This is a genomic window from Methylorubrum aminovorans, from assembly GCF_022179725.1.
Classification (GTDB): Bacteria; Pseudomonadota; Alphaproteobacteria; order Rhizobiales; family Beijerinckiaceae; genus Methylobacterium; species Methylobacterium aminovorans.
In genome coordinates, this window is the sequence record NZ_BPRC01000012.1 from 57672 (window position 1) to 173014 (window position 115343).

Consider the following 115343-nt stretch of genomic DNA (forward strand, 5'->3'; position numbering starts at 1 on the left):
CCCCACTGAATGACGTTGGCGTGCGTGCCCGTCGAGTCATCCTGGGCCACGTTGGCCGTGTTGAACTCGCCGGCCTGGCCGACATACATGGTGGAGCCGGAGACATTCCACTGCGAAGCGTAGGCTTCGTTAGTGGTCAGAGACTGATCGATGACAATCTTGGAGTTGTTACGGGTGTCGTCAGCCTGAGTCGCGACAGCGACCTGGCTCTGACCGACCTGCTTGACCTCGATCTCCGAGTTCTGGGTGCTGTCCTGCTGCGTGACAGCGAAATGGCCGGCATCTCTGGGCGCGGTGCGGGCGGTATCCTGGTTGATCGTCGTGGTGGCGTTGCGGCTGCCGGCCTGCCCGCTGGCGGCGTAGTTGAAGCGGCCTTCCTGCGTCAGGTCGATCAGGTTGCGGGAGCCATCGGTCTGATCGCCGTCGAACGCGTTCCGGCTGCCGTTCTGCTCGACAGTGACGGTGTTGTACGTGCCAGACTGCGTGAGGTCGAGCGTGTTGCTGTAGCCCCGCTGCTCCGTGGCGGCCTCGTTGTTGCCGGCGGCGAGAGCAGGCGCACCAACGAGAAGCGCGAGCGTGCTGATCGTGGCGACGGTGAAGTGCTTCATGACTAGTCCCCTGTAAGTTGATTTCTGTCATTCGGCAGTCGCCTCGCCGGATTTTACCGACTGTTGACCAGTCTGGCGGGTGAGGCGGCGGCTTCGTGCAGTCGTTAACGGGGTCTTAAATACGAGGGGCCGCCGAAAGCCGCATCATTCATTCGAATGATAAGATGCCATTTTGGATGGAAAGGATCCGTTTACCTTAACCTGCTGGCAAAATTTGCGAAGATCTCAATGAGCCTTGTCTGAAGTGATTGAAAGCTTGGGCATGACTGATAAAAATATCAGTTCCTATCGTTTTAACATTCGACGATCGAGGCAAGCGCAAATCCGGTCGCGAAAGAGGCAAAATCCCTTCAGGAATATTTCGAAATGTTGCTGATCCGCAGTACAACGCTTGACTGATCTACGGCAGATCTATCGCGCAAGGCGCGAAGTGCATAGACTTGTACGGTAATCTGGCAGGCTTATCGCGAATCTATGCCAGGATAGAAGCCGTTCATGCAGGAACGTGCGTAGTTTGACGTTGTGCGAAACACCACTTCGTCGGTACTCACGGGTAGTGACCTGAGCGCATCACTGCGCTTATATCGTTAATGTCATCGAGGCTGCCGCTTGTAGATTCACGAAGTGGTCGTTCATCCGGCGAGTGCGGCGTGATGTGAAGTTTATGGTAATTAAAAATCCCGAAGATTGCCGAATATGCCGGACAAATATGCCCTGCTCAATGTTCTCGATAAAGTCGGATCTGCGGCGGTATTGATCAATTGCCGCGCACGGACGACGGATTGCAATCAGCTTGCGAAGCGGATCCTTTCGAACCATGCCGCCGATATGGCATTCCCGGACGCCGAGCCGTTCACGGGCCGAATGATCAACAGCGCGCTGACGGAGCCGTTCGGAACCGTCGAGCTCGAGCGGCCACGCAACGATCAGCGGCTGGTCTTCCAGGCGATGGACATCACCGCGATGGGAGAAGCGCACCGCCTGCTGATCCTGATCGATCTTGCCGTTCGCGCCCAAGTCTGCGCCCCGGTGCTGGAAAAGATTTTCGGCCTCACGGCCGCCGAGGGGCGACTTGCGGCGGAGATCAGCCGGGGTTTGCCGCTGGCCACGATCGCGCAGAGCCGCAAAGTCAGTATTGCTACGCTGCGCTCACAGCTTGCCTCGATCTTCGCCAAGACGGGAACCTCGCGTCAGCCAGAGCTCGTCGCATTGCTTGCCCGGGTGTGCCAGTTCTCACCGACGTTGGATCCGGTCACTTAACCATCTATCGCCAACATTTTTTTTGATCGCACCACCAAACATGTTTTATCGCTTGCGATAGCCGGGACGATCCGACTGGTTATATCGGGAGGTCCCTGTCTGAGATCGACCATCCGCCGTTTCAATTGACGGTGCCTCTCTTATGATTTTACAGGCGCGCGTACTCCATTTGCATTTTGGCAACAGCCATGGGCAATGATTAGTCCGGGACCGAGAAAGTGGCCGTCCACGAATGATCGATAGTGGTTGAGGCCGAAAAAGGCGTTTATGGGTCGCCAAGCCCGCTGCCGTTCGTTGCGGCTGGGCGCCGGCCTGCTCGCGCGGGTGAGGGAGAGTTCGACGGATGACACGGATCGTGGCGGGACGGGGGGCAGGTCGGGCCTTGTCCTCGTCTGGATGGACGCGCACCCTGGCCTGTATCGGTTGGCTCGGATTGGGCCTGCTCTCGGCCTCGGCTCAGGACGTAAAGCCCGATCCCAAGCCGGGGCCGGCTGAGGGTGCCAAGGCCGGGTGTGATGCGTCCTGTGCGCGCCAGGCAATCCCTGCGGCCGTCCAGGCCTGTGTTCCGGGAATTGAGCGGCAGGCACCGACCGACTTCGAGTGGATGAACCGGCCGACGGGAAGCGTCTTCCAAGAGGCCGAGCCCCCGGCCGGAGCCGATACCGTGGTGAAGTTCCGCGGCGACTCCGTGCGGTTCCTCAATCCGCAGGGCCAGTGGGTGCGCATCACCTACGAGTGCGATTACGATACGGCCGGCCGGTCGGTTCGTGGCGTCAAGGTGCGCGTCGGACGGATCGACGGTAAGGGGGCGAATACGAGCGCGGCCGTGCTTCCTGCCGGCTCGGGCAGTGCGGGACGCGGACAGGCTGCTCCGGCGGCGCCTCAGGCGCAGGTGAAGCGGCCCCGACCAAGCGAGCCCAGCGAGGTTGAGATCCGCCAGGTCGCCCCGTCGGCGGGCCGCTGAAGGCGGCTCTGTCGGTGGGAGGACGCAAGATTGGGAGGCTGGCGATGCGACGGATCTTGACGGCTTTTGTCGTCCTGTTTTCGGCGTCGCCGGTGCCAAGTATGGCTCAAGCCATCACAAACGTGAACGAATGCACGTTCATCACCGATCCGATTGCGCTCCGACGCTGCATCGACGGGTTTCAGCTGCGCGGCCCGGCGGCGCAGTACCCGCAATCCGCGCCCATCCCGGCCGTCAAGAGCCCTGCCCAGGCTGAGCGCGACCAGCTCAACAGCAAGACGCCGCCGGCTGCGGATTACAAGGAATCGCCCGAGTGGCTTGGCAGCGCCGACAAGGCGCCAAATCGATCCCCGCCGAAGCGCGGGGTGATCGATCTCAACAAGTAGCGTGCCTCGCGACGACCAGGCCGCCGGTTCGTGCAAGGAATGCACGTCGGATCAGGGCGCTGGAGACGTGATCCGGCTCGATGGTCTCGGTGCGGCTCTCTGGCGCCGACGCCTCGGTGCGTGACCTCCGCCGAAGGCGCAGGCCGTTCGACCATTCATCGGTGTGGACGACGACCGTACCACGCGACCCATGGCGCGTTTCCGCGCCGTATCAGGCCCTTTCGCCGCCGAGCACCAATCGGAGCGATCGGGCGAGTTCGTCGCGGCGGTAGGGCTTGTTGAGCACCGGAAGCTCGCCCTGACCGATGATTTGTCCCTCGTCGAGATTCGCCACGTAGCCCGACGTCAGCAGGATCTTGATGTCGGGCCGAATGCGCCGTGCCTCAACCGCAAGTTGCGAGCCGTTCATCCCTCCCGGCATGACGACGTCCGAAAACAGGATGTCGATGCGCTCGACGCCGTGCAGATACGCCAGAGCCTCGTTCGCGTTGCGGGTCACGATGACCCGGTAGCTCAGCTCTTCCAGGCTCTCGACCGCCATGCCGAGCACATGCTCGTCGTCCTCGACCAGCAGCACCGTCTCACCCTCGCCGGCGCGGCGCAGCGGGATGGCGCCGACCGGGCCGGTCCCGACTTCCTCACCGGCCGGGTCGGTCGAGCGGGGAAAGTACAGGCTGACCGTGGTGCCCCGGCCCATCGCCGACTCGATCTGCGCGAAGCCCTTGGCGCTGCGGGTGAAGCCGTAGACCTGGCTGAGCCCCAGTCCGGTTCCCTTGCCGACCTCTTTGGTGGTGAAGAACGGCTCGAACACGCGCTGGAGCTTGTCGGCGGGGATGCCGCTGCCGGTGTCCGTGACGGAAACCAGAACGTAGGGGCCCGGCGGCACGTCCTTGTCGGCGACCGCGGCCGTACCGAGCCGGACGTTGCGGCTCGTGACCGCGATGTGCGCCGGTCCGTCCCGACCCTCCAGGGCATCGCGCGCATTGACGACCAGATTCAGCACCGCCGCCTCGAACTGGGCCGGGTCGATGCGGATCGGGTCCAGGGCCGGGTCGAGATCGAAGGTCAGCGCGACGGCGCCGGTGGCCGCGCGCTCGGCGAGCGGTCGGAAATCCAGCAGCAACCGGTTCGGGTTCAGCGTTTGCGGCCGTAGCATCTGGCGGCGGGAGAAGGCGAGGAGCTGCTGGGTCAATTGTTCGCCGCGCCGCGCCGCGCCCATGGCCGCCTCGGCCAAGCGCTTCACGCGATCGGTCTGCTCAGGACGGCGCAGCATCATGTCGAGGCCGCCGACGATCACGGTCAAGAGGTTGTTGAAGTCGTGCGCCACGCCGCCGGTGAGCTGGCCGATGGCCTCCATCTTCTGCGCCTGCCGCAGCGCCTCCTCGGTGACGTGCTGATCGCTGCGATCCATGAGAATGCCGGCGACACGAGAAGCTTGGCCGGCTCGGTCGCGCTTGACCTGCCCGCGCATGGCGATCCAGCGGACCGCCCCATCCGTGCGCCGGATGCGGCATTCGAGGTCGAGCCGGCCGCTCTCGACGATGCCGGCGAAAGCCTCCTCAGCGATGCTCCGGTCCTCTTCGAGCACGTGGGCCAGGAAGGTTTCGCGGTCCCAATCCCGTCCCGCACCCTCGTAGCCGAACACGGCATCGAAGCGCGGCGAGCCGCGATGGATCCCGGTCACGACGTCGATATCCCACGAACTCATCCCGGCCGCATCAAGGGCGAAGGCCAGGGTTTCGTGGGCCGCCGCGACCTCGCGCGTTCGCTCGGCCACGCGCCGCTCCAGCTCCTCGTTCGCCAGTCTAAGCTGGTGCTGGGCTCGCTCCCGCTCGAGGAGATGCGCCCGTGCCTGATACTGTCGCCGTCGCGCACGCAGGGACGAGACGACGGCGCTGGTCAGTGTCTCGGCGTTGATCGGGCGCTCCAGCAGGACCACGTTGCCGAGCTGCCTTAGCAATTCGGCCGCGCGCCGGGTTCGCGGCCCGGCTTGGCGCGTGGCCAGCACGACGAGGGGAAAGTCCGACCAGGGCGCCTGCGCATCGAGCCAGCGCGACAGGTCGGCGATGTCACCCTCGGCCAAGGCCTCCTCGGTCACGATCGCGGTTCCCGCGCCGGAACGTAGGCATCCCACCCACTCCGCCACGTCGGTGCAGACGACGTTGTCGATGCCCGAGCGGTTCAGCACTTGCTCGATGACGGCGGCATCCCGCCCACGCGGAGCCAGAATGAGGGCCCGCTCCTCCGTGGGGTCCCTCACGCCCTATTCCCCGGTGCCTCGGGATCCTGCAACATCGCCACCTGCCCCCGATAGGCCGGCAGACCCGTGAGCACGCCTTCGAAATCAGTCAGAGCTTCACCGACACGCAACCCTTCGGTCGAGAGCCGCAACTCGCGAATCGTGCGCTCATGCGCGTTCACGCGGCTCTTCACCACCGAAAGCGCGGTTCGGATCTCGGCCCGCGCTTCGAAGAAGCGGAACAGCAGGATGCAGTCGCTGAGGTAGCTCAGATCGATATCGGTGCGGACCTCGCCGATGACGCCGTGCTGCCCGAGCACGAGAAGCGTCATCACACCCTTCTGGTTCAGGTAGCTCAGGAGTTCGTGCATCTGGAGGACGAGGTACTCCTCGCCCGGCATCGCGTGCAGGTACGCGTTGAGGCTGTCGACCGCGACGAAGGTCGATCCGCGTTCCTCGACCGCCTGTCTGACGATGGAGGCGAACTCCCCGGGTGACAGCTCCGCCGGGTCGATCTGGGTCAGAGTGAGCCGTCCGGCCTCGAGATGCGGGCCCAGATCCATGCCGAGCAGGGCAGCCCGGGTGATCAGCGTGTTAAGCCCCTCGTCGAACAGATAATACGTCGCGGTCTCGCCGCGTTCGAGCGCGGCCAGCATGCAACGCACCGCGGTGGTCGTCTTGCCCACGCCCGACGGGCCGAGCAGCAGCGTGTTGGTACCGGGTACGAGGCCGCCGCCGAGCAGCAGGTCCAACTCGGCCGAGCCGGTCGGCCGTGCGGTCGCGTCGAAGGTCGCGTGGTGGTCGGCGGCGACGAGGCGCGGGAAGACCTCGACGCCGCCGGTCTCCATGACGAAGTCGTGATAGCCGCCGCGGAACTTGATGCCGCGCATCTTGACGATGCGCAGGCGCCGACGCTCGGAGCCGAAATCACGCGGGGTCTGATCGAGAGAAATCACGCCGTGGGCGATGCTGTGAAGCTGCAGGTCGCCGGCCTCGGAGGTACGGTCGTCGAGCATCAGCACGGTGCAGGACCGCTTGGAGAAGAACTGCTTCAGGGCCAGGATCTGACGACGGTAGCGCAGCGGGTTTTGCGCCAACAGGCGCAGCTCCGACAGGCTGTCGAACACCACGCGCTCTGGCTTCACGGTCTCGACGCGAGCGATAACCTCCCGGACGGTCTCACCGAGTTCGATTTCGGACGGGTGCAGGATGGACTGCTCGCTGTCGGGATCGAGGCCCATCTCGTTGACCAGTTCGTAGACGTCGATTCCGTCGAGGGACCATCCGTGGCTCGCCGCCGCGGCGCGGAGTTCGTCCGCGGTCTCCGAGAGCGTCACGTACAGGCTTCGCTCATCCTGTGCCGCGCCTTCGAGGAGGAACTGCAGCGCCAGTGTCGTCTTCCCGGTGCCGGGAGTGCCTTCAAGCAGATAGAGCCGGTCCGGCGTCAGGCCGCCGCCGAGAATCTCGTTCAAGCCGGGGACCCCGGTCGAGATCCTGGTATCGGAACCCGGCCGAGCACCCGTTACCCCTCTCGCCTCGCTCATCGGTTCCGACGAAGCTCCCATGCCGTGTCACGGCTCTCGCCAAAATTCGTGTAGACGTCGCGAAGGCGGGCGTCTTCTCTGGCGATAACACACTGACGCGGCGGTTGGCCTCATTCCTGTGCAGGACGAATTGGCGTGGCGGAGGCCTCCGCCAATCCTATCCGGTTCGTCCCGCTCGGGGCCGCGGGGCGATCGCCTTGCAGAGGGCTTGCGAGACCTGTTCGGCTGAATAGGGCTTCTGCACCAGCGGAAAACCGTGTGCGCCTTCCTGAGCCAGCACATGGCTGTATCCTGAGGTCAGGATCACCGGGAGGTCCGGGTGGGTGCGGCGCAGCCGCTTGGCCAACTCGATTCCGCCCATGCCCGGCATGACCACATCGGAAAACACCGCTTCGAACGCCGCAGGCTCGGACCCGAGCGCGGTCAGCGCCTCCTCTGCATTGGCGGCCCACCGCGTCTCGAAGCCCAGATCCTGCAGGATCTGGGTCGCGAACCGTCCGACCTCGACATTGTCCTCGACCACCAGGATCCGCTGGCCGGCACCGATCGGCGGCGCGTCGCCCTGTCTCCCTGGTTCCTCGGCTTCCTGTAAGGCCGCCGTCTCGGGCAGGTAGAGGGTGAACGTCGTGCCGTAACCGACCACGCTCTCGACCGAGACGTCGCCGCCGGATTGCTTGGCGAAGCCGAAGACCTGGCTGAGGCCGAGACCGGTCCCGCGCCCGACCTCCTTGGTCGTGAAGAAGGGCTCGAAGATGCGGCCGATCCGCTCTGCGGTGATGCCCGAGCCCGTGTCCGACAGCGAAATCGCAGCGAACGGGCCCGGAGCGCCGGCATGCCCGCGAATCGGCGGCATGGGCACGGAGCAGGCCAGCCGCAGCGTGAGGGTGCCCTCCCCTTCCATGGCGTCGCGGGCGTTGACCGCCATGTTGATGAGCGCGGTCTCGAACTGGCTGAGATCCGCGCGGACGTGACAGGATGTGTCCAGTCCTTCCGTCACGACCCGTATGCGAGCGCCCGTCACGGTGTCGAGCATGTCGGCAACCGCGTGCAGCCGCGCGCCTACGTCGAACACCTCGGGCTTAAGCGTTTGGCGGCGGGCAAAGGCTAGGAGCTGCCCGGTGAGCTTGGCAGCTCGGTCCACTGTTTCGGAGACGGCGTCGAGATAGCGCGCCTTGCGGACCTCCGGCAGTTCCGGGCGGCGCAGGAAGTCGATCGAGGAGCGGATGATCGTCAGGAGGTTGTTGAAGTCGTGCGCCACGCCGCCGGTGAGCTGGCCCACGGCTTCCAGCTTTTGCGACTGGCGAAGTGCCTCTTCGGCGAAGCGTTGCTCGGTGATGTCCCGGCCGAACCCAAAGAGGAGGTCGTCCCCCGGCACGACGGTCCAGGAGACATGGCGCGGGCCGCTTTCCTTCGTGAGAAGTGTGAGTTCGATGTCGCCGGACGCGGGCGTCGCAGCCCGCAGCATCAGGTCGGAAGCGGCCTGCTCCCGTCCGTCGGGCGTGACGAAGTCGAGCACGTTACGCCCGATGGTCTCCTCTTCCGACCAGCCCAGCGAGCGCGTCCAAGATGGGTTGACGGAGCGGATCTCGCCGTCGTGGCGCGCCACGAATTTGAGGACGGGCGAGAGGTTCCAGATCCGATCCCGTGCCTTCTCCTGCTCGGCAACCTGCGCTTCGAGCTGCTGAGCCCGCTGGGCGAGCAGTTCCTCGGTCTGCTTGCGGTCGGTGATGTCCTGCACGAACACGTAGATGCCGACGACCGCTCCGGTCGGGCTCAGGTTCGGAATGTAGCGGATCGCCGCTTCGCGCGGCCGACCGTCCGGATGCGGCCAAGACCGCTCGAACTGGACGTCCGCACCGGCCATGGCCTGTTCGATATGCGGGCGGCGGGCCTCGAACTCGGCTGTTCCGAGGAGTTCCTCGATCGTGTGACCCACGACATGCTCGGGCCTTCGGCCGATCCATGCCTCGTAGGCGGCATTGGCGAAGCGATAGGTGAAGGTGCGGTCGATGAACGCGATCAGCGCCGGCATCGCGTCGGCGATCAGGCGGAGTTCCGCTTCGCGCGCCGCGAGATCGGCTTCCGCCCGCTTGCGGTCCGTGATGTCGATGACGAACTCGAAGCCGCGGCCATCCTCCAGCAGCGTGGCGCCGAACATCGCCCAGAACCGGGAGCCGTCCTTACGGAAGTACTGTTTCTCGTAAGGGGTTGTGCGCCCGGTGGCCTTCAGGTCTTCGAAAGCGCGCCAGGACACGTCGAGCCATTCCGGTGGTGTCAGCACCTGCCAACTGAGGCGCCCGGCGTTGAGATCCTCGCGGCTGTAGCCGCACATCGCCAGGAAGGCGTCGTTGGCATCGAGAAGCTGGCCGTCCAAGTCGAAGTAGATGCCGCCCACCGTCGCGATGGTGAGCGCTTCCCGCAGCCGGGCCCGGCTGGCCGCTAGGGTGGCGGCGGGCATGGCATGCGGATCGATGTCGTGGCCGCGGTTCTGCTCCTCGAGCGCTTCCCGTAGACGGGCTTTCTCGGCTTCCAACGCGGCCACATGCTGGCGCAGTTCTTCGGCCTCAGCGTCCGTCACGCCTCGAGATCCTTGCTTCCGGAACGGGTCGGTGCAGGCACCGCGACGGATCCGCCCGCCATCGGCGGACCGCCTCGAACGTGCGTTTTCATGGCGCTCGCCGCGAGGGAGACGGCTGGATGATCGAGGAGGCTGCTCGAATCCTATAGGATAAAAATCTGCGCGAACCGATCAAAGGCATGCGCCTTCGTCACACGGTCGGAACGAAGATGTCAATTGAAGATAGACATTCCAAGCCACGATCCTAGGCCGGGTGGATTTGCGGCCTATTCGGTTTTTAGCGTTTGATACTCGAATTTCTTCGATAAACGCTGAGCAATCGTAGCAACGAGCCACAAGATACAACCGAACCGTTGTAACTGGCAGCGACAGGAGCGCTCGGCTCCACCCCCAGCACGTTTCCCCCTTCATTATAATCCCGTAGGGGACGATCGGCCGCGCGATACAGAGTGGTTCGCGTGCGTTGTCGCTGCGGACCGCGCGAATGGCGCGGCGTTCGGGTCGAAGGTCCCTTTGATGCGTATGAACGGCACGTATGGTCCTAAGGAACGTGCGATTGTGCTCGAGCGGCAGCGCACGCTCAAGATGGCGCAGTCGGCCCATGCCTACGTTCGCGGCAACACCCTGAAATTCTACGAGTGGCTCGATGGTCTGCCGCGCGGCACCCTGCCGGAGGGCCCGCCGGTCTGGATCTGCGGTGACTGCCATCTCGGCAATCTCGGCCCCCTCGCCGACGCCGACGGTCGCGTCGATATTCAGATCCGCGACCTCGACCAGACGGTGATCGGAAACCCGACGCACGATCTCGTTCGCCTCGGGCTGTCGCTCGCGAGCGCCGCCCGCGGCTCGGATCTTCCCGGTGTCGTCACGGCCCGGATGCTGGAGGAGATGATCGCGGGCTACGCGGTGGGCCTGCACGCGGACGAGGATGACAGCCACCCGCCCGAGCCGGATGTGGTGCGCTCGGTGCGACGCCGGGCGCTCGGCCGGCACTGGAAGCACCTCGCCCGGGAGCGTCTCAAGCGCGTGGAGCCGGCCATTCCGCTGGGGCGCAAGTTCTGGGCTCTCGATGCGGGCGAGCGCCGGGCGCTCGACGAGCTGTTTCAGGAAGAGGCGGTACGCCATCTCGTGCTGGCGCTGAACGGGCGAAGCGAGGGTGCCGAAGCCCGCCTGATCGACGCGGCCTATTGGATGAAGGGCTGCAGCTCGCTCGGCTTCCTGCGCTACGCCGTCCTCGTCGGCATCACCGAGCCGAATGAAAAGCGCCGTCTCGCGCTGGTGGACCTGAAGGAAGCGGTCGAGACCGCCGCCCCGCCCGCGCCCGGTGCGCAGATGCCACCCGACCCGGCCGAGCGGGTGGTGACCGGGGCGCGGGCGCTGTCACCGAATCTCGGGGAGCGCATGCTGCCGGTTCATCTGCTCGGAAAGCCGGTCGTGATGCGCGAACTCGCGCCGCAGGATCTGAAGCTCGATGTCGATCAGTTCGGCCGCGAGGAGGCGGTGCGCGCCGCGCATTACCTCGCCTACGTGGTCGGCAAGGCGCATGGCCGTCAGATGGAGGCCGGAGCGCGGTCGGCTTGGCGCGCCGAGGTCACGAAGAAGGGCGCCACGGATGAGGGGGCGCCGTCCTGGCTCTGGTCCAGCGTGGTCGAACTCGCCGGCCGCCACGAGGTCGGCTACCTTCAGCACTGCCTTCGCTACGCCGGCCGGCAGGCCGCCTAAAACGCGGGTGCGCCCCTCAGGATCGGCGGCCCGTATGGCGTCCGCCGAGGACCAGGGCTGCCGTGGCCGCTAGTCCGGCCGCTAGTCCTGCGGTGGCGAGCGGGTGCAGGGTCGCGCGGGTGTAGGCGCTCGTGCGCATGACGTAGACCGGCGGGTCGCCCCGCTCCCGACCGGCGCCCTCGGGCCTGTGAAGCGCGCCCTCCGGGTTGCGCGGCGGCTCCGACCGTTTCTGCAGGGCGATGATCGCCGGGGCGAGTTCGTCGTAGGCTCCCGGCGCGAATTCCTTGCCCATGACGAAGAGCTTGCCGCCGCCGCCCACGATGATGTCCCGCTGCGGGTGAACGGCAGCGTGCAGGATCGCGTTGGCGACCTCCTGCGGCGGGTAGATCGGCGGGGGCAGCGTCGGCTCGCGATCCATGTAGTTGCGCGCCCGGTTCGGGAGCGGTGTGTCGATCGAGGCGGGTTTCACCAGCGTCACCGAGACCGGAGCGCCCTCCGCCCGCAACTCCATCCGCAGCGTGTCGGTGAAGCCTTTCACCGCGTGTTTCGAGGCGGCGTAGAGCCCCTGGAACGGGAAGGCGAGATCGGAGGCGATGCTGCCGACATTGATGATGGCGCCGCCGCGCTCGCGTAAGTGCTCCGCGGCGATGAGCGAGCCGTAGACCGTGCCCCAGAAATTGGTGCGGATCAGCCGCTCGTGGTCCTCGGCGGCGATCTCGCGCAGCGGTCCGTAGACGGTGAGGCCGGCCACGTTCACCCAGGTGTCGGACCCGCCGAAGGTGGCGAGGGCATGGTCGGCAATCGCCTGGACATCCTCGCGCCGGCCGACATCCGCGACGAAGTGGGTGGCCCGCGGCCCGAGCTCGGCGGCGATCTCGGCCAGGATCGCCTCGCTGCGGGCCGCGAGGACAACCCGGGCGCCGCGTCGCGCGGCCATGCGCGCGGTCGCGAGACCGATCCCGCTGGATGCCCCGGTGACGACGATGACCTGCTCGCGCAGAGGCTTGTGTCCCATCCCGGCCCGCTCCTGTCCTGTCGCTTCGATGCGATCGCGAGGGGGGTACGCGCGACGGGCCCAACTGTTTCGGCCCGCGCGCAAACCGCGCAGGCCACCGGATCATCTCAGTCGCTGGCGTGTTCGGCGACGTAGCGGCCCAGCGCGCTCGCCGCGTTGAGCATGTGGGCGCGCATGCGCCGCGCCGCGGCGTCGCCGTCGCCCTCCGCGATCGCCTGGAGAATCTCGCCGTGTTCGGCACGGGAGCGCAGGATGCGTTCGCCCTGCCGCAACTGCGTCCGGCGGAAGGCCGACAGGCGCGAACGGATCGACAAGGCCTGCTCGGACATGAAGCCGTTATGGGTCGCCCGGTAGAGCGTCTCGTGGAAGACGCGGTTGAGGGCGTCGTAGGTGTCGTAATCCTGCGCCGCCACCGGCTCGGCCGATTGCTCGTGCAGGTCCATCAGCGCGCTGAGTTCGAGCGGTGTCATCCGGTAGGTAGCGAGGCGCACGCAGAGCGCCTCGAACTCGGCGGTCGTCTCGAACATCTCCATGATCCGCTCGGGCGTCATGCGGGTGACGACGACGCCGCGCCGCGGCCGCATCTCGACCAAGCCGCTTGAGGCGAGCTGGCGCAGGGCCTCGCGGACGGGAGTGCGCGAGGCACCGAAGCGGTCGGCGAGATCCTGCTCGTCCAGCGCGATGCCCGCCGCGAGGACACCGGAGGCGATCTCGTCCGTCAAGGCGTTGCGGATCTGGTCGGAAAGCAGGCCACGCCCCTCGGCCATACCGTCCATCGCGCCGCCCTCCCCCATCCGCACCATTCTACCAGGGCCCGCACGATCCCAACCAGCGGTAACCGGCCGACGACGCAGCCGATGCCGATGCAAGCGGCCGCGGTCAATGCGCCCTCGGCCAAGTTGGCCCAACCTGGCACGGCAGCTCCGCGCAGGCATCTGCATGCAATGGCATTCCGCTTCCAAGCTCGCGTATATCGCTGCGTGCGTCGCCACGGCCATCGTATGCAAATAATTGACGTCAGCGCAAATATGAATACGACAATTGCGTCTGATTGCGACGGCGCATACGCCGCCGGCCTTCGGACCCGCGGGTGTATGCCCCGTGAGGCTATCACAGGGAGCGGACCGGATGAGCGGCTGGCGTTCTGAGCGGCAGGCCCGCGATGCGCGGATCGAGGCGGGCCGAGTCCATGCCGCAGGCAAGGTCGTGGCGGCCTCAGGCGTGGTCGATCTGCTGGAGGCGATCCTTCGCCCCGGCGACCGGGTCTGCCTGGAAGGCGACAACCAGAAGCAAGCGGATTGCCTCGCGCGCGCCCTCAGCCAGTGCGACCCGGCCCGCGTGCACGACTTGCACATGGTCCAGTCCGGCATCGTGCTCCCCGAACATCTCGACATCTTCGAGCAGGGAATCGCGCGGCGGCTCGATTACTCTTATTCCGGGCCGCAGGGCGGGCGGATCGCCCGCATGCTCTACGGGGGGCAGATCGAGCTCGGGGCGGTGCACACCTACCTCGAACTCTTCGCCCGCTACTTCGTCGATCTCACCCCGAACGTAGCGCTGATCGCCGGCGTCTCGGCCGACCGGGACGGCAACCTCTATACCGGGCCGAACACCGAGGACACGCCGACCGTGGTGGAGGCGACCGCCTTCAAGAATGGCGTCGTGGTGGCGCAGGTCAACGAGATCGTCGAGCGCGTGCCCCGCGTCGACATCCCCGGCGACCGGATCGACTTCGTGGTCGAGGCGGACAAGCCGTTCTACGTCGAGCCGCTGTTCACCCGCGATCCGGCGGCGATGACCGAGACCCAGATTCTGATGGCTATGATGGCGATCAAGGGCATCTACGCCGAGTACGGAATCCGCCGGCTCAATCACGGCATCGGCTTCGGCACTGCGGCAATCGAACTCCTGTTGCCGACCTATGCAGAGCGCCTCGGGCTTAAAGGTCAGATCGCCACGCACTGGGCGCTCAACCCGCACCCGACGCTGATCCCGGCGATCGAGTCGGGATGGGTGAAACAGGTTCACTGCTTCGGTTCAGAAGTCGGCATGGACCGCTATATCCGCGAGCGCTCCGACATCTTCTTCACCGGTGCGGACGGCTCGCTCCGCTCGAACCGCGCCTTCTGCCAGACCGCCGGACTCTACGCCTGCGACCTGTTCATCGGCTCGACCCTGCAGATCGACCTTTCCGGCCATTCCTCGACGGTGACGCAGAACCGCGTGGCCGGCTTCGGCGGCGCGCCCAATATGGGCTCCGACCCGCACGGGCGGCGCCACCCCTCCGACACTTGGATGAAGGCGGGGCGCGAGGCGCAGGTGACGGGCGATCCCGCCCTGATGCGCGGGCGCAAGCTCGTGGTTCAGATCGTCGAGACCTTCGGCGAGGGGCTGGTGCCGGCCTTCGTCGAGCAACTCGATGCGCTCGAACTGGCACGCAAGATCGGATTGGAGCTCGCTCCGGTGATGGTCTACGCCGACGACGTCACCCACATCGTCACCGAGGAGGGCGTCGCCAACCTCTTGCTCTGCCGCACTGCCGACGAGCGCGAGCAGGCGATCCGCGGGGTCGCCGGCTACACCGAGATCGGCCGCGGACGCGACCGGGCCATGATCGAGCGGCTCCGCCAGCGCGGTATCGTGCGCCGCCCCGAGGATCTCGGCATCGAACCTCTCGACGCCGACCGCTCCCTGCTCGCGGCGAAGTCGATCAAGGATCTCGTGCACTGGTCCGGAGGGCTCTACGAGCCGCCGGCCAAGTTCCGGAACTGGTGAGGCCGCGATGGAAAAGCTCAGCTTCCGACACGTCACGTCCCGCGCCCTGCCCGGCGCGAAGGCGCAGGCCATCACCGGCGTCGTCGCCTCCGGCAACCTCGAAGTGCTCCTGGAGCGCGCTCTGGCCCCGACCGAATGCTCGGTCGAGATCGAGACGCCAATCCGCGGGTACGGCGATGTGTGGTCGGCGGTGGTCGCCGATTTCGTCGCCCGTACTCAGCCCGGCGGCTTGCGTATCACGATCAACGATGGCGGCGCCCGCCCCGACACCGTGTCCCTGCGCCTGCTCCAGGGCGCCCGGCTGATGGAGGTCTGACGATGGGCGAACGGATCATCGACCCCGCTGCCAGAGGCTGGGCGACCAGTTGGTACGAGGCTACCGCCCGCGCCCGCATCGATGGCCTTCTGGACACTGGCAGCTTTCGCGAGTTCATCGGCCCCGAGCAGCGCCGGATGAGCCCGCACCTGCCGCTGTTCGATCTGCCGCGCGCCTTCGACGACGGCATGATCGTCGGCTCTGGCCGCCTCGACGACCGGCCGATCCTCGTGGCCGCGCAGGAAGGCCGCTTCATGGGCGGGGCCTTCGGCGAGGTCCATGGCGCCAAGCTCGTCGGCCTGCTGCGCGCCGCTTTGACGCTGAAGCCTGCCGCCGTGCTGATCCTGTTCGACACCGGTGGCGTGCGTTTGCAGGAGGCCAATGCCGGCGAGACCGCCATCGCCGAGGTGATGCGCGCGATCACGCAGGTGCGGCTGGCCGGCGTGCCGGTGATCGGACTGATCGGCGGCCGGGCCGGAGCCTATGGCGGCGGCGGGCTGATCGCCGGCACCTGCTCGCAGCTCGTCGTGTCCGAGAGTGGGCGCATCTCCGTCTCGGGTCCGGAGGTGATCGAGACCAACAAGGGCGCCGAGGAGTTCGACTCCCGCGACCGCGCCCTGGTCTGGCGCACCATGGGCGGCAAGCACCGCCGCCTCACCGGCGGCGCTGACGCCTATGCCGACGACACGGTGCAAGCCTTCCGACAGGCGGCGCTCGACGCGATCGGCCGCGCCCCAGGCCTCGACCTCACCACGCTTGAGGCCGAGCAGAGGCGGTTGGAGGACCGCCTCGCCCGATTCGGTGATTGCCGCGACGCCACCGAGATCTGGGCGCGCCTCGGCGTCAACGATCCGGAGGCGGTGCCGGCGCTGACCACGGCCGATTTCGACGCCCTTCTCGCCAATCTCGGGAAGACGACCCATGACGCTCGTTGAGATTCTGGCCTCGCTGTTTCCCGAAGGCCATTCCGTCACGGTCGAGGATGGACTCGTCAGCGGCGAGGGTCCGTTTCGGGGCGGCCGGCTCGCAGTGATTGGCATCGACGGCGACACCGCGCTCGGCGTTGATGGCGCCTGTCGGCTCGCAGGCGACGTCCTCGCCGTCGTGCGCCGGGGCGGCGGCACGCCGATCCTCGTTGCGATCGATTCCGACAGCCAGCGCATGAGCCGGCGCGACGAGCTGCTCGGCCTCAACGAATACCTCGCCCACCTCGCCAAGACGCTGCTGCTCGCCGACGCCCAGGGCCATCCGACCGTCGGGCTGATCTACGGCCACTCGGCGGCGGGCGCCTTCATCGCCACGGCGCTCGCGACCCGCGTCCTCGTCGGGCTGCCGGGGGCGAACCCCAGCGTGATGGACCTGCCCTCCGTGGCGCGCGTGACGAAGCTACCTCTCGACCGCCTGGAGGCGATGGCTAAGGACACGCCGGTCTTCGCGCCGGGCCTCGACAACATGGTGCGCACCGGCGCCGTGCAGGCGGTCCTCGACCCGGACCGGCCCCTGGCCGAGCAGATCGCCGCCGTAATCGATGCCATGCCCGCCGAAGACGTTCGCGACCGGCTCGGTCGGGAGCGCGGCGGGCGCCCCGTGGCGGAAGAGATCGCCGCGCAGGTGGTCCGGGATGCGGCCTTTGGCTGAGGCCTATCGGCGCCACGACCTGCTCGATGTCGAGCCGGGTGCCTGGGCGGCGGTCATCGCGGAGCGAGCCGACCTAGCGGGAGTGCCGCATGTGGCGGCCTGGGTGGAGAACGGGCGGCCGGTCATCCTGCGCCGCTCGCATCCGGGCGAAGACGGGAGGTTCGTCCCGGTCGGCCTTCCGCTGCCGCCGCGGGACGGCAAGCGCCGCATCGGCCTTGCCCTCCCCCCGGAAGCGGTGCGCCCTCGCCCACCGGTGCTCTTCGTTGAGGCACTGGCCGCCTGCCCCCCCGCCTGGGCCGCGACTCTGGAGGCGCTCGCCATCCTCGCTCGGCGCCATGGCCTCGCGCCGCGCCTCTTCGGCAGCCTACTCTGGCAGAGTTTGACCGACCTGCCCTATCTCTCCGAGGGCTCGGACCTCGATCTGCTGTGGCCGATCGAAGGACCGGTGCCGCCTGTGCTCCTCGACGGTCTCGCAGAGATCGACGCGCAGGCGCCGATGCGCCTCGACGGCGAAATCCTGCTTCCTGATGGGGGCGGCGTGAACTGGCGCGAGCTGTACGCCGCTGCGCCCGGCGACAGAGTTCTGGTCAAGCACCGCGACCGCCTCGCCCTGCGCAAGGCCACTGACATTCTCACGAGTGGTGCGGCATGAGCCCACTTTCGGCGCGCCGGCCTCACCCGAACGAGGACATCGATCGATCGGCCATGGCCGACACGATTGCGCGGGCGGCCGCCGAGGCTCTCCGTCTCGAACTCGAAACCTATCCGAAGCCGGGCCTCGTCAGCCCCATCGATTCCGGCAGCCATGCGGACATGGACGCGGGGACGTTCCGGGCGAGCACCGCGGCGATCGCACCCTTCTTTCGAGACCTCGCGCTTGCGGGGCGAGCGGGCGCGCCGATGCCGGCCCTGCGCCGCATCGGCCTTCAAGCGGAGGCATCGATGCGGGCGGCGACGGGTGGCGTGAACACGCATCGCGGCGCCATCTTCGGGCTCGGACTCCTCTGTGCCGCCGCCGGTGCCGTGCCGCGCCCGGCCGCCGGAGCGCTCGGCGCCCTGGTGCGCGACCGCTACGGTGCGACCATCCTCGACGGCCCGGTCCTTCTCCACGCCCCCGGCGCGCGGGTGCGCCGCCACCATGGCGTCGGCGGCGCGCCGGCCGAGGCGGCCGCCGGCTTTCCCAGTCTCTACCGGGTCGGTCTGCCGGCCCTGCGGCGCGGCCGGCAGTTCCATCCCGGCGACGGAGAGGCTGCGCGGGTCGAGGCCTGCCTCGCCCTGATCGCCCATATCGAGGACACGAACCTGCTGCACCGGGGCGGTCCCGACGGCCTCAACTACGCGCGGGCCGAGGCCGCGCGGTTCATCGCCGAGGGTGGTGTGGCGCGGGCCGGCTGGCGCGGGCATGCCGAGGCGCTGCACCGCGCCTTCGTTGCCCGCAACCTCAGCCCTGGAGGCGCGGCCGATCTGCTGGCCATGACGCTGTTCGTGGATGCCGTCGAGGCCCGTCCATGACGCTCGCGGTCCTCCTCTCCGGCCAGGGCGGCCAGCATCCGAGGATGTTCGACCTCACCGCCGACTGGCCCGCCGCCGCACCGGTCTTCACGGTGGCCGAGCGGGTCCTCGGACAGGATCCGCGGGACTTCGTCCGCGCGCCGGGCGCGGACCTGCACGATAACCGCACCGGGCAGATCCTCTGCTGCGTCGCGGCGCTGGCGGGCTGGACCCTCGTGGAGGCGGCGCGCCCGGCCCGCGTGATCGTTGCCGGATACAGCATCGGCGACCTCGCGGCCTGGGGCTGCGCCGGCCGCTTCGACGCGGAGGCCATCCTGCGCCTGGCCGCCGCCCGCGCTGAGGCGATGGATGCGGCCAGCGGCGAAGGCTTCGCACTGGCCGGCATTCGCGGGCTGCGCCTTGCCGAGATCGAGACGATCGCCGGACGCCACGGCTGCCACCTCGCCATCCGAAATGCCGCCGACAGCGCCGTCGTCGGCGGTCCGCGCGGGGCGCTCGACGCGGTGTGTTCGGCCGCCCAAGCCGCCGGGGCGCAGCGGGCCGTGATCCTGTCGGTGCGGACGCCCTCGCACACGCCGCTGCTGCGCGCGGCAAGCGGTCGTTTCGAAGCGGCACTCGCGGCCGAGCGCCTGCGACGTCCGCCGCCGGGAGCACCGCGTCTGATCAGCGGGCTCGACGGCGCCCCCGTCTTCGATGGCAAGGCCGGTTTGTCGAAGCTGGCGCGCCAGATCTCGGAGACGATCGACTGGGCCGCCTGCCTTGTCGCCTGCCGGGAATACGGCTGCGACACCGTGCTCGAACTCGGCCCCGGCCACGCGCTCGCGACCATGGCCCGCGAGGCGATCCCGGAGGCCCGCATCCACGCCCTCGAAGAATTCCGGTCCGCCTCGGGAGCCGCCGACTGGATCAACGGTCGCTGAGGATTGCCGCCGCTCACGCCTTCGCGGGCGGCAACCGCACGGCGACTTCGTTCCGCCGCAGGAAGGGGATCGAGAAGGGCGGGTCATACCCCATGAAGAAGGGCGGCTCCGCCGGCTTTCGTCCCGCTTTGTCCAGCACCTCTGCGAGGATGCGGGCTTGTGCCTCGCGCGCCTCGGCGGTGGCGCTGCCGGAGAAGCGCAGAACCGCCAGCCGTTCGGGCGGGATTCGTGTCAGCCGGACGCCGGGCTCGGTCGGTTCGGGCGCCCCGGCCTCCGCGACCGTCCGGGGCAGGTAGAACCGCATCGTGCCGCCCGCGCCCTGTTCGACCGGAACGGTCATCGCGATCAGGCGGCCTCCGGTCTCGACCGGTGCGGTCATCGCGATGCGCGCGCCACCGTCATTTGCCCCGGTGATGTACCGGAACAGACGCCCGAACGCCTCACCGTCCTGCTGGCCGCGGGCGTCGGTCTCCACCGACACCCGGCCGTCATAGGCGCGGATCTCCACCCCGCGGTCGAGCCGCTCGACCACGGCGTAGCGGGGCTCCTCGTAGGTCGCGCGGATGCCGACGACCGACAGCGCGGATTCGAGCAAGGTGACGAGATAGTAGAGGAACTTGTCCATCGTGAGCGGGGCCGGAGAGCAGGGTCCACGAACAATTGCCGTTCGCCGGAAGCCGTTCCGTCACCGGGCGGCGCCTTCCTCGTTCGGCCGTATGCTTTGCGGTGATACCTTGGCCGACCTCGCCGCGGTGATCGGATCATCCCGGCGGTCGATAGACGGTCCAGTTACTTCTTCGGTTCGGAGCCGAGATAGACGTATTCCGGTGCGGCGCGGAGTTGGTCCTTGTCGGTCTCGATCACTGCGTCGAGGCTCCCTCCATCCTTGCGCGACAGCTTCAGGGTCTCGGGCGCCACGGCGACGTACTTGGCGTTCAGGCCGAGGAAGCCGCCGACGCTGACGACGTAGGATTTTACCGCGCGCCTCTCGTCGAACACCACGTCGGCCACGGAGCCGATGGTTTCGTTCGCGCCGTTGCGGATGCTCAGGCCGATCAGCTTCGAGGCGACCACGTCCTCGGGCGCCTGGGCCACGAACTTCGCCCGAAGGTCGTCGTTCAGCGTTGCCGGCTGCGCGGCGACGGGCGCGGGCTCCTGGGCCAAAGCGGGTCCGCTCGCCAGGAGCAGAAGGGCACACGCGATCGGGCGGAACGTCATCGGGTTGGGGTCTCCAGCGGAAAAGGGGAAAGCGATGGGAGCAGATGGGCGAACCGGGCGGATCGCGCCCGGTCCGGGACGGTCAGACCGGCAGGCGCCCGTCCGGTGAGTACCGATCGACCGCGGAAGGAAGTTCGCGTGAAAGTCGCGACAGCAACGCAGCGCGGCTCAGGCCGGTCTGCTGCGTGAGGTGGTCGAGCGTCTCTTCCCCGATCGCGCGCTCCAGATCCGCTTCGGCAAGTTCACGGTTCGGTCCCTGCCGGACCCAGGATTGCGCGGCCTCGCCGTGGCCGCCCTTGGTGAAATGCTCGACGAGTTCGTTCAGTCCGGAGGCGATCAGGCCGCCGACGCCGGCCGAGCCGATGCCGCCAAACAGCCCCGCGAGGTTGTCGAGGGCACTGGAGCTGCCCTGGCTTGGGGCGGAATTCGGGATCGGCGGGACCGAAGCACGCCCTGCCCGGTCCTGGTGGCCTTTCAGCAGCTCGGCGATCTTGTCCCGATTCTGGTAGCCGGCAATGGCCAGCAAACCCAGCAGGGCCGTCATCGACGGATAACCCTTGCTCATGGCGTGTTCGCTCCTGTTTCGTGAGGTCGCCGGTTCGGTTCAGCGCCGATGGCGGGGCGGGGCCGCGGTACGGCCGGTGAGCCGGCGGCTGACGAAGGCGATGACCCTCGGCAACACGAGGGCGGTGAGAAGCTTGCGGATCATGGCGATGCTTCCGGTCTAAATCGTTCAGCGAGTGGGACGCGCGAGCCAGCCGAGCGCGAAGGCGGTGGCCACGAGTCCGAGCAGGGTGGAGATGCGGTGGGTCTCGGCGTAGCGGACGGCGCGGCGTCCGTACTCCCGGCCGTGGCGCCGCGCCTCACCAACGGCGTGCCGGCCGTCTTCGATCCAATTGTCGGCCCGCTCGCGGGCGGCGTGGGCGATGTGGCGTCCGTCGCGGGCGAGATCCTCCGCCCGGTCGCGGGCGCTGCCGTAGGCATATTGCGCGCCGCCGGCGACCTGATTGACGGCACCGCGCATCTGGCGGACGGGGTCGCCCGCGACGCCGCCGAGAGCGGTCTGGGCGCGGCCCTTGATGTGACGGGACGCGCCGCGGAACTGATCGCGGTTCATAATGCTCTCCTTCCGTTGCAATGGGATTCGGGCGGGCGGGGCCGGAGGCCGACCCCGCGCCTTCGGGTCAGTGCTTGCCGGTGATCTTGTCGGCGAGGTTCTTGGCGCCGTCCTTGACGTCGCCGACCGTCTTCTGCGCCTCGCCCTTGAGCTCCTGCGCCTTGCCCTCGGCCACGAGCTTGTCGTTACCGGTCACATTGCCGACGCCCTGCTTGATGTTGCCGACCGCCTCGTTGGCGAGGCCCTTGATCTTGTCGGTGGTGCTGCTCATCGGATGGACTCCTGTCTGGGTTGGTCATCACCGGCAAAGCCGGTCGGGACGGCCCCCGCCGTGACGACGGGAGCCGAAGGGGGAAGCGGTCAGGCGCGGCGCGCGTCGTAGGCACTGAGAGCGGAGACGGGGGCCGGGGCGCCGAGGCGCCCGCCGAAGAAGGCGGCGAGCGCACCGAGGACCAGCGCCAGGGCGGCGTAGAAGGCGCCCTGCGTGGCCGCGGACTTGGCACTGACGGCCGCCGCCTCAGCCTTCTGCTTGGCCGTCGCCACGGCCTGCTCGTACTGCTTCTGGTACTCGTCGATCTGCGTCTTGGCCTGATCGGGGGAAATGCCCTGCGCCTTGGCGAGCGCATCGGCCGCGCGGCTCTTGGCCTGCTCCTTCTGCGCGGCATCGCCGGTCAGCATGGCCCGGACCGCGGCGACCGCCGCATCACGCGCCGCTTGCGGGTCCTGGCCGGCGGATTGCTCGCGGACCTTCTGCTCGATTCCATCGAGCGGGTTGGAGATCTTGGACAGCGACGGGGCCGCTGCCTGAGCGGCCGTCTGCACCGTTCCACCGACGAGGTTGCCCGCGCCGCCCAGCGCACCCGAGACGGTGCTCAGCGTTCCGCCGACGAGGCCGCTCGCCGCCGAGGTCAGCAGATACAGGACCACGAGCGTGGTGACCGCCCAGGACACGAGGCCGTGCAGGGCCGCGGAACCCGGCAGCGACTTGCCGGAGAGCCGACCCGCGACGAGGCCGCCGACGAGCGAGGCGACGACGCCGGAGCCAACGAACCACAGACCCGCGCTCAGCGAGAAGGTCGAGGCAGCCGGGTTTTCAGCACCATTGGTGCCGACGGACGCCAGGCCGACCCCCACGCCGACGAGGTTCAGGACGACCTGCGTCACGATGGCGATGACAGTGCCGGCGAGGATGGCACCCCAGGACACCTCGTTGAGAAGGACGGCCCGCGTGTCGGCGGACGCGACAGCGGAAGGGTTTGTGATCGTGGTCACGCGTGTACTCCGATGGTCAGGGAAGTCGGGATGCGGGAGGGTCAGAGCTTGCTGACGAGCAGGCCGAGGCCGAAGCCGATGGCGCCCGCGACGAGAAGCGAGGCGACGGGCGCGTCGGACACGTATTCGCCGACCTCGCGCGAGCTTCCGCGCAGGTAGCGGCGCCCCTGCTCGTAGGCGTCCTCGGCAACCTCGTAGGCATCGTCGGCGGCGTGTCGCACCGCGTCCTTGGCCTGGCCGTAGAGGTTCTCGGCGCTGCCCTGGGCTTCGCGGAAACGGCCCTCGACCGCGTCGCTGCGCGAGCCGGTCAGGTCGCCGACCGCACCTTGCACCTTGCCGCCGAGTTCCTTGGAAGCACCCGTGATCCTGTCCGTATCGACCATAACGATCTCCTGTTCGGTGTTCGTGGTGAGTGGCAGCGCCGCGGGACGGCGCCGGGTGGAATCCGGTTCAGTCGCGGGTCGAGACCGGTGGGGGCGGTCGCGTCCGGCGCTTCTCCGTTCGGCCCTCGGCTTCAAGCCGGGCATACCCGGTGAGCTTGCCGATGGCTTCCTTCAGCGAGCCCGCGGGCGGGCTCGGCGAAAGTCGTCTTCACGCGCTCGGTCACCTGCATCTCTTGGTGTCCAGAAAGTCTCCGGCCCGCTTCAGATGCTCGGTCGATTGCGCTATTCAATAGTACGAAAACACCAGTAGGCCGGTTTTTAAGTACTGGGCGATGGAAGTGGAAAGCCGTTCTCGCGCCCCCAGATCACCGCTTCCGCCCGTTTGTGGACGCCGAGCTTGCGGTAGAGGGCGGCACCGTGGTTGCGCACGGTGTTGCGCGAAAGGTTGAGCCGTTTGGCGATGGCGTCGTCGGCAAGCCCCGAGCAGATCAGGTTCAGGATCTGGCGCTCGCGCACCGTCAGCGTCGGGCTTGCGCCATTGCCGTCCGGCTGCCCGGGCTGCCGCAGATTGGCGAGCTTCTCGATCAGTCCGCGGCTGAACCATGAGGTGTCGGCCATGACCGTCTCGATGGCCTCGAACAATTCCCGCTCGCCGCGCTTGCGCTCGGTGATGTCCTGAAGGACCACGAGCGCGAAGGTCGCGTCCCCGATCTCGATGCGCTCGCCGGAGGCGAGGCAGTCGAGCTCCGTTCCGTCCTCGTGGCGCAGGCAGACCTCCTGCCCCGCGACGAAGCCGGTCCGCCTCACCATGTCCTCGAACCGTTCGCGGGTTGCCCCCGCGACCCACAGCCCGACTTCGCTGAACGAGCGCCCGACTATGCCATCCTCGCCGTGGCCGAAGACCCGCGTGAACGCCTCGTTGATGGCGGTCACCGTGAAGGTATCGAGGCGCGACAGCAGGGTCGGGACGGGCGTCAGACGGAACGCTTTGGCGAAGCGCTCCTCGCTCTGCCGGAGGGCCGTCTCGGCCTTCCGGCGGAGTTCGAGATCGGCGAAAGTGAAGAGCATGCAGGGCTCGTCGCCCATCTCGATGGGCTGGCCGGCCACGATGACGAAGCGGCTGTCGCCGTCCGGCAGCGTGAGGCAGGCCTCCATCTGCGGGATGGTGGCACCCTCGTTCAGGCGATTGATGGCCAGCTCGCGGTTGCGCGCGCCGGTGAGGACATCGACCTCGTAGACGCTGCGGCCGATGACGGCATCGCGCGTGTGGCCGGTCATTTCGAGGAAGCCGGCATTGACCTTGACGTGGCGCAGATCCGACAACCGCGTGATGATTGCGGGTGCCGGGTTCGCGTTGAACGTCGCCTCGAAGCGCTGCTCGGCCTCGAACTGGTCCGAGACGTCCTTCAGGATCAGGGCAAGGCAGCTCGGACGACCCTCGCGATCCGTTGCGACGAGACTGCGCAGGGAGTGGACGAAGTCGACTTCCGGCTGATCGGCACGCCGGACCTCGACGACGACGTCGTGGAACTGCTCGCCGGCCACGACCCGTTCGATCGGATAATGCTCCGGTGTCCGGTTGTTGCGGTAGCGCAGGGCGAAGCGCTCGCGGTAGGCATCAACATCGCCGCCGAGTTCGTCGATGCTGGTGACCCCATGCATCGCCAGGGCGGCGTCATTGGCATAGGCGATGGTCTGATTGGGCTCGACCAGGATCACGCCTTCACTCAGGCCGGCGATGATCTGCCTCAGCTCATGCCTGTCGATGTCCGCCGTCACGCGCACGCCGCTCCGTCGCACCTGAAACTGCCAAGACGGCAGCGGTGCACAAACGAGTTGCGCACAAATCGGTTCCGGTCGGCTTCTGGTATCGCAAGATCACGTTTCTGATACTGACGGACCCCAGAACTCGCTGGAGTAGGCGCGTCGCATCACCCCGCACGGGCTCGCGGATTCTAGCTCCTGGCCGGTGCGCTCGTCGGAATGGGATGTGATGGCCATCGCTGCCGAATGCCCAGACGCCGGCAATATGGTCAGCCGCAAACGACAAAGCCCCGGACGGTTAGTCCAGGGCTTCAAGTTTCGTGCCGAGTCAGGCCGAAGGTTTGTGGTAGCGAGGGAGGGATTTGAACCCCCGACACAAGGATTATGATTCCTCTGCTCTAACCAGCTGAGCTACCCCGCCACAACCGCGAACGGCGCTGCGGCGTCGTCCGGTGGGCGCGGTATATGGAGAAGGGCGTGGCGGTGTCAACGGTCTGTTGCGACCGCTGCACCCATTCTCCCGCTCAGAGCGTCTGTCCGAAGATCTGAGCGACCTGCGGGATGTCCTTGTCGCCGCGCCCGGACATGTTCATCACCATCAGGTGCTCGGCCGGCTTGATCGGCGCGAGTTCAAGCACCTTCGACAGGGCGTGGGCGGGCTCAAGCGCCGGGATGATACCTTCCAGCATCGAGCACAGCTTGAACGCCTCCAGCGTCTCCGAATCGGTCGCAGACAGGTAGGTGACGCGGCCCATTTCGTGCAGCCACGCGTGCTCGGGGCCGATGCCCGGATAGTCGAGACCCGCCGAGATCGAATGCGCGTCGGCGATCTGGCCGTCCTCGTTCATCAGGAGGTAGGTGCGGTTGCCGTGCAGGACGCCGGGCTTGCCGCCGGTGAGTGAGGCGGCGTGGAGGCCGCTCTGCACGCCGTGGCCGGCCGCCTCGACGCCGTAGATCTCGACCTCGCGATCATCGAGGAAGGGGTGGAACAGCCCCATGGCGTTCGAGCCGCCGCCGATGCAGGCGACGAGCGAATCCGGCAGGCGTCCCTCCATCTCCAGCATCTGCTGCTTCGTCTCGATACCGATCACCGACTGGAAGTCGCGCACCATCGCCGGGTAGGGATGCGGACCTGCGACCGTGCCGATGCAGTAGAAGGTGTCGGCGACGTTCGTGACCCAGTCGCGCAGAGCCTCGTTCATCGCATCCTTCAGGGTGCGCGTGCCCGATTGCACCGGCACCACCTCGGCGCCCAGCATCTTCATACGGAACACGTTAGGCGCCTGCCGCTCGACATCGACGGCGCCCATATAGACCACGCATTTCAGACCGAAGCGGGCGCAGAGCGTCGCCGTGGCGACGCCGTGCTGTCCCGCGCCGGTCTCGGCGATGATCCGCGGCTTGCCCATGCGGCGGGCCAGCAGGATCTGGCCGAGCACGTTGTTCACCTTGTGCGAGCCGGTGTGGTTCAGCTCCTCGCGCTTGAAGTAGATCTTCGCGCCCTTCCCCGCCGGCGCTCCGGCGCGCAGGTGCTCGGTGAGTCGCTCGGCGTAGTAGAGCGGGCTCGGGCGGCCGATGTAGTGGGTGCCGTAGGACTCCATATCCGCCTTGAACGACGGGTCGGCCTTGGCGTCGGCATATGCCTTCTCCAGGTCGAGGATCAGCGGCATCAGCGTCTCAGCCACGAAGCGGCCGCCGAAGATGCCGAACCGGCCGCGCTCGTCCGGCCCGGTGCGGAAGGAATTGGGAGCGGGGTTCAGCGTCACGGGGACGGTCCTTCGCGAAAAATCGATTGTCGGCTCGCGTGCTAGACCCATGGGACGACGGCTGCAATGCGTCACAGCCGGACAACTCGTCGGACCGTCCCCGCGTGGGGGTGGAATGGGAGGCCGACGGTCAAGCCCGGCGGCGCGCGGCGGCGACGAAAGCGGTGATTCGAGCCGGATCCTTCTCGCCCGGACGAATCTCGACGCCCGACGAGACATCGACGGCCGCGAGGCCCGTGCGGGACAAAGCGGTCCCGACATTCTCGGCATCGAGGCCGCCCGACAGCATCGTGCCCGCGGGCAGGACCACGCCGCGCAGGATGTCCCAGTCGAAGCTGCGTCCGTTGCCGCCGGGTAGGTCGGCGCCGGGAGGCGGCTTGGCGTCCAGCAGAAGCCGGTCGGCCACTTCGGCGTAGTCGGGCAGCGCGACGAGATCGGCCGCGGCTGCGACGCCGACCGCCTTCAGAACGGGCCGCCGGGTCCGCGCGCGGATCTCCGCGACGCGCTGCGGGCTCTCCTTGCCGTGAAGCTGGATCCAGTCCGGATCGAGTGTCTCGGCGACGGCGGCAAGGAGCACATCGTCGGGATCGACCAGCAGCACGACCCGCTGTGCCCTCCCCCGCGCTCGCCCCGCGAGACCGCGGCCCTTCTCCAGGCTGACGTGGCGCGGGCTCTTGGGGAAATGGACGAAGCCGACGAGGTCGGCCCCCGCGTCGAGTGCCGCGTCGAGGGTCGCTTCGGTGCTGAGACCGCAGATCTTGACGTGCACCTCGGCCATCGCAGGGGAATGCTCCGGATTCTCAGCGCGCCGCCGGGGCCGGAAGCGCGGTGTGCGTGCCGGCGCCGGCGTAGCCCGGCTCGAAACCGGGCGTGCCGAACGTCTTCAGTTCCGCCGCCTCCTTGGCGAGGCGGTCGGCCTCGCGGCGGTGGTAGCGCGCGCGCTGGCGCGTTCCGGCCTGTCCGAGCCAACTGCCGATGCCCCCGACCAGGATGCCGAGCGCCACCGCGCCGAACAGCACGGCGTAGAGCGGCAGGACGAGGCTGAACACCGGCTCCGGCGAGAACGGATCGAAGGAGAGCGTCACGGGCTCGCGGTTGGCGACCGCAAGCAGAACGACCACCACCGCGATCGGCAGCAGAACCAGCGCCTTTAGAAAACGGATCATGCAACGGATCTCCGACGGGACGGCAGGAGCCTGCGGTCGGCTCCGCCCGATGCCGCGAACGGCGTTCGAGCGGGCGCCTCTCGCGGCTCAGACCGCAGAATTAGAGCGCAAGACGACGATGGGGATGGCGTTTCGGCGCATGGGATCATCGAACCGGGGACCGAGACGGAAGATCGGCCGATACGATCAGGCGCTCGGCTGCTCGTCGCCGATGCCGGCCCGGTTGAGGCGCAGGCGCATCTCCTTCCCGGTCTTGAAGACCGGGATCGCCTTCTCCGACACCGCCACGGACTCGCCGGTGCGGGGGTTGCGGCCGCGCCGTGCCTCGCGGCGTTTGACCGAGAAGGCCCCGAAGCCGCGCAGCTCCACCCGGTCCCCCTGGGCGAGCGCATCAGCGATGGTGTCCAGGATCGCGTTGACGAGGGTCTCGACGTCGCGCTGATAGAGGTGAGGATTCTGCTCTGCGATCTTGAGCACGAGTTCCGACTTGATCATGCGGCTCTCTTCCGGATGAGGGGCGTCGCGGCAGGGTGCGAAACCTCAGGGTGCCGGGCGCCAAACGGCGAGAAGCCCGCCCTGGGCGACACCCGCGGCCTCGTCCTCGACGGCGCGGAGGCGGCTGGCGAGCCCATCGAGACCGAGAAGGTCCGCGCCGACGCCGAGGGCCGACCAGAGCTTGAACCCGCCCTCTGCTTTCGGCTTCCAATCCTTCACCGGAAGGTTGGCAGGAACCTGCTTCTCCTTTTCCAGCCACGCTACGGCCTGGCGCTCGCCGCCGAGCTCGTCGACGAGCTTGAGCGGCACGCTCTGGCGGCCGCTGAACACGCGCCCGTCTGCAACGGTGGAGATCTCGCTCTCGTTCATGCCCCGGCGCTCGGCCACGAGGCCCTTGAACCAGCCATAGGTATCGAGAACGATCGAGGACAGGGCCGCGCGGGCCTCGGGAGAGGTCGGGCTGAAGCCCGACGGCTCTGCCTTCAGCGGCGACGACTTCACGGATTCGACCTTCACACCGACCTTGTCGAGCAGGCCGGAGACGTCGGGATACTGAAACAACACGCCGATCGAACCGACGAGCGCGGTTTCACGGGCGACGATATGGTCGGCGGCGATCGCGGTGATGTAGGCGCCCGAGGCGGCGGTCCCGTCCACGAAGGCGACGATCGGCTTCTTCGCCGCCAGCGCGCGCAGGTTGCGATAGAGTTCCTCCGAGCCGGTCGTGGTGCCGCCGGGCGACGAAATGGAGATCACCACGCCTTTGACCGCATTCGACTCCCCGACGCGCTCGATCAGCTTACGGGTCGATTCGCTGCCGGCGATGAAGCCGCCGATCGAGATCCGGGCGATCTGGTTCTCGGTCGCCGGAAACAGCCGGCCCTCGCCGACCCGCGCGCGGTAGCCCAATGCGCCCACGGCGATGATCGCGGCTCCGATGCCGAGCATCCGCCACAGCGTCAGCTTGCGGCGCAGACGGCGGCGGTCGATGAGAAACTCGGCGTCTGCGGCCATCCGACGATCAACTCCTCTCCGAGCGGTCCATCCGGACCGTTGTTCTGTTGGGATCGTCCCGGCCGCGTCCTGTCCGAACGCAACCTCGACCGATCCGCGGATCGGCTCGCCTCTCCGAGACGGGTCGATCCCACACGATGTCCCGGAGCCGGTGCCGCCCGTCGATCCAGATGCCGGCCAAGTCCTTGATGGACTTGGATTCGATCGCGCCTACCGAGTCCGGGGTTGTGTTTAACGCCCCCTGTGGCAGACGGGCAAGAGCCTGTTCCGTCCGAGCCCGGACAACCGGCACCCGTCGTCGCCGAAAGCGATGTTGTCAGGCAGCGACGGACTCAGCTCCGAGCGTAGACTTCCTCGACGTAGCCGTCGCGCATCCAGAACAGGTTGCGACTCAAACGCCGATAGCCGCCGTCGCGCGCCACGAGTTGGGGGACGATAACCTGCCGAAACTCATCCGTGTTCGGTGCTGCTGCTTCCTGATTGATCGAATAGAACAGGGGAGCGATCGTTCGAATACGGGAAAGGTACATGGCCGCCGTCTCCGGAGGCATCTCGGGGAGGGAATCCTGGTTGATCACCAGATCGTAACGCTCGTCCCGTTCGATCTCCCACCACGGCAGGACACGGATCGCGGCCTCTGGCTCCCCGGCCAGAGACAGGTCGAGGCCTGCCTTGAGCAGAAACCAGCCCTGTAGAACGTTGGTGAAGGGCAGATCGAGGATCGTGTAGCGCCGGTCGGGGCGGCGCAGGAACCATGCGAGACCGCCGAAACCGCCGCCGATCTCGACGATGCGGTCAACCACGCCGATCTGCCCGATTCGCCACGCGGCGTAGGCGTGGCTGAAGGCGTGCTCGGGCAGGATGCCGGCGCCGAAATGCACACCGAACGGCGCGCCGACCTCGGGGAAGGTCAGGGGGAAGCCGAGTTCGGCTTCGAGGCGTGCCGGCTCCGGGTAAACGGCGGGAGAACCGTTGAGGGAAGCGGCGAAATCGCCCTGCTCCGGCGAGCGGACGGGGACGAGGCCGAGGGCTTCGGAGAGCCGCAGCATCCGGTCGCACCAGCTTGCGGAAAAGGGCGCCGGAGCGTGACGGGCCAGGGTCGCCATCGTGCGTCCCATCGCGATGCCGTGGGAGAGATGGGACTGGAACAGGTTGTTCAATTGGTCGGCGAGCGCGGCAGCATCGCCGCTCCGGAGCGCGTGATGGAAGGCGGAGAAGCCCTGTGTTCGGGCTGCCCACATACCGGCGCTGTCGGCTTGAATGGGCGACCGTTCGGCACCGGAGCGCCAAGCGGCGATGAGCCGGCGCGCGATCACCTCATCCTCGGGGCCGGGGCGGGGCGGAGCGAAGGCGATCTCCGGCAGATCCGGCCAGGCGCGGTAGGGATAGCGATAGGTCCACAGCCCGGCGATCCCGCCGCCGAGTTCACCGCTTGCGGACGGTACGCGGTAGGGGCGGCCCTCGCGGCGGCCGAAGAGGCGGTAATGCTCTTCCGCGGAGGCGATGTGGCCGGCCTCGATCGCCATCGCCACGTCGGCATTCAGATCGAGATAGGCCTCGGCGGCAAAATCGGGGGGGAGCGGGTCGGGGTGCCGTCTTCCGGGCCCACCCCTCAACCATCTCAAGCCGGCACCCAAGCCCGGGAGGCGGTTTGCCATCGCGCTTCGCCTCAAGACGCTTCGAACAATCGGAATTAAAAAAAGTTCGGGGCCGGCAGAGCCGGCCCCGAGGCATTATGGACAGGCGAGGCGAGTCTTACTCGTCGTCGCCCTTCTTCTTGTTGAAGGCGGCACCCAGGATGTCGCCGAGCGAGGCACCGGAATCGGCCGAGCCGAACTGGGCCATCGCTTCCTTTTCCTCGGCGACTTCCAGCGCCTTGATCGAGACCTGCACGCGGCGGGCCTTGCGATCGAACTGGATGACGCGGGCATCGAACTTCTCGCCGGCGGCGAAACGCTCGGGACGCTGGTCACCGCGGTCACGAGCGAGTTCGGCGCGGCGGATGAAGGTCTGCATGTCGGTGTCGACGAGCTTCACCTCCAGGCCCGAATCCTTCACCTCGACGACCTCGCAGGTGACGACCTGACCCTTCTTGATCTCACCGGCTTCCGCGAAGGGATCGCCGCCGAGCTGCTTCACGCCGAGCGAGATGCGCTCCTTCTCGACATCGACGTCGAGAACCTGGGCGCGGACCATGTCGCCCTTCTTGAACTCTTCGATGACCTGCTCGCCGGGACGGTTCCAGTCCAGATCCGACAGGTGGACCATGCCGTCGACATCGCCCTCGAGGCCGATGAACAGGCCGAACTCGGTCTTGTTCTTGACCTCGCCCTCGACCTCGGAGCCGACCGGGTGCTTCTCGGCGAAGGCTTCCCAGGGGTTCTGCAGGGTCTGCTTGAGGCCGAGCGAGATGCGGCGCTTGACCGAATCGACCTCCAGGATCTGCACCTCGACCTCCTGGGAGGTGGAGACGATCTTGCCCGGATGGACGTTCTTCTTGGTCCAGCTCATCTCGGAGACGTGGATCAGGCCCTCGATCCCCGGCTCCAGCTCCACGAAGGCGCCGTAATCGGTGATGTTGGTCACGCGGCCCTTGAGCTTGGCGCCCTCGGGGTAGCGGGCGGCGATGCCCTCCCACGGATCGGCCAGGAGCTGCTTGATGCCGAGCGAGATGCGGTGCGTCTCGTGGTTGATCTTGATGATCTTGACCTTCACCGTCTGGCCGATGGTCACGACCTCGGACGGGTGGTTCACGCGGCGCCACGCCATGTCGGTGACGTGCAGCAGGCCGTCGATGCCGCCGAGATCGACGAAGGCGCCGTACTCGGTGATGTTCTTGACGACGCCGTCGATGACCTGACCTTCCTCAAGGTTGGCCACCAGCTCCGAGCGCTGCTCGGCGCGGCTCTCTTCGAGCACGGTGCGGCGCGACACGACGATGTTGCCGCGGCGGCGATCCATCTTGAGGATCTGGAACGGCTGGGGCGTGCCGAGCAGAGGAGTCACATCGCGCACCGGGCGGATGTCGACCTGCGAGCGCGGCAGGAACGCCACGGCTCCGTCGAGATCGACGGTGTAGCCACCCTTGACCTGGTTGAAGATCGTGCCGGTGACGCGCTCGTTGGCTTCAAAAGCCTTCTCGAGCTTGACCCACGATTCCTCGCGGCGCGCCTTGTCGCGCGAGATAACGGCCTCGCCCAGCGCGTTCTCGATGCGGTCGACGTAGACTTCGACCTCATCGCCGACCTTGAGCTCGCCCTCGCGGCCCGGGCCGGTGAATTCCTTGAGGGGGACACGCCCCTCGGTCTTGGCACCGATATCGATGACGGCGACATCCTTCTCGATGCCGACGACGGTACCCTTGACGACCGAACCCTCGGTGATCTCGTGCTGGAGGAAAGATTCCTCGAGCAGGGCCGCGAAATCCTCGCGGGCCGCGGAGCTTGCGTTCAGACCAGCAGACATTCTTTCTCCTGAATGGCCTCATTTCGTGAGGCCGCGCCGGCGGCTCGTGTTGCGAAATGCCCCCGTCACCGCCGCCCGCCGGATGGACGATCCGGCCGGGCTCGCCTCCTCTCGGAGGGCCGACGCATGCTGTAAGCGATGGTCGAGGGCCGATCTCCCCGGCGATGCGGCCGCCGGGCACGAGACCCGGATCATGACGATACCGATGAGGAAATCGGTGCGAGCGATACCGGATCCGCGTCGCCGACGCAACGCCTTGCGCGGGTTGATGATCGGCCGGCCGGCGGCGCCCTGGCGCGACGGCGCCGGCTCTCAGTCCGTGGGGCCGTCCGGACGGGTGAGGGCGTAGAGCGTGATCGCCGCCGCATTCGAGACGTTGAGACTTCGGATGGCACCCGTCGCGTCGATGCGCACCAGCAGGTCGCAGCACTCGGTGGTGCGCTGGCGCAGGCCCTTGCCCTCGGCGCCGAGCACGAGCACGGCCGGCCGTCGCGGACCGACAGCATCGAGCGAGGTTCCGGCATCCGAATCGAGTCCGATCCGGGTGAAGCCGCGCTCTCCGAGCGTGATCAGCGCCTCGGCAAGATTGCGCACGATCACCAGCGGCACGTGTTCGAGGCCGCCCGAGGCGGATTTCGCCAGGACGCCGGTGGCATTCGGCGAGTGGCGGGCCGTGGTGACGATTGCGGTCACGCCGAAGGCTGCCGCCGTGCGGACGATGGCGCCGACATTGTGCGGATCGGTGATCTGGTCGAGGGCGAGCAGAAGCGCGTCGTCCGGCATCGCGTCGAGTTCGGGCGCGGCGAGCGGCTCGGCTTCGGCGTAGAGGCCCTGATGCACCGCGTCCGGTCCGAGCAGCTTGTCGATCGCGCTCGGGCGGACGATCTCGGGCTCGATCGGCAGCGTCACCCCGGCCTCGTTGAGGCGTGCCAACGCGTTCTCGGTGGCGAGCAGCCGGTGGAAGTGGCGGCCGGCATTGCTGAGCGCCTGCGACACCGGATGCCAGCCGTAGAGCACGACATGGTCCCTCCCCTCACGGGCCGTTGGTCCCGGCGGATGCTGCGTTCGCGGGCGGGGCCGGAAGCCGTAAGGCTTGGCCGGGCGGTCGCGCGGCGGGGTCATGGGCGGATCTTTCGCGGCAGGTAAGGGGCGGCGTGTCTCGCGTCCGAGAAGCCGATGCGACCGCCTCGCGTCAAGCGGCGGAATCATGCGGCAAGACCGTTGCCGTCGGCGGAGAACCCGACTATAGACCGGGCGCCGTCGGACAGCGCCCTTCGTCTATCGGTTAGGACGTCAGCCTTTCACGCTGAAAAGGCGGGTTCGATTCCCGCAGGGCGCGCCACGCGCATTGTCTGTTATCGAGCCAATATAATTCCGACTCGATGCCAATATAACAGCGACTCGGCTTCCAGGATAAGACAGACTCGATCTCCGCGATAAGAGCGTCGCGGCCTTCAGGATAGGACCGACTCTGTTTCCAGGATAAGAGCGTCGCGGCTTCCAGGATAGAAGCGACTCGATACGAGCGACGCCGTAGGCCAGGGCGGGGTACCAGCTCCAGGATAAGAAAGACTCGGTCGGGGCCATAACTCAGGCCAGGACCGGGGCGTTTCCAGAATAAGAGCGTCTCGCTCGTCGCCGATGCCTTCCGTGTGATGCACGGCGCCAGTTCCAGGATAAGAGCGACTCGATCAATCGACACACGGCCGAGCCATCACCGACCATCCCGTTGGTCGACATGGGTCTCCGCCGTCACCGCCGCCTCCATCGCCTGCCAAGCTTTGAGCACAGCCGGAGCCGTCCTGAGAAAGGCCAACCCGGCCTGCGACAAATCGCCAGATCTGCGGACGCGGATCACGAAGAATGGGGGGCTTTTGAGCGCCGCTTCGACCCGGTCGATAGCCTCTTTCACGACGGCTGAACTCACCCCGCGGGAGGCTGCAGTCCGGCCCAGCGCACCCCGGCCTTTGCGGTTCGCCTCGTCGGCCGCCTGCCACGCGGTGGCGATATCCAGGATCGAAGGTCGGGCGGTCATACCGCGAGTGTGACGGGAAATTCTTGGCGAAACGCCAACGGCCGTTTCGGTCACCTTCTTGGCTGATGGCCAACAAACTCAAAACGCCTCGCGACCCTTTCTTGGCTACCAGCCAAGAAACTTCTTCCGCGTTCGACGGGACTTTGTTGGCTATCGGCCAACAAAGAAGTTGGGCTTACCCGCCTTGGGCGTGGAGTTTGTTGGCCGGTAGCCAACAAAGCTCCCAGGGGCCATCAACAGGTTTGTTGGCTGTTGGCCAACAAACTCGTTCCGCTTTTGGACGGGAACCATTACGATAGGCAACTTCCAAAAACCGCGGGCTCAAGGGTCGGGAGCGTCGCCTTTTCAGGCGCGCAAAACCCTTGCCTGAAAGCATGCAAGCCTGGTCGGCCGTCGGCCTTCGAGCCCGCGTTTCGGGGGTTCGTGACGTCGACGTTGAGACCCCGAAAAGCCGCGTCTCGCGGGCCTGCCAGCGGCATGCCCAGACGTGCCCTGACCGGTCCGACAGACCTGTCGAACGGGGGCTAAATCCCCGGCCCGACTCGCCGATCGCCGGCGCCGAGGGGCTAGCCGAGCCGATCAAATCGAGGCACGGTCGTGGATATACGGCGACTAACGACGGGGGTCGGGCACGATGTAGCGACGAGGTATCCCACAAACGAAAACCCGCGACCGGTCAGGTCGCGGGCTCGCCAGGTTGAAGTCCTCTCAAGGCCCGTGGTCATTCCCTGAACAAGACTACCAGGGGCCTCAACCGGGGGGATTTCATCTGAGGCGGCGACGAGATGTCGCCAGCGCTGCGATCCTGCCACCGCGGGCTCGCCCGCGCAAGCGCGCCTCTGCGCCCCGACCCGGCGGCCCGACTGACCGTTCCGCGACCTGACTTGGCTTCGGCCGGCGCACTGCGTCCGGCGACGGAGGGCGTGCGCGTGTTCGAGATCGACAGCGACATCCTGCAGATGCGCGTGACCGCGCGGATCGTCGAAGACCCCCGCGGCGGGCCGATCCGCCGCATCATCAACGGGCGGCACCATAAGCCCACGGGCCGGTACGCCTCGACGAAGGCCCGGCGCTCCCTCCCGTGGGAGGACATCCGCGAGCTGCGCTACTTCTACCATTGCGAGGTAGACAGCCGGGTCCTCACGTACCTCGCGCAGCCCCACCGGATCGAGATCCTGGTCGGGCGACCGCGCCCGCTCGTCTATTTCCCCGACATCCGCCGCGACCTAGCGGACGGCGCGGTCGAGATCCGCGAGGTCAAGAGGCTCTACGACCCGGAGAGCGACCCCGATTACGACCTGAAGCTCGGCCTTGCCCGCGAGGTCTACCGCGGGCTCGGGTGGTCGTTCGACATCGTCGAGGCCGCGACCATCGAACATCCGGTCACGCTCCGGACCGTCGAGGAGATCCAGCGGAACCGGGACCTGCGGATCACCGCGCACCATGTCTTCGCGGCCCTCGACGTCACGCGGGCCAATGGCGGCGCGGCTCCCTTGGCCATGGTCGCTGATGCCCTCGGCGGTGGCCTCGTGGGCGAGGCCCTCGTGCACGCCCTGGTCGTCCGCCGGTACCTGTCCGTGGACATCACCAAGCGCCTCGGCCCCTCCGCCCTCGTGGCCGCCGTCGAGGGCAGCCTCGACGCGCCCCGTCCCCGGGCCTGAGGCTGCCATGGCTCTTCAGGGCGATCACGCGGTCGGCGACATCTGGATCATCACCGACGCCGAGGGCGGCGAGCGCGAGGTCGCGTTCGTCATGGAGCTCCCGGGGCGCCAGATGGTGCTTCAGGACCGTCGCACCGAACACACGCAGTTCATGGGCGAGGCCGATCTGGACGCGCTTCATGCGGCGGGCCAGGCACGGCGCTTGAGGCCCCACCGCAACGCCAAGGGCGAGATCCAGCGGACCGATGTGGCCGGCGACGTGCCGCCCGAAGGTGCGAACGATAAGGAGCGCGCCCGGCAGTTCTACGTCAGGAAGTGGGACGAGACGCCAGGGGTCGGCAAGGGTAAGGTCGGCCTCGACCGCCTCATCCGCTTTCATAGGTCCGAGGCCGCGCGGCTCGGCATCGTCTGGGTTCCGAGCGACGGCGCCCTGCGGCGCGCGATCACCGAGCGGGGCGAGCCTGGCCGACGTCCTCTCCGCGTGATGCAGGACATGCGCGGGCAGGGTCCGCGCAACCGTTGGCCGAGGCTTGTCAGGAATGCGCTGGACCATGCCGTCGCGTGGTTCTACGCGGCCCCCGCGCGCGACCACGGCGATTCCTACGCCTGGCTGGTTCGCCTGATCCGCCGGTTGAACGGGATCGGCGCCCGTCGCCATGGCGCGAGCTGGCAAATGCAGCCCACGCCCTGCGACGAGGTGCTTAGGCTGCGCGTCCACGCGGCCGCCTCGCTGGAGACCTTCACCGCCAAGTGGGGCGAGCGCGAGGGGCGCATGCGCTACCAGGGCGTCGTCCGCGGCCTTGAGGCCAAGCGCATCCTCGACCTGATCATCATCGACGCCACCGTCGCGGACGGCTGGTGCGCGGTCGACGACGAGACGCGCACACCACTGGGCCGGCCCACCATCACCTACTCCGTAGACGTCAAGAGCAGGGTCTGCCCGGCCTTCTCAATCACGTACGGCGGGGAGAACGTCTACGGCATCATGTCCTGCCTGCAGAAGATCTGCACCGGCAAGCACGAGGTCATCGCCCGGCGCCCCGACCTGGCGCCGCTCCTTGAGGACATCTGGGGCAAGCCCGAGGAGATCGTCGTCGACAACGCCTGGCGTCAGACGGGCGTGTCCATGCAGGACGCCTGCGAGGACGCCGGCATCTCCGTGCGATGGGCAGCGGTCGCGAACCCCGAGTACAAGGCCATCGGCGAGCGGTTCGTCCGCACCGTGAACCAGATGCTCCTGCACAAGATGCCGGGAGCGGTGCCGGTCGACGTGGCCATGTGCCGGAAGCTCGGTATCGATCCGCAGAAGACGGCCTTCATCCTGACGTCGGAGTTGGAGGAACTCCTCTACCAAGCCATCGCCGATTGCTACCATCACGAGGAGCACCGGGGCACGGGCGTGGCGCCGCTGCTCGCTTGGCGCAAGGACCTGGCGTCCGGCATCCGCAAGGTCATCGACGACCCGAACTTCCTCAGGTCCGTCTTCGGGGCCTACGGCGAGGGTCTCCTCGACCGCTCCGGCATCCAGTTCAAGGGGGTGACCTTCCACGACCCCGTCGTCACGACGGAACTGCTCAACGACCTCGCCGGCGCCACGCCGGTACGGACGCGGCGCAAGCGGGGCAGCAGCGCCACCGCGAAGGTCAAGATCAAGTATAACCCGGCTACCGTGGCTGGCATCTCGGTCTGGAACCCCCGCAAGCGGCGATATGTCTGGCTGCCCTGCTGGGACCGCAGGTTCGCAGGCATGGAAGGGGCGAGCTTCTGGCTGGCAGAGCAGGCGCATGCCTTCGCCAGGGAGGAGAACCTCGCCTTCCGGTCGGACGAGGACAAGTGCCTCGCCCGCGACCGGCTGCGCGCCGCGTTCGAGGCCGCGGCGCCGCACATGAAGTTCGCGGCGATGCGCCGGAAGCGCCGGCTGCACGAACCCGACCGCCCCGTGCTGGGCGGGGATACCGTGCTGATGGCGCACGAGATCCCGAGCATCTCCGGGATGAAGGCCAACGACGTGCCCGTCGTGCTCGCTGCGAGCGAGCGCGAGGATGCCGGCTTCCCGGAGAAGGGTCCCCGCCGCGGTGGCAGGAAGGCCACGGAGAAGGCCGCCAGGACGCGGGCGGCCAAGAGGGCGGCCCGGTCGAGGGTCGGAACCGGCCCGCCCGCGCCTCCGCAGCCCTCGACGGAACGGACGACGGGCAGCCTCCTGACCGTCAGCGACCCCGCCGCCGTCATGGCCGCCCTCAAGGCGCGCATGGCCGCCGCCAAAGGCAAGGAGTGACCACCATGGACACCGCCGCGTTCGTCGCGAGGATCGAGGTCGAATTCGCGAACTTCCGCATCCCCCACCCACGTCTGGTCGAGGTCGGTAAGCGCCTCGACGAGATGCGCAACGTCGCTGAGGCATCGCGTGCCGAATGGATCGCCCGAGGGCGACCGAAGAAGCGCATGCCCATGAAGTTCCTGCCCGTGATCGCACCAAGCGGATCGGGCAAGTCGACCTCGGTCGCCATGTATCTGGAAGACGTCGTAGGAAAGGAAGCATTCGGTAAGAACCATCGCCCGGTCGTGCATGTCACGCTCTCGTCCGAGGCGACCACGAAGCGCCTCGGCTCGGACATCCTGGAAGAGTTCGGGGACCCCGATCCCGAGACTGGCACCGCACCCCAACTGATGCGCCGCACCTACAACGCCCTGGAGGTTGCTGAGACGGACGTTCTCGTCATCGACGAGATTCAGCACCTCATCCACGCGGACACGGGCCAGCGGACGGCTTGGAGCGTCACCGAGACGCTCAAGCGAATGCTGATCCGTGGTGCGTGCCCGTTGGTGCTGATGGGCACCCCGGAAGCCAAGTCCGTGCTCTTGTCCAACAACCAGATGAAGCAGCGCGCCCTGGAGCCGGTCTTCCTCGAACCGCTCGACATCCAGGTCGCTGAGGAGCGCACGATGTTCATCGAGCACGTCGCGGGCATCGACCTCAAGATGGTCGAGCACGGCCTCGCACAGGAGCCGTCCGGCCTCGTCGTCGGTGACCTGCCCGCGTGCTTCTACGACGTCTCGAAGGGCGTCATCGGCACGGTCTCGAACCTTGTGATGGTCGCCGCCAAGCACGCGGCCAGGGACGGTCGCCGGGGCGTCACGCGCGAGGATCTCAGCCACGCGACCCGGCGCTGGGCAATCCCGACCGGGATCTCCGACCACGACCCGTTCGCGAACGGCGCGCGCGACCTCAAGCAGCTCAAGGCCGCGGCATGACGGGTGACCTCGGTGCTACGGACGCGCGCATCCAGACCATCCCGCGACGACGCGGGCTCATCATGCGGCCGCTCGCCTTCAGCCTCCCGGATGTCCCGGCGGAAGACGCGAGCCTGCTCGGGCTGGTGGCGGATGCCGCGTGCCTCAACGCCGTCCCGTTCCTCGGTAGGGTTCTCGGCTACGCCGACATCGATACCCTCTTTCCGGCCTCGCTCCCGGTCACCGAGGACGCCCCCGTGGACAGTCTGGCCTTCGTACTGAGGCTGGAGACGCACGAGGTGCTGTCACGGATGTACCCGGTCGAGACCATTCCGGGCCGGGGAAAGTTCATTGACTTCTTCGGCGCCACAATCCGTGCCGACCATCGCGAGAGCCGGCACCGTCGGGTATCGCCTCGGTCCCTGCGCATGGCGGCCCATCATCGGGCGCTGTGGGAGTTGAGACCGTTCGCCTTCTGCCCGGACAGCCGCGAGGAGCTCATCGACCGCTGCCCGGTCTGCGAGCGCCATCTCGGCTGGAAGCGCACGGCCGGGGTCGCCTTCTGTGATTTCTGCGTCGATGAGGACGGAGACCCGACCGTCGACCTCCGTGACCATGCCGGCCGCATCGTGGAGGCGAGCGACGAGGCCGCGCTCACCTTCGTCTGCGACCTGATCCACCCGGTCGGCCATAGGCGGGAGCGGGCTCGAAAAGCCCTCCATCCCGAGTTCTCGAACTTGGGGCCGGGCGAGGTGTTCGAGATGATGCTGACGCTGGCCAGCGCCGTGGAGACCATCTCGGAGCGTCCCGGAGACGACCTCAAGCTGTTCGAATCGCGCACCAGTTACGCGCGCCTGACCGCCTCCGTGATGGCTCGGGCCGCGCGCGTGATCCTATCCTGGCCGACTGCATTCCGGGATCTTGCCGAGGAGATCCGTCAATCGGCGCCGGCGCGGACAAGCGGGACACCGATGGTCAGGGAGTTCGGCGCGCTCGCCCAGACCGCCCGGGTGCGGCACCTTTCGCCCGACATCCGGGCGGTGTTGCTGCGGGAACTCGATGCTGCTTGGCTGCACCGGACCGGCGTCGGGGCCGCCGACGCTTACCGGAAGGGCGCTCCGTTGCCGGAGGGCCATATCTCCCAGGTGGAAGCCGCGGCGCGCATCGGCATGGGGGTGAAGACGTTCGCGAGGAGGGCCGAGAAGGTCGGGCTCGTCGCTCACAAGACCGGCACGGGCCGACGGGCCGTCATCCTGTACCGAGAGGATGACGTCGAGCGGTTTCGGAAAGGATGGAACGACATCGTCGATGCCCAGGCCGTCGCCGTAAGGTTGGGCGTCCCTCCATCGGCGGCGCCGACACTCGCCGAGATGGGCCTGCTGGAAACCGCCTCGGGTTCGGCGCTCGGTCGCCTCTACGAGGGCGGTCTCTACGCCCGCTCGTCGCTGGAGCGGCTAGATGCCGACCTGCGGTCCCGCCTTCGTCCGGGGCAAGGACCCCTACCCCGGCTCTGGACCAGCGTGAGGGCCATGTCGCTGATGCACATCCCATGGGCCGAGGTGCTCGATGGCGTCATCCGTGGGGCAGTTGCCGTGGCCGGCGGGGAGAGACCCGGGCCGTTCGCCCGGCAGGTCACGCTGATCGACGAGAAGGCATTCACCCAGTTCGTGAAGGAGGTCGTTGTCCGTGCGGATCGCACCGACTCATCCGGCATGACCGACGAGGAGGCGTGCCTCGCCCTGGGTGCGTCGCCCGGTATGCTCATGTGGCTCGTGGGCGAGGGTATCATGGAGACCAACGGCCAGCGTCGCCGGCGCAATTCCGAGCGCACGGTCGCGGACTTCAAGGCCAGGTTCGCCTTGACGCGCGAGATCGCGGACCGGGTCGGGCTTGAGCCGCGCCAGGTTCGCCCCCTCCTCGCGGCAGCAGGCGTCGAGCCTTTCGCAGCCAAGGGGAAGCTCATGGTTTGGGAGCGGGATGCCGCTTCGGCCGCCCTGGCGCGGATAGCCGAACGGGCCTGCGCCTACCTCACCCAGAGGCAGGCGGCGGCGCGTCTGCTGACCAACGAGGGGGTCGTGCGCGCGCTGCGTCGTTCGTGCCTGATCACGGCCAACGGACCCGGCAGAGCGACGTTTTGGGAAACGGACATCGTCTGGTTCGAGGAGCTCTACATGCTGAGCAGCATGGCGGCCAAGGTGCTTGGGGTAAGAACCGGCCAGGTTCGCGACCGGATGGCCAAGAGGGGTTTCCGTCCGGCGTCGGTCTGCGCGCCGGGCGCAGCGGTCGTTTGGCACCGCCGAGACGTCGACCGGGCATCTGAGAAATCCTAAGCCTTTATGAGGCTTCTCCGGTCGACTATGTTAGGACCGACCTCAATTCGTACCATTCCTCGGGAACGGCCATGATCCTCACGAAACTCATTCGCGAGAACGCCGAGGCCATCAGCCAGGTTGGTGTCCGCGCCCTGGAAGAGGCTAAGCAGGCGGGCGTTCCCGCCTATTACATGGACCCCTCCCTCGGCGACGGCATCATCCGGGAGTTACCCGACGGCACGCGCGAGCGCATCGAGCGTCAGGATGGCCGGGATGTCGTCACGGAGGCCTATGGACCGAGGCTTTGAGGATCGCGAAGCCGTCGCGGTCTGTACCATCCTCGGTGGCCCGAATGGGTCCGGCAAGTCGAGCATTTACCGGGCGCTTGCCCCGCCCGGTGAGTTCGTGAATGCGGACGTCATCGCGCGCCGCATGAACCCTGATGATCCTGAGGGGGCCTCACTCTCTGCAGGGCGGGCCGTGCTCCAGCGGCTGGATGAGCTCGTCGAACAGCGACGGGATTTCGTCTACGAGACGACGCTCAGCTCCAACCAAGCGCTCAGTCTGATGCGTCGGGCTCGCGGCGCCGACTATGAGATGGGCCTCGTCTTCGTCGCCTTGGCGAGCGCCGACCTGAACGTCGACCGTGTGGCCCAAAGGGTCAGCCAAGGCGGACATCACATCGCGGAAGACGTCATCCGCCGCCGCTACGAAGCCGCCTTTGGCAAGCTCGCGCAAGCCATCCCGCTCGCCCACCAGACGGTGATCTTCGACAACACCGAGACGGCACCGGTCCTACTCATTCGCATCGTGGGCGATGTCATCGAGGAGAACCGCCTCGACGAGGCCCAGAGCCTGCACTTGAGGATCTGTGAGGCCGTGGCTGAGGCGCTGGGTATCGGCACGGACGAGGTGTTCAAGGCCGCCCGTTACGACTGATCTTGGCCTCCATCGAGTCGCTCCTGGACTGGATGCGCCCAATGCGATTCGACCCTATCCTGGAAGTCGATTCAGACCAAAAGGCCCACGGCCAGGGATTTCAAACCCTTAACCGAGTCGGGCTTATGCTGGGACGACAGTCTGCCGCTGAGTCGCGCGGCTTCTCCATCATCGCCGCCAGCGAGGCTCGCAGGCCACCGTCCAATCGTCGGTTATCGCGAGGCGAGACGGGATGAGAGGGAGGCTTCGAGGCGGCCGCGTCAGTGCCTGACCTGTCTCCGCCGACCCGTCTTAGCCGGGCGAGTACGTTACGAGATGGTTCACCGGCTCGCCACGAGCTTAAGGCCCGGCACGCGTTGCGCATGAAGGGCCGCCGCAACCTTGCGCTCGAGCTCGCCGTCGAGGAACGGCTTCTGTACGATCCGTTCCTCGCCGATGCCGCCGCGGGTCAACGCGGTCTGATCGGCGTATCCGGTCACGAAGATCACGGGAATCGTCGGCCAGCTTCGACGGATCTCGGCGGCGACCTCGACGCCGTTCATGCCGGGCATGGCGAAATCCACCACGACGAGGTCGAAGCAGGGATCGTGCTCGAGGATATGGATGGCCGCTAGCCCCGAGCCCGCTTCCCTTGTCACGTAACCGGCCTCGGAGAGCTTGGTCGCGGTGATCTCCCGGACGGCGCTGTCGTCGTCCACGACGAGAAGGACCGGCTTGTCGCCGGGCTTGCGCAAAGCTGCGCAATCGAGCTCGCTCGGGGCGGTCGGCTCGGAGCAGGCCTCTGCCGCGACCCGCGGAAGGTAGACCCGGACCGTGGTGCCCTCGCCGAGCTTCGTCTCGATCCGTACCCCGCCACCCGATTGCTTGGCGAAGCCGTAGACCTGGGCCAGACCGAGGCCCGAGCCCTTCCCGACTTCCTTCGTCGTGAAGAACGGTTCGAACACCCGCTGAAGCACGTCCGCGGGAATACCGGACCCCGTATCGCTGACGGCGATCATGGCATACTCGCCCGGAGGCGGCTCCTCGGGGCGCGACGGGGCTGCACTCAGACGGACATTGGCGGTCTCGATCGTCAGGCAGCCGCCGACGGCCATCGCATCGCGGGCGTTGATGGCCAGGTTGAGGATGATCAGCTCGATCTGCGTCGCGTCGACCAAGGCGGGCCAGAGATCCGGCTGCAACGTCATCTCGATGCGCACCGCACCGCCGATGGAGCTCTGAAGCAGGTCGCGCATGGAGGCGGCCGTCTCGTTGAGCCGCACGGGGACCGGATCGAGGCGCTGCCGCCGCGAGAAGGCCAGCAACTGGGCGGTCAGACGGGCGCCCCGCTCGGCCGCGCCGCGCATCATTTCCAGGCGGCGCTGCGAGCGCTCATCGGTGACCGCGCGCGCGAGAAACTCGATGTTGCCGGCGATGACGGTGAGTAGGTTGTTGAAATCGTGGGCGACGCCGCTCGTGAGCTGCCCAACTGCTTCAAGGCGTTGGGCCTGCCGCAGGGCTTCCTCCACGCGCTCGCGCTCGACGATCTGCCGCCGCAGTGCGGCATTCGCGTCGGCGAGTTCCCGTGTGCGCTCGGAGACCCGCATCTCCAGCGTCTCGTTGAGCGCGCGGAGGGCCTGCTCGGCCGCACGGCGCTTGGAATGAGCCTGCGCCTCCGCAAGCGCGCGGACAATCACCCTCGGCAAGCGGTCAAGACGCTGCTTGGTGACGTAGTCGGTCGCGCCGTTCTTGAGAGCCTCGACGGCGATGTCCTCGCCGAGCGTTCCGGAGACGAACACGAACGGGATCTCGGGGCAGTGCTCGCGGGCGATGGCCAGCGCGCTGAGGCCGTCGAAGGTCGGAAGGACATAGTCGGCCAGGATCAGATCGTGGCGGCGCTCGACGGCGGCGGCCGTGAAGGCCTCGCGGGTCATGGTGCGATCGAGCCGATAGGCGAGACCCGCGCCATCGAGCACGACGGCGAGAAGTTCCGCGTCCAGATCGCTGTCTTCGAGCAGCAGGATGTCCAGGGTTGCCTCGGCGCCGCGCGAGGCGCCGTCCTTTAGGTATTCGATGGCCAGCCTCCCCGATGCGGTGGCGGTTCGTTCAGCACGGCCCAGAACACACCGAGGTCCTGGATGGCGTCGAAAAATTCCTTGAACCCAACGGGCTTGACCACAAAAGCGTTCACGCCGAGTTCGTAGGAACGAACGAGATCGCTCTCCTCCCGCGATGAGGTCAGCATCACGACCGGAATCGCGCGGGTTCGCGGATCGCCCTTCACCGTTGCGAGCACCTCCAGCCCATCGACCTTCGGCAGCTTAAGATCGAGCAGCACCACGGCCGGGTCCGACACGTCCGGACGGTCGTAGATGCCGCGCCGCTGGAGGTAGTCCAGGGCCTCGGCTCCGTCACGGCAGATCACGATCGCGTTGGCGAGTTGGCTCTGCTCCAGGGCCGCGAGCGTCAGCTCGATGTCGTTCGGGTTGTCCTCGACGAGAAGGATCGGCTTCAGATCGGCCATGTCAGCGCGCCCCCTCGCGCAACGGTAGCGTGAAGTGGAAGGTCGCACCCCGGCCGAGAGCGCCTTCGGCCCAGGTTCGGCCGCCATGCCGCTCGACGATGCGGCGGACATTGGCGAGGCCGATGCCGGTGCCCTCGAATTCCTCGACCCGGTGCAGGCGCTGGAAGACACCAAACAGCTTGCCGACATAGGCCATGTCGAAGCCGACGCCGTTGTCGCGTACGTAGAACACCGCCTCGCCGTCCCGATCGGGCTCGCGCCCGATCTCGATCAAGGCCTCAGGCCTGTCGCGGGTGTACTTCACCGCGTTCGAGAGCAGATTCTCGATGACAAGGCGCAACATGACCGGATCGGCATAGACGCGTCCGAGCGCGCCGACCTGCCAGCGGATGGCGCGGCCCGGCGGAACGTCCCGCAGGATCTTGCGGCGGACCTCCTCGACGAGCTGGTTCATGTCGCCGGAGACGCGGTTGAGCGCGTTCCGACCCATCTGCGAGAAGTTGAGGAGGTTGTCGACGAGCTTGCCCGCCGACAGGGCAGCCTCGGCGATGGTGTCGACGTAGCGCCGCCCCGTCTCGCTCAAGTTCGTGCCCTCGCGCGAGCGCAGGAGTTCCGAGTAGCCGACGATATGGCGGAACGGAGCCCGGAGGTCGTGGCTGACGGAGTAGGAGAAGGCCTCCAGCTCCTTGTTCGAGCGTTGCAGCTCCTCGCTCAGGGCCGCGAGCTCCTCGGCCCGGCGCAGCACGATGCCGAGCACGGCCGCGCGCAGGTCCTTGGCGGCGTCGATCTCAGGGCCGGACCAGGGCAGCGACCGGCCCTGCACGGTCTCCTTCCACGTCTCGAACGATTTGCGCGGATGCAGCCGGTCCGGCCCGCCCGCCGGATCGGGAGTCGCCGGCTTACTCGGATTGCCGCCCCAGCGCACGGTCTGCACGACTTCCGGTCGGAACCAGAGAACGTAGCTCGCGTATCGCTGCGAGATCGAGATGGCGAGAAGGCCGCTGGCGCGCTCGGCGAAGGCGCGGGCCGGCGGGTAGTCTTCCCCGAGACTGTCGGTGACGAAGACGCCGTCTCGGATCGGCTGGCTCGACACCCAAGTGTGGAGAGCTCGAATGTCGTCGGCGGCCGGTGTCGCACCGAGCAGTCGGCAGCTCTCGGCGGTGACGACGGCGGCGCCTGCTGCATCGACGAGCGCCAGCACGTCGTCGGGATGGTTCAGTAGGCCGTCGATGAACTGCTCTTCTTCGGCCATGTAGCCGAGGAGGCGCGCCTGAATCATGCCGAGCCGGATGCGCTGCTCGGCCAGCGCACCCCGTTCTCTCGCGGCAAGCTGGAGAGCGAAGATCCGGGTGAGGAAGTCGCAGGCGTTGCGGGCCTGGAGCGGCACGCGGTGCGGTGCCTTGTTGTGGCAGGAAATCAGACCCCAGAGCGCGCCGTCGACGAGGATCGACACGGACATCGAGGCCATCGTGCCCATGTTGCGCATGTACTCGACATGGACGGGGGAGACCGAGCGCAGGACCGATTGGCTGAGATCGAGCGGCGTGCCGGTCGAGAGTGTGTGTGAGGGGAGGATCGGAACCGGCTCGTAGCCCGCATCGGGAATGATGCGCAGGCGGTTGCGCCGGTAGAGCTCGCGCGCCTGAGCCGGGATGTCGGAGGCCGGAAAGCGCAGGTCGAGATAGGAGGGCAGCCTGCCGTTGCCGGCCTCGGCCACGACGGTTCCGTGCCAGTCACGGTCGAATCGGTAGACCAGAGCGCGGTCGAAGCCGGTAATGTGGCGGACATCCGAGGCGAGCAGCGCGCAGAGTTCCGCCACCGAGCCGGCGGCGTGAAGGCCTTCCACGAACGCGTTCAGGCGCGGATAGAGCGCATCGAGGCTCTGGATGGAGGCGGCTTCGCTGGCGACCGCCTCGAATTCCAGAACGACGAGATCACCGATCCGGTGAGCCGCCAGATCGTAGGAGCCGGCCCCCTTCCCGCGCTCCAGAGCCAGGGTGGTCAGGTAGGCCGCCCCCTCGGACGGCTGGGCTTGCGCAAGGTAGGACTCCAGCGCCGGAACAGCCTCCGGGAAGGCCGTGCGGATCGACTGTCCGAGGACCTCCTCCAGTCTCTCTGCCGCCGGGCGGCGGAGACGATCGGGGAGGTTCGTGCTTGCCTGAACGATCCGAAGATCTGGCCCTTCCAGCACGAGAAGGAAGCCATGCGGCTGAAGCGTTCCGAGAAGATGAATGGGTTCTCTGTCGCACGCAGTCAGATCTGCTGCTCCAGGCGACGGAGCGCCGGAACGGATCATAGGGTCTCCCGCCTCGTCGGAGTGGAGCGGGATCTTACAGCGAGAGGCTTGCAAGCGCGACCCACCTGCCGGATTTTGCCGCAGCGAAGGCGGGCGTCACCGGCCGGCCCTCTGTCCCAGTCCGACTTCAGGCACTGAGAGAATCAGCCTCACCAAGCCGGTGACTCGTCCGCGACGGTGACCGAGATCGATCATCGCATCAATGCCGTGCCTAATCATGAAAACGGCCCGGCCTGCCTCGACGCCCCCTCTCTCCGCCTTGCGCGAGGGACCGGATCGACGAGCCACGCACAGCCCTCCAGTCTTGCTTGCGCGTCCATCCATCTCCTCGTACCCCGGTCCGAGGATCGATGTGCAGTCGCGTGTAAGCCTGATGCGACCCCGTGTGCGAGTTCGGTCCACATCCTGATTCACCCGTCGCGGCGCAGGACAGCCGTCGGGGCCGGCCGTCTCTCGGCGAGGCCCGAATCGGTCTTCGACCGCAAGAGCATCATCTCGAACGCCTGTGCCCGGGTTTCGGATGATGACGATGCGAAAACAACGTCACGGAGCATCGTGCCGGATCGGACATCCAGCACGATGATCGAGCGGCCGATGCCAAGCCGTGCCGGGACATCCAGGCTTCACAGTACTGTTGCGGAACGCGGCTAGCGGAGAACCCGGCTGGCTTAGATCGAAACGCGGTCTGCGTGCCGTGAGCGTCCCTTTGGCAGGGCGTCCATGACCACTGCGTCTTCTCGCATCCGGCCGAGGATCAACCCTTGGCTTTGCACCGGGCGACCACGGCGCCCGGCCTGCTCGGCTGCCTGGAGAGTGACATGGCCACGAGCCTCGCCGCCGGCGACATCGCTCTTGTCGGATACGATGCCGACAATCCCGACGACTTCGCCTTTGTCATCCTGCGCGAGATCGAGGCCGGCACCAGCATCACCTTCACCGATAACGGCTGGAACAGCAGCACCAATGCGCTCCTGTCCAATGAGGGCAGCTACACCTACACCGCGCCAACCGCGCTCGCCGCCGGCACGGTGATCCACCCGGCGGCCGACAGCGCGGCCGGGGGAGCGAACACCCCCGTCTACACGGCGACCGACGCTCCGCGATTCTCATTCAGCACGAGTGGCGACCAGATCCTCGCCTATCAGGGCAGTGCGGCGAACCCGACCTTCCTGTTCGCGATCAATTTCGCCGACGACAGCGGGAGCTTCGCGGCCGACGGCACTGATGCCAACACCTCGGCGCTTCCGCCTGGACTGATCCTCGGGCAGACCGCCGTAGCGCTCGGCGCCGATAACGGCCGCTACAATGGCACCGTCTCCGGCACTCGCGATCAACTCCTGGCGGCAATCGGCACGGCCGGATCCTGGAGCCAGGACAATGCCGCCCGCATCGGAGCCGGCAGCGACAGGGCCTTCACGGTCACCGCCGATGCGGTCGTTCCCGCCCTGTCGGTCGACAACGTGCAGGTCAGCGAGGGCGATTGGGGCGTGAAGCAGTTCGTCTTCACCATCTCGCTGAATGCACCCGCGCCCGCGGGCGGCGTGAGCTTCGATATCGCCACGGCCGACGGCAGCGCCGCGGCCGGCAGCGATTACCTCGCCCGGGCGCTCACCGGCCAGACCATCGCGGCGGGCCAGACCCGCGCGACCTTCGCCGTGGATATTCTCGGTGACACGGCGACCGAGCCGACCGAGACCTTCACGGTCGCGGTCTCGAACGTCCGTGGGGCGACGGTGGCGAACGGCCAGGGCACCGGCACGATCCTCAGCGACGATATCGGCACCCGCATCGACGGCATCACGGTCTTCGATGCGGCACCCTCGCTGCAGGGCCTCTCCGGCGCCACGGCGACGGCGGCGCCGGCCGCGACGAATGCGCTCCAGCTCGTGCGTCTCGGCGCCTATGCCGCGACCAACGACCCGGCGACACAGGCCGCTCCCAACGCCGAGGTGGTGGCCTACGATTCGACGACGAGCCGCCTCTACATCCAGAACACCGGCGAGAACCGCATCGAGATCGTTGCGCTCGACGCGACCAGGGCCCTGACCAAGACGGGCGAGATCGGCCTGTCCGGGCTGGAGCAGTACGGTGCGGTGAACTCGGTGGCGGTCTTCAACGGTCTCGTCGCCGTCGCCTACGCCAACGCGACCGGTGACGCGCCGGGCCGGGTCGCCCTGTTCAACGCCGACGGCACCCTGCTGCGCTCGCTCACGGTCGGCGTCGGGCCGGACCAGATCGTCTTCACCCGGGACGGCGGCCGCCTGCTCGTGGCCAACGAGGGGGAGCAGGCCAGCGCCGGCAGTAACCCGGTCGGCGGAATCTCGATCATCGACGTCGCGGGCGGCGCGGCCAACGCCGCCGTCACGGCCACCGTCGGCTTCGAAGGGCTCGACGGCAGCGAGGCGGCCCTGCGCGCCCGCGGCCTCGCCATCACGCCGGGCAAGAGCGCGGCGGCCGATATCGAACCGGAATACATCGCGATCTCGCCCGACAACCGCTTCGCCTACGTCACCCTGCAGGAGGTGAACGGCGTCGCCATCATCGATCTCACCAATCCCGGCACGGCGCCGATTGCGATCCAGCCGCTCGGCGCGGTCAACCATTCGCTCGCCGGCAACGAGTTCGACGCCTCCGACCGCGACGGGCCGGGCGGCACCGCCTCGATCCGCATTGCGGCAACCCCGGCCAACACACCGATCTACGGCCTGCTCCAGCCCGACGCCGTGGCCTCGTTCGCCGCCGGCGGCGCGACCTACTTCGTCACCGCCAACGAGGGCGACCAGCGGGTGATCGGCGGCGCTGACGACACCGGCGACGTGGCCCGCCTGAGCAACATTCCCAACAGCCGGCTGACGCCCGAACTCCAGCGCCTCAAGGCCGACCCGGCCTATGCCCGCCTCAACGTCCTGCTGCGCACGGGCGATACCGATGGCGACGGTGTGATCGACCAGCTCCATACGCTCGGCGGGCGCGGCATCTCGATCTTCCGCCAGAATGCCGACGGCACGCTCACCAAGGTGCGCGAAACCGGCGGCGAGTTCGAGAAGATCTTCGCTCAGATCGCGCCGGAGCGGTTCAACAACGATCAGGTGCTCGCCAACACGTCCAACGACCGCTCGGATAACAAGGGGCCGGAGCCCGAAGGCATCACCATCGGCACCGTCAACGGCCGGATCTACGCCTTCGTCGGCCTGGAGCGGCAGAGCGGCGTCATCGTCTACGATGTGACCGATCCGGCCAACGCGGCCTACGTCTCCTACGTCCCGCCGCTGCTGGGTGCGACGAGCGATCTCGGCCCGGAGGTGCTGACCTTCATCGCCGCTGACCGCAACCCGACCGGCACTCCCCTGCTGGTCAGCGCCAACGAGGTCGCCAATGGCGGCGCCGTCCTCTACGCCGCCCTGCCCCAGGGCTACACGCAGGAAGTCGGCTTCGCCGCGAACGCCCTCACGGTCAGCAAGGCAGAGGGCAATGCGGGCGAGAGCGTGTTCACCTTCACGGTCGAGCGCAGCAACGGCACGCTGGGTGCTGTCTCCTTCACCGCCGAGCTGACGGGCAGCGGCGCCAGCGCGGCCGATGCCGCCGATTTCGCCGGCGCGCCGGGCCTGCCCCTGACGGTCGTGGGCACGATCCCCGCCGGCGCCGCCACGGCGCAGGTCAGCGTGACGGTCCGGGCCGACGCCCTGCCCGAGGCTGACGAGACCTTCGCCCTCACCCTGCGCTCGGCCGCCTCGGACCAAGCCGGCATCACGGCCGCCGTGCGCGGCAGCGCCGCCACCGCGACCGGCACGATCGTCAACGACGACGCCAGTCTGATCTCGGCGGTGCAGGGTGCGGGGACGGCGAGCCCGCTCGTTGGCCGCACCGTCACGATCGAGGCCATCGTCGTCGGCGACTTCCAGAACGCCGACGCCGACGCCAAGCGCAATCTCGGCGGCTTCTACCTGCAGGAAGAGGCGACCGATCAGGACGGCAACCCGCTGACCTCGGAAGGCGTCTTCGTCTTCGAGGGTACCGGCAACCGCCTCGTCGATGTCGCCGAGGGTGACCGCGTTCGCGTCACCGGCACCGTCGCCGAATTCAACGGCGAGACGCAGATCACCGTCCGGAACGCCGCGGCGATCCAGGTCGTGACGCCCGGCGCGCTGACGCCCGAGCAGGTCAAGGCCTTGGCGGTTGCCGTCGAACTGCCGGCGGCCGGGACGATCGGCACCGGCACGACGGCGCAGCCCGACCTCGAACGCTACGAGGGCATGCTGGTCCGCTTCCCCCAGACGCTGTCGATCACAGAGCAGTTCAACCTCGACCGCTTCAACGAGATCCGCCTCGCCGTCGGCGGACGGGCCGAAACTTTCACCAACGAGTTCGAGCCGAACACGGCGGCCTACGCCGCCTACCTCGCCCAGACGGCGGCGCGCACGATCACCTACGACGACGGGCAGAATGCCCAGAACCTCCCGGTGGAGAACCTCGACGGCTTCGGCCCGGCCTACGGCACCGCGAGCGCGCCGCGCATGGGTGACACCCTCACGGGGCTGACCGGCACGCTCGGCTTCGGCCCCACCGGCGCCTACCGGGTGCGCGCCATCGACGACGGCGACAACCGCTTCGCGGTCGCCAACCCTCGGCCCGCCGAGCCCGATCCGGTCGGCGGTACGCTCAAGGTCGGCAGCCTCAACGTTCTCAACTACTTCACTACCCTGGACACCGGCTCCTCCGCGCGCACAGCGATCGGCCAGCAACCGCGGGGCGCCAACAGCGCCGGTGAACTCGCGCGTCAGACCGAGAAGCTCGTCACGACCCTGATCGGCACCGGCGCCGACGTGCTCGGCCTGACCGAACTGGAGAACCAGTTCCGTCCAGGCGACCCCGGCAACGCGCTCGAATACCTGGTCGGGCAGCTCAACCTGCGCGCGGGCGCCGGCACTTACGCTTACGTCAATCCCGGCGCGCAACTCGACCAGGGCCAGTTCCTCGGCGGCGACGCGATCGCGGTCGGCTTCATCTACAAGCCGAGCAAGGTCAGCGTGGCGATCAACACCACGATCGAGCGGCTCGACGACACCGATGTGGCGGCCTTCAACCCCGCACTGCTGCAGCAGAGTACCCTCGGCCACATCTTCAACGGCGCCAATACAAGCCGCGCCTCGCTCGCGGTGACCTTCAACGAGATCGCCACTGGCGAGACCTTCACCGCGGTCGTCAACCACTTCAAGTCGAAGGGTGGCACCGGGACCGGCGCGGATGCCGACCAAGGTGACGGCCAGGGCGCGTGGCAACAGCAGCGCGAACTGGCCGCGACGGCGCTCGCCCAGTGGCTCGCCCTGCGGCCGACGGGGAGCGGCGACAGCGACACGCTGCTACTCGGCGACTTCAACGCCTACATCAAGGAGGATGCGCTCGACATCCTCAAGGCGAATGGCTTCACCAATCTCGCCGAGGATCGGCTCGCCAACCCCTATTCCTACGTGTTCGACGGGGCCTACGGCGCCCTCGACCACGCGCTGGCCAGCGCGAGCCTGAACCGGCAGGTCACCGGCGTCACCGAGTGGCACGTCAACGCCGACGAGGCGGACGCGATCGACTACAACCTCGATTTCGGCCGGTCGCCCAATCACTTCGACGGCCGGTCGCCCGCGCGCGAATTCGATCACGATCCCGTCCTCGTCGGCCTGCGCCTCGACCAGACCGCGCCGATGCTCGTCGCCGCGACGCCGGCCGACGCCGCCGCCAGGGTCGCGCCCGGCGCCGACATCGTCCTTCGCTTCAGTGAGGCGGTGCGTGCGGGTGCCGGCAGCATCACCCTCACCGACGGCGCGGGCGACACCCGCACCATCGCGGTCTCCGACACCGCCCAAGTCCGGATCGACGGCAGCACGGTGACGATCAACCCGAGCGCCGACCTGCGGCCTGGCACCGCCTACGACCTGATCGTGCCGGCGGGCGCCTTCACCGACGCCACCGGCAACGCCTTCGCCGGCATCGCCCGAGACAACCTCGATTTCACTACGGAGCAGGCCACCCCCATGACCTACACGCTTCAGATCCTGCACGCCTCGGACTGGGAAGGCGGATTGCTCGCGACCGAACGGGCCGCCAACTTCGCCGCCATCGTCGATCGGCTCGAGGATACGACGCCGAACTCGATCACGCTCTCGACCGGCGACGGCTGGATCCCGAGCCCGTTCTACATCGCGGGCGCCGACCCGCAGATGGCCGCGACCTATAACGGGGTCTACAACCAGTTCTACGGGCTCTCGGGCGCAGCCGCCTACGGCCGCCTCGCCGCCTCGCCCGGCCGGGCCGACATCACCATCCAGAACATCATCGGCGTCCAGGCGGGGGTGTTCGGCAACCACGAGTTCGATGCGGGACCCAACGAGGTCGCCAACATCATCGGCGCTAATCTCGGCAGCGCGGCGGGCGCCGCCGACGACACCTGGGTCGGCGCGCTCTTCCCCTACCTCTCGACCAATCTGAACTTCTCCCGCGAGGCCGCCCTATCGGGCCTCGTCCATCGCGACGGCGACCTTGCCACCTTCGCGCAGACCGGCCCGACCTCGACCCAGACCGGCACCGGTGCGGACAAGATCGCCAAGTCGACGATCCTCGTCGAGAACGGCGAGCGGATCGCCTTCATCGGCGCGACCACGCAGCTCGAGCCGCTGTTGACGACGCTCGGCAACGTCACGGTGGACGGGTTCACCGGCCGCGACGAGATCGCGCTCCTGGCGAGCCAGATCAACGCCGAAGTCGATCGCGTGCTCGCGGCCAATCCCGGCCTCAACAAGGTCATCGTCGGCACGCACCTGCAGCAGCTTGCTAACGAACAGGCGCTCGCCCCGCTCCTGCGCAACGTCGACGTGCTGATCGGCGGCGGCTCGCACACCCTGCTGGCAGACGGCAATGATCGCCTCCTGCCCGGAGACAAGGCCGGCGGCGCCTACCCGCAATTCTTCACCAACGCCTCCGGCCAGACCCTGGCCCTTGTGAACACCGCCTCCGAATACTCCTATGTCGGCCGGCTCAACGTCACCTTCGACGATCAGGGCAATGTCATCCGCAACTCGATCACGCCGGAGAATTCCGGCGCGGTGGCGGTCGATGACGCCTCGGTCGCTCAATTGTGGGGCTCGAAGGCAGCAGCCTTCACCCCCGGTTCGAAGGGCTACCTCGTGCGCGAGGTGATCGAGGGTCTAGACGCCAACAACGACGGCATCCAGGAGACGGCGGGCGTCGCCGACGTCATCCGCCAGCAGGACGGCAACATCCTCGGCCGCACCAGCGTGTACCTCGAAGGCCGCCGCGGCGAGGTTCGCACCGAAGAGACCAACCTCGGCAATCTCAGCGCCGACGCCAACCTTTGGTACGCCAAGCAGTTCGACGGCACGGTGACCGTCTCGATCAAGAACGGTGGCGGCATCCGCGACTCGATCGGCTCGTTCTCGACGGCCGGCGGCGGCACCGCGGAGCTTCCTCCGGCCGCCAATCCGGCGGCGGGCAAGGCGGCCGGCGACATCTCCCAGCTCGACGTCACCAACTCGCTGCGCTTCAACAACGCGCTCGCCATGGTCACCGTCACGGCGGCCGAACTGGAGCGGGTGCTCGAACACGCCGTTTCCTCGGTCGCTCCGGGCGCGACCCCCGGCGCCTTCCCGCAGATCGGCGGCATCAGCTTCTCGTTCGACGCGACGAAGCAGGCGCAGACGCTCGACGCCAACGGCAACGTCACCCGCGAGGGACAACGGATCCTCTCGGCGGCGATCGTCGATGCCGACGGCTTCCTCGTGGACACCCTGGTGCAGAACGGTCAACTCGTCGGCGACGCCAACCGGGGCATCCGCGCCGTCACCCTCGATTTCCTCACCACGGGATCGAGCGCGGCGCCGGGCTTGGGCGGCGACAACTATCCCTTCCCGGCCTACGGCGAGAGCCGCGTGGCGTTGAGCAGCGCCACGCCGACGTCGCTGCCCAACACCGAGACCTTCGCGGCACAGGGCACCGAGCAGGACGCCATCGCCGAGTATCTCAAGGCGTTCCACAGCGTGACGCCCTTCGGCCAGGCCGATACCGGCCCCGCTGCCGACACGCGGATCCAGAACCTTGCCGTGCGCGGCGACAGCGTCCTGGCCCGTGGTGTGAGCCAGCCCGGAACCAGCGGCAACGACGTACTGCAGGGAACGGCCTTCGCCGATCGCCTCTCCGGCGGCCTCGGCGACGACGTCATCACCAATAGCGCGGGCAACGACATCCTCTCGGGAGGGCGCGGCACGGACACGCTCGTGTTCAACTCGTCGTTTGCCAACGTCACCGTCACGGAGGCCGGGCGCTTCACCGCCATCACCGGCCCGGAAGGCCTCGACCTCGTGGAGAGCTTCGAGCGCTTCTTGTTCTCGGACGCCACCATCGTGGTGAACGACGGCAAGCCGCTCGTCGATGACCTCTACTATCTCGCCCGCAACAAGGACGTGTTCCAGGCGGGCCAGGACGCCGACACGCACTTCGCCCAGTATGGTGCCCGCGAAGGTCGCGACCCGAACGCCTTCTTCTCGACGACGGGCTATCTCGCGGCCAATCCCGACGTGCGGGCCTCCGGGGTCAACCCGCTCGAACAGTACGAGCAGGCCGGCTGGAAGGAAGGCCGCGATCCGGGTGCCCGCTTCGACAACGAGTTCTACCTGGCGGCCAACCCGGACGTGAAGGCCGCCGGGCTAAACCCGCTCGCGCACTACCTCCAGTACGGTCAGAGCGAGGGCCGGGCGATCCACGAGGCGGTCGGCCGAGCGAGCGACATCCGCGGCGGCTTCGACGCCGAGTTCTACCTGCTGGCCAATGCCGACGTGGCCCAAGCCGCAGGCACCGGCAACACCTTCGCCTTCGCCAGCCAGCATTTCGAGCAGTTCGGCTGGAAGGAAGGCCGCAACCCGAACGCGGTGTTCGACACCAAGGGCTACCTCGCCGCCTACAGCGACGTGAAGGCGGAGGGCATCAACCCGCTCACCCATTACGACCAGTACGGCTGGAAGGAGGGCCGCGACCCGTCCGCCTCGTTCGATACGGCGACCTACCTCTCGACCTACAAGGACGTGGCCGCCGCCCAGCTCGATCCGATGCAGCACTTCCTGCAATACGGCCTCTACGAGGGCCGGTCGGACTTCGCCGACGGCGGCTTCCGGTTCGGCACCCTCGTCTAGACGACCTCGTCTCTGCCAACCTGTTTCGGCTGATTGGATCGGACCGCGCGGCTCGCGCGGTCCGAACGCTTTTCGAAGTGCCGGCTTATCGGTCCACGGCTTCTGTCGTGTAGGCCGACGCGATCGGCCGAAAACGCGGTGATCCCTTCCGCCGCGCGGGCGTTGACCCGGTCCTGGGACAGCGGCCGAAGGATCTCACGCATGACGAAGCTTTTCATCGCGCGGGTGCGCGGCACGGGCGGGGAGCGCCCGCTGGTGACGGTGCGCGCCGCTGCCGAAGGCGAGGCCCGGTTGTTCGTGGAGGCGGCCTACCCGGAGGATGAGGTCGTCGAGATTGCAGAGCCCGGCGAGTGGGTAAGCGACAGCGATACCGGAACCCGCAACGGCGACGTGCGCGAGCATCCCGGTACCGCGTGGCAGGCGCCGTCGAGCCGGGCATAGCGCGCCGCCATGGCCTGCCTGCCGGAGGATGTGCGTGCCCTGGCGCTCCTGCTGCCGGAAGCGATCGAGGGCGCGCATCAGGGTCATCCCGATTTCCGGGTCGGCGGGCGCATCTTCGCGACGCTCTGGACCGACGAGGCGCGGGTGGTCGTCAAACTGACGCCCGAAGCGCAGGCGCACCTGCTGGAGGCCGAGCCGGTCGTGTTCGAGCCCGTGCCGGGCGCGTGGGGCGCCCGAGGCTGGACCAGCCTCGACCTCGACGAGGCCGAGGAAGAAATCCTCCGCGAGGCGCTGCTGTCCGCTTGGCGGATCGTCGCGCCGCCCGGTCTCGTTGCGCGTTACGAAGGTCTCGCGCTCGATCCCTGAGCGGTGGTCAGCTTCTCAGGCCCGGCGCTTCCTGGCCGGTGCTCGCCACGTATTCCGAATAGCCACCGCCGTACTGGCGGACGCCCTCGCCCGTCACTTCGAGCACCCGGTTCGACAGGGCGGCGAGGAAATGCCGGTCGTGGCTGACGAACAGCATCGTCCCCTCGAATCCGGAGAGCGCGTCGATCAGCATCGCCTTGGTGGCGATGTCGAGGTGGTTGGTCGGCTCGTCGAGGACGAGGAAGTTCGGCGGGTCGTAGAGCATCTTGGCCATGACCAGCCGCGCCTTCTCGCCGCCGGAGAGCACCCGACAGGGCTTTTCCACGTCGTCGCCGGAGAAGCCGAAGCAGCCGGCCAGGGCCCGCAGCGAGCCCTGACCCGCCTGCGGGAAGCTGCTCTCCAGATCCTCGAACACCGTGAGATCGCCGTCGAGCAGATCCATGGCGTGCTGGGCGAAGTAGCCGAGTTTGACGCTGCCGCCGACGGCGACCGTGCCGGCATCGGGCTGGGCCGTACCGGTCACGAGCTTCAGCAGCGTCGACTTGCCGGCGCCGTTGATGCCCATCACGCACCAGCGTTCCTTGCGCCGGATCGAGAAGTCGAGCCCCTCGTAGATGATGCGGCTGCCGTAGCGCTTGTGCACGCCCTTGAGCATCGCGACATCGTCGCCCGAGCGCGGCGCCGGCTGGAACTCGAAGGCGACGGTCTGGCGGCGGCGCGGCGGTTCCACCCGCTCGATCTTGTCGAGCTTTTTCACCCGGCTCTGGACCTGCGCGGCGTGGCTGGCCCGGGCCTTGAAGCGCTCGATGAACTTGATCTCCTTGGCGAGCATCGCCTGCTGGCGCTCGAACTGCGCCTGCTGATGCTGCTCGTTCAGGGCCCGTTGCTGCTCATAGAAGGCGTAGTCGCCGGAATAGGTGGTGAGCGTGCCGCCGTCGATCTCGATCACCTTGGAGACGATGCGGTTCATGAACTCGCGGTCGTGCGAGGTCATCATCAGCGCGCCGTCATAGCCCTTGAGGAAGGATTCGAGCCAGATCAGGCTCTCCAGGTCGAGGTGGTTGCTCGGCTCGTCGAGGAGCATCACGTCGGGGCGCATCAGAAGAATTCGGGCGAGTGCCACGCGCATCTTCCAGCCGCCCGAGAGCCGGCCGACATCGCCGTCCATCATCTCCTGCGAGAAGCCGAGACCGGCCAGCACCTCGTAGGCACGGCCCTCCAGCGCATAGCCGTCGAGTTCCTCGAACCGGGCCTGCACCTCGCCATAGCGCTCAACCAGGGCGTCCATCTCGTCGACTCGCTCTGGATCGGCGAGCCCCGCCTCCAACTCCTTCAGTTCGGCCGCGACGACGCTGACCGGGCCGGCGCCGTCCATCACCTCGGCCACGACCGTGCGTCCGGCCATTTCGCCGACATCCTGGCTGAAATAGCCGATGGTGATGCCGCGCTCCGACGAGACTTGGCCCTCGTCGGGCTGTTCCTGGCCGGTCAACAGGCGGAAGAGCGTGGTCTTGCCGGCACCGTTCGGGCCGACGAGACCGGCTTTCTCACCCTTCTGCAGGGCGGCCGACGCCTCGATGAAGACGATCTGCCGACCGTTCTGCTTGCCGATCTTGTCGAGGCGAATCATGCGTCCGCGAGGCCTGATGAGGATGGGGTGGGCGGGCAGTCGGAGGAGGTTGCGAGGGGCCTTACGCCATGCTCGACGCGATCGGAAGACGGCGCGGCCGCAGGGCAGACGAGCGGCGTGGCCGGTGATCGGTCCGGTCCGCTCAAGCTGCGCGATAGCGCCGGCCACGGATGAGCGTAAAAAGTTTTTCCCGAAAATGCTGTTACTGAGACAGGTGCTCAAATAGCGTTGTTTATAAGATAACATAGATTATAAAACGATACATTCCAAACCTATTTATCCAGTTGCTTCTTGTTAACCGCCCGTGCCTCACATGATCGTGATCCGGTTTGGCGGGGGCGGCCAGCGGATGCTTCTCTCAAAGTCTCGCGACGCAGACAGATGCGCTGGTTTACCAATCTCAAGCTCCTCGGAAAGCTTGCCATTCCCGCCGCCCTGGTCGCGCTGGTCGCTGCCGGAATCGTCATCTTGGCGCGTGACACGCTCGACCGCTTGGAGCGCACGACTCAGGAGGTCGTGGATGTCCGCGCGGCGCGGGCCATCACCGCGCTGCAAACCGCACTCGCCATCGACGAGGCGGTCATCAGCGAGAAGAACATCATCATCGAGATCGACGGGCCGGCACTCGCCCTGCATCACAAGCGCTTCGAGGAGGCGCGGGAGCGGGCCCTCGGCGGCATGGACCGCCTGATCGCCATGGCGGAATCCGATGCGCGCCGCACGATGCTTGGCGAAGTCAAGGCCACGGTCTCGGTCTTCTTCACGACGGCGGAGCGCTCGATCGAGCTGGGAATGCGGAACCAGAACGCTGAGGCGGCGAAGGTCTCCTTCGAGGTGGTCCGCCCGGTTCGGACGAAGGCGATCGAAGCGATCGAGAAGCGCGTCAGCGCTAATATCAGCGACCTCGAAGCGGCAAAGCGCCAGGCCAACGAGGTCGGCCGGTCCGCGACGCTCGCCCTGACCGGGATCGCGGCGATCGGCCTGCTCCTCGCCTTCGCTCTGCTCGGTCTGATCGCGATCGTCGGCGTTGCCCGGCCGATCAATCGCTTGGTCCGCGTGCTTCAGCGAATGGCCGAAGGCGAGATCGAGGCCGAGATCGTTGAGGCGCGCCGCGGTGACGAGATCGGTGCCGTCGCCCGCGCGGTCGAGGGGATCAAGGCCCTGGTCGCGCGCAAGGCCGCCGAGCAGGCCGAACTCAAGCGCGTGGCCGACGAGGCGGCCGCGATCGAGCGGCGCCGCACCATGATCGAGCTGGCCGACGGCTTCGAGCGTGCCGTGGGCGACGTTGTCGGGATGGTCTCCTCCTCGGCCACCGAATTGCAGGCTACCGCGCAGCAGATGACCGCCACGGCCACGGAGACGGCAAGCCAGTCGACCACCGTCGCGGCGGCAGCCGAGGAGGCTGCCTCCAACGTCAGCACCGTCGCCGCTGCGGCCGAGGAACTGGGTGCCTCCGTGCACGAGATCGGCCGGCAGGTCGGCAGCTCGGCCGACATGGCGCAGCTCGCGGTCGGCGAGGCGGACCAGAGCGCCAGCCTCGTTCACGAACTGAGCCAGGCGGCGTCCCGGATCGGCGACGTGGTCAACCTCATCGCCAACATCGCGAGCCAGACCAACCTGCTGGCCCTCAACGCGACGATCGAGGCGGCCCGCGCCGGGGAAGCCGGCCGGGGCTTCGCCGTGGTGGCAAGCGAGGTGAAGGAACTCGCTGCACAGACCTCGCGGGCCACGGAGGAGATCTCCAGCCAAATCGCGCAGATACAGGGCGCCACCGGACAGGCGGTGTCGGCAATCGGCGGCATCACCGGGCGTATCCGCGAGATCAACACCGTCACCGCGACGATCGCGGCGGCGGTGGAGGAGCAGGGCGCGGCGACTCAGGAGATCGTGCGGAACGTTTCCCAGGCGGCGGTCGGCGCGGGCGAGGTGACGAGTAATATCGCGGGCGTAGCCCAGGCCTCGGAGGAGACCGGCGCCGCCGCCGCCCAGGTGCTGGCATCCGCTTCCGAGCTTTCGCGGCAATCGGAGCATTTGCGGGCGGAGGTCGCTCGCTTCCTCTCGACGGTGCGCGCGGCCTGAGCCATTCATCACCCGAAGAAGAGAAAGGGGGCGCCGGGAGCGCCCCCTTTTTTATTTGCCGAGCATGCGCGTTGATGATTCCGGTTCGAGTTTTCGGATCGTGTCGAAAGCCGGAGACCGTGTTTCGGGACCGAGCTCTAACCGGGCACTTTCTTGTGGGTCACGGCGGTCGCGACCTCGTCCGGCCGGGCCTCGTCGCCGGCCACGGCACCGGACAGCGCGGCCGCGTGGAGCGCCAGGACGGGTACGAAGACGAGTGCCATCATCAGCGCGACGACGAGCACGACGCTGCTGTTGCGGCCGGACTTCGCCACGCGGGAGCGGGCACGCCGGGAAATGGTGGTGGAGTCAGTCATGGCTCACCTCTTGTCGGACCAGCCGCCAAAGGCCGGTCGCGGGTGAGCCGGATCAGACGATCAGGCGCAGATCACGCGGGTGGCCGAAGGCGGCGTGGTCGATCGACTACTGTCGTCGGGCATGGGGGTCGAAAGTTCCTGTGGGGCCGCACATCGCGCACGCAGCGACGATGGGCAGACAACGCGCGCTTGCCGGAAGAGTTCGATTCGGTCAAGCCCGAACCGGGATGGGCGGTGTGAATGGACGCAAGCGTCGCATCGCGAGCTCACCCTCGGGGCCGCCACCGCACGTGCGGCGCGGTAAGCGTTAAGAAATCATGTCGGAATCCATGTCAGACGTTTCATCGAACGGCAGGATCACCTGGACCCAGGACGGGATCTCCGAGGTGCCCCTGCAGCGCTTCACCGGCCGGGTCGGCGCGATCGAGGTCGCCACTGTCGAGTTCGACGGATCGAACCGCCTCTGGACATGGTGGAGCCCACTGTCTGACGACATCTGGGGCCACGCCAAGGACGCGGACGGGGCCAAGCAGGCCGCCGACGTCTGGCTTCGCGAATGGTTGGAGAACTTCCGGACCTTCTTCGAAGCCGGCCGTCGACGCGATCACGCGGCGGCGGGGGCCGTATCCCGGGTGCGCCACATGTAGCGGGCCAGGATCGAGCGGTAGGGCGCGAAGCGGGCAGCTGTCTCGACCGTGTCGTCGCGCTCCGTGAGACGCCGCAGGACACCGACGGCGGCCACGTCGCCGACGGGCCAGATGTCGGGATCGAGAAAATGGAAGATGCCGGCCATGTCGGCGGTCCAGGGGCCGACGCCGCGGATGCGGCACAGCACGGCTGAGCGCTCGGCATGTGGGAGCGCGGCGAGGTCCGCACCCAGCCATCCGGCCTCCTCCGCTTCGCGGATGGCCTGCAACGCGCGCACTTTGTTTGCTGACACGCCGCAGCCGCGCAGCAAGTCCTCGTAGCCCGGCACGAAGAGATCGCGCGGCGCGACGGCTTGCGCGGAGGCTGCCGCCTCGACGCGCGTCCAGATCGAGAGAGCGGCCTTCGTCGACAGCTGCTGGTTGACGACCTCGACGAACAGGCGCTCGGCGAGGCTCGCGTGGGATGGCGGCGCGATCTCGATCAGGCCCACAGTCGCGATCGCGGCCCGCAGCGGCTCCGAGATCGTGGCGGCGGTGCCGATCAGCCGGTCGTAGATCGTCGCCTCGAGCATGGGTCCCCGGTCGTGATGACAGGGTGGAAAACACCCGGACACGCTCTCCGGTGCCAAAGCCGATCATCGTTCGGCTCCCGCCCGAACTTGAGACATTCCGAGCAAAGCGTCGGAACTATGCTGCAATGCGGCGGCGAATTCGGCTTGACGCACGTTTCAAACGGCAGGATATTTCTCGAAAGGAAGCCAGAATTCCTTTCAAGAACGATTCTCCGGGAGGAGATCTGCCATGCAGGATGCGCGCGTCGCAGCCATGTTCGGTCGGGATCGAGCGGCAGCCATTTTCGCTGTTGGGATGGTCTGGCTCGTCTACGCCTTCACCTTCTGGACCATGCGGCAGGCCTGCGACGCCTGCGGGGTGACGTTTCTCGTCCTCGGCGTCGGCGCCTGCGTCGTGCTGCTCAACACGGCAGCGATCGCCGCGATGATCCGGCACTACCGCGAGGATCGCGACGCGATCTACGGCACCGACCTCTACTACCTCGATCGCCTCCGGGAGATGCGCCGGGCGGGGGAGGCCTGAGATGGCCGGCCGCACGCCCTACGAACCGCCGGTTCAGTCCGTGGTCGGGCAGATCGTCGATGCCGTCCTGATGCTGGTTCTCGTCTTCATCACCCTCTACCTGCCCCTGCTGTTCAAGCTGGCCGGCGGCGGCACGACGACGACCACGACGCCGAACCCGACCTGGGAGTCGCTCGGCCAGAATCCGACCATGGCGGGCCAGTGGGAGAAGCTCGGCTTCACGCCGGAGAAGGCGGCCGGGATCATCGGCACCCGCTTCGACTACGCCTTCAACTGGGGCCTCGTGGCGCTCACCGCCGCGATCATCGTCGGCTACTTCATCTTCATGTTTCGGTACTCGGACCGCGAGTACCGCGAAGTCATCGCCGAGCGTTTCGACGGCGCGCCGAAGGCCTGAATCGAACGGTCCGCCGCTCGACCCACCTTCCTAAGCTGCCGAGGTCGTCGGCCCAATCGTCCTGCAGATCGGGGGGAACACGTCATGGTGTCCGTGATGAATTGGGGCGCCTGGGCGGCCGCGACCGCCCTCGCCCTCTGGATGGGGTTCGACCTCCTCCGCACCAATCGAACCTATGACGAGAGCTTCCTCCTCTCCTCCGAGGAGGGTGAGATCGTCGATTCCGAGGTCGGCGAGACGGCGGCGAGGTCGTGATGACGACAGGCCAACCGATCGCGGAGCGGGTCGCCGCTCAGCCGCCCGCCGAAGCGAGCACGGCCCCGGCGCCGGCCGTACCCCGGAAGGTCGCGCTGCTGCGCGTGCTCGGGCCCGGCCATGTCTGGGCGCTCGGCGTCGGCATCGTCCTCGTCGGCGAATTCATGGGCTGGAACTTCGCGGTGGGTAAGGGCGGGGCGGTCGCGGCTCTGGCCGCCTGTTGGCTCGCCGGCATCCTCTACACCTGCGTCGCGATGATCGATTCCGAGATCACCTCGACGGTCGCCGCCGCCGGCGGGCAGTATGCCCAGGCCAAGCACATCATCGGGCCGCTGGCGGCCTTCAATGTCGGCCTCTACCTCGTCATGGCCTACACCATGCTGGAGGTGTCGAACGCCATCGTCACGGGCGATCTGATCGAGGCCTTCGCCCAGAGCCTCGGGCTCGAAGGGACGGTCGACAAGCGCGCCTTCATGGTGCTCACCGTCGTCGCGCTCGCCTTCCTCAATTATCGCGGCGTGCTCGCCACGCTGACGCTCAACCTCGTCATCACCTCTGCCGCCTTCGCCGCGATCGTGGTGCTGTTCGTCGCGACCCAGCCCTGGGCGCCGGGCGCGGTGCTGAAGCACGAGGCGCTACTGGGCGCCCTGCCCTATGGCTCGCTCGGCATCCTCGCGGCGATGCATTTCGGGCTGTGGTTCTATCTCGGCATCGAGGGCACCACCCAGGCCGCCGAGGAGGTCCGCTCTCCGGCCCGCGCCCTGCCGCTCGGCACCATGACCGGCATGATGACCCTGCTGATCGCCGCGACGCTGACGTGGTACGTCTGCTCCGGCCTGATGCCGTGGGAATATCTCGGCCAGGCGGTGACGCCGCTCTACGACGCGGCCCGTCTCACCGGCAGCCGCTGGCTGGAGCTGTTCCTGTTCCTCGGCACGCTGTTCGCCACGGTCGCCTCGGCCAATGGCTGCATCAACGACGCGTCGCGGGCGTGGTTCGCCATGGGCCGGGACCGCTACATGCCGGTCTGGTTCGGTGCCGTTCACCCGACCTACCGCACGCCGTATCGCGCCATCGTCTTCTTCGTGCCGATCGCGATCCTGTTCGCCGTCTCGACGCCGCTCGATCAGACCATCACCTTCTCGATCCTGTCGGGGCTGCTCGGCTACACGCTGATGGCGCTGTCGATCGTGCTATTCCGCCGCAAATGGCCGCTCGGCTCGATCCAGCGCGGCTACGTGCATCCGCTCCATCCGCTGCCGGCCGTGCTACTGCTCGTCCTGTGCGTGGTCACCTACCTCGCGGTCTTCCTCGGCTACGGCACGCAGCTTCTGGCAATGATGGCCTTCTACATCACCGCCTCGGCCTGGTTCGTCCTGCACCGCTACAAGTATGTGCGCCGCGGCGACCAGTTCACGATGCCCTGGCCGAAGCCCCGCGGATATTGAAGGCGCGGTGATGCTGATCGGCCTCAGCCTCCTGATCCTCCTGTCGAGCGTAGCCTTTTGCCTGCGCCAGCACCGGCGAGAGGCAGCGTGGCGGGGCGGTCTCCTCGACGACTGCGCCGGGCAGGTCGCGACGCCGCGCCTCGGACGCGACCGGGCCGGCTTCGCGACGCTGCGCGGCCGCCTCGGATCGGCGGCCGTCGATATCCGCTTCGTTCCCGACACCCTGGTGCATCGCAGGCTGCCGCAGCTCTGGCTCCACGTCACCCTCCGGGTGCCGCTCGCGACCGGGGCGATCCTCGATGTGCTGCGCCGTCCGGCCAGCGCGGAATTCTACGCACCTGATCGGCTTCCGCTGCGCCTTCCCGTCCCCCAGACATGGCCGGCCGATACCCTCGTGCGCGGGACGCCGGGCGCGGAGGCGCTGCTTGCCCGCATTGGCCCCGCGCTGAGTCGCCTCTTCGCCGATCCGACGGTAAAGGAGGTTCTGGTGACGTCCGACGGACTTCGCCTCACGGTGCAGGCGAGCCAGGGCGCGCGGGGCACCTACCTGCTCCTGCGCGGCAGCCGCTTCCCCCTGTCGCGCCTCGCCTCGGACCGGCTTAGCGGCACGCTACGCGACGGTTTGGATCTCGCTCGGATCCTGTCCGAACCATCCTCGGAGACGCGGCATGCGCGCGCTGCCTGATCCCACCCGCGTCCTGCTCGTCGCGGCCCTCCTGCCCGGCATCGGCCATGTCTGGACGGGGCGCGCAGCGCGCGGGCTCGGCTTTGCCCTGTTCGCGCTCCTCGGCGGCTGGCTCACCGCCCGCTTCGCCGCGCCCGATGCAAGCCTCGTCGGGCGTCATGCCGGCGGCTTCTTCGTTTGGGCTTTGTCCATTCCGGACGCCTATCGCGGTGCCCGCCTCGATCGGGCTTGGGCGGACCGGGTCCCACACTGACGCCGATTCGGGAAACCGATTCGGAGGTAGCCTTGGCGACCCGTCAGAACCGTGTCGTGAGGGCCGTGAGCCAGTCCGGCGAGGCGTTCACCAGGGCCGTTTCCAGCGCCCGGTCATACCCTGAGAGGATCAATCCGCTCGAGACGAGGAGGACGGCACCGAGAGCCGCCTTCAGCCCGCGGCCGAGGCCGAGCATCCGCTCGCGCCAGCGCATCAGGATCTCACGCGACAGCATCCCGAGGGCGACGAGCGGCAGGGCCGCCCCGAGCCCGAACAGCAGCATGGTCAGTGCGACGCTGCCGAGATCGCGTCCCTGAGCCGCCAGGAGCGAGGCAGCCCCGAGGGTCGGGCCGACACAGGGGCTCCAGACGGCGCCGAGCAGCAGGCCGACGGCGAACTGGCCCGGCAGGCCGGCGGTGGAGAAGCCGCCGAACCGCCGCTCCGCCCAGTCGCTCACCGGCCCGCCCGCGGCGGCGAGCCGGGTCTGCGCCGCCGGCACGAGCAGGACGAGGCCGAGCACCATGAGCATCGCAGCCGCGGCTTTGCGGAACAGCTCGCCGTCGAGACCGATGGCGAAGCCGATCGTCGCCACGAACAGGCCGATCGCGACGAAGGCGAGCGCGAGGCCGGCGGCGAGCGCCACCGGCCCGAGGCGATGCTCCGTCGCAGCCGCGCCGAGCACGAGAGGCAGCAGCGGCAGGACGCAGGGCGAGAGCACCGAGAGCAGGCCGGCGAGGCTGGCGAGGCCGAGCTGCATGGTCATGGTGCGCGCGAACCCCCTCCCCCGATTCGGCTCAACCGTGCCCGTGGGCCGGCTGGGCGGCGTTGCCGCGGATCAGCTCGCGACCGGCATAAATGCCGCCCACGACCTGAAGGTCGAGACGCTCCGCGTCGCGCCGACGAACCTCTTCCATGATCTCCCCGGCCGCCTCCGGCTCCGAACCGATGGTCACGAGCGCCTGCTGGCCAAAGGCGAAGGCCGATTCGAGCGTCTCGCGAATCTGGTAGGCGACGCCTGCCTCGATCAGCTCGACCGCGTGCTCGCGATCGCGGGCGCGGGCCAGGACCGGCACCAGCGGGAATTCCGCTTTCGCCAACTCGGCGATGCGCTTGGCCATCGCGCGGTCGTCGATGCAGATCAGGATCGCCCGCGCCGTGGCGGCACCGGCCGCGCGGAGAATGTCGAGACGGGCGCCGTCGCCGTAATAGACCTTGAACCCGAACCCTTCCGCGAGGCGAATGTTGTCGGCGTTCGTGTCGATGATCGAGACCGAGCACCCGCGCGAGATCAGCGGCTGGCTGACGATCTGCCCGAAGCGGCCGAAGCCGATGATCAGGGCGCTGCCGACGAGATCCTCCGGCGCCTCGAGGCCATCCGTGGAGGCGGATGCCTTTGGGCCGAAGCGATCGAGGGCGATCACGGTGAGCGGCGTCAGCGCCATCGACAGGATGACGGTGGCGGTCAGGATCGCGTTGGTCGTGCCGTCGATGATGCCGGCGCTCGCAGCCGCCGCGTAGAGGACGAAGGCGAATTCGCCGCCCTGCGCCATCAGCGCCGTGCGCTCCAGCGCCTCGGCATGCCCTGCCCGCAGGAGGCGGGCGATCACGTAGATCACCAGGCTCTTTACCGCCATGTAGGCGGCGACGCTCATCAGGATCAGGGCCCAGTTCGCGGCGATCACGGCGAGGTCGAGGGACATGCCGACGCCGAGGAAGAACAGGCCGAGCAGGATGCCGCGGAATGGCTCGATATCGGCCTCGAGCTGGTGACGGAAGCTCGATTCCGAGAGCAGGACGCCGGCCAGGAAGGCGCCCATCGCCATCGAGAGACCGCCGAGCTGCATCGCCAGCGCCGAGCCGAGCACGACAAGGAGCGCCGCCGCCGTCATGACCTCCCGCGCCTTGGCCGCGGCAAGGAGCCGGAACAGCGGGTTGAGCAACCAGCGGCCGGCCGCCACCAGCGCGGCGACGGAAACCAGCGCGATCACGATGGCGGTCGCGCGCTCCATCCCGCTCGTCTCGCCACCGCCCGGCGCCAACAGGGCGACGGCGGCCAGAAGCGGCACGATGGCCAGATCCTCAAGGAGCAGGATGGCGACGATCCGCTGGCCTTTCGGGGTCGAGAGCGCGCCGCGCTCATCGAGCAATTGCATGACGATGGCAGTCGAAGTGAGCACGAAGCCGGTGCCGGCGACGAAGGCGACGACGAGCGAGAATCCCATGGCGACGCCGACAAGCGTCAGGGCGGCGATGCAGGCACCGACCTGCGCCAGGCCGAGGCCGAAGATCTCGCGCCGCATGCCCCAGAGGCGCGAGGGCTCCATCTCCAATCCGATGATGAAGAGAAACATGACGACGCCGAGTTCGGCCACGTGGAGGATCGCGTGGGCGTCGGTGAACAGGCCCAGCCCGAACGGTCCGATGGCGAGCCCCGCTACGAGGTAGCCCAGGACCGAGCCGAGCCCCAACCGCTTGAACAGGGGGACGGCGACGACGCCGGCGGCGAGGAGGGCGACGACCTGAACAAGCTCGCTCGCGGCCCCGGTTGCTTCAACAGCCATGATCTGGACGAGCCTCTTGGTCGAACGTCGGACGTGGGGCACGGCGCCGCCGACCGGGGGCTGCCGCATTGGTCGTCAGCGGGTGCGCGGGTCTATGGCAGACCCGCGCGCTGTTGCTCAAGGATAGCGGACCGGCTGGGGCTCTTCCGGCAACGGGATGAACTCGGCATCGTTGGGCACCGTATCGAAGCGGCCTTGGCGCCAATCCTCTTTGGCCTGGGCGATCCGCTCCGGCCGCGAGGATACGAAGTTCCACCAGAGATGGCGCGGGCCGTCCATCGGCTCGCCACCCAGAACCATGAATCGGGCGCTTTGCGTCGCACGAATACTGATGCGGTCGCCCGGCCGGAACACCAGGAGCTGGCCGGGACCGAAGCCGTCTCCGGCGATCTCGATCGCCCCCGCGACGGTATAGATCGCGCGCTCGTCGTAGGTCGGATCGAGCGGCAGGACGGCGCCCGCCTCCAGCATCACGTCGGCGTAGACCATCGGGCTCGAGGTACGGACCGGCGAACGCGCCCCGAACGCCTCACCCGCGATCAGGCGAACCGTCTTGCCCTCACCGGTGACGATCGGAAGTGCTTCTGCCTCGTAGTGCTCGAAAGCCGGGGTGTTCTCCTCGTCCTGGGCTGCCAGGGCGACCCAGCTCTGGATGCCGAACAACCGCGAGCCGGTCTGGCGCAGCGTCGGGGCGGTGCGCTCCGAATGGGTGATGCCGCGCCCGGCGGTCATCCAGTTCAGTTCGCCCGGCCGGATCGGCAGCTCCGTGCCGAGGCTGTCGCGGTGCATGATCTCGCCGTCGAACAGGTAGGTTACCGTCGAGAGGCCGATATGCGGGTGGGGGCGCACGTCCATGCCTTGGCCGAGCAGGAACTCGGAGGGGCCCATCTGATCGAAGAAGATGAAGGGGCCCACCATCCGGCACTCGGTGGACGGAAGGGCGCGGCGAACCGCGAAGGACCCGAGATCGCGCGATCGCGGCACGATCAGGGTCTGGATCGCATCGCAACTGAAATGGTCGCCGGGGATCGGATCATCCGCACTGTGCCAGCTCATCGCTCTCCTCCCATCGTGATCGGGGACCGGCGGGACGCACAAGCCTCCGCCGCCATGCGGGGCAACGCCACCATACCGCGCGTCGCAGGAGTGACTTATGAGGCAAAGGAGATAGATCGAAAACAGAAACGAACGAAATGCATCGTTTCTTAAAATGCGCCCCTATGAGGAAGGGGCCGGCAGATCAGCAGCCTTCGCTCGACTGCCGTGTCCACAGCGCCTGCCGGCAATCGCGCAGGGGCAACCGCCACCGATCAGCCGATATTCTCAACCGATTGAGAGGGGCGGCATCCGCGGCATGCATTCCAGTCAACTGCCGCTGGACGCCTTTGCCAATTCGCGTGCCAGGGGTCAGTGCCTCGCCCGTCTCACACACGATGTTCCCCTGCCAGAAGTGACAAAACTGGAATCCGGCCCGGCGAACAGCCCGACGCCCACGCTCTCCGGCCTGTGCTTGGCCTACACCAACCATTCCCCCGCCGTGGAATCCTTGATCGACAGCGGCAGACGGCGCGGCTGATTGTGTCCAAGTGCGAGATCGGCACATCTGGCGAGACCCGCATGGGGCCTGCCAATCTCGACGAATCTAGGCCGATACGACCTGCCGAGTTGAGCCGGCGCTGCGAAGGGTAACGTTGGGTTGTCTCGCAGGGCGACAGCGCAACACAGCAGAAGGGCGCCGATCAACACCACTGGGTTTGTCTTGCCAAGCTCTCGCTTCTGCCTTCAGGTATCCTGCCGGTACGCTGAACCCGAGCCGGATCAAGCGGCGGGGAGCGCCCGGCAATGGTCGAGATGACCCCGGTCTGATGTTCGAGAACGCGACGGCCACGGCTTTCCCCTTCCTCGCAGGCGGCGGGCAAATGGGCGCGATGATGCGCTCCCACGCGTGGTCGCGCTCGCCTCTCGGGCATCCGGAGGCCTGGCCGCCCTGTCTGCGCTCGACCGTCAGCCTGATGCTGGGCTCGCGCTTCCCGATGTTCGTGGCGTTCGGAGCCGAACTCGGCTTTCTCTACAACGACGCCTACGGCGAGATCCTGGGCGACAAGCATCCGCAGGCGCTCGGTCGGCGCTTCCGCGAGGTCTGGCCGGAGATCTGGCCCGACATCGTGCCGCTCGTCGAGAAGGCGCTGTCCGGCGAGCCGACTTGGTCCGAGGACATGCCGCTGACCATGAACCGGCGCGGCCATGAAGAGCAGACCTGGTTCACCTTCTCCTACTCGCCGGTGCGCGACGAGGAGGGGCAAGTCGCCGGCATGTTCTGCGCCTGCACCGAGACGACTGGGCGCGTCCGCGCCGAGCTCGGCCTGCGCGAGACGGAGGCGCGTCAGCGCGCCCTCGCCGACCATCTGCCGGGCGGCTACGTCTACCAGATCGCCACGCCCCGCGACGGGTCGGAACGCCAATTCCTCTACGTGTCGCAGGGCTTCGAGCGCTTGACCGGCCTGCCGGCGGAGGCGGTGCTCGCCGATCCCGCCGCCGCCTACAACCTCTTCCTGCCGGAGCATCGCCACCGCCTCGCCGAGGCCGAAGCGGTGGCGATCCGGGACGTCGCACCCTTCGATGTCGAGGCGCCGATTCGCCGTCCCGACGGCGGCATCCGCTGGACGCGCATCGTCTCCGCGCCGCGCCCCGTCGGCGATCATCTGATCTGGGACGGGCTCCACCTCGACGACACGGCCCGAAGGCAGATCGAGGAGCAACTGCGCGAGAGCGAGCGGCGCTTGCGGCTGGCGACCGAGGCGGCCGAGATCGGGCTCTGGGACGTCGATGAGGTCAAGGGGACTCTGTTCTGGCCGGCGCGGGTGAAGGCGATGTTCGGAATCTCGCCGGACGTGCCGGTGACGATGGCCGACTACTATGCCGGCTTGCACCCGGACGACCGCGAGGCCACCAGCGCTGCCTACGCCGCCGCAGCGGATCCGGACCGGCGCGCGGTCTACGACGTCGAGTACCGCACGGTCGGCAAGGAAGACGACGTCGTGCGCTGGGTGGCCGCCAAGGGCCGGGGCATCTTCGAGGACGGGCGCTGCCTGCGCATGGTCGGCACGGCCATCGACATCACGGCACGCAAGCAGGCGGAAGCCGCGCTGCTGGATCGCGAGGCGCGCCTCAAGGCCGTCTTCGCGCAGGCCGGCGCGGGCCTCGCACTGTCAGATCTGGAGGGCCGCTTCACGGACGTGAACGAGACCTATTGCAGCATCGTCGGCCGCTCGCGCGAACAAGTGCTCGGGTCTCGCATGATCGAGATCACGCATCCGGACGACCGCGCGCGCAACGCTCCCGCCTTCGCGGCGGCTGCCCGTGACGGGACGGCGTTCGACATCGAGAAGCGATACCTCCGTCCCGACGGCGAAATCGTCTGGGTGCGCAACAGCGTCTCCGCCGTGCGCTTCGACGACGGCACGATCGCCGCCATGCTGGCCGTCAGCGTCGACATCACCGACCGGGTCCGGGCCGAGGTCGCGCTGCGGGAGAGCGAGGAGCAGTTCCGTGTGCTCTCGCAGGTGATGCCCAATTTCGTGTGGGCCACCGACGCGAAGGGGCGGGCCACCTGGTTCAACGAGCGCGTCTACGCCTATGCCGGGCTTAGCCCGGGCGCACTCGATGCGGAAGGCTGGCGGGCAATCATCCACCCCGACGACCGTGATCGCGTGGCCCGCGAATGGCTCGTCGCGGTGGCCTCTGTCGGCAGCTACCAGAGCGAGTATCGGCTGAGGCGGGCGGACGGGGTCTACCGCTGGTTCCTGGGCCGCGGACAGCCCGTGGTGGCGGCCGACGGTGCGGTGCTGCGCTGGGTCGGCACCAGCACCGATATCGACGACCAGAAGCAGGTGATGGCCGACCTCGTGCGCTTCAACGAGACCCTGGAGCGGCGCGTCGCCGAGCGCACGGCCGAGCACGACCGGGTCTGGCGCAACTCGCGCGATCTTCTGGTGGTGGTCAGCGCCGACGGCATCTTCCGCGCCGCGAACCCGGCTTGGGAGACCATCCTCGGCTATGGCCCCGCAGAAATCGTGGGCCGCCACTTCGCGGAGTTCATCTGGCCAGACGACCTGGAACTGACCTATGTCGCTCTCGAGAGTGCCGTTCGCACCGGTCCGCTCACCGATTTCGAGAACCGCTACCGCCACAAGGACGGGGCCTCGCGCTGGATCTCCTGGCGTACCGCGATCGAAGGCGATCTGGTCTATGCCTACGGGCGCGACGTGACCGCCGAGAAGGCGCAGGGAGAGGCGCTGCGGCAGGCCGAGGAGGCTTTGCGCCAGTCCCAGAAGCTGGAGGCCATCGGGCAGTTGACCGGCGGCGTAGCCCACGACTTCAACAATCTGCTGACGATCATCCGCTCCTCGGTCGACTTCCTGTGTCGCCCCGACCTGCCCGAGGAGCGCAGGAACCGCTACCTCACCGCGGTCTCGGAGACGGTGGACCGGGCGGCCAAGCTGACCGGTCAGCTCCTCGCCTTCGCGCGGCGGCAGGCCCTCAAGCCGGAAACGATCGATGTCGGCGCCCGCCTGCGCAGCGTGGCCGACCTGCTCGATACGGTGACGGGCGCCCGCATTCGGGTCGTCACCGCGCTTCCGGACCGGCCCTGCTTCGTCAAGGTGGACCTCAGCCAATTCGAGACTGCCCTGGTCAACATGGCGGTCAACGCCCGCGACGCGATGGAGGGCGAAGGCACCCTGACGCTGCGCCTCGATTGCGGCCAGTCGCTGCCCACCATACGGGGCCATGCCGGCGCGCCGGGGCCGTTCGCGGCAGTCTCGCTGCACGATACCGGCGCCGGCATCGCGCCCGATGTGCTGGCCCATATCTTCGAGCCGTTCTTCACCACGAAGGATGTCGGCAAGGGAACCGGTCTCGGCCTCTCTCAGGTGTTCGGATTCGCTAAGCAATCGGGCGGTGACGTCGCCGTCGACAGCGCGCCTGGCCGCGGCACCACCTTCACCCTCTACCTGCCCCAGGTCGAGCCCGAGGCGAAGGCCGGCGAGGAGCGTGGCAAGGCGGGTTCGATCGAGCCCGGCGGCTTCGGTCAGCAGGTTCTCGTCGTCGAGGACAACATCGAGGTCGGACGCTTCGCCACGCAAATCCTCGAGGACCTCGGCTACGTCACGACCTGGGCGGCGAATGCCGACGCGGCGCTGGCCTATCTCGCGGAGGGAGGGGCCGATTTCGACGCCGTGTTCTCGGATGTGGTGATGCCCGGCATGAACGGGGTCGCGTTGGCCCATGAGATCAACAAGCGATTCCCGGACCTGCCCGTCGTGCTGACGTCGGGCTACAGCCACGTGCTGGCCCAGGAAGGCAGCCACGGTTTCGAGCTGCTGCAGAAGCCCTACTCGGCCGAGCAACTCTCGAGCATCCTTCAACGCGTCACCGCACGGCGCGTCTGACAGCCCCTCTCCGCTTCGGCCGGGCTTTAGAGCATCGTGCCGGATATCAGATCCAGCACGATGCTCTATCCTCCTGTATCTGCATCGTCTTTTTCCGAAAGCCGGTGGCCACCTTTCGGGACGATGCTTAGCGCGCGCCGCTGCGCCGGACGCGGGTCAATCCGAGACGTCTCCAGCCGATCACGACGCCCGACACGGAGATGATCAGTCCGGCGGCGCAGAGGAGCCAGAGCACGGCGTCCCAGGCCGGGCGGTTCTTCACCAGCAGGCGAAAGTCGAAGCTGTGGGCGGCGTTGAACAGCCAGCGATAGGTCCGCGAGGAACGGTCGGCTCGGTTGAGAACCTCGCCCGTTTCAGGGTCGAGATGGAACCACGTCGCGTCCGCGTCGGCGAACTTCACCCGCAGCACCGGCAGGCGACGCGGCTGGTGATGGGAGTACCAGTAGGCATCCTCCTCGGTCAGGAGCGCCGCTTCGCGGATCGCGGCATCGGGCAGGAGCTGGCGGGCAGCCTTCACCAATCCGGTGATCGTCGGGGTGGCCCATGCCGAGGTCGAGCCATCCCGGCAGGCCAGGATGGCCCGCGACTCGCCGCCGATCCAGCCGAACCGCGCCTCGACGGCATCGGGGCAGGCTGCGGCGCGGAGGGCGGCCAAGTCCTGTCCCCAGCGGGCTTCCGTCACGCCGGCGAAGCGTTCGAGCATGGCTTGGCTCGGCGCCCTCGCGCCGAACCAGCGGTTCGGGTTCATCGACAGCCAGCCGCTGGCGACGAAGGTCAGCAGGGTCAGGCCGCCGACGAGACCGCCGACATGGTGCAAGGCCGCCCAGCCCCGATAGGGCGAGACCGAGCCCGCCGCGTAGGGTCGCCGCAGCCGGACACGCAGCAGCCCGACCCATAGACCCGACACCGCACCGGCGATGGCGATGCCGGAGACCCAGAGAACCACATCCCGCCACAGGGCGGCCTGCGCCCGCAGGGGCGTCAGGTAGACCCAGTGCGGGATGGCGCCGAACCAGTTCCAGAACCGCTCCCGCCCCGTGGTGTCGAGGGCCACTTCGCCCGTGCGGGCGGAGACGTAGAGGCGGGTATCCTCGGCGTCGCCGAGGGCGATGAGATGGAATGGCCGCAACGGGTCGTAGCGCGCCGTCACGGACCACTGGTCGCGGTCGATTTCGCCGAGCAGCCGGGGTCGCGTCGCGCGCCGGTCGTGCCGGGCGATGGCGAGCGTCTGTCCTTTATCGATGCCGGTAATCAGGCGCCGGCGGGTTGCCGAGACGGTCGCCTGCCCGCCATCCCAGCCGACGATGCGGTAGACAGGCTCCCCGTCGAGCATGGCGAGGCGCAGGTCCCGCGGGAATCGGGTCTGGCCGGCGGCTTCGAGTGCCTCGCCCGGCGTCACCGCCACCTCGTCCCAGGCAAGGCGCGGCAGGCTACCGCGGCGCTCCGCCTCGGTCAGGCTGGGGAAGCCGACATACATCATGACGAGGCCGGACACGAACCACGTCACGAAGAGGAGGCAGGTCACGATGCCGAGCCAGCGATGGGCGAGATAGAGCCACCGCTTGCCGCGCTTAAGGAGCGCACGCGTCACGATCGATTCCCCGGCCGCCGGTTGCTGCGGCCGCCGAGCCGGGGCCGCCCGCCCTGCGCGAAACGCATCGGCACGCGCCCTCAGAAGGCGATGCTGTAGGCGACCTCGACCGAGCGCGGCCGACCCAGCAGCCACGCCGCCGAACTCCCCGTCACAGGGTAGATCTTGTCGAGCAGGTTGTAGGCGCGCAGGCTGAAATGCGAGGTTTCGCTCACGCGGTAATCCACACTCGCATTGACGACCTCGTAGGCCGGCCGCCGGGCCGTGTTGGCGAAGTCGCTGAAGGTCTCGCCGACGAATTGTATGCCGGCCCGCGCTTCCCAGCGCGGCGCGAAGGCCCAGCTCAGCCAGAGATTGGCGACGCGCTCGGGGACGTTGATCGGCTGGTTGCCGGCGAAGTTGACGGCGACGCCGCCGACGGCCTGCTGGAAGTCATCGTACTGGGCGTGCAGCAGGGCGATGTTGCCCTCCACCGTCCAATTCTCCCATAGGCCAAGCGAGGCGAACGCCTCGACACCATGCGAGGATTGGCTGCCGACCTGAACCGACACGGACGGCCGCAGCGGATCCACGGTCAGAAGGTTGTCCTTCTTGATCCGGTAGCCGGCCAGGGTGAACTCGCCTCGGCCTTCCCAGAACGTCTGCTTGTAGCCGACCTCAAACTGCTCGCCGGTCGAGAGTTGGAAATCCTTCTGCGCCAGCGTCAGCGTGATGAGGGATCCCACCGGATCGACGGCGGTCGCATAGCTTGCGTAGAGCGCACTGTCCGGCGTCGGGTTGTAGACTGCACCGAAGCGATAGCTCACCGCGCTGAAATCCTTGGTGAACCCGGCCGACGGGCGGCGCGGATCCTCGCGGCGGACGGTGGGCGCGTCGTAGCGCACGCCGGCGATCAGCGAGAGCTGGTCCGTCAGCTCGATGCGATTCTCCGCAAACAGCGAGTACTGGTTGGAGTTCGTGAGATAGCCGAGCGTGGTCGGATCGAGGCTGGTGAAGATGCCCGGACTGAAGACGAACGGATCGACACTGCTCTCGCCGCGATAGGGCGAATTGTTGATGTGCTTGAACCGGATGTGGTTGACGTCGAAGCCGGCGACAAATTCGTTGCGGAAGCCGAACAGCTCTCCCTTGAAGGCGGCGTCGAAGCGATTGCCGATCTGCTCCTGGTTGTGGAAGATCTCGATCGGGTCGGTTCGGCGAATCAGGCCGGTGCCTGGCACGAAGCTGTAGGTCTCGACATTGCGCCAGTGCCGATCCGACACGAGACGGTAGGCTGTGTTGCGGATCGTGATGTCGGCGGTCGGCGTCCACTCGGTCTTGAACTGAGTCCAGTTGTCCTTGAAGACAATGCGGCTGTCGTTGACGTTGTAGTTGTTGAATCGGATCCGTGGATCGATCCGGCCGCCGATTAGCGGCGTCCCGAAGTAGCGCAGGGGCTCCTGGTAGCCGTAATCGTGCGATAGGGTGAAGGCGAGGTCGGGCGTTGCCTGGAAGAGCACGGCCCCCGAGACCGCAAGATTGGCGAAATCGCCGTTCTGGCGCAGCCAGCCATCGGCCTGATTGGCGCTGACGTTGAGGCGGTAGAATACGCTCTCGCCGACCGGGCCGCCGCTGTCGAAGGCCAAGCGCTTCACGCCGTCCGATCCGAGAGCGGCGCGAGCCGCGTTGATCGGGACGGCCGTCGGCTTTTTGGGCACGACGTTGATGACGCCACCGATGGCACCGTCCCCATAGAGGACCGAGGCCGGCCCGCGTAGCACCTCGATCCGATCGACGTTCCAGGTGTCGAAGGGGTAGGTGACCGTTCCGGCGCCGACATAGAGCCGGGTGCCGTCGTAGAGCTGCATCACCGAATTGACGCCAGCAAAGCCCCGTGAGGTGTAGGCGCCGAGACCGTTGCCGGGCGCGCCGATCGTCGTAATGCCGGCCGCGTTCTGGGTGATCGCCTCCTGCACGGTTTCCTGACCGCGCTCGCGGATCTTCTGGCCCGGAATTACCTCGATACTTGCGGGAGTCTGCAGCGGTGAGAGGTCGAGGCGGCTGCCGCTGCGGTTCGGCGCGGTGAGATTGAGGCCGGTCGGCGCCGCCGTGTAGGGCGTCCGCGCCATCAGCCGCGTGCCGGATCCCGTCCCCTGCACGGCGAGCTCCTCCAGCGCGACGGCGTGCGCTTCGCCGGCACTGTCCGCGCGGTCCTGAGCCGCCAGGGAGGTCACATGCAGAATGAGGGCGCCGGCGGAGAGCAGCAGGACAGCCGGCAGGTGCTCGACAGACGAGCGGGGGCGATCATCGGACAACATGGTACAGGGGGCCTCGGGCAACGGCAGTGGCACGTCACCGCGAACGAGGCCTCGGGCCGCACCTCCCCAAGGGAGTGGCGCGCCTTCGACACCCGTCAGGACACCCCGCCCGACGCGTTTCGCGTGTGACCACGACTGACGGCAGGTCTCCTGGCTCGCGGGTCGCTGCCCTCTCACCGTCTTCCCGGGCGAGGCTGCCCAGTGACATGGTGGCGGAAGGCTCGCCGCTTACAGTTGCGGGGGCAGCCGCGTCATCGGACTGACGTCCTCACCGCGTTCCCTTTTGATCCCCGAGGGGAACCGTCGAAGCCTAGCTATTCGGCGTCGGCAGGGAGTGTCAATTCCGATCACGGAACCCGGTGTTCGATCGATGTGGCTAACGGTGCAACCGTCGCTGGGTCGGGCTTCGCCTGCAACGCCTCGACAGCGGGGGGCTGCGGATCGGTGACGTCGGTCACCGACTGCGGCCGGGCGGCAGGATCATTGCCGTGTCCGGGTCCGTGACATCGCCCTCCTGCTGCTGCTCGACCGTCAGCTTCGCGGCGAGTTCGGGTGTCTTGCCTCCCGCCAGCTCCTGGGTTGCCGCGACCTGCTTCTCGCGCGCCTGTTCCGGCGTCAGCTCCCCTCGCACCACCGCGCGGGCAAGATTCAGGCTCAGCACGTTCTCCGCCTCGTCCGCGCCGTAGGCCGTAAGCGTGCCCCGCGTCCGATCCAGAATCACGCTGCCGTTGAAAGTCGCCACCGCGCTGAAGAGGTTGAGCGGCACCTTGTAGGGCAGGCTCTGTTCCACCACGTCGCTGTGTTTGGCCGGGAAATCGTGCTCGGCCCCGACCTTGTGCACCACGGTTCGAATCCACGGCCCGTTCCGGTGCCAGATCAGCAGGGTCGCCGTCTGCTCCTGAGGCGCGCCGTACTTCTCCGCAATCGCTGCCGCGGCCTTGCGAGCGGGCTCCGGCCAGTCCGCCGCGATCGGTTCGGCGGCACCGGCGCCGCTGGCTGTGAGGACGAGCGCGACGGCGAGTGCGAGGCGGCGGAAGCCGGGCGGGGACATGGAACCTCCCTGATGACGCCGGGCCGGATCGGGATCGCACGCGGCGGTGAGAGGGTTGCCGCGAAGGGGTCGCGTTGCCCCGGCCCTGCGCCGGGTATAGGCCTTCTCCATAAGAATGGTTCCAGGGAGACGCCCCATGGCGCAGCCGATGTCGCTGGACGTGAACGGGCGCGCGACGCCCGTAACGGTGGACGACCCCGAAATGCCGCTGCTCTACGTGCTGCGCGACGATCTCGGGCTGCACGGCCCGCGCTTCGGCTGCGGGCTGGGCCAGTGCGGATCCTGCACGGTGCATATCGACGGCCAGGCCGTGCGCTCGTGCGTCACGCCGGTTTCCGGCCTGAAGCCGGGAGCGAAGATCGTGACCCTCGAAGGCCTCGGCGGACCCGACAAGCTCCACCCGGTGCAGGCCGCCTTCATCGAGGAGCAGGCGGCGCAATGCGGCTACTGCATCAACGGCATGATCATGCAGTCGGCCGCGCTTCTCAACGAGACACCGAAGCCCGACGAGGCGGCGATCCGACAGGCGCTGGCGCAGAACCTCTGCCGATGCGGCACCCATCTGCGGATCGTGCGCGCCGTCCAGCGCGCCGCCGGCACGCTGTGAGGGAGGCTGACGCCATGAACGCGCCCACCCTCTCCCGCCGCCATCTGCTTCTGCAGGGCGGCGCCCTGGTCGTCGGCTTCTCGCTCTCCGGCGGCAAAGCCGTCGCGCAGACGGTCTTCGCGCCGGTGGCCACCAACGGCTTCGCGAAGCCGGTCGCGCCGGACCAGGTCGACAGCTTCCTGGCGCTCGGCGCCGACGGTCGCGCCACCATCTTCTCCGGCAAGGTCGATCTCGGCACCGGCATCCGGACCGCGATGGCCCAGATCGCCGCGGAAGAACTCGATCTGCCCCTCGACCGGGTGACGGTCGTGCAGGGCGACACCGCGCTCACCCCCGACCAAGGCCCGACCTACGGCAGTCTCTCGATTCAGAAGGGCGGCGTCGAGATCCGGCAGGCGGCCGCGACCGCCCGCGCCCGTCTCGTGCAACTGGCCGGCGAGCGGCTCGGTCTCTCCACCGACGCGCTGGTGAGCGAGAACGGCACCGTGCGGCCGAAGGCGGGTGGAGCGGGCGTCTCCTATGCCGAACTCGTCAAGGACGGGCGCCTCGACCTCAAGGTCGACCCCGCCGTCAAAACCAAGGACCCGGCGGACTTTGCCCTCGTGGGCAAATCCGTGGCGCGGATCGACATCCCCGACAAGATCACCGGCCGCTTCACCTACATGCAGGATCACCGCGTGCCCGGCATGGTGCATGCCCGCGTGGTCCGCCCGCCCGCCATCGGCGCGGAGCTACAGGGCGTGGACGAGGCGTCGGTTGCGGGCATTCCCGGCCTGATCCGCGTCGTCCGGCAGGGCAATTTCCTCGCGGTCGTCGCCGAGCGGGAATGGGCGGCGGTGAAGGCGGCCGGACAGCTCAAGGCGACGTGGTCGCGATGGGAGGGCCTGCCCGAGCAGGACAAGCTCTGGCAGCATGTGCGGGCCACCAAGGTCACGAAGGACGACGTCACCAGCAGCACGGGCGATGCCGAGGCGGCTCTGGGCCGGGCCGCCCGCGTTCTGGAAGCGAGCTACGACTTCGCGATCCACACCCATGGCTCGATCGGGCCCTCCTGCGCCATCGCCGAGTTCAAGGACGGGTTGCTGACCTGCTGGACAGCCTCGCAGATGACGCACGCGCTGCGCAAGCAGCTCGCGGCGATGACCGGCCTCGCGCCGGAGGCGGTGCGCTGCATCTACGTCGAGGGCTCGGGCTGCTACGGCCGCAACGGCCATGAGGACGCGGCGGGCGATGCGGCGCTGCTGGCCCGCGCGGTCGGCCGGCCGGTGCGGGTGCAGTGGTCGCGCGCCGACGAGCACGGCTGGGACCCGAAGGGACCGCCGACGCTGATTGACCTGAAAGCGGGGCTCGACGGCGAGGGCAACGTCGCGGCGTGGTCCTCGCAGTTCCACGTGCCCGAGGGCGCGGCTGGTAACGTGCCGCTGGTGGCGGCCGACCTCGCCGGGCTCCCGCATGAGACCACGATGTCGCCGGGTAACATCATCCAGAACTCGGCCCTGCCCTACGCCTTCCCGAACGTGCGCACGGTCTGCCACCGGCTGGCCACGACGCCGTTCCGGCCCTCGTGGATCCGGACGCCGGGGCGGATGCAGAACACCTACGCCAACGAGGCCTTCCTCGATGAGTGCGCGGCGGCCGCGGGGATCGATCCGCTGGACTACCGCCTGCGCGCGCTCAAGGACCCGCGCGGCATCGAAGTGCTGAAGCGGGCCGCCGAGATCGCGCAATGGGAGGCCCGCCCCTCGCCGGTCAGGGACGTCTCCGGCGACGTGCTGCGTGGGCGCGGAATCTCCTACGTGAAGTACGAGCTGAACCGGACCTACGTGGCCGGTGTGGCCGAGGTGGAGGTCGATCGCCGCACCGGGCGCGTACGCGTGCCGCGCTTTTTCGTGGTTCAGGATTGCGGGCAGATCATCAACCCGGACGGCGTGCGCAACCAGCTCGACGGCAACGTCATTCAGACGGTGAGCCGCGTCCTGCTCGAAGAAGTCACCTTCGACCGCGGCGCGGTGACGAGCCTCGACTGGGCGAGCTACCCGATCCTGACCTTCCCCGACGTGCCGAAGGTGGTGATCGACCTGATCGATCGACCGACCGAGAAGCCGTGGGGTGCAGGCGAGCCCTCCGCGGCCATTGTTCCGTCGGCGGTATCGAACGCGATCTTCGACGCCACCGGCGTCCGCCTGCGTTCAGTGCCGTTCACGCCGGCCAAGGTGAAGGCCGCTCTCCAGGCGAGTTGACGCGACGACGGCCGCCACCGCCGACTCCGGAGCGCCTGCTGATTCGCGCAGCAGGCGCTCGCCGCGACGTGATCCGTGTGAGGCCGGGACACGCGGAGACCGCGGTTCAGCGCGACCGGCTGCGGCTACGGCGTGAGGCGCCTCACGGACGGTCCGGTTCGACGGGCACCAAGTCCCGCAGGAAGCGCTGGCCGTTGCGGACATACTGCTCGGCCGCCATCCGCGACATTGCGGTGATGTCCATATCGCGGGTCGGCACGGCCTTGGCGGGCACCCCGACGATGAGGCTGCCGTCCGGAATTTCAGCGCCCTCGCGGACCAAGGCGTTCGCGCCGACGATGCAGCCTCGGCCGATGCGGGCACCGTTGAGCACCGTGGCGCCCATGCCGATGAGGGTGTCGGCGCCAATCGTGCAGCCGTGGACGATGGCGCCGTGCCCGACGGTGACCCCCTCCCCGATCGTGAGGGGAAAGCCGGGATCGGCGTGCAGCACGGCCCCGTCCTGGATGTTGGTGCGATCACCGATCTCGATCGGATCGTTGTCGCCGCGGATCACCGCCCCAAACCAGATACCGACGTCGAGGCCGATCCGTACCCGTCCGATGACGTTGGCGCCGGGCGCGATCCAGATTCGGGTCGCGTCCGTGATGTGCGGGGCGTGCTCGCCCAGGCGATAGAGCGCCATGGTCCGTCCTCTCCAACCATATCCGCCACAACCCGACCGGTGCGGGCGGTACAGGATATCACCATCAACCGCATCCTGGCCCGAGCAGATGCCGCCATCCCAGAAGCCGCCGGTCGCATGCCCGATCTCAGCCTCGATGCCGGTGCTCTCATCCCCACGTCGATGCCCTCGCGAAGCCGCGCCGTATTCAACCTCGGAGAAAACTTCTCCCCTGCCGAGCGGTGAGAGAAGAAGTCTCTCGAACGCGTCGAAAATACGAAAAACATCACCATTGCGTCCGGGCTAGGCTCGACCAATCTTTCGAGGTGTATGCCGGTCTATCCACAGACCGTCTTCTGCCATTCCATTGGTTGCCATGCGTCCCGTCCAGTTCGATTCTTTCGGCGAGCCTGTCGCCCAGGCGATCGACGAACAGCCCACCACCGCGTCGCGCATCGCCCTGCGGTCGGGCGTCGGCCTGTTCTGGGCGGCGGTGGTCGCCATCGTCGCCGCGCGCGCGATTTATTTCGATCCGGCCCTGGCGGAGCGGTTCGGGAGCGTGGCCGCTCTTCTCAGGACCGTCGTCGGGGTCTGACCCCCCTGCCTCGAACAGCATCGCTGGTCGGACATGAAGGCGCCTCGGGCTCTCCGCAGCGCCTTTTTCTGTGCGGCATCCCGCGGCGAGCACGCTCCAACACGGTCCAGGCCTGACGCCGATCGCCGCTGCGTTGCTGCAGCCTCAGGGCCTGGATCGGCCGGAGAAGGCTCGAGCCCAACTCTTCGATCCGGACACCACAAAGAGCGTTCGACGCCATAGAGGGGGTATAGGAGATATCTATATGCACCCCGTGCAGAACAGATGAATTCTTCTATGAAGGCGGCGTGAAAGCGATGCCGTGATTCGGCATCAAGGGACGACGATGCTGCAGACGAACCGCCTCTTGAGGCCGCCGGAGCCCCGCTTTTCCGCGTCGCGCCTGAAAGAACTGGCGCCCGGCATCGCACTGTGCCTTGCGGTGACGTTGGTCTCAATTGGTCTGCAGTACCTCGAAGAGAGCGCCTTCGAGCACCCCTATATCGAAGCATTGGTGATCGCGATCCTGCTCGGCATGGCGATCCGAACTTTTTGGTCACCCAGCCCGGTCTGGCGCTCCGGCATCGCCTTCAGCGCCAAGCAGCTTCTCGAAGTCGCGGTGATGCTGCTCGGCGCCTCGATCAGCTTCGCGGCGATCGTCGCTTCCGGGCCGGTCCTGCTCGCGGCCGTCGTCGCCACCGTGGTCCTGACGATCGCCGCGAGCTACGCGATCAGCCGTCTGCTCGGACTGGGCGAGCGGATCTCGATCCTCATTGCCTGCGGCAACGCGATCTGCGGAAATTCGGCCATCGCGGCGGTCGCCCCCGTGATCGGCGCCAACAGCGACGACGTCGCCTCCTCGATCTCCTTCACCGCCATCCTCGGCGTGCTGATGGTGCTCGGCTTGCCGCTGCTGATCCCACTGCTCGGCCTCGGCGCCGGCCAGTACGGAATCTTGGCCGGCCTCACGGTCTACGCGGTCCCGCAGGTTCTCGCCGCCACCGTGCCGGCCGGGCTCGCCGCGACGCAGATCGGCACGCTGGTCAAGCTCGTGCGCGTGCTCATGCTCGGCCCCGTCGTCGTCGCCCTCTCGCTCCTGGCTCCGAGCCTCGGCGCGACCGCGGAAGCCGGCGGAGCGCGCCGGTTCGATCCGTTCAGGCTGGTGCCGTGGTTCATCGTCGGCTTCCTCGTACTGGCCGCGTTCCGCTCGCTCGGGCTCGTGCCCGATGTCGCGGTCGGCCCGATCACGCGGACTGCCGGCATCCTCACCGTGATCTCGATGGCCGCCCTCGGACTCGGCGTCGATGTACGGGTGATCGGACGTGTCGGCGGGCGCGTCACGGCGGCGGTGACGTTGTCGCTCGCGCTGCTGCTGCTGGTGAGCCTCGGGCTGATCCATCTGCTCCGGCTCGGCTGAGTCCGGTCCGCAGACGCCGCTCTCAATCTCGACCTCCCCGACAATCCATCCCATAACCGCCCATCATGGCGCCCCATCCGACACTCTTCGACGAGGCATCGGCGCATCTGCCGCTCTTCGACGACCTGAGCGATGCGACCGTCGATCGTCTGGCTGTCGGCGGCTTCGGGCGCGGGCTGCTCACGGCCTCGCTGCGGGCCCGCCTCCGCAAGGGCGGCTTCGCGCATATGGGGGCGCTGGCGCTCGCGACGCCGGCTGGCCTGATGGCTTTGCGCAAGGTCGGTCCGGTCCGTGTCGGCGCGATCCGAGCCCATATCCTCGATGAATTGGCCCGGTTCCTCCCAGACGCGCGAGCGATGCACGATCGAGTCACGACGGATTGGCGCCGCCTGGACCGATTGCGCACCGTGCCCGTGGGCGCGCTTGGTCTCGTCCCGGCTCTTATCGAACGGTTCGGTTCAAACGGGCCCGGTTGGGCTGATCTTGCGGCGCTGCGGCGCATTGAGGTCGCGAGGACGCTCGGCGTCTCGGGCGCGGAGGTCGACGGAATCGTCTCCGCTCTCGTCCGCGCCGTTCGGCCAGATCCGCGAAGCATGCCGTCGCCCCGGACGCTGCGCGAGGGCGACACGCCGTGCGGGATGGACATGGGGAAGACAGAGGCCGAACTGTTGCGCGAGCGAGACCGCGAGTGGGATGAGGCAGCCCCCGAGAGGCGCGCGCTATCGCGGCAAGCCACCTGAGGACGTTCCGGCGGACGGTGGGCCCCACCGGTTGTCGGCGCGAAGCGGGTGCCACGCGGAACGCCCCATTCCCATTGAACGTACGGTCGCTTCAACGCACGCCGATGTCCAGCAAGAGCCGATAGTGAGACATGATGCGGGCAGGCATCATGCGTCGGCCCTTTGAGCCGCCACTGGCTTCGCGTTCGTGGCGGACACGAGGCGAAACACCAGCATGCCGACGGCCATGGCGGCCACGAAGGTCGCGGCTTGCGCCGGTAAGACCGTGAGGAGGGTCAGCGCCGGGCCGGGGCACAAACCGACAAGCCCCCAGCCGAGGCCGAAGACCGCGGCACCGGCGATGAGGCGCAGATCGATGCTGCGACGCGTCGGAAGGTCGAGCCGGGAGGCGAGGACCGGATGGCCGCGCCGCCGCGCGACGCGATAGCCGACGGCCGAGACGGCCACAGCGCCTGCCATGACAAACGCGAGGCTCGGATCCCAACGTCCGGTCACATCGAGGAAGGCGAGAACCTTGGCGGGATCGGCCATGCCCGAGACGATCAGGCCGAGCCCGAACAGCAGGCCAGCGGCGAAGGCGGATGCGGTCGCGGCCATGGCTCAGGCTCCGAGCAGATGATGCGTGACGAGGACGGTCAGGATCGCGGTGACCATGAACGTGAGGGTCGCGGCGAGTGAACGAGGCGAGCCGCGCCCGATGCCGCAAACACCGTGGCCGCTGGTGCAGCCAGCCCCGAGCCGAGCGCCGAAGCCGACCAGGAGGCCGGCGATCGCCAGGAGTGGGAACGAGGCTTCGATGGTCACCGGTGGTAGGCGGCCTCCTGAGACGGCATAGGCCAGCGGCGCCAGGATCAGCCCGGCCAGGAAGGCGATCCGCCAGCTGAAGCCGCGCGAGACAGGGGCGAGTAACCCACCGAGGATTCCGCTGATCCCGGCGATGCGTCCGTTGAGCAGCATCAGCAGAGCGGCGGAGGCGCCGATCATGAGGCCGCCGATGGTGGCACTGAGCGGTGTGAAGCCGTCCATCGGATCACTCCTGAATTGCGACCCTGCCGCATCCGTAGGCACCGTGCGTCCCTCACTCTGCATGCACGGAAGCAGTGGTCGAACGAGCCGGTACCCGCCTTCATTGAATTAGATACCACTCAATTAGCGATCTCTAACTTAATGTCAAACGCGAGCGGGCTGACTGTGACCGGGCCGGCGGAGTGAGATCCGCTTCGCTTCGGCTTGCGCTTCGACCGCCGTATCGAGACCAACCTCGATCCGAGTCATCGCTTGTCAGGAGTTCTGCGAAGTTGAGTTCGCTCCGAGCGAGCCGGTTCAATGCGGACCACCGCGTCCTCCGCCGCATTCTGATCAGGACAGAAGATATCCTTCAAGGTGGCGAGAACACGCGCGGCCCGTGGGTCTGCCAATCGGTAGTACAGGGTCTGGCTCTCACGTCGAAAGGCAACCAGATCGTCTTCACGCAGCTTGGCGAGGTGTTGCGACAGAGCCGATTGGCTTAGCTCGACCGCCTCGGCAAGGCTAGAGACGTCTTTCTCGCCATGGGCGACCAGCAGGCACAGGATGAGCAGGCGCTTTTCGTTCGCGAGGAGCCTTAGCAAACGCGCCGCGTCGGCCGCCTTGTCATGAAGGCGCAGAAGGTCGGTCGGCGTCACGGCATCCATCGGACCGCATCCCAGAGCGTTAGGTTCATCTTATTTAGGTGAATCTAATGTTTTTCGAGAGGAACGTCCCGCGTCGCGCCCCGGTCTCGACGCGCGCTTCGGCCGCGGACGGATCAGTCCGCCTTATCGTCGCAAGCTTGCGTTGAACCGCCTCCGGGAATCCAGAGGCCTAAACTCTCGCAATGATGGCGCCCTGACGAGGCGAACTCGACTGTTCTTCCCCATGTTCGTACGACCGTTCTCGATCCAGCTAAGGGCTACGGATGTGCGGATGACGCCATTTGATCCGGCTTCGTCTATGCGTCGTTTGATATCGACGGTGTCGCCCGCAGGATGATCGGCTTAACTGTATCCCGATCGGCCCCGCGGACTTCGTACTTGATGCCCTGGACTCGGCGCTGCAGAGGTCACGACGATGCGCGCTCACTGTGCTCAGGTCATTCATCGATTGAAGATGCGTGAAGCGATCCCCAGGGGGTGCCCCGTTCCAACTACTTGGGAAACGGCGATTCAGGTCGACACGAGCAACAGCAGGAAAAGCAACGCTCCATAATAAGCTAAATGTTGCACTGTCTAATATTTTATATTTCGATATAATTTAAGTTGATCCGATGTTGTGGCAATATGTCGGGAGTTTATATTTATATTGAAATTAATAAATCACATCGAGGTGTTCAAGAAGCGCTGGAACAGCCCCACCCGTAAGAACTAAGCCGCGCTTCACTACTCGCTCGTGAAGGAAAAACCCTCACGCGAGAATTTTTCCCTTCTCGTTAGGTATTTTTTAACTCCAGCCAATCCGCGCCGCTGGTGGAATGCTGCGGCCAGTTCGGAGCCGTCCCCGGTCACAAGGGGCGCCCGACCCTTCACCAGACCGGCTGCTGCTCGCCGGTGCGCGCATTTGGGAGGTGGCCATGGCCGTTAAGCTCAATCTCCAGGATCTGACCTTCATCCTCAAGCAGATCAAGATCGCCGAGGCGCATGCGAGCGGCATCAAGCTCACGGAACTGCGCCTCGACGCCGCTGGCACGCTGCTCGTGGAGCGTGGACTCTACGACGCCACCGGCAATTGGCTCGGCGATGCGGCGGCGCCGAAGGCGATCCCGGACCCCCACGTGCCCTACGGCCTGCGCACCGTCGACGGCACCTTCAACAACATCGTGCCCGGCCGTGAGACCTGGGGTTCGTCCGGCCAGCCGATGCCGCAGAATTTCGATCCGACCTACCTCAACGATGCGGACGGCGACACGATGGCGCTCGGACCGGGCGCTCCGGTCATCACGAACAACAATTACGGGCTGCCCGGCTCCGTGGCCGACGCCGATCCGCGCATCATCTCGAATCTCGTGGTCGATGCGAGCCTCGACAACCCGGCCGCCATTGCTGCGGCGCTGCGGATCGCCGGCTCGGAGAACGTCATCGCCGATCAGCGCGCCATCACCGCTGCGCACGAGGCCCTGAAGGCCGCCAAGGCGGCGGACCCGGCGGGCGACCACACGACCCTGCAAGCGAACCTCGATACGCTGCTGGAGCAGACCGGCGTCACCGTGACCAACGGCTCCATCGACGTCCTCAACGTCTCGCCCGACGAGGGCCTGTCGAAGCCCTTCAACGCCTGGATGACCTTCTTCGGCCAGTTCTTCGACCACGGCCTCGATCTGATCTCCAAGGGCGGGAACGGAACCGTTTATGTCCCGTTCGCCGCCGACGACCCGCTGGTGCTCGGACAGGATGGCGTCGCCGGTACCGCCGACGACCTCGCGCCGCATCTGCGATTCATGACGCTGACGCGCGCCACACCCGTCGAGGGCTCGCAGCGCAACGTCACGACGCCCTTCGTGGACCAGAACCAGACCTACACCTCGAACGCCTCGCACCAAGTGTTCCTGCGCGAATACGCGCTCGTGGACGGACGGCCCATCGCGACCGGGCGCCTGCTCGGCGGCGCGGACGGAGGCCTCGCCACCTGGGCCGACGTCAAGGAGCAGGCGCGGACGAAGCTCGGCATCGAGCTGACCGACGCTGACGTTTCCGCCGTCCCGCAATTGCTGGTGGACGCCTACGGCGAGTTTGTCCGCGGTGCCAACGGTCTGCCGCAGGTGATGGTCGGCATCGGGCCGGGAGGGCAGGCCGTCTATGCCAGTGGAAGCCTGGCCGAGCCGCTCAAGCTCGCGGCGATCCAGCTTCCCGTCGGCACGGTGCTGTTGGGACCCAGCAATACCCAGAACGTCATCGATGCCGGTGAGACGGTCGCGGCGGCCCGCACCCTCAACGCCTTCCTCGACGACATCGCCCACAACGCGGTGCCTGTCGTCGTCAACGGCGTGCTCCGGCCCGATGCCGACGCGCTTACCGGGAATGCGGTTCCGGTAGGCCAGACCGGCCGGAATCTCGAATACGACAACGAATTGCTCGACCGGCACTTCGTCACCGGCGACGGGCGCGGCAACGAGAATATCGGCCTCACGGCCGTCCACCACATCTTCCATTCCGAGCACAATCGCCAGGTCGATGCTCAGAAGCTGACGATCCTGCAGTCCGGCAATCTCGCCTTCATCAACGATTGGCTGGCGACCGACATCGCTGCCCTGCCGGCGAACTTCGCGCAGATGACGCCGCTGGCCCAGCTCGCCTACGCCAACACGCTGTCCTGGGACGGGGAGCGATTGTTCCAGGCGGCGCGCTTCGCCACCGAGATGCAGTACCAGCACCTCGTCTTCGAGGAATTCGCCCGCAAGATTCAACCGCTGGTCGATCCCTTCGTGTTTAACTCGGTGACCGAGATCGACCCGTCGATTTTCGCCGAGTTCGCCAACACGGTCTACCGTTTCGGTCACTCGATGCTGACCGAGAACATGCCGCGGATCGGAGCCGACGGGCAGGCGCTCGATGCCGGTCTCGGGCTGATCGAAGCCTTCCTCAACCCGGTAGCGTTCGACAACGACGGCGGTATGTCCCACGACGAGAGCGCGGCCGCGATCATGCGCGGCATGACGATCGAGCGCGGCAGCGAGATCGACGAGTTCGTCGTCGGCGCCCTGCGCAACAACCTGCTCGGCCTGCCGCTCGATCTTGCCGCGATCAACATCGCCCGAGGCCGTGACACCGGCAGCCCGACGCTCAACGAGGCGCGCGCCCAGCTCTACGCCGCGACCGGATCGACCTTCCTCACCCCCTATACGAGCTGGGTGGAGATGGCGGCCAATCTGAAGAACCCGCTCTCGGTGGTGAACTTCATCGCCGCTTACGGCACCCACGCCACCATTGCCGCCGCGACGACGCTCGACGCCAAGCGCGACGCGGCCATGGCGCTGGTCTTCGGCGGCGAGGGCGCGCCGGCGGACCGCCTCGACTACCTGAATTCTCGCGGGAGCTGGGCCGGCCGAGAGACAGGCTTCAACGCCGTCGATCTCTGGATCGGCGGCCTGGCCGAGAAGCAGATGCCGTTCGGCGGCATGCTGGGCTCGACCTTCAACGCCATCTTCGAAGCCCAGATGGAGAACCTCCAGGACGCCGACCGCTTCTACTATCTCACCCGCGTCCAGGGGCAGAATTTCCTCAACGAGCTGGAGCAGAACTCCTTCTCGAAGATCATGCTCGCCAATTCGAGCCTGTCGCTGCCGGGTCCTGACGGCATCCGCGGCACGGCGGACGACATCGTGCCGCGCCATATCGGCGTCGATGCCTTCGCCGATTACGACTTCGAGCTGGAGGTGAACGCCGCCAACCAGCTCGACCAGAACGGCGCGGCGCCGGGCCGGGACCCGACCGGTAACGACCCCGTGCTGGAGGCGATGGGCCTCGGCAAGGTCGTGCGCGACGACCCCGGCACCGCCGCCGACGAGGGCGCGAGCGGCTTCCACGCCTCGATCAACGCCTTGGTCCGGCGCTACGACGCCGACGGCACCCCGGCCGGTACGCTCGTGGACGGCAGCGAGGACGGCATCGGCGCTGCCGGCAGCCCGGTAACCTGGGCCGACCTCAAGGCGAACGCGGCCAAGCTCGGCATCGCCCTGACTCAGACCGACATGCTGGACGCGCCGATGCTGCGGATCGGCACAGACGGGCGCCTCGCCTTCGCGCCCGGTTCGTCCGTGCCCCAGGCGGTGACGGTGGCGAACGGCAGCTTCGAGGGCTTGGCGCTGGTGGCCGGCCAGGAAGGCGTGATCCTCGACGGCAACGGCAACTACACCACCACGAGCCCGGCCGGCTGGACCATCGCCGGGGGCGTCGGCGGCCTCTTCGCGCCGTCCGACACGGTCATCGACCCGGCGGTCCGCGACGGCGCCAACGTCGTGTGGCTGCGCGGCGGCGCCACGCTCTCGCAGGAGGGCGTGGCCAGCCTCCAGGCCGGCGTCACCTACACCTACAGCTTCAAAGTCGGAGACCGCACCGACTTCACGTGGCCGGGTGCCGAGGCGCGCCTCGTGGCGGTTGGCGGGACGAACCCCGTCACCCTCGGAACGCTGACCCTGACGGAGCCGGCCGACGGGCAGTGGGGGACGTTCACCCTCGCAACGGGCGTCGTCCCGGCCGCGCTCGCGGGCCTTCAGCTCCGCCTGGAGATCCGCAACACCGGCAGCGGCGACGCCCAGATCCTCGTGGACGACGTCGAACTCGTGCGAAGCGCGCCGGCCTACCGGTCCGATCTGACCCCGGCGCAGACGCCCGGCTACGACCCGGCCGCCGACCCGTTCCTGCGCGACGCCGCCGGCAACGTCCTGCGCACCGGGCAGAGCATCGCCACCCCGGCCGCCGACATCGACGCGACCGTGATCGATCCGGCCGCGCTCAACCAGCCGTTCTCGACCGGGCATTACCTGCGCTTCACCGGCGGCGAGCACGTGTTGGTGGGCGGCACCGACGGCAACGACACCATCATCACCGATTTCGGCGATGACGGAATCTGGGGCGATGCGGGCGACGACCGCATCGAGGCGGGCGCGGGCGTTGATCTCGTGAACGGCGGTGCGGGCGACGACATCATCACCGATACCGGCGACACCGGCGACTTCCTCAAGGGCGAGGACGGCAACGACGTCATCGCCAACTCCAACGGCATCGACATCCTGATGGGCGGGCGCGGCAAGGACGCGATCTTCGTCGGCGTCGATGCGACCGAAGTCTTCGCCGGCGAGGGCGACGACTTCGTGATCGGCGGCGACGACGCCGACCTCCTGATGGGCAACGAGGGCGACGACTGGATCGAGGGCGGCGGCGGCTTCGACACCACGGCCGGCGACAACTCGGAGCTGTTCTTCAACTCGACCATCAAGGGCCACGACGTGATGTTCGCCGGTGGCGACGAGCATGATTTCGACGGCGAGTCCGGCGACGACATCATGGTCCAGGGCGAGAGCGTCATGCGCAACGAGGGCATGTTCGGCTTCGACTGGGCGATCTACAAGGGCAACCAGATCGCGGCCAATGCCGATATGCGCATCCCGATCTTCACCACCGAAGAAGCCGACATTCTGCGCAACCGCTTCGATAAGACGGAGGGGCTCTCGGGCTGGCGGCTGAACGACACGCTCATCGGCGACGACCGGACGGCGGCGGCCGACGCGGATGCCGAGGAGCCCGCCGGCGCACCCGTCAACGCGACCAATGAGGGCGTGTTCTTCAACGACGGTCTCGACGCGGCCGGCATCGCCCGGATCTCCGGTCTCAACCAGATCGTGTCGCTCGCGCCGGGTCAGCAATTCTTCGAAGCCGGCAACATCCTGCTCGGCGGCGCGGGCAGCGACACGCTCCAGGGCAACGGCGGTGAAGATATCCTCGACGGTGATCGCTGGCTGAACGTGCGTATCAGCATCCGCAATCCTGCGGATGCCAGCCAGGAAATGGCGACGGTCGACAGCCTGAAGCACGTCTTCGACAACAGCGCCGCCAACCAGGCGCGCGGCTGGGCCGGAAAGTCGCTGTTCGAGCTGATGATCGACCGGGCGATCAGCCCGACGCAGCTCACCATCGTCCGCGAGGTGATCACCACCGGCGCGACGGCGGCAGACGTGGACACCGCCGTATTCAACGATATCCGGGCCAACTACACGGTCACCCGTGCCGCCAACGGCACGCTGACGGTCGCCCACACCACGCTCAGCGATCCGGCCGTCGATGACGGCACGGACACGCTGCGCAACATCGAGAAACTGCGCTTCGCCGACGGCACGGTCGATGTCGCGTTGGTGCTCAACCAGCCCTTCGACAGCCTCACCATCACGCCGCTCGACGCGGACGGCGACGATTCCTCGACGCTCGTCGCGACGCTGGTGAACCGGGTGAACGCGAACACCCGCCCCGTGAGCCTGCAGTGGCAGGTCCTGGGCGACAACGGGCAGTGGCGGAACGTGACGGGTGCGGACGGCCAGCTCACAAACCAGGGCACGCGCTTCACGCCGACCGGCGCGACGGGCCTCGAGATCCGGGTGGTCGCGAACTGGACCAGCACGGTCGCCGGCAGCACCGGCCTGCAGCAGACGGCCTCCGTCCAAACCGCTTTCGTCGGCACCGCCGCCGCCGAGGATATCTTGGGCTCCGCGAGCCCAAACGTCATTCTCGGACGCGATGGTGACGACGACATTGAGGGCGATGTCGGCAACGATGCCATCTACGCCGGCAGCGGCGACGACCGGGTCGATGGCGGCGAAGGCGACGACATCCTTCTCGGCAACGACGGCGCCGACACCCTGATCGGCCGGACCGGAAACAACACGCTCGACGGCGGCAACGACGACGATCAGCTCTCCGGGGGGCACGGCAACGATCGCCTGATCGGCGGCGCTGGCACCGACACCGCAATCTTCTCGGGCCCGATCGCGGCCTACAGCTTCGAGCGGAACGCGCAGGGCGAGGTCGTCGTCAGCGACAACCTCGGCGCGGAGGGCGACGGCATCGACACCCTCGCCTCGATCGAGCAGATCCAGATGGGCGAGGACATCACGCCCTACGCGCTCGGCGCCAACGGCACGGCGGCCATCGATATCGTCGTCGGAACCACCGGCAACAACACGCTGAGCGGCGGCGCGGGCAACGATCTCGTCTTCGCGGGAGCAGGGAACGACAACGTCCTGTGGCGGACGGGCGACGGCCGCGACTTCGTCGATGGCGGCACCGGCACGGACAGCTTCCGGATCATGAACGGGACCGATCCGGTCCAGCAGCTCACGCTGGCTCAGGCGAGGGCGCAGTTCGCGAACCTTTCGTTCCGCGACGACACGCAAACCGTGGTCGTGCGCAACGGGATCGTCATCGCCGAGCTCAAGAACGTCGAGGGGGTCGTCGTGAACAGCGTCGCGACCGGCGCACCCGTCGTGACGGACCCGACGCCGACCAACGGCCTCGTCTCGCCGACTGAGGGCCAGCCGCTCAGCGCGCTGGTCGCCGCGATTCAGGACGCCGACGGTCTCGGAACCTTCGCGCTCCGCTGGCAGCAATCGGGCGATAACGGCCAGAGCTGGACCGATATCGCGGGCACTGCGGCCGGCACGCTCAACTACACGCCCGGCCAAGCTCAAGTCGGCGATGTCCTGAGGCTGCGCGTGAGCTTCACCGACGGCGCCGGCAATCCGGAAGAGCTGTTCTCGAGCCCGACCGGCGTCGTCGGCGACACCTTCAACGGTACGGCGCTCACCCGGACCTTCAATGGAACGGCTGGCGACGACATCGCCAACGGTGCCGACACCGCCCTCTTCGGCTTCCTGCCGAACGACACGATGAACGGCGGCGGCGGCAATGACATCCTGAATGGTCGTGGCGGCAACGATACGTTCAATCAGGTCAGCACCGACGGGCGCGACCGCGTCGATGGCGGCACCGGCACTGATACGTATCAGTTGAACGGCGTCGCGGGGTCCGAACTCTTCCGCATTTACAGCCGCTCGGCCTGGCTGCAGGTCGCCGGCAACACGGATGCGCAGCTTGCGGCTTCGACCGAGATCGTCATCACCCGCAACGGCACGGGTGCCGGCGCCATCGTCGCCGAACTCGACAATGTCGAGGAGATCCGCGTCAACGCGCTCCAAGTGACGTCGCCCGGCGGCCAGAACGGCGGGGCCAATGGCGGCGACACGATCCAGGTGATCGGCAGCTTCACCGGCACCAGCCTGAACTTCAACACCATCACCATCGACGGCTCGTCCGGTGACGACACCGTGGACATGGCCGGTCTCGCCTCGGCCCACCGCATCGTCTTCCGCTCGAACGGCGGGCACGACACCATCGTCGGCACATTGCGGCCGCAGGACGTGATCGAGTTGCCGGCCGGCTCGAACCGGGCGGACTACGTCACGACTGCGGGCGCGAACGGCATGACGACCCTTACCAACGGGTCGCACACCATCACCTTCTCGGCCACGGGCGGCATGCCCCGGATCGCGGTCGAGGCGGACGGCAGTGGGGAGGGTGACGGTGTCACCGGGGCCTTCGCCTATACGCAGGGCGACATCGACGGGCTGGAGGCGCTGGTGCGCGGCCAGCGCCCGGCCAATGCGGGCGACGACGACGTACCGACGGGCTACCGCGAGCTCAGCGGGCACGGCAACAACCTCGACCATGCGACCTGGGGCAGCGCCGACCAGGCCTTCATCCGCCTGACCCAGGCCCGCTACGGCGAGCCCGACGCCAACGGAAACCGGGCGATCAACCCGATCTTCAATGGCCTCGACGCGCGCACCATCAGCAACATCCTCGGCACGCAGGAAGCCGGCCTGCCGAAGGCCGGAAATGACGCCAATATCTTCTTCATGGCGATGGGCCAGTACATCGACCACGGGCTCGACTTCCTGCCCAAGGGCGGCAACGGCTCGATCGTGATCGGCGCGCCCGGCGGCGGGGCGCCGGGCTCCAACAACCCGGCCGACCTCACCCGCGGCACGGTCATGGCGACCGATGCCAACGGCATCCCGCAGCACAAGAACCAGACTTCACCCTACATCGACCAGAACCAGGCCTACGGCTCCAACGCCATGGTCGGCCAGTTCCTGCGGGAGAGCGATGGGGCGCAGGGCGTCGGCATGCGGCTCCTGGCAGGGGCACCGGACCCGTCCAACCCCGCCTTCAACCTGCTGCCGACGCTGCGCGAGCTGGTCAACCACCACTGGCAGGCCGACACGATCTTCGAAGGTCCGAACGGGCCGATCAGCTTCCGGACCTATTACACCAACTTCGCCCTGTCCGAGGGGGTGACGGGCACCCTGTTCAACACGGAGACCGGCGCCTTCGACCCGCAGGTCCTCACAAAGCTCGTGGGCGACTTCATGGGTTCGGGCCACCCGCTACTGCTCGACACCAATCCCTTCATCAGCGTCCTCGACCACTTCGTGGCCGGCGACGGGCGAGCGAACGAGAACTTCGCCCTCACCTCGATCCACACGATCTGGGCGCGCAACCACAACTACCACGTCGAGAAACTGCTTGAATCCGGCTTCGAGGGCACGCCCGAGCAGGTGTTCCAGGCCGCAAAGATGGTCAACGAGGCGGAGTATCAGCGCGTTGTCTTCGACGAGTACCTGGAGACACTGATCGGCGGGCTGCGCTCGGACGGCACGCACGGCTTCGAGGCCTACGATCCGAGCGTGGATGTCGCGATCAGCCACGAATTCGCGGCGGCGGTGTTCCGCTTCGGCCACTCCCTGATCGGACAGACGCTGAACGTGAAGGGCGCGGACGGTCAGACCATTCCAGTCAGCCTGTTCGACGCCTTCCTCAACCCGAGCAACGATCCCTCGGTGTTCACCGCACCGCTGCCTCCCGGCTACGTGCCGCAACCCGGCTACGCCCAGTACGGCGTCGGCGGCATCATCGGCGGCACCATCGAGCAGGCGGCCGAGGACGTCGACTTCAACATCGTCGACGCGGTCCGCAACGACCTCGTGCGCATCCGGGCCGACCTGTTCGCCTTCAACGTGGCCCGCGGCTGGGACGTGGGCCTCGGCACCCTCAACCAGGTCCGGGCCGATCTTTCCGCCTCCACCAACCCCTACATCCGGGACGCGGTGGGTTTTGCCGGCGGCGACCTCTCACCCTATGCCTCCTGGGAGGACTTCCAGGCGCGCAACGGCCTCAGCGACGCGGTGATCGCGCAGTTCCGGCAAGCCTATCCGGACCTCGTCCTTGCCGCGGCGGACATCGCGGCCTTCCGGGCGGTCAACGGCGATATCGCGGTCGCGATGCAGGCCGACGGGACCGGCGTCGTGAAGGGGATCGACCGGCTCGATCTCTGGGTCGGCGGTCTGGCCGAGAAGCACATCAACGGAGGCGTCGTCGGCCAGACCTTCTGGGTCGTGCTGCACGAGCAGTTCGACCGGCTCCAAGACGGCGACCGCTTCTACTACCTTGAGCGCTTCGACAACTTCGACTTCTACGAGAACTTCATCGACGGCCAGGGCTTCTCGGACATCGTTGCCCGCAACACCGGCCTGACCGTCCTGCCGGAACACATCTTCGAGGTGTCCGACGAGGACGGGCCGGGGACGGAGCCCGGCGACGACGATGACGACGACGGCGCCACCGATCCCGTGGGCGGCGGCGAAGACGACGAAGACGACGACGGCCCGACCGATCCGGTCGGCGGTGGCGACGAAGATGATGATGATGACGATGATGACGGCGTGACGGACCCGGTCGGCGGCGGGGATGATTCCGGCGACGACGATGATGACGACGACGGACAAGGCGACGGGGACGGGACGACCGACCCGGTCGGCGGTGGCGACGATGGCGAGGACGACGGCGAGGACGGGCCTGGCACCAATCCGCCCGTGAATCACGTCCCCGGCGTGATCGCCGGTGGGGCGATCGGGGACGTCCTCAACGGCACGGCCGGAGCGGACACCATCCTCGGCCTGGACGGCGACGACAACATTCTCGCCGGCGGCGGCGCCGACGTCGTCCGAGCCGGGGCGGGCAACGACTTCGTCGACGCCGGCGAGGGCCGGGACGTGGTGTTCGCCGGGGCTGGCGACGACGATGTCCTGGCCGGGGGCGGCGCCGACATGGTCTACGGCGACGGCGGCAACGACCGCATCCTCGCCGGGGCCGGCAACGACCTCGTGACCGGCGGCGCTGGTCGGGACACGGTGATCGGCGGCGAGGGCGACGATCTGTTCGTGGTCGAGATCGGCGACGGCGACGACACCTACTGGGGCGACGAGATGGGTGGCGGCGTGGGGAGCGACACGCTCGACATGTCGGCCATCACCGCCAACATCGCGGTCAATCTCGGGACGGGCCTGGCGGGTCGCGGCAGCGCGACGAGCACCCAATCGGGTCGCGACGTGCTCTGGGGCGTCGAGAACGTGGTCACCGGTTCCGGCAACGACGACATCACGGCGAGCGAGGCCGTGAACGTGATGGATGGCGGCGAGGGCAGCGACACCTACCGCTTCGGCTCCGCGGCGGCGGCGGACGGCGACACCATCGAGGGCTTCCGGCCGGGCGACAAGATCGACCTCAGCGCGGTCGACGCCAATGCCGGGGCAGCTGGGAACCAAGCCTTCACGCTGGCCACCGGCGCCGCCTTCACCGGCGTCGGTCAGCTCTTGGTGACGCAGGAGACGCGGGACGACGGGGATTACGTCGTCGTCCAGGGGAACACCGGCGGCGATGCCTCCCCGGAGTTCAAGCTGTCGATCAAGGGCAACACGGCCCCCACGGCCGCCGACTTCGCGCTCTGATCCTGGCCGGGCCCCGGCCAGGGGCCCGGCCCACCTGCCTGACGAGGGGGAGAGCCTGCCATGCGTTCCAGAGATCAGAAGAAGCTCGCTCAGCAACGGTGCGCCGAGCAGCTCACCCGGAGCATCCGGGGACCCTTCGTCTTCCTGTTCGGAATGTCCGGGATCATCAACATCCTGGCGCTGACCGGCTCCTTCTACATGCTGCAGGTCTACGACCGCGCCCTGCCGAGCGGCAGCCTGCCGACGCTCGTCGGGCTGTCGATCCTCGCCATCGGCCTCTACCTGGCGCAGGGCCTGTTCGACGTTCTCCGCTCGCAGATCCTGGTTCGCCTCGGGGCGCAGTTCGATCGCCGGGTCGCCCCGCTGGCGCAGCGGGTCGGGATCGACATGCCGCGCTTCGGCTTCTCGACCGCGGAGGCGATGGAGCGTGGCCGCGACGTCGATACCGTCCGCGGCTTCCTCGGCAGCCCCGGCCTCGTCGCCCTGTTCGACCTGCCGTGGGTGCCGGTCTTCCTCATCTTCGTCTACATGCTGCACCCCTATCTCGGCGCTCTCACCGTCGCGGGGGCTGTCGTCCTCGCCCTGCTGACGATCGTCGCCGAACTCCTGACCCGGCGCTGGACCGGCGCCACGCAGCAGGCCGTGGTGGCCCGCAACGCCATCGCGGATTCGAACGCGCGCAGCGCCGAGGTGCTCAAGGCGATGGGCTTCGCCGACCGGGCGGTGGACCGCTACCGCCGCGCCAACGACGAGCACCTCGATCTCCAGACCCGCACCACCGACATCAGCGGCACCTTCGGCGCGATCGCGCGCGTGCTGCGCATGATCCTGCAATCGGCGGTGCTCGGGCTCGGCGCCTACCTCGTCATCGGCGGCGAACTCTCCGCCGGCGCCATCATCGCCGCCTCGATCACCTCCGCCCGCGCCATGGCGCCCATCGATCAGGCAATCGGCAACTGGAAGGTGATCCTGGCCGCGCGAACTGCCTTCCGGCGCCTGAAGGAGACCGTGATCGCGCTGGCCGCGGCCGAGCCGCCGATGCCGCTGCCGCCCGCGCGCCGGTCGCTCAGGGTCGGCCACATCACGGTTGCCGCCCCCGGAACGGGCCGCGTGCTCCTCTCGGATGTCGGGTTCGAGCTCAAGGCCGGTCAAGCGCTCGGCGTGATCGGGCCGAGCGGCGGTGGCAAGACCACCCTCGGCCGTGCGCTGACCGGGATCTGGCCGCTGCTGCGCGGCAGTGTGCGGCTCGATGAGGCCGACCGGCCGCAATGGGACGAGGGGAGCCTCGGCGCGATGATCGGCTACCTGCCCCAGGAAGTCTGCCTCATGGACGCGACGGTCGAGGAGAACATCGCCCGTCTGGCTGAGGACGCCGACCCGGCGCTGGTCGTGGCAGCCGCGCAGGCGGCGGGCGTGCACGAGATGATCCTGCGCATGCCCGACGGGTACAAGACGGAACTCGGGCCGCTCGGGACGGCACTCTCGGGCGGGCAGCGGCAGCGGATCGCGCTGGCCCGCGCGCTCTACGGCAACCCCTTCCTCGTCATCCTCGACGAGCCGAACGCCAATCTCGATGCCGAGGGCGAGGCGGCGCTCGCCGCGGCGATCCAGGGCGTGCGGTTGCGCGGCGGCATCGCGATCGTGATCGCCCACCGCCCCAGCGTGCTCGCGGCCGTGGATCTCGTCGCGGTGATTCAGGACGGCAAGCTCACCGCCTTCGGGCCGAAGGAAGCGATTCTCGGCAAGGCTGCCCGCGATAGTGCGGCCAGGCTCGACGCCGCCCAGGACAACAGGGAGCGCTCCATGCCGGAGCGGGTGCCCGCATGACCATCGAGATTAAGGGCACGAAGCCGGGCCGCGACGCGGCCGACGGGGCCGAGCGCTACGTCTCGCGCAGCGCCGATCGGCGCTCGGGCGCCCCCTATTACGCCGCCATCGCGGTCGCGGCCGTGGCGGCCTACCTCAAGTCCCTGTTTCTGCCCCGCGCGACCCTGGCGGAAGAGGTGGAGCCGGAGGCCGTGGCCGCCCGCGCCGACGCCCTGCGCCTCGTCCATTCCGAGGAGATCGCCGCGCCGGTCTCGGGAAAGGCCGCCGAGGCGCCGAGGCCGCTGGCCGAGCCGCCCTCCCCGGTTCTGCCATCCGGCATGTCCCTGTTCGACGACGGGCACGAACTGTTCTCGCGCGGGCTCCGTTTCGCAAAGCCCGACCCGCGTCCGGACCTCAGCGACTTCAAGGCGTCGCCGATCATCCCCCAGCCGATCAACGACAATGGCGGTTCCCTCGCCGCCGGATCGGGCGGGCGCGGCGGCGGGCAGACGAGCGGCAGCGGCCGGCCGCAGGACGCAGGCCGCCCGCAGCCGCAGGAGACCGGCGACGGGACGCAGTCGCCCCCCGGGCCGAACGGAGAGGACAAGGGCGACAAGCCGGATCAAGGGACTGACGGGCAAGGTGGATCAAACCCGCAAGGGCCTACCCCACCGGAAGGCGGTGTCCGGGTGCCCCCCGGTTCGACACCGGGCGGCGATCCCCCCTCCCCCGATCCGGCGACGCCTCCGCGTGGCCGGGATGACGGGGCGACCGCTCAACGCAACCGCGCGCCCGTCGTGAACGGCCCGGTCCAGCTCGGTGACGTCGCGGGCTGCGCGCTCCTCACCATCGCCCTAAGCGATCTCCTGCGCGGCGCCAACGACCCGGACGGGGACGTACTCACCGTCCGCGACATCCGGGTCTCCTCCGGTACCGTGACGGCGGATGGGTCGGGCTGGGTGTTCGACGCCGACGCGCCCGGACCGGTCACGATCACCTACGCGGTGACGGACGGCGAGTTCTCGGTCGCCCGCACGGCCCATCTGACCGTCCTCGAACGGGCCCTGATCGGCGGCACCGACGGCGACGACCTCATTCTCGGCTCGCCCTGCGCGGACGACATCGCGGCCGGCGAAGGCGACGACAACGTCGATGCACGGGGCGGCGACGACCTCGTCGAGGCCGGCAGCGGCAGCGACCACGTGATCGCTGGGGGCGGGGCCGACACGGTCTTGGCCGGCGCGGGCGACGACGTCGTGTTCGCAGGCACCGGCGCGGATATCGTCTGGGGCGGCGCGGGTCACGACCGCCTGTTCGGTGAGGCGGGTGACGACCTCCTGTTCGGTGAGGCAGGGAACGACCTGCTCGACGGCGGCGAGGGACGCGACATCCTGGATGGGGGCGACGGCGACGATCTCGTCCTCGGCGGCGCGGGCGACGACCGCCTCTACGGTGCTGCGGGCGACGACGATATGTCCGGCGGCACCGGCGCGGACGTGCTCGTCGGCGATGCGGGCAATGACCGACTGCAGGGCGGCGACGGGGCGGACGTGATCTCGGACGGTGCCGGGCGGGACGTCGTCCTGGGCGGAGAGGGCGACGACCTTATCGTCCTCGTCCTCGACGGTCAGGAGGACGCTCTCGACGGCGGTTCGGGGCGGGACACGCTCGATCTCTCGGACGCCACGGTCGATCTCGTGGTCGACCTGATCAGCGAGACCGTGTCCGCTGGGGAGCTTGGCCTCGACCGGATCGCCTCGGTCGAAGCGATCATCGCCGGATCGGGGGACGACCGCTTCGTGGTCGGCGAGCGGGATCTCGTGCTCACCGGCGGTTCCGGGCGCGACGTGTTCGCGTTCGCCGCGCCTATCGAGCCTCGAGACGACACCCAAGTCGTGCAGATCACCGATTTCTCGGTCGGGGATTACATCGACCTCGTCCGCTACGCCCTGTTCACGGACACCGCGGCCGGTCGCCCGCTCGCCGATTCGCTGCAGGGCGGGAGCGATGCGCCGACCGGAATCCTGTGCCGGTTCGATCGGTTCGAAGGCCGGGACTGCACGCTCGTCTCGGCCGACCTCGACCATGACGACACCTTTGAGACCACCGTCGTTCTGGATGGCGAGCACGCGCTGCGGTTCACCCCGGTGCCGTTCACAGAACCGCCGACGACCCACCCCTGAGATCGAAAGACGGAGAAGGACCATGCCTGCATCTCCCGATCGGACGCCCCGCCCCTTGAGGCGGCACGATCCGCAATCCCGCGCGGACCTCGCATTCTCGGTCGGTCCTCGCATTGTCGCGGGCTTCATCTTCGGCGTGGCCCTCGTCGGCGGCGTCGGCGGATGGGCCGCCACCACTGATCTCAGCGGCGCGATCCTCGCCTCCGGGACCGTCGCGGTCGATCAGCGGGCCAAGTCCGTGCAGCACCGCGACGGCGGCGTGGTCGGCGAGATCCTTGTGCGCGACGGACAGCCGGTCACGGCCAACCAAGTGCTGCTCAGGATCGACGACGCGCAGACCCGCGCCGAACTTGCGATCGTCAAGGGCCAACTGGTGGAACTCGCCGCCAAGAAGGCCCGGCTCCTGGCGGAGCGCGACGGGCAGCGCGAGGTGAGTTTCCCGCAGGCTCTGCTTCGTCCGGATGTCGAGGTGCAGTCGATCCTGGAGGGCGAGCTCCGGCTGTTCCGCGGCAATCTTGCCAGTCGCGACAGCCAGCGCCAGCAACTCGAACTCCAGATCGGGCAGATTGCCGAGGAGATCGCCGGCCTGACGAAGCAGCGCGACGCCAAGAGAGACGAACTGACCGTCCTCACCCACGAGCACGGCAAGCTTTCGACCCTTGTCGAAAAGCAACTCTACGAGAGTTCCCGCTTCCTCCCGATCACCCGCGACAAGCACCGCCTCGCCGGCGAGCAAGGATCGCTGGAGGCCTCGATCGCGCGGGCCAAGACGCGGACGAGCGAGATCCGCGTCCAAATCATCGCGATCGGCGACACCGCACGGACCGAGGCGCAGCGCGAACTCAGTCAGGTCGATGCCAAGGCGGCGGAGCTGAGCAACCGCCGCGTGGCGCTGGAGGACCGCCTGACTCGTACGGAGATCCGTGCCCCCGTCACCGGTGTCCTGCACGAGTTGAAGACCTTCACGGTCGGCGGCGTCGTCACCCCCGCCGACATCCTAGCGACCGTGGTGCCCGAGGATGCGCGGCTCAGGATCGAGATCCGAATCCCGCCGACCAGCATCGACCAGACCGGCGTCGGCCGCGCGGCCCGGGTCCGCTTCACGGCCTTCAGTCAGCGCACGACACCGGAACTCAAGGGGGTGCTGACCTACGTCTCGCCCTCAACGACGAAGGGCCCACGGGACGAGGCGTTCTATGTCGGACATATCGAACTCCAAGATGGGGAGCTCGAGCGATTAGGAGGCTCCAGCCGCCTCGTACCCGGAATGCCGGTCGAGGTTCAGGTCGCGACAGATGAGCGGACGGCGATGTCTTATCTCATCAAACCGCTGCAAGATCAGTTTAGTCGCGCATTCCGTGAGCGATAGGTCCGATTTCAACTCAAAATCCCGATTTCACCTCCTAGCCCTCGGCACTCTGTAGCTTGGCCGGATACTCCTAAATTTCCACGCTTAGTAACCAAGGCATAGTACGAACTATTGATGCTCATATGAGAGCCGTGATATCTATCGAACGTGGCGCTGCTTGGGAGGCGGCAGTGGAACAGGTAGTGACGGCTTCACGCGGTGATTTCGGCAGTTCACCGATCCCTTTGGATCGTGAAATATTCATGGATCTCGTGGTGACGACCATGGGGTCCCTGTTCGAGGAGACGGTCGGATCCAGCGAGGCGGGAGGCTTCATCAGTTTGGTCGGGCTCGCCGTCGGAGAGAAAATTCAGACGGCATACCTTGCGTCGAACGGCGCGAGCCAACTCGATCGGAAGGGCATGATCGAAGCCCTGCTCGACATGAAGCGGCGAATCGGCAGCGACTTCTACGTCGTAGAGGAATCGGAGCAGCGCATCGTTCTCGGAAACAAGCGCTGCCCGTTCGGAGAGTTGGCGAAGAAATGTCCTTCGCTGTGCATGCTGACGGCGAACGTGTGTGGGCATCTGGCCGCGGAGAGTCAGGGATATGCACGAGTCGATCTCCCCGAGACCATCGCCGCGGGGGCGTCCGAGTGCCGGATCGTCATCAACCTCGAACCTGATCCATCCGGCGGCGGGCGGCGATATCACCGGCGAGCCTGGGCCTGAGGCCGATTTCGCCGCGCTGTTCGCCTTCGTTGCGGACCCCCTGATCCTCGTGCGCCGGTTCGGATTGGTGGAGGATGCCAACCCGGCCGCGTTCGACCGGGTGCCGGATCTCGCTATCGGCCTTCCCCTGCCGGTCGAGCAGACGCAGCGCGAGCGGATGGGCCGCTACCTCGACCTGTGCTCGCGGACCGAGAATCCCGTTCCCGGTGCGCTGTTCGTCCGCGACGGAGTCGAGGGCTTCAGCCGTCATCCGTGCCGGGGCGCGCGCATCGTCCTGCGCGCGTACAATGAAGAGCCGCTCGTCCTGCTGCATCTCACGCCCACCGGCCTGGAAGGCCGGCTCGGCCTCCTCACCGATCGGCTGAACGATGCCCGGCGCGTGATGCAGGAGCGGAAGCGGCGTGAAATCGAGATGCAGGCGCTCCTGGCCGAGCGCAGCCGATTGCTGGCCCATCTTGAGGAGGATGCGCAGGCACGCCAGCGCGCCGAGGCCGAGCGGGACGCCGTTCTATCCAAGCTCTATCGAGCCGGACAGGACGAGCGGCGGCGCCTCGCGCGCGACCTCCACGATCATGCCGGCCAGCAGCTCGTGACGCTGACCTTCGGCCTGAGAAAGATCGCCTCGCGCCTGTCCTGCCCGACGGCGCTCCATGAGGTGGAGCAACTCCTGCGACACACCCAGGACATCGGACAATCGCTCCGGCGAGTGACCCTCGAACTCCGGCCGGCGGCCCTTGAGGAGTTCGGCCTCATCACTGCGTTGCGGTCGCTGGTGGAGGAATGGAACCGGGTCACCGAGATCGTGACCGAGTTCCAGATCGTCGGCCAGGAAGGCGATCTTCCGCTCGAGACGGCCGTCACGCTCTATCGCCTGGCGCAGGAGGCGCTGACGAATGTGGCCAAGCATGCGGGGCCGGGCGTCGCCGTCTCGGTCGTGCTGCGGTTCAGCGCCTTACAGGTCACGCTGACGATCGACGATAACGGCGGGGGATTCAGAGCCGACGAGGCTTTGACGAGCCATCTCGTCTCCCAGGGCAAGCTCGGCCTGCTCGGCATGCGTGAACGACTGTCGCTGGTCGACGGCACCTTGAACATCGAGTCCGCCCCCGGTCAGGGCACGAGCATCGTTGCGCGAGTCTACCGCTCCCCTGAGGGGCGCGGCGATGCCTAGCCCGCTGATCCAGGTCGTGCTGGCGGACGATCATCCGGTCTTCCGTCACGGGGTGAAGAGCCTGATCGCCGATTCCGGCGAGATCGTCGTCGTGGCATCCGTCGAGACGGGAGCAGCCGCCTATCGGGCGATCGTCCAGCATGAGCCGGACGTTGCCGTCCTCGACATCAACATGCCGGAGATGAACGGCGTGACGGTCGTGCGCAATCTCCTCAAGTCCGGAAGCCGCACCCGAGCTATCATGCTGAGCGTCTACGAGAGCCGGGTCTACGTGGATCAATCCTTCGAGGCGGGCGCGCGCGGCTATGTTCTCAAACGCTCGGCCTTCCAGAACATCGCCAGCGCGGTGCGGGCGGTGCACGAAGGTGGCATCTATCTTGATCCGGCGCTGCCGGAACGCACCGTTCCGCATCGCCTGCTGCATGCCAGCGTCGATGAGTCGGCGAGTTCGACCCTGAGCGAGCGTGAGAAGGACATCCTCCGATTCGTCGCCTTCGGCTTCACGAGCAAGGAAGTCGCCGACCGACTCGGAGCGACCCCTAAGGCGATCGAGACCCAGAAGGCCCGGGCCTGTCTGAAGCTCGGCCTGACGAGCCGGGCGCAGATCGTCCAGTTCGCCATTCTCCAGGGCTGGCTGCACGGAGAAATCCCCGTCCGCTGAAGCGTTCTCTCCGGAGGCCGCGGGGTAGCGTCACGCAGAGTCGCTTCGGTTTGCCGGGAAGTGTCGCCGCCCATACAGGCAAAATCGCCCGAGGTTCACCTTGGAAGAACGATACGTCGAGCGTTTCGACGAACGATGACCCGGCGGTTGTCGAACGGTGGGATCTTCTCCATCCGACAACCGCCGGTCCTCGAACAACCCCTTTCCCGATACGCGAGGCGCCACCTTCTTCGTTCAGGCGCGCCGCGCGATCTTCTTAGCGGCGCGCCTGAACGTACCGCTCCTTCAGGGTCTGGTCACTCGGCTGCCATTGGTGCGGCCTCCACAGGGGCGACGCGCGCGGCGCAGAACTTGAACTCCGGGATCTTGCCGAGCGGGTCGAGGGCCGGGTTGGTCAGGAGGTTGGCGGCGGCCTCGGCGTAGCAGAAGGGCATGAAGATCATGCCCGCCGGCACGTCGCGGTCGGAGCGGACCTTCAACTCGACGGCACCGCGGCGCGTCTCCAGCCGCATCGCACCGCCGGGACGCAAGCCCAGGCGATAGAGCTCCTTCGGGGCCATGAAGGCCACAGCCTCGGGCTCCAGCGCATCGAGCACACCCGCGCGCCGGGTCATCGAACCGGTGTGCCAGTGCTCCAGCACGCGGCCGGTGGAGAGCACCATCGGGAACTCGGCGTCCGGCACCTCGTCCGGCGGCACGATCGCCGCGGGGACGATCTTGGCGCGCCCGCTCTCGGTGGGGAAGCCGGCGTAGAAGATGATCTCGTTGCCGGGCCGGTCCGGAGCATCGACCGGGTAGGTCACCGCCCCCTCGCGCTCCAGGCGCTCCCAGGTGATGTTGTTCAAGGACGGCATCACCTGGGCCATCTCGGCGAAGATGTCGGCCGGGCCGCCGTAGTTCCAGTCGAGATCGAGGCGCTTGGCCAGCTCCTGAATGATCCACCAATCCTGGCGCGCGTCGCCGGGGGGCGCGACCACCGGCTGGGCGATTTGCACGCGACGGTCGGTGTTGGTGAAGGTGCCGGCCTTCTCGGCGAAGGCGGAAGCCGGCAGCACCACGTCGGCGTGGAAGGCGGTCTCGGTCAGGAACAGGTCCTGCACCACGAGGTGGTCGAGCATCGCCAACGCGTGGCGGGCGTGGTTGAGGTCCGGATCGGACATCGCCGGGTTCTCACCTTCGACGAACATGCCCTTGATCTCGCCCGCGTGGATCGCACGCATGATCTCGACGACCGTGAGGCCCTTCTGCGGATCGAGCTTCTGTCCCCAGAACTCCTCGAACAGTTCGCGCACCGCATCCTTCTCGACCGACTGATAGTCCGGATAGACCATCGGGATCAGGCCGGCGTCGGAGGCGCCCTGGACGTTGTTCTGGCCGCGCAAGGGGTGCAGGCCGGTGCCCGGCCGGCCGATCTGGCCGGTGATCAGGGCGAGCGCGATCAGGCAGCGCGAGTTGTCGGTGCCGTGGACGTGCTGGCTGACGCCCATGCCCCAGAAGATGATCGAGGACTTGGCGCGGGCGTAGAGCCGGGCGACTTCGCGCAGGGTCTCGGCGTCGATGCCGCAGATCGGCGCCATCTTCTCCGGCGTAAAGTCGACGATCTTCTCCTTCAGCGCCTCGAAGTTCTCGGTGTAGCCCGCGATGTACTGCTCGTCGTAGAGGCCTTCCTCGACGATGACGTTGAGCATCGCGTTGAGCATCGCCACGTCGGTGCCGTTGCGGAACGCGAGGTGCTTGTGGGCGTGGCGCGACAGCGATTGGCGCCGCGGGTCCATGATGATCAGCTTGGCGCCGCGTTGCTTCACTGCGTTCTTGAGGAAGGTCGCGGCGACCGGGTGGTTCACGGTCGGGTTGGCGCCGATGACGATGATGACCTCGGCGTCGAGGGCCGCCGAGAAGGGCGCGGTGACGGCGCCCGAGTTCAGGCCCTCCATAAGGGCAGCCACCGACGAGGCATGGCACAGCCGCGTGCAGTGATCGACGTTGTTCGTACCGAAGCCGAGGCGCACGAGCTTCTGGAAGAGGTAAGCTTCCTCGTTCGAGCCCTTGGCCGAGCCGAAGCCGGCGAGCGCCTTGCGCCCGTCGGTGTCGCGGATCCGCTTGAGGCCACCGGCGGCGCGGTCGAGCGCTTCCTCCCAGGTCGCCTCGCGGAAGTGGGTCCAGGGGTTGGCCGGATCGACCTGATCGTTGGCGTCCTTGCCCACGTTCTCCAGGCGGATCAGCGGTACCGTCAGGCGGTGGGGGTGGTGGACGTAGTCGAACCCGAAGCGGCCCTTGACGCAGAGTCGGTTCTGGTTGGCCGGACCGTTGACACCCTCGGCGTAGACGATCTTCTCGTCCTTGACCTTGTAGGAGACTTGGCAACCCACGCCGCAATAGGGGCAGAGCGACTTGACCTCGCGGTCGGGATAGACCGTCCGGGTCTGGTTCGCATCGAGATAGGCGGACGGCATCAGCGCGCCGGTCGGGCAGGCCTGGACGCACTCGCCGCAGGCGACGCAGGTCGAGGCACCCATCGGATCGTCGAAGTCGAACACGACCTTGGCGTCCGCCGAGCGGTAGGCCATGCCGATCACGTCGTTGACCTGAACCTCGCGGCAGGCACGGACGCAGAGATTGCACTGGATGCAGGCGTCGAGGTTGACGCTCATGGCCGGGTGGCTGACGTCGCTCGTCCAGCGCTCGGAGGCCGGGAAGCGGCTCTCGGAGACGTCGAGATAGTCGGCCTGCACCCAGAAATGGGATGAGGGATCGTGCGAGGTCGCGCGCTCGGGCTGGTCGGCCACGAGCAGTTCGAGCACCATGGCGCGGGCCTTGGTGGCGCGCTCGGTGGCCGATTTCACCTTCATGCCGACGGCGGGCGTGCGCTTGCACGAGGCGGCGAGCACGCGCTCGCCCTCGATCTCGACCATGCAGGCGCGGCAATTGCCGTCCGGACGGTAGCCGGGCTCAGGCTTGTGGCAGAGATGCGGGATATGGGTGCCGAGCCGCTTGGCGACGGCCCAGATCGTCTCGCCGGGTTGCGCCTCGACCTGCTGGCCGTCGAACTCGAAGGTGATGGTCGCGGGCGCGATCGGGCGATCCTTGATGCCGTAGAGGCCCGACGGCTCGGGCGCCGCCTGTCCGCCGGACTTGGCGCCCTGCGAGTAGGCGCCGCCGGCACTCGGTTGCGCGCCATTGGCCGGGCCGCCGGCATCCTGCCGGCCGTTGGCGCGGATTTCGGGCTGCTCGATCTTATTGCCGTGCTGTTCGGGGCCGTTGCTCATGCGTCCGCTCCAGGCTCTGGCATCTTGTGAGGAGTCATCGTCGGGCGTTGGCCTACTCGGCCGCCACGGCCCGCGGCTCCGGGAAGAGGTCGGGGAAGTATTTGATCACGGAGCTGACGGGGTTCGAGGCCGCCTGGCCGAGACCGCAGATCGAGGCGTCGCGCATGCATTGCGCCAACTCGCCGAGGAGTTCGGTGTCCCACACGCCGTTTTCCATCAGCATGCGGGCCTTCTGGGTGCCCGAGCGGCAGGGCGTGCATTGACCGCAGGATTCATCCTCGAAGAACCGCATCAGGTTCAACGCGGCACCGCGCACATCGTCCCGGTCGGACAGGATCACGACCGCGGCCGAGCCGATGAAGCAGCCGTATTTCTCGAGCGTGCCGAAATCGAGCGGGATGTCGTTCATCGAGGCCGGCAGGATGCCGCCCGAGGCCCCGCCCGGCAGATAGGCCGCGAAGCTGTGGCCGTCGGACATGCCGCCGCAATACTCGTCGATCAGTTCCTGAATCGTGAGCCCGGCCGGCGCGAGCTTCACGCCCGGCTCCTTGACGCGACCCGAGACCGAGTAGGAGCGCAAACCCACGCGGCCGTTGCGGCCGTGGCTCTTCCACCACTCGGCGCCGCGCTCGATCAGGTCGCGCACCCAGAACAGGGTCTCGACGTTGTTGATCAGGGTCGGGCGGTTGAACAGGCCGACCTGGAACGGGAACGGTGGCTTGTGCCGCGGCAGGCCGCGCTTGCCCTCCAGCGACTCGATCAGCGAGGATTCCTCGCCGCAGATATAGGCGCCGGCGCCCCGGCGCAGATGGATTTGGGTACCGCCCTCAGGGAGCTTGGCGATCTCGCGGGCCAGGATCTCGCGGGAGATCGGGTACTCGTCGCGCAGGTAGATGTAGACGTCCGTCGCCTCGACCACGTGAGCGCCGATCAGCATCCCTTCGAGGAAGCGGTGCGGATCGGTGTTGAGGTAGAGCTGGTCCTTGAAGGTGCCGGGCTCGCCCTCGTCACCGTTGACCGCCATCAGCCTCGGACCCGGCTCGCCGCGCACGGAGCGCCACTTGCGCCCCGTCGGGAAGCCGGCACCGCCCAGACCCCGCAGACCGCCGTCGTCGAGCACCTTCAGGACGTCCTCGACGGCTAAGTTGCCGCTGCGCAGCCGCTCCAGCGTCGCGTAGCCGCCGCCGGCCCGGTAGGCGTCGTAATCGACGTAACCCGGGATGTGGGCATGGGTGTCCTCGGCCTCGACCGCGGCGCGGACGGAGGCCAGATCGGCCTTGTGCAGGAAGTTGTGGCCGACCTCGACCGCCGGAGCATGGTCGCACAAGCCGACGCAGGGGGCGCGCACGACGCGCACCGCGTCGGAGGCCAGCTCGCGCTGGAGCGTCTCGACCAGTTCGTCGGCGCCGAACATCGCGCAGGTGATGCTGTCGCAAACCCGCACCGTCAGGCGCGGGATGTTCGCTTCGCCTTCCTTCACGACGTCGAAATGCGCGTAGAAGGTCGCGGTCTCGAATACCTCGGCGAAGGCGAGACTCATCTCGTCGGCGAGCGCGGCGAGATGGTCGGCACTGATCTGTCCGTAGGTGTCCTGGATCAGATGCAGATGCTCGATCAGAAGGTCGCGCTGGCGCGAGCGGGTGCCGAGCAGGCCCTCGATCTCGACTTTGGCTTGCGGATCGACCTGACGGCCCTTCGGCACGGCGCGGGCGACGTTGCGGCCACGGCCCGGATGCGCGAAGCGCCGGACAGTCCCCGTATCCTCACTCATGGCGTGACCTGTGTTCCAGCTTGCTTGATGTGCGAACGGACGTGATGTCGCCGGGACAGGGCGCTATTGGCCACCGAACGCGCGCAACGGCTGCCCGGCTTCCGAGCGGTAGCGGGTCGTGACCACAGCCGAAGCCTCGTCGACCGATGCGATCCGAGGCCCGACCACGGCTTGCAACTCCGCTTCGAACGCATCGAGCGCAGCGTTCAACCGCTCCAGGCAGTCGGCCTCCGAGAGCACGCTCGTCCCAGCGTCGAGAGCGGCTACGAGGGTTTCACGCACCCTGGCGACCAGTTCCTCGGTGAGCGGCGGTTTGGCTTCCGCGGCGTAGGCATCCGCCGCAGCATTCGCCAGTCGGCTGGCATTCATGACTAGGCTACCTGAAAACCGAAAGCGGGACGCTGCGCAGTCTGAGCTCGTTCATGCCACATCCCAAAGCGCCTGCGTTATAATGCAGGTCATATGTCGAACTGTCATTATAGCAAATTGCATGTGGAGCATACCCCGCCAGCGTCTCACGCATCCTAGGAAGAGCGGACGAACGTGCTGGCTGATGCATGTTGTCGTTCCCAGCTCAACCGGTCAGTCATAGTTCTTTTGAAGATCTGTTTCGAAAATTATCAATTTGCAATTTTCATTTTATCCGCTTATATCGTGATTTTACTCGATTATAATTTTGTATTTGAGAAATATTATTTATATTCAAAATCGCGTAACTATGCCTATTTTACAGCTATCGGAGTTATAGGACCATAGCTGCGACGGTAACACCGGCGGCGTAGTTGTGGACCTTCTTTTCGTATCGGATCGCGACGCGGCGGAGCTGCTTGACCTTGGCGAAACAGCACTCGACGAAGTCGCGCTCCGCCTAGTGAGCCTTGTCGTGGTCGTATTTCTTCGCCCGTGACATGGTGTTGGGGATGACGGCCCGTGCGCCTTTGCCGGCCACCAGCGTGCACAGCCGGCCGCTGTCGTCGGTGGCATCAGCCAGGATCACGTCGGCCGGCAGACCCTTCAGCAGCGCCTCGGCCCGTGGCGCGTCGCCCTTCCGGCTCCGGCGACTGAAGCGGCGGAGGAACGCGCTATGCCACTCGCCGAGGGCGTCCGGCCGATCTCGCCTGGATGAACCGGTACGCACGATCCACCGCACCCCTTCAACAAACATCCGGTTGTCGTGTCCGGTCGAGCTCCGCTGATCGGGGCGGCCGGTGATCAGGAGCGCCATGCGCGCCCACTGCGCGTCGCTGCGAACAAGGCGATCCGAAACGTTCAAAGCGGCCCCTAAAAACAGGCTTGAATCACTTCGCATGACTCACGTGAACCCCGAGACTCCACGCGGCCTGGGGGTCAGGCGGGCTTCAAGCCGGCGGCTAAGCGCTCGCGCCGCTGCGTTCGACGGCCGGGCTCCGAGGTTGCATCCAGCCAGATGACGAGGGCGAGCGCGATCAGGGCCGGGGCCCCGAGCGCCAGGAACGAGCCACTCCAGCCGAGAACAGATTGGGCTAGGCCGCCGTACCAGGCCGAGAGCGCGCCACCGATGCCCTGCACCGCGTTGACAGTGCCGAGCGCCGTCTGGGTTCGGCCTGAGCCCCAGGTAAGATCGGCCACCACCACCGGCACGGCCACACCAACGATGCCGGAAGCCACTCCGTCGAGGATCTCGGCCGAGATCAGCCACACCGGATCGTCGATGAAGGCGGACAGGGCTGCGCGCACGGGCAGCACCGCCAGTGCGACCAAAAGGAGCTTGCGACGACCGCGCTTGTCGGCGAGCGAGCCCGCGAAGAGCGCCACCGGAATCATCACCAATTGCGCCACCATGACGTAGCGGGCGGTCCAGGCCGTTGCGTCACTTCCGGCGGCGACGAGCTTCTGACCGAGCAGGGTCAACATACCACCGTTGCCGAGGTTGAACAGGGCGAGCGCCACCGCCAGCACCATCAGCTTGCGGTTCGAGAGCACGCTGCGGGTCGTCGCGCGCTCCGGCCTGTCGTCTGGGTCGTCTTCCTTCCAGCCGACGGCGCGGCGCCCGTTGTAGCAGTGGCCCGGCGTCGTCAGCGTAGCCACGATGGCCAGCACCGCCATCGCGCCGAGCACCCAAAAGGCCACGGCCGCCCCGAAGTAAGCGGTGCCGAAACTGATCAGGCCGGCCGCGATCAGAATACCGAGATGGTTGTAGGCTTGATTACGGCCCTGCTGCTTCGGGAAACGGTCCTTGCCGACGATGCCGAGGGTGAGTTCGGTGATGGCGGGTAAGAGCAGCACGCCACCGGCGGCGGCTACCATCTGAGCGGCGAACACGGCCGGGAAGGACTTGGCTGGCAGGATGAGCAGCGTGCCCGTGAGGATGGCCACGCAGGCGGCGGCGATGAGCAAGCGGGGCCGTCCGATCCGGTCGACGAGGGCTCCGGCAGGCCCGCTCAGGAACAGGGCGCCGACCCCTACCAGTGTCGTGACGAACCCAACACGCGCAGGCGACCAGCCTCCAGTCTCGGCGAGCCAAGTGCCCAGAAACGGACCAAGACCTCCCTGGATGTCGCCGGTGAAGACGTTGATGAGGGCGAGGTGAGTGGTGGCGAGCATGCTCTCGGACCAAAGCGCCTCATAGCGCGAGGACAGGTCACGAAAGACGTTCTGAAGGCAGAAACCGTTCCGAAGCGTCTGTTGACGCAGGAAGTGGGAGGTGCAAGCGACGAAAAATTGGCGTACGCGAACTCTTTGAGCAACGTACTTGCTCGATCGGAACGGTCTGCATTCGAAGAAAGTTCTGCCGGAGGTGTCCGGATACGAAGATATACCTTAGAGAAACCCTCCTTGGCCTTGAGCCCAGGACCCGCGCCAGCGATCAGCTCCGCGGAGCCTGGTGGGGGTGGTCGTATCCGAGTCGGCCGCGATGCCCTTCGATC

Annotated in this window: 83 protein-coding genes, 2 tRNA genes, 2 pseudogenes and 1 riboswitch (1 of these 88 only partly in view); of the genes and pseudogenes, 42 read left to right on the forward strand and 45 right to left on the reverse strand. The window is 67.5% G+C overall.

Going from position 1 to position 115343, the window contains the following annotated elements; translation table 11 throughout:
• Nucleotides 1-608, reverse strand: partial view of a hypothetical protein gene (locus MFF24_RS16905; RefSeq protein ID WP_238225810.1) — the 5' portion only. It extends 454 nt beyond the left edge of the window; the window shows 608 of its 1062 coding nt (coding positions 1-608); its start codon is at nt 606-608; its stop codon lies off the left edge, out of view.
• A 696-nt stretch (nt 609-1304) separates the two neighbouring features.
• On the opposite strand from MFF24_RS16905, the gene MFF24_RS16910 reads away from it, so the two are divergent.
• The 3 genes from MFF24_RS16910 (at nt 1305) to MFF24_RS16920 (ending at nt 3218) form a co-directional block, all read left to right on the forward strand.
• Nucleotides 1305-1868, forward strand: coding sequence for a helix-turn-helix transcriptional regulator (locus MFF24_RS16910; RefSeq protein WP_238225812.1), 564 nt, complete (start codon nt 1305-1307; stop codon nt 1866-1868).
• Nucleotides 1869-2472: 604 nt separating this feature from the next.
• The gene (locus MFF24_RS16915) at nt 2473-2832 is read left to right on the forward strand and encodes a hypothetical protein (protein WP_238225814.1); all 360 of its coding nucleotides are present in this window, start codon (nt 2473-2475) and stop codon (nt 2830-2832) included.
• 44 nt (nt 2833-2876) lie between these two features.
• Nucleotides 2877-3218: a hypothetical protein gene (locus MFF24_RS16920; protein WP_238225816.1), complete on the forward strand. Its 342-nt coding sequence runs from the start codon at nt 2877-2879 to the stop codon at nt 3216-3218.
• Nucleotides 3219-3429: 211 nt separating this feature from the next.
• On the opposite strand, the gene MFF24_RS16925 is transcribed toward MFF24_RS16920, so the two are convergent.
• The 3 genes from MFF24_RS16925 to MFF24_RS16935 form a co-directional block, all read right to left on the reverse strand.
• On the reverse strand, nt 3430-5478 hold the full coding sequence (locus MFF24_RS16925) for an ATP-binding protein (RefSeq protein WP_238225818.1): 2049 nt from the start codon (nt 5476-5478) through the stop codon (nt 3430-3432).
• On the reverse strand, nt 5475-7001 hold the full coding sequence (locus MFF24_RS16930) for an ATPase domain-containing protein (RefSeq protein WP_238225820.1): 1527 nt from the start codon (nt 6999-7001) through the stop codon (nt 5475-5477). The genes MFF24_RS16925 and MFF24_RS16930 overlap by 4 nt, the downstream gene beginning before the upstream one ends.
• A gap of 157 nt (nt 7002-7158) precedes the next feature.
• On the reverse strand, nt 7159-9579 hold the full coding sequence (locus MFF24_RS16935; RefSeq protein ID WP_238225822.1) for a hybrid sensor histidine kinase/response regulator: 2421 nt from the start codon (nt 9577-9579) through the stop codon (nt 7159-7161).
• A gap of 516 nt (nt 9580-10095) precedes the next feature.
• Between MFF24_RS16935 and MFF24_RS16940 the strand changes: the two genes are divergently transcribed.
• Nucleotides 10096-11301, forward strand: a complete 1206-nt coding sequence (locus MFF24_RS16940; RefSeq protein ID WP_238225824.1) for a DUF2252 family protein — start codon at nt 10096-10098, stop codon at nt 11299-11301.
• Between the two features lie 16 nt (nt 11302-11317).
• On the opposite strand, the gene MFF24_RS16945 is transcribed toward MFF24_RS16940, so the two are convergent.
• On the reverse strand, nt 11318-12316 hold the full coding sequence (locus MFF24_RS16945) for an SDR family oxidoreductase (protein WP_238225826.1): 999 nt from the start codon (nt 12314-12316) through the stop codon (nt 11318-11320).
• Nucleotides 12317-12423: 107 nt separating this feature from the next.
• A complete protein-coding gene (locus MFF24_RS16950) occupies nt 12424-13110 on the reverse strand; it encodes a GntR family transcriptional regulator (RefSeq protein WP_238225828.1) in 687 nt (228 codons plus the stop codon).
• 334 nt (nt 13111-13444) lie between these two features.
• On the opposite strand from MFF24_RS16950, the gene mdcA reads away from it, so the two are divergent.
• Genes mdcA through MFF24_RS16985 form a run of 7 tightly spaced genes read left to right on the forward strand, consistent with a single transcriptional unit; the run spans nt 13445 to nt 19477 of the window.
• A complete protein-coding gene (gene mdcA, locus MFF24_RS16955; protein ID WP_238225830.1) occupies nt 13445-15091 on the forward strand; it encodes a malonate decarboxylase subunit alpha in 1647 nt (548 codons plus the stop codon).
• Between the two features lie 7 nt (nt 15092-15098).
• Nucleotides 15099-15407, forward strand: coding sequence for a malonate decarboxylase acyl carrier protein (gene mdcC / locus MFF24_RS16960; RefSeq protein ID WP_238225832.1), 309 nt, complete (start codon nt 15099-15101; stop codon nt 15405-15407).
• A gap of 2 nt (nt 15408-15409) precedes the next feature.
• Nucleotides 15410-16342 (forward strand): biotin-independent malonate decarboxylase subunit beta, encoded by a 933-nt coding sequence (locus tag MFF24_RS16965; protein WP_238225835.1) that lies wholly within the window; start codon nt 15410-15412, stop codon nt 16340-16342.
• Nucleotides 16329-17045, forward strand: coding sequence for a biotin-independent malonate decarboxylase subunit gamma (gene mdcE, locus MFF24_RS16970; RefSeq protein WP_238225837.1), 717 nt, complete (start codon nt 16329-16331; stop codon nt 17043-17045). The genes MFF24_RS16965 and mdcE overlap by 14 nt, the downstream gene beginning before the upstream one ends.
• Complete coding sequence (gene mdcG / locus MFF24_RS16975) at nt 17038-17697, forward strand: malonate decarboxylase holo-[acyl-carrier-protein] synthase (RefSeq protein ID WP_238225839.1); 660 nt, start codon at nt 17038-17040, stop codon at nt 17695-17697. Before mdcE ends, mdcG begins: the two co-directional genes overlap by 8 nt.
• The gene (gene mdcB / locus MFF24_RS16980; protein ID WP_238225841.1) at nt 17694-18557 is read left to right on the forward strand and encodes a triphosphoribosyl-dephospho-CoA synthase MdcB; all 864 of its coding nucleotides are present in this window, start codon (nt 17694-17696) and stop codon (nt 18555-18557) included. The genes mdcG and mdcB overlap by 4 nt, the downstream gene beginning before the upstream one ends.
• Nucleotides 18554-19477: an ACP S-malonyltransferase gene (locus MFF24_RS16985; RefSeq protein WP_238225843.1), complete on the forward strand. Its 924-nt coding sequence runs from the start codon at nt 18554-18556 to the stop codon at nt 19475-19477. Before mdcB ends, MFF24_RS16985 begins: the two co-directional genes overlap by 4 nt.
• Nucleotides 19478-19490: 13 nt before the next feature.
• Here the strand turns inward: MFF24_RS16985 and MFF24_RS16990 are convergent, their stop codons facing one another.
• The 17 genes from MFF24_RS16990 to rlmB form a co-directional block, all read right to left on the reverse strand.
• On the reverse strand, nt 19491-20102 hold the full coding sequence (locus MFF24_RS16990) for an SOUL family heme-binding protein (RefSeq protein ID WP_238225846.1): 612 nt from the start codon (nt 20100-20102) through the stop codon (nt 19491-19493).
• Between the two features lie 164 nt (nt 20103-20266).
• Nucleotides 20267-20695 carry a PRC-barrel domain-containing protein gene (locus tag MFF24_RS16995; RefSeq protein WP_133088781.1) on the reverse strand — a complete coding sequence of 143 codons (429 nt, stop codon included), beginning with the start codon at nt 20693-20695 and terminating at the stop codon, nt 20267-20269.
• An 82-nt stretch (nt 20696-20777) separates the two neighbouring features.
• On the reverse strand, nt 20778-21260 hold the full coding sequence (locus tag MFF24_RS17000) for a YidB family protein (RefSeq protein ID WP_238225848.1): 483 nt from the start codon (nt 21258-21260) through the stop codon (nt 20778-20780).
• A 168-nt stretch (nt 21261-21428) separates the two neighbouring features.
• Nucleotides 21429-21812 carry a CsbD family protein gene (locus MFF24_RS17005; RefSeq protein ID WP_238225850.1) on the reverse strand — a complete coding sequence of 128 codons (384 nt, stop codon included), beginning with the start codon at nt 21810-21812 and terminating at the stop codon, nt 21429-21431.
• Nucleotides 21813-21879: 67 nt separating this feature from the next.
• Complete coding sequence (locus MFF24_RS17010) at nt 21880-22083, reverse strand: CsbD family protein (RefSeq protein WP_238225852.1); 204 nt, start codon at nt 22081-22083, stop codon at nt 21880-21882.
• A gap of 89 nt (nt 22084-22172) precedes the next feature.
• Complete coding sequence (locus MFF24_RS17015) at nt 22173-23084, reverse strand: PhnA-like protein (RefSeq protein WP_238225854.1); 912 nt, start codon at nt 23082-23084, stop codon at nt 22173-22175.
• 41 nt (nt 23085-23125) lie between these two features.
• Nucleotides 23126-23467, reverse strand: coding sequence for a CsbD family protein (locus MFF24_RS17020; RefSeq protein WP_238225856.1), 342 nt, complete (start codon nt 23465-23467; stop codon nt 23126-23128).
• Nucleotides 23468-23785: 318 nt separating this feature from the next.
• Complete coding sequence (locus MFF24_RS17025; protein ID WP_238225858.1) at nt 23786-25246, reverse strand: helix-turn-helix transcriptional regulator; 1461 nt, start codon at nt 25244-25246, stop codon at nt 23786-23788.
• A gap of 329 nt (nt 25247-25575) precedes the next feature.
• A tRNA-Met gene (locus MFF24_RS17030) sits at nt 25576-25652 on the reverse strand.
• 103 nt (nt 25653-25755) lie between these two features.
• The gene (gene trpB / locus MFF24_RS17035; RefSeq protein WP_238225860.1) at nt 25756-26997 is read right to left on the reverse strand and encodes a tryptophan synthase subunit beta; all 1242 of its coding nucleotides are present in this window, start codon (nt 26995-26997) and stop codon (nt 25756-25758) included.
• A 130-nt stretch (nt 26998-27127) separates the two neighbouring features.
• Entirely contained in the window at nt 27128-27775 is a 648-nt protein-coding gene (locus MFF24_RS17040; protein WP_238225862.1) for a phosphoribosylanthranilate isomerase, read from the reverse strand.
• A gap of 22 nt (nt 27776-27797) precedes the next feature.
• Nucleotides 27798-28163, reverse strand: a complete 366-nt coding sequence (locus MFF24_RS17045) for a LapA family protein (RefSeq protein WP_133088774.1) — start codon at nt 28161-28163, stop codon at nt 27798-27800.
• A 186-nt stretch (nt 28164-28349) separates the two neighbouring features.
• The gene (ihfB, locus tag MFF24_RS17050) at nt 28350-28658 is read right to left on the reverse strand and encodes an integration host factor subunit beta (RefSeq protein ID WP_003600667.1); all 309 of its coding nucleotides are present in this window, start codon (nt 28656-28658) and stop codon (nt 28350-28352) included.
• Between the two features lie 45 nt (nt 28659-28703).
• Complete coding sequence (gene sppA, locus MFF24_RS17055; RefSeq protein WP_166058088.1) at nt 28704-29672, reverse strand: signal peptide peptidase SppA; 969 nt, start codon at nt 29670-29672, stop codon at nt 28704-28706.
• A 332-nt stretch (nt 29673-30004) separates the two neighbouring features.
• A complete protein-coding gene (locus MFF24_RS17060; RefSeq protein WP_238225864.1) occupies nt 30005-31330 on the reverse strand; it encodes a putative sugar O-methyltransferase in 1326 nt (441 codons plus the stop codon).
• A 97-nt stretch (nt 31331-31427) separates the two neighbouring features.
• A complete protein-coding gene (gene rpsA, locus MFF24_RS17065) occupies nt 31428-33137 on the reverse strand; it encodes a 30S ribosomal protein S1 (RefSeq protein WP_108938334.1) in 1710 nt (569 codons plus the stop codon).
• Between the two features lie 312 nt (nt 33138-33449).
• Entirely contained in the window at nt 33450-34259 is an 810-nt protein-coding gene (gene rlmB, locus MFF24_RS17070) for a 23S rRNA (guanosine(2251)-2'-O)-methyltransferase RlmB (RefSeq protein WP_238225866.1), read from the reverse strand.
• Nucleotides 34260-34404: 145 nt separating this feature from the next.
• Between rlmB and MFF24_RS17075 the strand changes: the two genes are divergently transcribed.
• Nucleotides 34405-34479 (forward strand) — tRNA-Glu (locus MFF24_RS17075).
• Between the two features lie 372 nt (nt 34480-34851).
• Here MFF24_RS17075 and MFF24_RS17080 read toward each other — a convergent pair.
• Nucleotides 34852-35172, reverse strand: a complete 321-nt coding sequence (locus MFF24_RS17080; RefSeq protein WP_133088770.1) for a hypothetical protein — start codon at nt 35170-35172, stop codon at nt 34852-34854.
• Between the two features lie 929 nt (nt 35173-36101).
• Here MFF24_RS17080 and MFF24_RS17085 point away from each other — a divergent pair.
• The 6 genes from MFF24_RS17085 (at nt 36102) to MFF24_RS17110 (ending at nt 43315) form a co-directional block, all read left to right on the forward strand.
• Nucleotides 36102-36833, forward strand: a complete 732-nt coding sequence (locus tag MFF24_RS17085; protein ID WP_238225868.1) for a DUF898 domain-containing protein — start codon at nt 36102-36104, stop codon at nt 36831-36833.
• A gap of 7 nt (nt 36834-36840) precedes the next feature.
• Nucleotides 36841-39108 (forward strand): TnsB C-terminal domain-containing protein, encoded by a 2268-nt coding sequence (locus MFF24_RS17090; protein ID WP_238225870.1) that lies wholly within the window; start codon nt 36841-36843, stop codon nt 39106-39108.
• A gap of 5 nt (nt 39109-39113) precedes the next feature.
• Nucleotides 39114-40085, forward strand: coding sequence for an ATP-binding protein (locus tag MFF24_RS17095; RefSeq protein ID WP_133088768.1), 972 nt, complete (start codon nt 39114-39116; stop codon nt 40083-40085).
• Nucleotides 40082-42394: a hypothetical protein gene (locus MFF24_RS17100; RefSeq protein WP_133088767.1), complete on the forward strand. Its 2313-nt coding sequence runs from the start codon at nt 40082-40084 to the stop codon at nt 42392-42394. Before MFF24_RS17095 ends, MFF24_RS17100 begins: the two co-directional genes overlap by 4 nt.
• A gap of 71 nt (nt 42395-42465) precedes the next feature.
• Nucleotides 42466-42684: a hypothetical protein gene (locus MFF24_RS17105; RefSeq protein WP_133088766.1), complete on the forward strand. Its 219-nt coding sequence runs from the start codon at nt 42466-42468 to the stop codon at nt 42682-42684.
• Nucleotides 42668-43315, forward strand: a complete 648-nt coding sequence (locus tag MFF24_RS17110; protein WP_238225873.1) for an ATPase — start codon at nt 42668-42670, stop codon at nt 43313-43315. Before MFF24_RS17105 ends, MFF24_RS17110 begins: the two co-directional genes overlap by 17 nt.
• Before the next feature lie 320 nt (nt 43316-43635).
• Here MFF24_RS17110 and MFF24_RS17115 read toward each other — a convergent pair whose 3' ends face one another.
• The 3 genes from MFF24_RS17115 to MFF24_RS17125 are packed head-to-tail and all read right to left on the reverse strand — an operon-like array spanning nt 43636 to nt 48114.
• Entirely contained in the window at nt 43636-45414 is a 1779-nt protein-coding gene (locus MFF24_RS17115) for a response regulator (RefSeq protein ID WP_373322709.1), read from the reverse strand.
• Nucleotides 45357-45818, reverse strand: a complete 462-nt coding sequence (locus MFF24_RS17120; protein WP_108938337.1) for a response regulator — start codon at nt 45816-45818, stop codon at nt 45357-45359. Before MFF24_RS17120 ends, MFF24_RS17115 begins: the two co-directional genes overlap by 58 nt.
• Before the next feature lies 1 nt (nt 45819).
• Entirely contained in the window at nt 45820-48114 is a 2295-nt protein-coding gene (locus MFF24_RS17125) for an ATP-binding protein (RefSeq protein ID WP_238225877.1), read from the reverse strand.
• Between the two features lie 818 nt (nt 48115-48932).
• Here MFF24_RS17125 and MFF24_RS17130 point away from each other — a divergent pair.
• The 3 genes from MFF24_RS17130 (at nt 48933) to MFF24_RS17140 (ending at nt 58115) form a co-directional block, all read left to right on the forward strand.
• The gene (locus MFF24_RS17130; protein WP_238225879.1) at nt 48933-57308 is read left to right on the forward strand and encodes an ExeM/NucH family extracellular endonuclease; all 8376 of its coding nucleotides are present in this window, start codon (nt 48933-48935) and stop codon (nt 57306-57308) included.
• A 201-nt stretch (nt 57309-57509) separates the two neighbouring features.
• Nucleotides 57510-57749: a hypothetical protein gene (locus MFF24_RS17135; protein ID WP_108938340.1), complete on the forward strand. Its 240-nt coding sequence runs from the start codon at nt 57510-57512 to the stop codon at nt 57747-57749.
• A gap of 9 nt (nt 57750-57758) precedes the next feature.
• Complete coding sequence (locus MFF24_RS17140) at nt 57759-58115, forward strand: MmcQ/YjbR family DNA-binding protein (RefSeq protein WP_238225882.1); 357 nt, start codon at nt 57759-57761, stop codon at nt 58113-58115.
• A 7-nt stretch (nt 58116-58122) separates the two neighbouring features.
• Here MFF24_RS17140 and MFF24_RS17145 read toward each other — a convergent pair whose 3' ends face one another.
• Nucleotides 58123-59745 (reverse strand): ABC-F family ATP-binding cassette domain-containing protein, encoded by a 1623-nt coding sequence (locus tag MFF24_RS17145; protein ID WP_238225883.1) that lies wholly within the window; start codon nt 59743-59745, stop codon nt 58123-58125.
• A 381-nt stretch (nt 59746-60126) separates the two neighbouring features.
• Between MFF24_RS17145 and MFF24_RS17150 the strand changes: the two genes are divergently transcribed.
• Nucleotides 60127-61824, forward strand: a complete 1698-nt coding sequence (locus MFF24_RS17150; RefSeq protein WP_238225885.1) for a methyl-accepting chemotaxis protein — start codon at nt 60127-60129, stop codon at nt 61822-61824.
• Between the two features lie 137 nt (nt 61825-61961).
• Here MFF24_RS17150 and MFF24_RS17155 read toward each other — a convergent pair whose 3' ends face one another.
• On the reverse strand, nt 61962-62180 hold the full coding sequence (locus tag MFF24_RS17155) for a hypothetical protein (protein WP_238225887.1): 219 nt from the start codon (nt 62178-62180) through the stop codon (nt 61962-61964).
• 329 nt (nt 62181-62509) lie between these two features.
• Here MFF24_RS17155 and MFF24_RS17160 point away from each other — a divergent pair, with 329 nt between their 5' ends.
• Complete coding sequence (locus tag MFF24_RS17160) at nt 62510-62827, forward strand: hypothetical protein (RefSeq protein WP_238225889.1); 318 nt, start codon at nt 62510-62512, stop codon at nt 62825-62827.
• Here the strand turns inward: MFF24_RS17160 and MFF24_RS17165 are convergent.
• Entirely contained in the window at nt 62785-63399 is a 615-nt protein-coding gene (locus tag MFF24_RS17165; RefSeq protein WP_238225891.1) for a DNA-3-methyladenine glycosylase family protein, read from the reverse strand. The genes MFF24_RS17160 and MFF24_RS17165 overlap by 43 nt on opposite strands.
• Before the next feature lie 229 nt (nt 63400-63628).
• On the opposite strand from MFF24_RS17165, the gene MFF24_RS17170 reads away from it, so the two are divergent.
• The 6 genes from MFF24_RS17170 (at nt 63629) to MFF24_RS17195 (ending at nt 66960) form a co-directional block, all read left to right on the forward strand.
• Nucleotides 63629-63922 carry a hypothetical protein gene (locus tag MFF24_RS17170; protein ID WP_108938347.1) on the forward strand — a complete coding sequence of 98 codons (294 nt, stop codon included), beginning with the start codon at nt 63629-63631 and terminating at the stop codon, nt 63920-63922.
• Between the two features lies 1 nt (nt 63923).
• Nucleotides 63924-64319, forward strand: coding sequence for a hypothetical protein (locus tag MFF24_RS17175; RefSeq protein ID WP_231345118.1), 396 nt, complete (start codon nt 63924-63926; stop codon nt 64317-64319).
• A gap of 84 nt (nt 64320-64403) precedes the next feature.
• Nucleotides 64404-64574, forward strand: coding sequence for a hypothetical protein (locus tag MFF24_RS17180; RefSeq protein ID WP_162940405.1), 171 nt, complete (start codon nt 64404-64406; stop codon nt 64572-64574).
• On the forward strand, nt 64574-66022 hold the full coding sequence (locus tag MFF24_RS17185) for an APC family permease (protein ID WP_238225893.1): 1449 nt from the start codon (nt 64574-64576) through the stop codon (nt 66020-66022). The genes MFF24_RS17180 and MFF24_RS17185 overlap by 1 nt, the downstream gene beginning before the upstream one ends.
• A gap of 10 nt (nt 66023-66032) precedes the next feature.
• Nucleotides 66033-66707, forward strand: coding sequence for a hypothetical protein (locus MFF24_RS17190; RefSeq protein ID WP_238225895.1), 675 nt, complete (start codon nt 66033-66035; stop codon nt 66705-66707).
• Nucleotides 66691-66960, forward strand: a complete 270-nt coding sequence (locus MFF24_RS17195) for a hypothetical protein (protein WP_238225896.1) — start codon at nt 66691-66693, stop codon at nt 66958-66960. The genes MFF24_RS17190 and MFF24_RS17195 overlap by 17 nt, the downstream gene beginning before the upstream one ends.
• Before the next feature lie 43 nt (nt 66961-67003).
• On the opposite strand, the gene MFF24_RS17200 is transcribed toward MFF24_RS17195, so the two are convergent.
• From MFF24_RS17200 to MFF24_RS17210, 3 genes are all read right to left on the reverse strand, one after another.
• The gene (locus MFF24_RS17200) at nt 67004-67723 is read right to left on the reverse strand and encodes a cytochrome c biogenesis CcdA family protein (protein WP_238225898.1); all 720 of its coding nucleotides are present in this window, start codon (nt 67721-67723) and stop codon (nt 67004-67006) included.
• A 31-nt stretch (nt 67724-67754) separates the two neighbouring features.
• A complete protein-coding gene (locus tag MFF24_RS17205; RefSeq protein ID WP_238225900.1) occupies nt 67755-69521 on the reverse strand; it encodes a monovalent cation:proton antiporter-2 (CPA2) family protein in 1767 nt (588 codons plus the stop codon).
• Nucleotides 69522-69638: 117 nt separating this feature from the next.
• Entirely contained in the window at nt 69639-70577 is a 939-nt protein-coding gene (locus tag MFF24_RS17210) for a pirin family protein (RefSeq protein ID WP_238225902.1), read from the reverse strand.
• 809 nt (nt 70578-71386) lie between these two features.
• Here MFF24_RS17210 and MFF24_RS17215 point away from each other — a divergent pair.
• Nucleotides 71387-74971: a PAS domain-containing protein gene (locus MFF24_RS17215; protein WP_238225905.1), complete on the forward strand. Its 3585-nt coding sequence runs from the start codon at nt 71387-71389 to the stop codon at nt 74969-74971.
• A gap of 127 nt (nt 74972-75098) precedes the next feature.
• Here the strand turns inward: MFF24_RS17215 and MFF24_RS17220 are convergent, their stop codons facing one another.
• From MFF24_RS17220 to MFF24_RS17230, 3 genes are all read right to left on the reverse strand, one after another.
• Nucleotides 75099-76562: a PepSY-associated transmembrane domain-containing protein gene (locus tag MFF24_RS17220; protein ID WP_238225907.1), complete on the reverse strand. Its 1464-nt coding sequence runs from the start codon at nt 76560-76562 to the stop codon at nt 75099-75101.
• A gap of 80 nt (nt 76563-76642) precedes the next feature.
• On the reverse strand, nt 76643-78859 hold the full coding sequence (locus MFF24_RS17225) for a TonB-dependent receptor (RefSeq protein WP_238225909.1): 2217 nt from the start codon (nt 78857-78859) through the stop codon (nt 76643-76645).
• Nucleotides 78860-78982: 123 nt separating this feature from the next.
• A riboswitch (cobalamin riboswitch) is annotated at nt 78983-79179 on the reverse strand.
• Between the two features lie 134 nt (nt 79180-79313).
• A complete protein-coding gene (locus MFF24_RS17230) occupies nt 79314-79910 on the reverse strand; it encodes a hypothetical protein (RefSeq protein WP_238225911.1) in 597 nt (198 codons plus the stop codon).
• A gap of 136 nt (nt 79911-80046) precedes the next feature.
• Here MFF24_RS17230 and MFF24_RS17235 point away from each other — a divergent pair, with 136 nt between their 5' ends.
• Both MFF24_RS17235 and MFF24_RS17240 read left to right on the forward strand, forming a co-directional pair.
• Entirely contained in the window at nt 80047-80517 is a 471-nt protein-coding gene (locus MFF24_RS17235; protein WP_238225913.1) for a (2Fe-2S)-binding protein, read from the forward strand.
• A 14-nt stretch (nt 80518-80531) separates the two neighbouring features.
• Complete coding sequence (locus tag MFF24_RS17240) at nt 80532-82757, forward strand: xanthine dehydrogenase family protein molybdopterin-binding subunit (RefSeq protein ID WP_238225915.1); 2226 nt, start codon at nt 80532-80534, stop codon at nt 82755-82757.
• A 142-nt stretch (nt 82758-82899) separates the two neighbouring features.
• Here the strand turns inward: MFF24_RS17240 and MFF24_RS17245 are convergent, their stop codons facing one another.
• On the reverse strand, nt 82900-83442 hold the full coding sequence (locus tag MFF24_RS17245) for a gamma carbonic anhydrase family protein (protein WP_238225917.1): 543 nt from the start codon (nt 83440-83442) through the stop codon (nt 82900-82902).
• 355 nt (nt 83443-83797) lie between these two features.
• On the opposite strand from MFF24_RS17245, the gene MFF24_RS17250 reads away from it, so the two are divergent.
• The 3 genes from MFF24_RS17250 to MFF24_RS17260 all read left to right on the forward strand — a co-directional run bounded on the left by MFF24_RS17250 (nt 83798) and on the right by MFF24_RS17260 (nt 86152).
• Nucleotides 83798-84016, forward strand: coding sequence for a hypothetical protein (locus MFF24_RS17250; protein WP_166058112.1), 219 nt, complete (start codon nt 83798-83800; stop codon nt 84014-84016).
• 328 nt (nt 84017-84344) lie between these two features.
• Complete coding sequence (locus MFF24_RS17255) at nt 84345-85412, forward strand: YeiH family protein (protein ID WP_373322710.1); 1068 nt, start codon at nt 84345-84347, stop codon at nt 85410-85412.
• Between the two features lie 65 nt (nt 85413-85477).
• Nucleotides 85478-86152 carry a hypothetical protein gene (locus tag MFF24_RS17260; protein WP_238225921.1) on the forward strand — a complete coding sequence of 225 codons (675 nt, stop codon included), beginning with the start codon at nt 85478-85480 and terminating at the stop codon, nt 86150-86152.
• A gap of 147 nt (nt 86153-86299) precedes the next feature.
• On the opposite strand, the gene MFF24_RS17265 is transcribed toward MFF24_RS17260, so the two are convergent.
• The 3 genes and pseudogenes from MFF24_RS17265 to MFF24_RS17275 all read right to left on the reverse strand — a co-directional run.
• Nucleotides 86300-86749: a YeeE/YedE family protein gene (locus tag MFF24_RS17265; RefSeq protein WP_238225922.1), complete on the reverse strand. Its 450-nt coding sequence runs from the start codon at nt 86747-86749 to the stop codon at nt 86300-86302.
• 3 nt (nt 86750-86752) lie between these two features.
• A complete protein-coding gene (locus MFF24_RS17270) occupies nt 86753-87178 on the reverse strand; it encodes a YeeE/YedE family protein (RefSeq protein ID WP_238225924.1) in 426 nt (141 codons plus the stop codon).
• 332 nt (nt 87179-87510) lie between these two features.
• Nucleotides 87511-87825 (reverse strand): annotated as a pseudogene (locus MFF24_RS17275) (ArsR/SmtB family transcription factor); the annotation flags it as partial.
• 914 nt (nt 87826-88739) lie between these two features.
• Between MFF24_RS17275 and MFF24_RS17280 the strand changes: the two are divergent.
• From MFF24_RS17280 to MFF24_RS17310, 7 genes are all read left to right on the forward strand, one after another.
• Nucleotides 88740-99500 carry a peroxidase family protein gene (locus tag MFF24_RS17280; protein ID WP_238225927.1) on the forward strand — a complete coding sequence of 3587 codons (10761 nt, stop codon included), beginning with the start codon at nt 88740-88742 and terminating at the stop codon, nt 99498-99500.
• Nucleotides 99501-99560: 60 nt separating this feature from the next.
• Nucleotides 99561-101327: a type I secretion system permease/ATPase gene (locus tag MFF24_RS17285; protein ID WP_238225929.1), complete on the forward strand. Its 1767-nt coding sequence runs from the start codon at nt 99561-99563 to the stop codon at nt 101325-101327.
• Complete coding sequence (locus MFF24_RS17290; protein ID WP_238225931.1) at nt 101324-103489, forward strand: calcium-binding protein; 2166 nt, start codon at nt 101324-101326, stop codon at nt 103487-103489. The genes MFF24_RS17285 and MFF24_RS17290 overlap by 4 nt, the downstream gene beginning before the upstream one ends.
• Before the next feature lie 22 nt (nt 103490-103511).
• Nucleotides 103512-104858, forward strand: coding sequence for an HlyD family type I secretion periplasmic adaptor subunit (locus tag MFF24_RS17295; RefSeq protein WP_238225932.1), 1347 nt, complete (start codon nt 103512-103514; stop codon nt 104856-104858).
• 170 nt (nt 104859-105028) lie between these two features.
• Complete coding sequence (locus tag MFF24_RS17300) at nt 105029-105568, forward strand: methanogen output domain 1-containing protein (RefSeq protein WP_238225934.1); 540 nt, start codon at nt 105029-105031, stop codon at nt 105566-105568.
• Between the two features lie 100 nt (nt 105569-105668).
• Nucleotides 105669-106739 carry a sensor histidine kinase gene (locus MFF24_RS17305; RefSeq protein ID WP_238225964.1) on the forward strand — a complete coding sequence of 357 codons (1071 nt, stop codon included), beginning with the start codon at nt 105669-105671 and terminating at the stop codon, nt 106737-106739.
• Entirely contained in the window at nt 106732-107400 is a 669-nt protein-coding gene (locus tag MFF24_RS17310) for a response regulator transcription factor (protein ID WP_166058121.1), read from the forward strand. Before MFF24_RS17305 ends, MFF24_RS17310 begins: the two co-directional genes overlap by 8 nt.
• 296 nt (nt 107401-107696) lie before the next feature.
• Here the strand turns inward: MFF24_RS17310 and fdhF are convergent, their stop codons facing one another.
• The 5 genes and pseudogenes from fdhF to MFF24_RS17335 form a co-directional block, all read right to left on the reverse strand.
• Nucleotides 107697-110666 (reverse strand): formate dehydrogenase subunit alpha, encoded by a 2970-nt coding sequence (fdhF, locus tag MFF24_RS17315; protein ID WP_238225937.1) that lies wholly within the window; start codon nt 110664-110666, stop codon nt 107697-107699.
• Between the two features lie 52 nt (nt 110667-110718).
• Complete coding sequence (locus tag MFF24_RS17320; RefSeq protein WP_238225939.1) at nt 110719-112437, reverse strand: NAD(P)H-dependent oxidoreductase subunit E; 1719 nt, start codon at nt 112435-112437, stop codon at nt 110719-110721.
• A gap of 63 nt (nt 112438-112500) precedes the next feature.
• The gene (locus MFF24_RS17325; RefSeq protein ID WP_108938370.1) at nt 112501-112806 is read right to left on the reverse strand and encodes a hypothetical protein; all 306 of its coding nucleotides are present in this window, start codon (nt 112804-112806) and stop codon (nt 112501-112503) included.
• Between the two features lie 373 nt (nt 112807-113179).
• Nucleotides 113180-113710, reverse strand: a pseudogene (locus tag MFF24_RS17330) (transposase).
• 74 nt (nt 113711-113784) lie between these two features.
• Nucleotides 113785-115020: an MFS transporter gene (locus MFF24_RS17335; protein WP_238225942.1), complete on the reverse strand. Its 1236-nt coding sequence runs from the start codon at nt 115018-115020 to the stop codon at nt 113785-113787.
• Between the last annotated feature and the right edge of the window lie 323 nt (nt 115021-115343).

Bases quoted from the DNA above. Each gene is read 5' to 3' on its own strand.
- MFF24_RS16910 (WP_238225812.1), top strand. From the start codon at position 1,305: ATGCCGGACAAATATGCCCTGCTCAATGTTCTCGATAAAGTCGGATCT.
- MFF24_RS16915 (WP_238225814.1), top strand. From the start codon at position 2,473: ATGAACCGGCCGACGGGAAGCGTCTTCCAAGAGGCCGAGCCCCCGGCC.
- MFF24_RS16920 (WP_238225816.1), top strand. From the start codon at position 2,877: ATGCGACGGATCTTGACGGCTTTTGTCGTCCTGTTTTCGGCGTCGCCG.
- MFF24_RS16930 (WP_238225820.1), bottom strand. From the start codon at position 7,001: ATGAGCGAGGCGAGAGGGGTAACGGGTGCTCGGCCGGGTTCCGATACC.
- MFF24_RS16940 (WP_238225824.1), top strand. From the start codon at position 10,096: ATGCGTATGAACGGCACGTATGGTCCTAAGGAACGTGCGATTGTGCTC.
- MFF24_RS16945 (WP_238225826.1), bottom strand. From the start codon at position 12,316: ATGGGACACAAGCCTCTGCGCGAGCAGGTCATCGTCGTCACCGGGGCA.
- MFF24_RS16950 (WP_238225828.1), bottom strand. From the start codon at position 13,110: ATGGGGGAGGGCGGCGCGATGGACGGTATGGCCGAGGGGCGTGGCCTG.
- mdcA (WP_238225830.1), top strand. From the start codon at position 13,445: ATGAGCGGCTGGCGTTCTGAGCGGCAGGCCCGCGATGCGCGGATCGAG.
- mdcC (WP_238225832.1), top strand. From the start codon at position 15,099: ATGGAAAAGCTCAGCTTCCGACACGTCACGTCCCGCGCCCTGCCCGGC.
- MFF24_RS16965 (WP_238225835.1), top strand. From the start codon at position 15,410: ATGGGCGAACGGATCATCGACCCCGCTGCCAGAGGCTGGGCGACCAGT.
- mdcE (WP_238225837.1), top strand. From the start codon at position 16,329: ATGACGCTCGTTGAGATTCTGGCCTCGCTGTTTCCCGAAGGCCATTCC.
- mdcB (WP_238225841.1), top strand. From the start codon at position 17,694: ATGAGCCCACTTTCGGCGCGCCGGCCTCACCCGAACGAGGACATCGAT.
- MFF24_RS16985 (WP_238225843.1), top strand. From the start codon at position 18,554: ATGACGCTCGCGGTCCTCCTCTCCGGCCAGGGCGGCCAGCATCCGAGG.
- MFF24_RS16990 (WP_238225846.1), bottom strand. From the start codon at position 20,102: ATGGACAAGTTCCTCTACTATCTCGTCACCTTGCTCGAATCCGCGCTG.
- MFF24_RS16995 (WP_133088781.1), bottom strand. From the start codon at position 20,695: ATGACGTTCCGCCCGATCGCGTGTGCCCTTCTGCTCCTGGCGAGCGGA.
- MFF24_RS17000 (WP_238225848.1), bottom strand. From the start codon at position 21,260: ATGAGCAAGGGTTATCCGTCGATGACGGCCCTGCTGGGTTTGCTGGCC.
- MFF24_RS17005 (WP_238225850.1), bottom strand. From the start codon at position 21,812: ATGAACCGCGATCAGTTCCGCGGCGCGTCCCGTCACATCAAGGGCCGC.
- MFF24_RS17010 (WP_238225852.1), bottom strand. From the start codon at position 22,083: ATGAGCAGCACCACCGACAAGATCAAGGGCCTCGCCAACGAGGCGGTC.
- MFF24_RS17020 (WP_238225856.1), bottom strand. From the start codon at position 23,467: ATGGTCGATACGGACAGGATCACGGGTGCTTCCAAGGAACTCGGCGGC.
- MFF24_RS17040 (WP_238225862.1), bottom strand. From the start codon at position 27,775: ATGGCCGAGGTGCACGTCAAGATCTGCGGTCTCAGCACCGAAGCGACC.
- MFF24_RS17045 (WP_133088774.1), bottom strand. From the start codon at position 28,163: ATGATCCGTTTTCTAAAGGCGCTGGTTCTGCTGCCGATCGCGGTGGTG.
- ihfB (WP_003600667.1), bottom strand. From the start codon at position 28,658: ATGATCAAGTCGGAACTCGTGCTCAAGATCGCAGAGCAGAATCCTCAC.
- sppA (WP_166058088.1), bottom strand. From the start codon at position 29,672: ATGGCCGCAGACGCCGAGTTTCTCATCGACCGCCGCCGTCTGCGCCGC.
- MFF24_RS17060 (WP_238225864.1), bottom strand. From the start codon at position 31,330: ATGGCAAACCGCCTCCCGGGCTTGGGTGCCGGCTTGAGATGGTTGAGG.
- rpsA (WP_108938334.1), bottom strand. From the start codon at position 33,137: ATGTCTGCTGGTCTGAACGCAAGCTCCGCGGCCCGCGAGGATTTCGCG.
- rlmB (WP_238225866.1), bottom strand. From the start codon at position 34,259: ATGACCCCGCCGCGCGACCGCCCGGCCAAGCCTTACGGCTTCCGGCCC.
- MFF24_RS17080 (WP_133088770.1), bottom strand. From the start codon at position 35,172: ATGACCGCCCGACCTTCGATCCTGGATATCGCCACCGCGTGGCAGGCG.
- MFF24_RS17090 (WP_238225870.1), top strand. From the start codon at position 36,841: ATGGCTCTTCAGGGCGATCACGCGGTCGGCGACATCTGGATCATCACC.
- MFF24_RS17095 (WP_133088768.1), top strand. From the start codon at position 39,114: ATGGACACCGCCGCGTTCGTCGCGAGGATCGAGGTCGAATTCGCGAAC.
- MFF24_RS17100 (WP_133088767.1), top strand. From the start codon at position 40,082: ATGACGGGTGACCTCGGTGCTACGGACGCGCGCATCCAGACCATCCCG.
- MFF24_RS17105 (WP_133088766.1), top strand. From the start codon at position 42,466: ATGATCCTCACGAAACTCATTCGCGAGAACGCCGAGGCCATCAGCCAG.
- MFF24_RS17110 (WP_238225873.1), top strand. From the start codon at position 42,668: ATGGACCGAGGCTTTGAGGATCGCGAAGCCGTCGCGGTCTGTACCATC.
- MFF24_RS17120 (WP_108938337.1), bottom strand. From the start codon at position 45,818: ATGGCCGATCTGAAGCCGATCCTTCTCGTCGAGGACAACCCGAACGAC.
- MFF24_RS17125 (WP_238225877.1), bottom strand. From the start codon at position 48,114: ATGATCCGTTCCGGCGCTCCGTCGCCTGGAGCAGCAGATCTGACTGCG.
- MFF24_RS17130 (WP_238225879.1), top strand. From the start codon at position 48,933: ATGGCCACGAGCCTCGCCGCCGGCGACATCGCTCTTGTCGGATACGAT.
- MFF24_RS17135 (WP_108938340.1), top strand. From the start codon at position 57,510: ATGACGAAGCTTTTCATCGCGCGGGTGCGCGGCACGGGCGGGGAGCGC.
- MFF24_RS17140 (WP_238225882.1), top strand. From the start codon at position 57,759: ATGGCCTGCCTGCCGGAGGATGTGCGTGCCCTGGCGCTCCTGCTGCCG.
- MFF24_RS17145 (WP_238225883.1), bottom strand. From the start codon at position 59,745: ATGATTCGCCTCGACAAGATCGGCAAGCAGAACGGTCGGCAGATCGTC.
- MFF24_RS17150 (WP_238225885.1), top strand. From the start codon at position 60,127: ATGCGCTGGTTTACCAATCTCAAGCTCCTCGGAAAGCTTGCCATTCCC.
- MFF24_RS17155 (WP_238225887.1), bottom strand. From the start codon at position 62,180: ATGACTGACTCCACCACCATTTCCCGGCGTGCCCGCTCCCGCGTGGCG.
- MFF24_RS17160 (WP_238225889.1), top strand. From the start codon at position 62,510: ATGTCAGACGTTTCATCGAACGGCAGGATCACCTGGACCCAGGACGGG.
- MFF24_RS17165 (WP_238225891.1), bottom strand. From the start codon at position 63,399: ATGCTCGAGGCGACGATCTACGACCGGCTGATCGGCACCGCCGCCACG.
- MFF24_RS17170 (WP_108938347.1), top strand. From the start codon at position 63,629: ATGCAGGATGCGCGCGTCGCAGCCATGTTCGGTCGGGATCGAGCGGCA.
- MFF24_RS17175 (WP_231345118.1), top strand. From the start codon at position 63,924: ATGGCCGGCCGCACGCCCTACGAACCGCCGGTTCAGTCCGTGGTCGGG.
- MFF24_RS17180 (WP_162940405.1), top strand. From the start codon at position 64,404: ATGGTGTCCGTGATGAATTGGGGCGCCTGGGCGGCCGCGACCGCCCTC.
- MFF24_RS17185 (WP_238225893.1), top strand. From the start codon at position 64,574: ATGACGACAGGCCAACCGATCGCGGAGCGGGTCGCCGCTCAGCCGCCC.
- MFF24_RS17190 (WP_238225895.1), top strand. From the start codon at position 66,033: ATGCTGATCGGCCTCAGCCTCCTGATCCTCCTGTCGAGCGTAGCCTTT.
- MFF24_RS17195 (WP_238225896.1), top strand. From the start codon at position 66,691: ATGCGCGCGCTGCCTGATCCCACCCGCGTCCTGCTCGTCGCGGCCCTC.
- MFF24_RS17200 (WP_238225898.1), bottom strand. From the start codon at position 67,723: ATGACCATGCAGCTCGGCCTCGCCAGCCTCGCCGGCCTGCTCTCGGTG.
- MFF24_RS17205 (WP_238225900.1), bottom strand. From the start codon at position 69,521: ATGGCTGTTGAAGCAACCGGGGCCGCGAGCGAGCTTGTTCAGGTCGTC.
- MFF24_RS17210 (WP_238225902.1), bottom strand. From the start codon at position 70,577: ATGAGCTGGCACAGTGCGGATGATCCGATCCCCGGCGACCATTTCAGT.
- MFF24_RS17215 (WP_238225905.1), top strand. From the start codon at position 71,387: ATGTTCGAGAACGCGACGGCCACGGCTTTCCCCTTCCTCGCAGGCGGC.
- MFF24_RS17225 (WP_238225909.1), bottom strand. From the start codon at position 78,859: ATGTTGTCCGATGATCGCCCCCGCTCGTCTGTCGAGCACCTGCCGGCT.
- MFF24_RS17230 (WP_238225911.1), bottom strand. From the start codon at position 79,910: ATGTCCCCGCCCGGCTTCCGCCGCCTCGCACTCGCCGTCGCGCTCGTC.
- MFF24_RS17235 (WP_238225913.1), top strand. From the start codon at position 80,047: ATGGCGCAGCCGATGTCGCTGGACGTGAACGGGCGCGCGACGCCCGTA.
- MFF24_RS17240 (WP_238225915.1), top strand. From the start codon at position 80,532: ATGAACGCGCCCACCCTCTCCCGCCGCCATCTGCTTCTGCAGGGCGGC.
- MFF24_RS17245 (WP_238225917.1), bottom strand. From the start codon at position 83,442: ATGGCGCTCTATCGCCTGGGCGAGCACGCCCCGCACATCACGGACGCG.
- MFF24_RS17250 (WP_166058112.1), top strand. From the start codon at position 83,798: ATGCGTCCCGTCCAGTTCGATTCTTTCGGCGAGCCTGTCGCCCAGGCG.
- MFF24_RS17260 (WP_238225921.1), top strand. From the start codon at position 85,478: ATGGCGCCCCATCCGACACTCTTCGACGAGGCATCGGCGCATCTGCCG.
- MFF24_RS17265 (WP_238225922.1), bottom strand. From the start codon at position 86,749: ATGGCCGCGACCGCATCCGCCTTCGCCGCTGGCCTGCTGTTCGGGCTC.
- MFF24_RS17270 (WP_238225924.1), bottom strand. From the start codon at position 87,178: ATGGACGGCTTCACACCGCTCAGTGCCACCATCGGCGGCCTCATGATC.
- MFF24_RS17280 (WP_238225927.1), top strand. From the start codon at position 88,740: ATGGCCGTTAAGCTCAATCTCCAGGATCTGACCTTCATCCTCAAGCAG.
- MFF24_RS17285 (WP_238225929.1), top strand. From the start codon at position 99,561: ATGCGTTCCAGAGATCAGAAGAAGCTCGCTCAGCAACGGTGCGCCGAG.
- MFF24_RS17290 (WP_238225931.1), top strand. From the start codon at position 101,324: ATGACCATCGAGATTAAGGGCACGAAGCCGGGCCGCGACGCGGCCGAC.
- MFF24_RS17295 (WP_238225932.1), top strand. From the start codon at position 103,512: ATGCCTGCATCTCCCGATCGGACGCCCCGCCCCTTGAGGCGGCACGAT.
- MFF24_RS17310 (WP_166058121.1), top strand. From the start codon at position 106,732: ATGCCTAGCCCGCTGATCCAGGTCGTGCTGGCGGACGATCATCCGGTC.
- fdhF (WP_238225937.1), bottom strand. From the start codon at position 110,666: ATGAGCAACGGCCCCGAACAGCACGGCAATAAGATCGAGCAGCCCGAA.
- MFF24_RS17320 (WP_238225939.1), bottom strand. From the start codon at position 112,437: ATGAGTGAGGATACGGGGACTGTCCGGCGCTTCGCGCATCCGGGCCGT.
- MFF24_RS17325 (WP_108938370.1), bottom strand. From the start codon at position 112,806: ATGAATGCCAGCCGACTGGCGAATGCTGCGGCGGATGCCTACGCCGCG.
- MFF24_RS17335 (WP_238225942.1), bottom strand. From the start codon at position 115,020: ATGCTCGCCACCACTCACCTCGCCCTCATCAACGTCTTCACCGGCGAC.